We start from the raw sequence: 82,411 nt of genomic DNA, 5'->3' as shown, positions 1-82,411 counted from the left end.
AGACGATTGTGGGTTGTAAGGTTAAGTAAATAAGCGTATATGACGGATGCCTTGGCAGTCAGAGACGATGAAGGACGTGCTAATCTGCGAAAAGCGTCGATAAGTTGATTTGAAACGTTATTAGTCGACGATATCCGAATGGGGAAACCTAATATATTTAATAATATATTATCGTTATTTGAATATATAGAATAACGAAGTGAACCAGGAGAACTGAAACATCTAAGTATCCTGAGGAAAAGAAATCAATAGAGATTTCCTTAGTAGTGGCGAGCGAACAGGAAATAGCCCAGAGATATACTTGATTATTATATTAATAGAAATGACTGGAAAGTCATACAATATAAGGTGATAGTCCTGTATATGAAAATATATTAATTAAAATCTCAAAGAGTAAAACGAGACACGTGAAATCTTGTTTGAATATAGGGGGATCATCCTCTAAGGCTAAATACTACTGACTGACCGATAGTGAACTAGTACCGTGAGGGAAAGGTGAAAAGAACCCCGGTTAGGGGAGTGAAATAGAACCTGAAATCATATACGTACAAGCAGTAGGAGCATTGTTTTAATAATGTGACTGCGTACCTTTTGTATAATGGGTCAGCGAGTTATATTTTGTAGCAAGGTTAACTGTATAAGGAAGCCGTAGGGAAACCGAGTCTTAAAAGGGCGTTAAGTTGCAAGATATAGACCCGAAACCCGGTGATCTAACCATGAGCAGGTTGAAGGTTTGGTAATTCTTACTGGAGGACCGAACCGACTAATGTTGAAAAATTAGCGGATGACTTGTGGTTAGGGGTGAAAGGCCAATCAAACCGGGAGATAGCTGGTTCTCCCCGAAAGCTATTTAGGTAGCGCCTCGTGTAATTCATTTTCGGGGGTAGAGCTCTGTTTCGGTTAGGGAGTCTTCCAGACTTACCAATCCGATGCAAACTTCAAATACCGAATAATGTTATCACGGGAGACACACAGCGGGTGCTAACGTCCGTTGTGGAGAGGGAAACAACCCAGATCGCTAGCTAAGGTCCCTAAGTTATAATTAAGTGGGAAACGATGTGGGAAGGCATAAACAGCCAGGATGTTGGCTTAGAAGCAGCCATCATTTAAAGAAAGCGTAATAGCTCACTGGTCTAGTCGTCCTGCGCGGAAGATGTAACGGGGCTAAATTATACACCGAAGCTGCGACAATAAAGTTTTTATTTATTGGGTAGGGGAGCGTTCTGTAAGTTGCTGAAGATAAATTGTAAAATTTATTGGAGATATCAGAAGTGCGAATGCTGACATGAGTAACGATAAAATAGGTGAAAAACCTATTCGCCGAAAAACTAAGGGTTCCTATCCAACGATAATCGAGGTAGGGTAAGTCGATACCTAAGATGAGGCTGAAAAGCGTAATCGATGGACAACAGGTTAATATTCCTGTACTTAGTATTATTGTGATGGGGTGACGAAGAAGGTTAAATTATCCAGGTGATGGTTGTCTTGGTTTAAGCGTTTAGGTGAATTACCTAGGAAAATCCGGGTAGTTAATATAAACACTGAGGCGTTATGACGAAGTACTTCATTGTACTTAAGTAATTGATACCATGCTTACAAGAAAAGCCTCTAAGCTTAAATAATATTAAATCGTACTCTAAACCAACACAGGTGGTTAAGTAGAGAATACTAAGGCGTTTGAGAGAACTCGGGTGAAGGAACTAGGCAAAATGGTGCCGTAACTTCGGGAGAAGGCACACTGATATTAGGTGAAGAAATTTACTTTTTAAGCTGAAATCAGTCTAAGATAATAGCTGACTGCAACTGTTTATTAAAAACACAGCACTGTGCAAACACGAAAGTGGACGTATACGGTGTGACGCCTGCCCGGTGCCGGAAGGTTAATTGATGGAGTTATCGTTTACGAAAAGCTCTTGATCGAAGCCCCGGTAAACGGCGGCCGTAACTATAACGGTCCTAAGGTAGCGAAATTCCTTGTCGGGTAAGTTCCGACCTGCACGAATGGCGTAATGATGGTCAGACTGTCTCCACCCGAGACTCAGTGAAATTGAAATTGCTGTGAAGATGCAGTATACCCGCGGCAAGACGGAAAGACCCCGTGAACCTTTACTATAGCTTGATATTGAATAATGAATATTAATGTGTAGGATAGGTGGGAGATAATGAAGTATTAACGCTAGTTAGTATGGAATCGTCCTTGAAATACCACCCTTTAATATTTATTATTCTAACCTAAACCCGTTATCCGGGTTAGAGACAATGTCTGGTAGGTAGTTTGACTGGGGCGGTCTCCTCCTAAAGAGTAACGGAGGAGCACTAAGGTCAGCTAATCACGGTCGGAAATCGTGAGATTAGTGCAAAGGCATAAGCTGGCTTAACTGTGAGAACGACAATTCAAACAGATGCGAAAGCAGGTCTTAGTGATCCGGTGGTTCCATATGACAGGGCCATCGCTCAACGGATAAAAGGTACTCCGGGGATAACAGGCTAATACCGCCCAAGAGTTCATATCGACGGCGGTGTTTGGCACCTCGATGTCGGCTCATCACATCCTGGGGCTGAAGTAGGTCCCAAGGGTATGGCTGTTCGCCATTTAAAGTGGTACGCGAGCTGGGTTTAGAACGTCGTGAGACAGTTCGGTCCCTATCTGTCGTGGGCGTTGGAAGATTGAAAGGGTTTGCTCCTAGTACGAGAGGACCGGAGTGAACGTATCTCTGGTGTTCGGGTTGTCATGCCAATGGCATTGCCCGGTAGCTAAATACGGAAAAGATAAGCGCTGAAAGCATATAAGTGCGAAACTTGCCTTAAGATAAGTCTTCCCTGGATATTTATTTATTTATGAATATCCCTGAAGGGACGTTAAAGACTATGACGTTGATAGGCTGGATGTGTAAGCATAGTGATATGTTGAGCTAACCAGTACTAATAAACACCCGTGAGGCTTAACCTTACAACACCAGAATCGTTTGATYAACTATTAACTTAACTTATTTAAATTAAATTTATCCTGGTATATATAACGCAATGGTACCACCTGATTCCATTCCGAACTCAGAAGTGAAACGTTGTAGTGCCAATGGTAGTGTGAGGTTTCCTCATGTAAGAGTAGGTAAATACCAGGATCAGTTATAGTATTATTATTATCAGAAAAAACTTTATAAATTTATTATAAATATTTTTAGTTAAATTTAAATAATATGCCGGCTTAGCTCAGATGGTAGAGCAACTGACTTGTAATCAGTAGGTCACCAGTTCGACTCCGGTAGCCGGCATAGTAATTGTTGGTTTTATAAAAATTTGGTTTTTGATATTACTTTTTATGGTGGGATACCCAAGTGGTTAACGGGAGCAGACTGTAAATCTGTCGTCATAGACTTCGAAGGTTCGAATCCTTCTCCCACCAAAGTTATTATGCAGACATCGTATAATGGTATTACCTCAGCCTTCCAAGCTGAAGATGCGGGTTCGATTCCCGCTGCCTGCTCCATTAGATTTGTATGTTTTATATTATTATTTTTTTGCTGATATAGCTTAGGTGGTTTAGAGCACATTCTTGGTAAGAATGAGGTCCCCAGTTCAATTCTGGGTATCAGCATTGTTTTTTTGATTATTTTCTTTTTTTTAGTTAAATAATATCTAAATAAAGACAAATAGCATGGATGATATCAGGTTGATTTAAAGTGTAAAAGTGAAAATCACATACACCCTCACTTTTCAGTTTTTGAATCATATTTAAAGTAATAATTATTCCTAATAATTTAGGTATATTTGTATTTTGTGGTGGTATTTTTCTAAATATATTCCCTATATGGGGGGGAATTGTTATGTTTGTCATGTTTATAAATTTTTTCAATTGTTTTAAATTAATTATTGGTAAAATACCAGGTATAATATTAATGTTTATTCCTTTTAAAATACAAAGATCCCTAAACCTTAAATATGTTTCTATATTAAAAAAAAACTGAGTAATGGCTTTTGTTGCTCCTGCATCAATTTTTCGTTTTAAATTATTAAGATCTTCTGTAATATTTTTTGATTCTGGATGCATTTCAGGATATGCAGCAACTGAAATATTAAAATTGGCTATTTTTTTTAAAAAATAAACTAAATCAGAAGCATATATCATATTATTATTGTTTTGTAAATTTTTTGCATTAAAATTTTTATCACCCCTTAAAGCTATTATATGTCTAATTCCAATATCCCAATATTTTTTTGCAATATTATATAACTGATCATTATTCATATTTATACATGTTAAATGAGGAACTAATTCTATATTAGTAATTTTTTTAATTTTTTTGATGATATTAAAAGTATTATTATTGTAAGAAAAATTTGTATTTTTATATGTTACTGAAATAAATTTAGGTTTAAATTTAATTAGTGTATTAATAAATTCCCAAAATATAAAAGAATTATTTTTATTTTCATTAGGAGGAAAAATTTCAAAAGAAATATTAATTTTACTTGACAATTGATTATTGTTATATTTACTTATATATTTTTGTTTGTTTATATCAAAATAATTCATTTTATGATTCTACAATTTAATTATTTAATTTTATTTTAAATAAAAGAAAAAAATGCATATAATATTATATTATTATATTTTATAAAAAAAACAAAATTATCTTTTCTGTGTAATAAAAAAAAGGATGGTACTAATGATTTTTAACCCTTTAAAAGATTCAACTTTAGAATGGTTTTTATCTTATTGTCATATTAAAAAATATTGTTCTAAAACAATTTTAATTAAACAAGGTGATGTTACAAAATATTTGTATTATATTTTAAAAGGGAGTGTTGTGATTTCAATTAAAAACAAAAAAGATGATAAGGAAATTATATTAAATTATTTAAATGCTGGTGATTTTTTTGGTGAGTTAGCTATTTTTAATAATTCTTATAAAGAAATTACATTAGTTAAACTAAAAACGGATTGTGAATTAGCAGAAATATCTTATAAAAATTTTTATAATTTAATTAAAATTAATTATGATATAGTAATGAAAATTTCTTCACAAATTGTTAATAGATTACAAATTTTATCAAAAAAAATTAGTAGCTTGGCTTTTTTAGATGTTACTCACAGAATTTCTAAAACATTACTAAATTTAGCTAAGTCCCCAGAAGCTATTACCCATCCAGATGGAATGCAAATTAAAATTACTAGACAGGAAATAGGTAAAATAGTTGGTTGTTCTAGAGAAACAGTAGGTCGTACACTTAAAATTCTTAAAAATCGTAATTTAATTTATGCTCACGGAAAAACAATTGTAGTTTTTGGTACTCGATAAATATTTTTTTTTAAAAATAAAACATTTTATAATCTATATTTTATATAATCCAATAGCATTAAAGACTTTATCTATACTAACATTAGCATATTTTTTTGCTATTTCTGCTCCAGAAAAAATAATATTATTTAAATATTTTTCATTTTTTCTATAAAAATAATATTTTTCTCTTATTTCTTTTAAAAAAGAACAAAGTTCCTTTATCAGATATTTTTTTAAATCATTATATGTTTCATTTTTTAATTCTACTTCTAATTTTTTTATAGAAATCCCAGTAATATTTGATAATATATTAAGTAAATTAGAAATACCTGGTTTGCGATATAAATCGTATTTAATAATAGAAGGATTATCAGAATCAGTAATAGCATTGTTAATTTTTTTTTTTACTAAAATATCATCGTCAAATAAACTAATAAAATTATTAGTATTAATATCAGATTTAGACATCTTTTTTTTAGGATTTAATAAGGATTTAATACAAAATCCATTTTTATTAATAATTGTTTCTGGAATTTTAAATATGTTTCCATAAATTGAATTGAATCGACGAGCAATATTTCTAGTTAATTCAATATGTTGAATTTGGTCTTTACCAACTGGTATTTTATTTGTTTGATATAATAAGACATCAGCAGCCATTAATACAGGATAATTAAATAAACCAATATTTACATTTTTGTTAGAATATTGTTTTTCTTTAAATTGAGTCATTCTTTTTAATTCACCAAAATTAGTAAAACAATTTAAAACCCAGTTTAATTGTGCATGTTGAGGTACATGTGATTGTATAAAAATAATACTTTCTTCAGGTTTAATACCGCAAGCTAAACAAATAGATAAAGTGTCTAATATATTTTTATTTAAAATATATTTTTCTGGACATATCGTAATAGCATGAAGATCTGCTATACAATAAATACAAAAATATTTTTTTTGTAATATCTTCCACTGACTAATAGCTCCAATATAATTTCCTATTGTTATACAACCTGTGGGTTGTATTCCACTAAATACTATCTTTTTTTCTGTCATATCATATATACTTTACATTTTAAAATTTATTAATTTAAATTAAATTTTATTTTTTTATTTTATCTAATTCTATTCTAATATTTCTTATTGTTTCTTTATAAGAAAATTGACTTTTAAATATAGCTGACCCTATTACAAAAATATTCGCTCCAAATGTAGCTATCTTTTTTATGTTTTCAAGATTTATTCCTCCATCTACTTCTAATAAAATTTTTCGTTTTCTTTTATTAATAATTTTTTTAACCTTACTAATTTTCTTAAAAATATAAGGTAAAAAAGTTTGTCCTTCGAACCCAGGATTTACAGACATAACTAATATTAAATCTAATTCATCAATTAAATAATCTAAATAATATAATGGTGTTGATGGGTTAAAAGCTAATCCTACTTTACAACCATGTTCTTTAATTAAAGAAATACTACGATCAATATGTTTCGTACTTTCAGGATGAAAACTAATGATATTTGCTCCTGCTATTGCAAAATTCATAATTAAATCGTCTACAGGTTGACTCATTAAATGAACATCAATTAAAGCTTTAATACCATATTCACGTAAAGATTTTAAAACTAAAGGACCAATAGTTAAATTAGGAACATAATGATTATCCATTACATCAAAATGTATTATATCTGCTCCTGATTTAATAACATCATTGATTTCTTTACCTAAATAAGCAAAATTAGCAGATAAAATAGATGCTGAAATTAAAAATTTTTCCATTCTACAAATAATTCGGTTATTATAATCATTTTTTAATACATTAAATTTTGAGATTTATTAATAGCTTTAGCAATAATTTTTTCAGAAATATTATCACATATAATTGCTTTCCCTATTTTGATTGGTAAGATAATACGTATTTTATTTTTGTATATTTTTTTATCTCTGTACATATGTTTTAAATATTCAGTTACATACATATTTTTTGGTCCTTTAATCGGTAAATTACATTTTTTAAATAAATTAATTATTCTTTCTATATCTATATTGTTTAAAAAATTAAGTTCTTGTGAAGTAAAAGATGCAATAACGATCCCGGCCGAGATAGCTTCTCCATGTAACCAAACCCCATACCCTAACTCAGATTCTATTGCATGACCATATGTATGACCTAAATTTAATAATGCTCTTTTATTTTTTTCATATTCATCTTCATTAATTATTTTAGATTTTATTTTACAACATTTACTAATGCAGTAAAATATAGCTTTTTTATTTAAATTAAATAATTTATTAATATTTTTTTCTAGCCAACAAAAAAATTTATTATCGAAAATAATACTATATTTTATAACTTCAGCCATCCCAGCAGCAAACTCTCTTTTAGATAAAGTATATAAACAATCTAAATTAATAATCACAGAATTAGGTTGATAAAAACTTCCTATCATATTTTTACCTAAAACATGATTAACAGCTGTTTTGCCACCAATAGAAGAATCTACTTGAGCAAGTAAAGTAGTAGGTATTTGTATAAAATTTATCCCTCGTTGATAACTTGATGCTGCAAATCCAGTTATATCACCAATAACTCCCCCTCCTAATGCAATTAGAGTACTATCTCTATTATGTAATTTTTCTAATAATGATGTAAAAATCATATTCATAGTCAGTAATGTTTTATATTTTTCACCATCAGGAAGAACAACATAATCTATTTTTATACCAATGTTATTAAGTTGATTAAAAATTTTTTTAAAATATAAAGAGAAAATAATTTTATTAGTCACAATCATAACACGATCACCATTATTTAATGTAGTAAATGGCAAAGGACTATCAAATAAATTATAATCAATAATAATTGGATAATTATGTTTTTTTGTTGCAACTAAAATAGTTTTAATCATATATTAATCCTTTTTTTATCACAAAAAATTAAATTAACTATTAATTTTTTTCTAATAGGTTAATAAGTTGATTAGCAACTATTTTAGCACTTTGTTTATCTGTTTTAATTATAATATCGGCTATTTCATTATATAAATGATTTCTTTTTTTTGCTAAATTTTCTAATACCTGTTGAGCTAATTCATTTTTATTATTTAAAAGAGGTCTTTTTTTATCTCTTTGAGTACGCATTAATTGTTTTTCTATTGTGGTTTTTAAATAAACTACTATACCTCGTGAAGATAAATATTTTCTTGTTTCTTCTGATTGAATCGAGCCACCTCCTGTTGCTAATATAATTCCTTGTTTTTTAGTAATTTCATTAATAATTTTTTTTTCACGTTTTCTAAAACCTTTTTCACCTTCAACATCAAATACCCAATTAATATCAGCTCCAGTACGACGTTCAATTTCTAGATCTGAATCAAAAAATTCCATATTTAATAAATTAGCTAAATGTCGTCCTATTGTACTTTTTCCGGCTCCCATAGGGCCTATTAAAAATATATTTCTTTTTTCTGCCATCGTTTTAATATTACTAATTTAAATTATTGTTAATAAAATTCTTATTTCTTTATTTTTAGGAGAAATAAGATATATCTTGTATATAAAATTTTTAAAAATTAACTTAAAAATAAAAATAAGATATTTTAAATTAAATCATAAAATTAAATTTTTAAATAGTAAATAATTTATTAAGTATCAATTTACTTAAAAATAAAATTATTTTCTATAATAAAAAATATAATTTAAAATTATAAAGAAATAGATAAGATAATACTAAGATTATTATCTCATCCATTATTATATCTTATATTTTAGATAAAAATGTATTAATACGATTAATAAATTTATTTGGATCTTCTAAAGTACCTTTTTCTGCTAAAATAGCTTCGTCTAATAATAAATAAATAAATTCAGAAAAATACTTTTCATTTTGGATTTTTAAAGCTTTTTTTATTAAAACATGATTAGGATTTAATTCAAAATTATATTTTATTTCTGGAGTTTCTTGACCTGCAGCTGCAAATAATTTAGCCATTTGAGTACTCATTTCATTTATATCTGTAGTAACAATAGCTGGTGTTTTTACTAAACGAGTTGTTAGACTTACTTTTTTAATTTTATCCCCTAATAAATTCTTTATTTTACTTAATAAGGGATCAAAATTTTTTTTAATTTGATCAAAATCTGCATTATTGTCTTTTTTTATTAATTCGTTAAGTGTATCATCTTGTTTACTAATTGATTGAAATGATTTTCCTTGAAATTCAGTAATATAACTCATCATCCATTCATCAATATGATCAGTTAATAATAATACCTCAATATTTTTCTCAGAAAAAAACTCTAAATGTGGACTACTTTTTGCTGCTAAATAGTTATCGGATGTTAAAAAATATATTTTTTTTTGTTCGTTAGGCATTCTATTTATATATTCTTCTAAAGAAACAGTTTGTTTAGAATTATTATTATATGTTGATGCAAAGCGTAATAGTTTAATTATCGTATCTTTATTTTTAATATCTTCAGCAGGTCCTTCTTTTAGAATTAAACCAAATTTTTTCCAAAAATTATTATATATTTTTTCTGTTTTAGAAATATTCATTAACATGTTAAGAATTTTTTTGGTTAATGTAATTTTCATGTTATGAATAATATTATTTTTTTGTAAAATTTCTCTAGAAATATTTAGCGGTAAATCATTAGAATCAATTAATCCTCTTACAAATCTTAAATATTTAGGTAGTAATTGTTCTGCATCTTCCATTACAAAAACTCTTTGTACATATAACTTTATTCCATTTTTATGATCACGATTTCTAATATCCCAGGGAACATTCGAAGGAATATATAATAGACTAATATATTCTTGTTTACCTTCAACATGACTATGATTCCATGTAATTGGGTCTGTATTATCATATGTTAGTTGCTTATAAAATTCTTTATATTCAATTTCACTAATATCTGATTTATTACGTAACCAAATAGCTTGTGCTTTATTTATTTGTTCCCATTTATATTTTTTTTCTTTTTCATCGTATGTTTTTATTTCAATTGGTAAAGAAATATGATCTGAATATTTACTTACTATTCCCTTTATACGCCATATATCAAGAAATTCTTCATGTTTAGGACGAATATATAAAGTAATTTCAGTACCTCGTAATTCTTTATTTATATTAATAATTGTATAATTTCCTTCTCCTGTTGATTCCCACAAAATTCCTTTATTGAAAGGCATGCCAGCAGCTCTAGTTTTTATAGAAACTTTATTAGAAACAATAAAAGCAGAATAAAATCCAACTCCAAATTTTCCTATAAATTTTTTTGCTTCTTGTTCTTTATTATTAATATCCTTTAATGATTCTATAAATTTTTTGGTTCCAGATTTTGCAATTGTACCTAAATTTTCAATAATTTCTTCCCGAGTCATACCGATACCATTATCGGTAATGATAATTTTTTTTTCTTTTTTATTTATGGTAATTTGTACTTTTAATAAAGAATTATTTTCATATAAATCAGGATTAGATAAAGCTTTAAATCTTAATCTATCGGCAGCATCAGAGGCATTAGATATTAGTTCTCTTAAAAAAATTTCTTTATTAGAATAAAGAGAATGAATCATTAAATGTAATAATTGTTTAACTTCAGATTGAAAATTTAAAGTTTCTTTTTTTTGCATAATTGTTTTCTCTTATAAATAAAATATAAAAAATTTTTTTGATATATAAAATATTAATAATACAATTATCTTTTATTTAATTTCTATGTAAAATATTTATTAATTAAAATATATTATTACTTCTAATATGATTATTTCAAAACCTGTTTTACTATTTGGTGCTAAATATAAATTTTTTCTGCCTATATTAAATACTTTATATAAAAAATTTATCTCTTTAATTGTAAATTTATTCAAAATTTTTTTATAAAATTTTTCATCATTATTCGAGTTAAAATATTGTAAAGAATATTTTGTATTTATATCCTTTAATATTTTTACTTTTAATATGTTATGTAATAACATTAGTATATCTGAGATAATATTATCCCAATTAACATTAAAAGAAGCAATTTTATTAATTAATTCAAAAATCAAATTATTATCTTTCATTTTAAAGCTATATATTAGTAACAATAAATATTTTTTTTCAACTAATCCTAACATCAAATAAACATTTTTAATTGTTAAAGAACCCATAGATATTAATTGATCTGTTAAACTTAACGCGTCTCTCATGCTACCGTTAGCAGCATTAGATAAAATATCTAATATTGATACATCGTATTTAAATTTTTCTTTATTTAAAATTTTTTGTAATTGTTTATAAATTATTTTTTTACTAATTAATTTTAAATGAAATTGTAAACATCTAGATATAATAGTAATGGGTATTTTTTCTAGTTCAGTTGTAGCAAATATAAATTTTACATGAGTAGGAGGTTCTTCTAAAATTTTTAATAAAGCATTAAAACTATGTTTTGATAACATATGAAATTCATCAAAAATATATATTTTATATCTACCTTTTACTGGTGTATAATTAATAATTTCAATTATATCTCTTATCTCTTCAACTTTAGTTTTAGAAGCCGAATCTAGTTCAATTACATCCAAAAAAGTATTTTGTTTTATAGAAATACAATTATCGCATATATTACAAGGATTTGGTGTTATCCCCTTTATACAACTTAGCCCCATAGCAAATATTCTTGCTATTGTAGTTTTTCCAACTCCCCTAGAACCAGATAATATCCAAGCTGGGTGAATATTTTTTTTAGATAAACTATTTTGCATTGCTTGCACTATGGGATCTTGCCCAATAATATCATCAAATGATTGAGGACGCCATTTTCTAGCTAATACTTGATAAGTCATTTTTATTATGAAAAATTTATATACATTATGATAATTGAAGATATAATAAAAACGCAATTATTTTTTTCACATATTATATTTGTTACAGCTGCTTCTTTCCAGACCTGACTGAGTTCACAAAATAATATTGATTAAATAATTGCGTTTAATATAATTGAACATTATTGTAATTAAATATCATTAATTAGTCAATAAAATATATTTATAGAGTATAGTAAAATTTTAAATATTAATTATACTAACTATTTTTTCAATAAAAATTTTCTCATGGAAATGAAAAGAAACACTATAATCTCCTATTTGTTTTAATGATCCTTTTGGTAATTTTATTTCTTTTTTAAGAATGTCAAATCCCATTTCTTTTAATTTATTTACTATATCTTTTCTTCCTATTGAACCAAATAACCTACCTGTTTTACCAGCTTTAGATTTTATTATTATTTTATTTATATTATTAAATTTTTTTAATCTTAATTCAGCATTTTTAAAAACATTTAATGATTGTATTTTTAATTGTAAAAGTTGTTTTTTTAATAAATTAATATTATTTTTTGTTGCAGAAATACATTTTCCTTTTGGAATTAAAAAATTACGTGCATATCCAGATTTTACATTTATTATTTGTGATTTTTTTCCTAAATTAGGAATATTCTCCAATAAAATTATTTGCATGATTTTATGACCTAAATTATCTAAACATTAGAAAAATTATTTATGATGATCAGTATAAGATATTAAAGATAAATACCTAGCTAATTTAATTGCTTTAGTTAATTGACGCTGATATTTTGCTTTAGTACCCGTAATCCTACTAGGAACAATTTTCCCGCTTTCAGTAATAAAGTTTTTTAAAATATGGATGTCCTTATAATCAATTTCTTTGATTCCTTCGGATGTGAAACGACAAAATTTACGACGACGAAAATAACGTATCATTTATACAACTCCAAATAGTATAAAAAATAATCAAATACTTAAAAATCTGCATATAAGATAAAATTTTGTTTGTTATTAATTTATTTTAATTTATATTGTTTTTACAATATCATTACGTCGTTCTTGACGTTCATCTTTAGATTTCAAAATATATGATACATCTTTTCTTTCTGTTTTTGTTTTAATTATAAGATATCTTATAATTTTTTCATTATTTTTTATATTCTTTTCAAGATTTTTGATTAAATTATGGTTTAAAATAATATTAATTAATATATAATGTGCTTTATGTAACTTTAGTATGGGATAAGACAGTTGTCTTTTACCCCAATCTTCTAATCTTGTGATTGATCCTTTATTATTTTGTATAAAATTTTTATAATATTTTAAAATATCATTTATTTGATTACTTTGGTCTGGATTGATCATTAAAACTATTTCATAATATCTCATACCAATAATTTTCCTTATGGAAAGAAGTTTTTAAAAATATTAAAAACAAGGAATTAAATTAATTTTAATAAAATTATCTTTTATTTTAAAACATTAATAATAACATAAGAAAGTTTCTTTTATAAAGAAATTTAACAAATTATATTTATAGAGATAATAATACATGATTAAACATAAAAATATTATATGGCAAGATTTATTAAAAAAAGAAAAAAAAAAAAGATACTTCATATCATTAATAAAAAAAATTAATACAGACATTAGTAATGATAAAATTATTTATCCTAAAAAAAAATATATTTTTAATATTTTTAAAAAAATAAAATTTGAAAAAATAAAAGTAGTTATCCTTGGACAAGACCCATATTATGGTATAAATCAGGCAAATGGACTAGCTTTTTCAGTTATGCCAGGTATAATTATACCACCTACACTAAAAAACATTTATAAAGCTTTAAAATTCGATATAGTAAATTTTAATATTCCAAATCATGGTTATTTAATTGACTGGGTCACTCAAGGAGTAATGTTATTAAACAGTATTTTAACTGTTGTAAAAGGACACCCTTATTCACATTCTAATATAGGTTGGGAAATATTTACAAATAATATTATTAAAATGATAAGTGATTACCATAAAAATATAGTTTTTTTATTATGGGGTTCTTATGCACAAAAAAAATCTTTATTAATAGAAAAAGAAAAACATTTAATTTTAACTACTTCTCATCCTTCACCCTTATCTTGTTACAAGGGATTTTATTTTTGTAAACATTTTTCTAAAACAAATAAATATCTCATTGATAATAAAAAAAATCCTATTAATTGGAATATAAAAAATATTTAGTAAATATATCAAAAAGTATTTTAATAAAAAAAATTATAAAAAATATTTTTTTAAAAAAATATTAAAACTTAATTTTATTAAATAAATTAACATTTTTTATATTATAATTTTTCTTTATTAAGAAAGATATTTTTTATAAAAAATAATATTATTGTGTTTAATAACAATTTGAATTGTTAAATAATATTTAAATAAAAAACCATTCTTATGGTAAGTACAATATAAATAACAATATTTATTTGTGAGGATTACAATGAAAACTGTCGGTTTTATTGGTTGGAGAGGCATGGTAGGGTCTGTATTAATTAATAGAATGATAAAAAAAAAAGATTTTGACGGTATTAATGCAATTTTTTTTACAACATCACAACATGGAGGCACTATCCCTTTAAATATTAAAAATAAATGTAGAATATTACAAGATGCCTATAATATTGAAATTCTATCTTCATTAGATATAATTATAACATGTCAAGGTAGTGAATATACAAATAAAATTTATTTTCAGTTACGTAAAAAAGGATGGAATGGTTATTGGATAGATGCAGCTTCTAATTTAAGAACGTTAATAGATTCAGTTATTGTTTTAGATCCAATAAATTTAAATCTTATTAAAAAGAAAATAAATATGGGGATTAAAACTTTTGTAGGAGGTAATTGTACTGTTAGTTTAATGTTAATGTCTCTAGGAGGATTATTTAAGTATAATTTAGTTGATTGGATATCAGTATCTACATATCAAGCTGCATCAGGGGCTGGATCTAAATTTATGAAAGAATTAATTATACAAATGGGATATATATACAATCATATATCTCATCTAATTAATGATGCGTCTGTTTCTATTATAGATATTGAAAGAAAAATTTCAACATTAATGAATAATACAAACTTTCCTAAAAAAAATTTTTTAGCGCCTTTAGTTAATAATTTAATTCCCTGGATTGATAAAAAAATAAACAATGGACAAACAAAAGAAGAATGGAAAGGAACATTCGAAACTAATAAAATCTTAAATACAAATACAATTATACCAATTGATGGTATATGTGTAAGAGTAGCTACTTTACGCTCTCATAGTCAATCATTTACTATAAAGTTAAAAAAAGATTTATCTACAGATAATATTACAGAAATATTAAATTCTCATAATAAATGGGTTAAAATTATACCTAATAACTATAGTGATACTATTAATTTACTTACTCCTTCATCTGTTAGTGGAACATTAAGTTTATCTGTAGGTAGAATAAAAAAATTAAATATAGATAAAAATTGTTTTTCAATATTTGCTGTTGGTGATCAACTACTTTGGGGAGCTTCTGAACCTTTAAGAAGAATGTTAAAATTATTAATTTAAGTTGTTTAAATAATTTTTTCAGAAAAATAATATATTTTAACTTGTTTTTTTTTTGTATTAAAAGTAATATTTTATATAAAATAAGATGGTTGATTATCTTGTTTTATATTTAAAATTATAAAATTTATTATAATTTTAAGAAAACTAATCTTATCAGATATTTATGGAGAACCAATGAGATTTTTTAATAGAAAAAAAACATCAATACTAATGATATTACTTTTAAGTATTGGTCTAGGTGCTTCTAGTGCCATTAATGCTGCTGTACCTCTATATAGAGGTAAAAATGTAAAATTATGGAAACAGAAAAATAAAAGCATTAAAACAAAAATTATTAAAAAGAAAAATCCAAGATTAAAAAGCCAAAAAAAACAATTGTTTAAAACTGCACAACAAAGAATGTCTTATGCTTTAGGTGTGTCTGTAGGAAAGTATTTAGAGGATTCACTTGAGTTACAAAATAAATTTAAAATTAAGTTACAAAAAAATCTTCTTATTCAGGGTATTCAAGATTATTTAAATAAAAGAATTAAAATGTCTAATCAGGAAATAGCAACATCACTTAGTTTATATGAATCAGGCATGAAAAAATTTTCAGAAAAAGAAATAAAGAATAAAGTAAATAAAAGTAGTGTACAAGCTCAAAATTATATTAAAACATTTTTAAAAGAAAAAAATGTAAAGAGAAGTTCGACTGGATTATTATATCAAATAAAAAAAATGGGATCTGGAAAAAGAATTATCAAAAGTGATGTAATCGTTGTTGTTAATTATAAAGGTACATTAATAGATGGTACTGAATTTGATAATTCATATTTCAGAAAAGAGCCATTATTTGTAAATTTACAAAGAGTAATTCTTGGTTGGCAAGAAGGATTAAGATACATAAGAACTGGTGGTAAAATTAAATTAGTTGTGCCTCCTAAATTAGCTTATGGTCAAGAAATGATGCCTGGTATTCCAAATAATTCTACTTTAATATTTGATATTGAACTTTTAGACATAAAAAAACCATTGTCTAAGTAATAGAAAAATAAATCTGGTATATATTCCAAATGTTGGAAGGTAAATTTTTTTAAATATAAAATTAAGTATAAAATTATAATAAATAATTTTTTTGGTTATATGAAATAGTATGTTTTTTGTATTGTTAGTTACAGGAGCTCCATATAGCACACAAAATGCTTATTCAGCATATCTTTTTGCTAATGCAGTTATACAAAAAAAACATATTGTAAAAAGCATATTTTTCTATCGTGATGGAGTATATAATGCAAATAAAAATATTAAATTTGACAAAGATGAATTTAATTTAATTGATTCATGGAATAAATTAAGTATTAAGTATAGTATAGATTTATTTTTTTGTATTACATCTGCTATAAAAAGAGGTATAATCGAAAATAGTGATATAAATAATTTCTTAAATTATGGAAAAAATTGTGATATAATTAGTAACCAATTTAAAATCACTAGTTTAAGTACATTAACAAAATCTCTATTAACTTGTGATCGCTTAGTTCAATTTTAATGAATAAAATAGCATTTATGTTTTCAAGATCTCCTTACGGTAGTAGTATCGGAACTGAAGGGCTGGATACAGTGATTTCTATATCCTCATTTACTGAGGATATAGCTTTATTTTTTATGGGAGAGGGAATTTTACAAATAAAAAAACAACAACAACCAGAAAAAATTTTATTAAAAAACTATAGTATAAGTTTTAAAATTTTGAATTTATGTAACATCAGGAATTTTTTTGTTTGTTCTAAATCATTAGATATTTTAGGAATAAAAAACTATCAAAAAGATGATTGGGTTATACCTGTGAAAATTATGAATTATGATTCATGGAAAAATAAACTTAATTATTACAATATAATTTTAAATTTTTAGTCAATAAATGTATTTATGTTATATACCTTATTTAATTCACCATTATCTTGTAATTTTTCTTTGTTATTAAATTTTTTAAAAAAAAATGATGATTTACTTTTAATCCAAGATGGAATATTAGCTGGATTAAAAAATAGTATATCAATAAAAAAAATTATTAGAATTAGAAAAAAAATGAAATTTGGAATTTTTGGCATGAATAATGATATATTAGCTAGAGGCTTAGAAAATGATATTTCTAGTGAAATAATACGCATTGATTATAAAAATTTTGTTGATTTGATTATTAAAAATAAAAAACAAATAATATGGTAAAAATTTTTTATCATAAAAATAAATAATTATGTAGTAATAGTAAATATGCTAACTTTAGGAAAAATAATGTCCACAATTAATCAATTAGTTAGAAAACCAAGAATTCGTAAAATAGCTAAAACAAATGTCCCAGCACTAAATTCTTGTCCTCAAAAACGTGGAGTATGTATAAAAGTATATACGACAACTCCTAAGAAACCAAATTCTGCTTTACGTAAGGTATGTAGAGTTAGATTAACTAATGGATTTGAGGTAACTTCTTACATTTCTGGTGAAGGACATAATTTACAAGAACATTCTGTTATTTTAATAAGAGGTGGTAGAGTTAAAGATTTGCCAGGAGTAAGATATCATACAATTAGAGGAGCTCTAGATTGTACCGGTGTTAAAAATCGTAAAAAAGGAAGATCAAAATATGGGGTAAAAAAACCTAAATAACATTAGTATTATTTTACATAATTTTATAAATATTTTAGAAAAATGGAGTATCTTATGTCTCGTCGACGTATAATTAGTCAACGAAAAATATTACCAGATTCTCAATGTGAATCAGATTTATTAGCTAAATTTATTAATATAGTTATGGTGGATGGTAAGAAATCTATCGCGGAATCTATTGTTTATTCTGCATTAAATTTAATTGCAAAAGGATCTGGAAAAAATATAATAGAAGTTTTTTTAACTGCATTAGAAAATGTAAAACCAATTGTGGAAGTTAAATCGAGAAGAGTAGGAGGGTCAACATATCAAGTACCAATAGAAGTAAGACCTATACGAAGAAATACTTTAGCCATGCGTTGGTTAGTAAATGCAGCAAGAAAACGACAAGAAAAATCTATGATATTAAAATTAGCTAATGAAATATCTGATGCTATAGAAAATAAAGGAAATGCTGTTAAAAAAAGAGAAGAAATACATCGTATGGCAGAAGCTAATAAAGCATTTGCACATTATCGTTGGTAATAAATATTTAATTGTAAATAAAATCTAATTTATCTTAATTATTGTTAAAAATGAACCATTTAATCTATAAAATATGCTTGTAACCAATCAATATTACTTAATATTAGTTATTTTATTAAAAAAAATCATGTGCAACATATATAATTTTAGAATATTTATGTAATAAAATAGAGGAATAATATGAGTCGTACAACTCCTATAACACGTTATCGTAATATTGGTATTAGTGCACATATTGATGCTGGAAAAACTACTACAACCGAAAGAATTTTATTTTATACAGGGGTAAATCATAAAATAGGTGAAGTACATGATGGTGCTGCCACAATGGATTGGATGGAGCAAGAACAAGAAAGAGGGATTACTATTACATCAGCTGCAACTACAGCATTTTGGTCTGGAATGTTTAATCAATATAAATCGCATAGAATTAATATTATTGATACTCCAGGACACGTAGATTTTACTATTGAAGTTGAACGCTCTATGAGAGTTTTAGATGGAGTTGTTATGATTTATTGTGCAGTAGGAGGAGTACAACCTCAATCTGAAACAGTATGGAGACAAGCAAATAAATATAAAGTTCCTAGAATTGCTTTTGTTAATAAAATGGATCGCATGGGAGCAAATTTTTTAAAGGTAGTGAAACAAATACAAAATAATTTATCAACTGAAGCAATCCCATTACAATTACCAATTGGTTCCGAAAATAAATTTACTGGTATTGTTGATTTAATTCAAATGAAAGCTCTGAATTGGGATGATGAAAATCAAGGTATAAATTGTAATTATTCAACTATACCTATGAGCATGAAACAAGAAGTTCAATTATGGCACCAAAAACTAATAGAAGTAGCGGTAGAACAAAATGAAGAATTAATGGAAAAATATTTAAATGGCTTCACTATTTCTGAAAAAGAATTAAAATCTTCATTAAGGCAAAGAGTATTGAACAATGAAATTACTTTAATAACATGTGGCTCAGCTTTTAAAAATAAAGGAGTTCAATCATTATTAGATGCAATAATTGATTATTTACCATCTCCTATAGATATACCTCCTATACGAGGAATTGCAGATCAAAATTCAAAAGACTCCATTATTCGTAATGCTAATGATAATGAATTATTTTCAGCATTAGCCTTTAAAATTGCTAATGATCCTTTTGTGGGTAATCTAACTTTTTTTAGAGTATATTCAGGAACTGTTAGTAGTGGTGATGTTATTTTTAATCCAATAAAAGAAAAAAAAGAACGTATTGGAAGAATCGTACAGATGCATGCAAATAAAAGAGAGGAAATAAAAAAAGTTCATGCTGGTGATATTGCAGCTGCGATTGGATTAAAAGATGTTACAACTGGTGATACTTTATGTGATTTAAATAAATGTATTATTCTTGAAACAATGGAATTTCCTGAACCTGTTATTTCTATTGCTCTTGAACCTAAAACAAAAAATGATCAAGAAAAAATGGGTTTAGCATTAAATAGATTAATAAAAGAAGATCCTTCTTTAAGAACTTGGATTGATGAAGAAACTAACCAAACTATAATTGCAGGAATGGGAGAATTGCATTTAGAAATAATTGTTGACAGAATGAAACGAGAATTTAATGTTTCTGCTAATATTGGTAAACCACAAGTTTCATATCGTGAAACTATTAGAAATAGTGTGACTAACATTGAAGGGAAATATATAAAACAAACAGGAGGTAGAGGACAATATGGTCATGTAGTTATAGATATATCTCCAATAACATCTCAAGAAAATAGTAGTGGTTATTTATTTACTAATGATATAAAAGGTGGTGTAATACCTAGTGAATATATTTCTGCTATAGATAAAAGTATTCAAGAACAATTAAAATCAGGACCAATGGCAAATTATCCTGTAGTAAATATTTCAGTAAGATTACATTATGGATCTTATCATGATGTAGATTCTTCAGAATTAGCTTTTAAAGCAGCAGCAGCTATTGCGTTTAAAAATGCATTTAAAAAAGCTAATCCTATTTTACTTGAACCTATAATGAAAGTAGAAGTAGAAACTCCTGAAGAGTATATGGGTGATGTGATTGGTGATTTAAATCGTCGAAGAGGAATTATAGAAGGCATGAATGATATATCTACTGGTAAAATTATAAGTGCTTCAGTACCATTATCAGAAATGTTTGGATATGCCACTCATTTACGTTCTTATAGCCAAGGTAGAGCTTCTTATTCCATGGAATTTTTAAAATATATTGAAACACCTAATAGTATTGCAAAAACAATTATTGATTCTAGATCTAAAATTTAAAATTTTAATTAAATTATAAAAAATTAATTTATTAACAAGGATATTATTCTGTGTCTAAAGAAAAATTTGAACGTTCTAAGCCTCATATTAATGTAGGTACAATAGGACATGTTGATCATGGTAAAACAACTTTAACAGCAGCTATCACTACTGTTTTATCTAAAAAATATGGAGGTGCAGCTAAAGCTTTTGAACAAATTGATAATGCTCCCGAAGAAAAAGCAAGAGGTATTACTATAAATACTTCCCATGTTGAATATGATACTAAAGTACGTCATTATGCTCACGTAGATTGCCCAGGTCATGCAGATTATGTAAAAAATATGATTACTGGGGCGGCTCAAATGGATGGTGCTATTTTGGTTGTAGCAGCAACCGATGGGCCTATGCCACAGACTAGAGAACATATTTTATTGGCAAGACAGGTAGGAGTGCCATATATTATCGTATTTTTAAATAAATGTGATATGGTTGACGATGAAGAATTATTAGAATTAGTAGAAATGGAAGTAAGAGATTTATTATCTCAATACGATTTTCCAGGTGATACAACGCCTATAATTCATGGTTCTGCACTCAAAGCGCTGGAAGGAGATGTTATTTGGGAGAAAAAAATTATTGAATTAGCAAATTATTTAGATAATTATATTCCAGAACCCATAAGAATAATTGATAAGCCATTTCTATTACCAATCGAAGATGTTTTTTCTATTTCTGGTAGAGGTACAGTTGTCACAGGAAGGGTAGAAAGAGGTATTATTAAAGTAGGTGAAGAAGTTGAAATCATAGGGATTAGAAATACAATTAAATCTACTTGTACTGGTGTTGAAATGTTCCGTAAATTATTAGACGAAGGAAGAGCAGGAGAAAATGTAGGAATTTTACTTAGAGGCATTAAAAGAGAAGATATAGAAAGAGGACAAGTTTTAGCAAAACCAGGATCTATAAAACCACATACTAAATTTGAAGCAGAAGTTTATATTTTATCTAAAGACGAAGGTGGAAGACATACCGCTTTTTTTAAGGGGTATCGTCCTCAATTCTATTTTAGAACAACAGATGTTACAGGTACTATAGAATTACCGTCTAATATTGAAATGGTTATGCCTGGAGATAATATTAATATGAATGTTACGCTCATAAATCCTATAGCGATGACAAATGGATTGCGTTTTGCTATTCGTGAAGGTGGCCGTACTGTTGGAGCTGGAGTAGTCACAAAAGTTATAGAGTAATAATTGTAAAAATAAAAGAGGATAAGGGAATTACAGTTATGACGCATACTACTCCCTTTGATTCTTTTTAAGATTTAAGTATAAAATTACTTATTAGTTAATAAAAAAATTTTATAATCTTTTATATATTATTATTTGTTATTTTATGCTTAATTTATTTTTATTGGTTAATATAAAATGAATATTGTAGAATTTAAAAAAAATATAACTAGACGTATTATTGAAATTATAAAATGGGTTACTAGTATAATTTTATTAATTTCAGCTATTTTCTGTAATTATACTTATCAAAATCTAGATTTATCTATTCGTTTGGTATTATTTTGTTTTGTAATTACTTTAATAAGTTTAATTGTATTATCTACAAATAAAGGTAAAAAAATATTTCTTTTTATACGTGAAGCTCGTATAGAAACTGGAAAAGTAATTTGGCCTACATATAAAGATACTTGGAATACAACTTTAGTTGTATCAATAATTACCATAATTATATCAATTATTTTTTGGATTTTAGATAATTTTTTAATTTATTTAATATCGTTTTTAACTGGTATGAGGTCATAAATGTCTGAATCTTTACAAAAAAAATGGTATGTAATTCAAGCTCGTTCTGGTTTTGAAAATAATGTAGCAAAATCGTTAAAAGAATATATTAAAATTTATAATATGAAGCATTTTTTTGGAAAAATTTTAATACCAACTGAATCTGTAGTTGAAATACGTGGAGGGCAAAAATATAAAAGTGATCGTAAATTTTTTCCTGGGTATATATTTATTCATATGATTATGTCTAATACTAGTTGGCATTTGGTACGTAGTATTCCCAAAGTTTTAGGTTTTATAGGTGGTTCTTCTGAAAGTCCTATACCTATAAGTAATAAAGAATTAGATACGATTATAGGTCGATTACAAAAAATTGGAGATAAACCTAGACCAAAAATATTATTTGAACCAGGAGAAATGATTAGAGTAAATGATGGACCTTTTTCAGATTTTAATGGTGTTGTAGAAGAAGTAGATTATGAAAAAAGCCGATTAAAGGTTTCTGTATCCATTTTTGGCAGGGCAACTCCACTTGATCTTGATTTTCGTCAAGTAGAAAAAGGATAGAAAAATATATTTTCTTATTTTAATAAAAAATTTTTTTCAAATATATTAATTAGGTATGCTAATGGCAAAAAAAATAAAAACTTATATAAAATTACAAGTTCCGGCAAGTAGTGCAAATCCTAGCCCTCCTATAGGACCTTCATTAGGTCAACATGGTGTAAATATTATGGAATTTTGTAAATCTTTTAATGAAAAAACTAATAATTTAGAAAAAGGTATACCAATACCTGTTATAATTACAGTTTATACAGATAAATCTTTTACATTTATTATTAAAACACCTCCTGCATCTGCAATGATTAAAAAAATATTGGGTATTAAGAAAGGATCTAGTAAACCTAAAATTGAACAAATCGGAGTAATTAAACGAGATCAAATTCGTAAAATAGCAGAAGCTAAATATGATGATATGCCAGGCATTAATATTAAATCGATGATGCTTTCTATAGAAGGTACTGCTCTTTCGATGGGGTTAGAAATTAAGGATTAAAATATAATGTCAAAATTAACAAAACGTATGAATTTAATTCATAAAAAAATAAATTTAAAAAAACAATTTTCTATTGAAGATGCTATTATCAACTTAAAAACATTAAGTACAGTTAAATTTAATGAAACAATTGATGTTGCCATTAATTTAAGTATAGATACTAAAAAATCTGATCAAAATATTCGTGGTAATGTTTTTTTACCACATGGAACAGGTAAATATGTAAGAGTTGCTGTTTTTGCCGATAGTATAGAAGCAAAACAGGCAAAAATAGAAGGAGCGGAATTTGTTGGTATGGAAGATTTAGCCAAAAGAATTACTGATGGTGAAAAAAATTTTGATGTAGTAATTGCTACATTATCAGCTATGAAGATAGTAAGTAAATTAGGTCCTATATTAGGGCCAAAAGGATTAATGCCTAATCCTAAATTAGGTACAGTAACTAATAATGTTAAGGAAACTATAAAAAAAATAAAAAATGGACAGATTAATTATCGTAACGATAAAAATGGTATAATTCATACTAGTATAGGGAAAATAAATTTTAATAATACAATGATTAAGGAAAATTTAATATGTTTATTAACAATGTTAAAAAAAAATAGACCTTTGTCTTTAAAAAATAATTTTTTTAAAAAAATATGTATATCATCTACTATGGGAGTGGCGATAAATATTACTAAAGATTGTATGACTTTTTTAAATTAATTTTTTACTTTACAAAAAAAAAATTTATATTATAATACCAATTTTTAATAAAAAAATTTAATGTAATTATTAAATTACTAATTTATAATGTAATTTTTTATAAAATATTAGGAGTGCAATAATCTAATGCCATTAAATCTTACAAAAAAGAAAATGATTGTTGCAAAAATAAATAAAATAGATAAGTGTTCTTTATCAGCTGTAATTGCTGATTTTACTGGAGTTAATACTAATAGTTTAACTTTACTAAGAAAAAAAAGTCAAAAAAATAATGTGTCTGTAATAATTGTGAGAAATAGATTATTAAAATTAATTATGCAAAATAGTAATTTTCAATGTTTAAAATCACAATTAAATGGTCCAATATTAATTGGTTATTCACTTAAACATCCAGGAGCTGCTGCTCGTCTATTTACGGAATTTGCGAAAATTAATAATAATTTCAAAATTAAATCTGCTGCTTTTAATAAAAAGCTAATAGATATTGATATATTAGCTTCGTTACCTACATATAATGAAGCTTTATCACGTTTTTTACATATTATCAAAGAAATTTCTGTAGGAAAATTTGTTAAAATTTTAACTGCAATTAAAAATATTAAATAAATTGAATTTTTTTAGATTAAATATTTTTTATTTTAGGAAAATAAAATATCATGTCGATGACTAAAGAACAAATAATAGAAGCTATAGAATCTATGTCTGTTGCTGATGTAATGGAATTAATAAATTCTATGGAAAAAAAATTTGGTGTTTCTTCTACAGTAACAAATAATTTAATTAATGATAAAAAACCAGAAGAAAAAGAAGAACAAACGGAATTTAATTTATACTTAAAAAGTATAGGTACTAATAAAATTGCTGTTATAAAAGCTGTAAGAAGTATAATGAGCTTAGGATTAAAAGAAGCTAAAGATTTAGTAGAATCAGCTCCTGTAATCTTAAAAGAATCTATTAGTAAAAAAGAAGCTTCTGAATTAGAATCTAAATTAAAAATTTCTGGAGCAGAAATAGAAATTAAATAATTTTATTTGAATAAATATTCACTTAAATTAGTTGCTTTAATTTGATCAGATAACTGAGGAACCATATGGTTTATTCTCAAACTGAAAAAAAACGCATTCGCAAAAATTTTGGAAAGAGACCTCAAGTTTTGAATATTCCTTATTTACTTTCTATTCAACTTGATTCATTTCAAAAATTTATACAACAAGACCCCACAGGGCAGTATGGCTTAGAAGCTGCATTTCAAAATATATTTCCTATATGTAGTTATAGCGGACATTGCAAATTAGAATATATCAATTATCGTTTAGGAAAATCACTTTTTAATGAAAAAGAATGTCATACAAGAGGTATGACTTATGCTGCTTCTTTACGTGTTACATTACGATTAATTATTTATGATAAAGAAACATCAGAATTATCAGTTAAAAATATAAAAGAACAAGAAGTATATATGGGTGAAATACCTTTAATGACAAAAAATGGGACTTTTATAGTTAATGGTATTGAACGTGTAGTTGTATCTCAATTACATAGAAGTCCAGGAGTTTTTTTTGATAGTGATAAAGGTAAAATACATTCATCAGGTAAAATTTTATATAATGCACGTATCATTCCATATAGAGGTTCATGGTTAGATTTTGAATTTGACCCTAAAGATCATATTTTTGTACGTATAGATAGAAGAAGGAAATTACCAGTTACAATAATTTTACGTGCTTTAAATTATGATACGGAAGAAATATTAAATATTTTTTTTGAAAAAAATATATTTAAAATCAAAAATAATCAATTATCAATGATATTATTTCCAGATAGATTAAGGGGAGAAACTGCTACTTTTGATATTCAATTTAATAACATTATTTATGTGGAAAAAGGAAAAAGAGTTACCATAAGACATATTAATCATTTAAAAAAAGATAAAATTAATTATATTAATATTCCTAAAGAATACTTAATAGGTAAAATAGTTTCAAAAGATTATATAGATAATATTACAGGAGAAATTATTATTACTGCTAACTCTTCTTTATCTAAAGAATCTATAAATAAAATTATAAAAAATAATTTCGATACAATTGAAACAATTTTTACTAATGATTTAGATCATGGAGCTTATATTTCGGAAACACTAAAATTAGATAACACTACTGATCGTTTAGAAGCTTTAGTTGAAATATACAGAATGATGAGACCAGGTGAGCCTCCTACAAAAGAAGCAGCAGAAATGTTATTTAAAAAATTATTTTTTGTAGAAGATCGTTATGATTTATCTCCTGTAGGAAGAATGAAATTTAACTTATCATTATTGCGTCATGATATAAATGGTTCTGGAATACTAAATAAAAAAGATATTATTGATGTGATTAAGAAGTTAATTAATATCCGGGATGGAAAAGGTAATATTGATGACATAGATCATTTAGGAAATAGAAGAATACGTTCTATAGGAGAAATGGCTGAAAATCAGTTTCGTATAGGATTAATACGTGTTGAACGAGCGGTAAAAGAAAAATTATCAGTTGGAGAGATAGAAACATTAATGCCACAAGACATGATTAATGCTAAACCAATTTCTGCTGCACTCAAGGAGTTTTTTTGTTCTAGTCAATTATCACAATTCATGGATCAAAATAATCCATTATCTGAAATTACACATAAGCGTCGTATTTCTGCTTTAGGACCAGGGGGTTTAACTAGAGAGAGAGCTGGTTTTGAAGTAAGAGATGTACATCCTACTCATTATGGGAGAGTATGTCCAATCGAAACTCCAGAAGGGCCTAATATCGGTTTAATAAATTCATTATCAGTATATGCACGAACAAATGAATATGGTTTTTTAGAAACTCCATATCGTTTTGTATGTAATGGTTTAGTAACTAATAAAATTGATTATTTATCTTCAATAGAAGAGGGTAATTTTATTATTGCTCAAGCTAATACTAATATTGATAAAAATGGCTATATACTTGATGAATTTATTACATGTCGTTATAAAGGAGAATCTGGTTTATTTAAAAAAGATCAAATAAATTATATGGATGTTTCTACACAACAAATTGTTTCCGTAGGTGCATCTTTGATTCCATTTTTAGAACATGATGATGCTAATCGTGCTTTAATGGGCGCTAATATGCAAAGGCAAGCAGTTCCAATGCTTAAAACAGAAAAACCTTTAGTTGGTACTGGAATGGAAAGAATTGTTGCCGTCGATTCTGGAGTTACCATTATTGCTAAAAATTCAGGAATTGTACAATATGTAGATTCTTCAAAAATTATTGTGAAAATAAATGAACAAATTATAGATAAAAAAAAAAATATAGATATATATCATTTAACTAAATATACAAGATCTAATCAAAATACGTGTATTAATCAAATACCATGTGTAAATTTAAACGAATTAATAAAAAAAGGCGACGTTTTAGCTGATGGTCCTGCTACTGATTTAGGGGAATTAGCCTTAGGGCAAAACATGAGAGTAGCATTTATGCCATGGAATGGATATAATTTTGAAGATTCAATCTTATTATCAGAAAAAATTGTTCAGGAAGATAAATTTACAACTATACATATACAAGAATTATCTTGTATTTCTCGTGATACTAAACTAGGTCCAGAAGAAATTACTTCTGATATTCCGAATGTAAGTGAATCATCTTTATCTAAATTAGACGAATCTGGTATTGTATATATTGGAGCTGAAGTAAAAAACGGAGATATTCTAGTTGGTAAAGTAACTCCTAAAGGAGAAACACAATTATCTCCAGAAGAGAAATTATTGCGTGCAATTTTTGGAGAAAAAGCTTCGGATGTAAAAGATACATCTTTACGAGTACCTAATGGGATATCAGGAACTGTTATTGATGTACAAATATTTACAAGAGATGGGATAAAAAAGGATAAAAGAACTTTAGAAATTGAAGAAATGCAATTAAAACAGATTCAACAAGATTTAACAGCAGAACAGAAAATATTAGAACATGATATTTTTTTAAAAATTAAACTCTTATTAAAAAATAATAATATAATTATAAAAGAATATAAAAATAATATTGATATTAATTGGTTAATATCTCTTTCTCTAAGAGATCCAATACAACAAAAAAAAATAAATAAATATATCAAACAATATCAAAAATTAAAATTTTTTTTTGAAAAAAAAATTAAATTACAAAAAAAAAAAATTACTCAAGGTGATGATTTAGCTCCTGGTATTTTAAAAATTATTAAAGTAAATTTAGCTGTTAAGAGACAAATACAACCTGGTGATAAAATAGCAGGAAGACATGGTAATAAAGGAGTTATTTCTAAAATTTGTCCTATAGAAGATATGCCATATGATGATATGGGTGTTCCTGTTGATATTGTATTAAATCCTTTAGGAGTCCCATCTAGAATGAATATTGGGCAAATATTAGAAACTCATTTAGGAATGGCAGCTAAAGGTATAGGAAATAAAATTAATTTATTACTAAAACAAAAAGAAAACATAGAAGAACTTCGTTCTTTTCTTCAAAAAGCATATGATATTGGTAATAATACTTATCAAAAAATTAATTTAAAAAAATTTACTGATGCAGAAATATTTTCTTTAGCAAAAAATTTAAAAATAGGGATGCCAATAGCAACACCTGTTTTCGATGGTGCAAAAGAAAATGAAATTAAACAATTATTAAAATTGGCAGATTTACCTACTTCTGGACAAATTAAATTATATGATGGGCGTACTGGAGAACCCTTTGAAAGGGAAGTTACTGTAGGTTATATGTATATGTTAAAACTCAATCATTTAGTAGATGACAAAATGCATGCTAGATCCACAGGATCATATAGTTTAGTCACACAACAACCATTAGGAGGAAAAGCTCAATTTGGTGGTCAAAGATTTGGGGAAATGGAAGTTTGGGCATTAGAAGCATATGGTGCAGCATACACTTTACAAGAAATGCTTACAATAAAATCTGATGATGTAAATGGTAGAACAAAGATGTATAAAAATATCGTTGATGGGAATCATAAAATGGACCCAGGTATACCTGAATCTTTCAATGTTTTACTTAAAGAAATACGTTCATTAGGTATAAATATTAATTTAGAAAATAAGTAATGAGCAATTAAACATCATTTAATGATTAATATTTTAAAAATTTTTGTTAATTAATAAGATGATTGAGGTAATAAATTTGTGAAGAATTTATTTAAATTTTTAAAATCACAAAATAAAACAGTAGAATTTAATGCAATAAAACTTTCTTTAGCTTCTTCTGAAATGATTAGATCTTGGTCTTATGGAGAAGTAAAAAAACCTGAAACAATTAATTATCGTACTTTTAAACCTGAAAGAGATGGTTTATTTTGTGCGCGTATTTTTGGACCTATAAAAGATTATGAATGTTTATGTGGTAAATATAAACGTTTAAAACATAGAGGGGTTGTTTGTGAAAAATGCGGAGTAGAAGTAACACAAACTAAAGTAAGAAGAGATAGAATGGGGCATATTGAATTATCATCTCCTATTGCTCATATATGGTTTTTAAAATCATTGCCTTCTAGAATAGGATTATTACTGGATATGCCTTTAAAAGATATAGAAAAAGTACTATATTTTGAATCATATGTTGTAATCGAAGAAGGGATGTCTTCATTGAATAAAAAACAGATTTTATCAGAAGAACAATATTTTAATGCTTTAGAAGAATTTGGTGATGAATTTGAAGCAAAAATGGGTGCAGAAGCTATACAATCACTATTAAAAAATATTAATTTAAAACATGAATGTAAATCATTACGTAATGAATTAAATAATACTAATTCTGAAACTAAAAGAAAGAAAATTTCTAAAAGAATAAAACTATTAGAGTCTTTTATTAATTCAGGTAATAAACCAGAATGGATGATAATGACAGTATTACCTGTTTTACCTCCTGATTTAAGACCATTAGTACCTTTAGATGGAGGAAGATTTGCCACATCTGATTTAAACGACTTATATCGTCGTGTTATTAATCGTAATAATAGATTAAAACGTTTATTGGAATTATCAGCACCTGATATTATCATAAAAAATGAAAAACGTATGTTACAGGAAGCTGTGGATGCACTACTTGATAATGGTAGAAGAGGAAAGGCAATTATAGGATCTAATAAACGTCCTTTAAAATCATTAGCTGACATGATTAAAGGTAAGCAGGGTCGATTTCGACAAAATTTATTGGGGAAAAGGGTAGATTATTCAGGAAGATCAGTAATAACAGTAGGACCTTATTTACATTTACACCAGTGTGGTTTACCTAAAAAAATGGCATTAGAATTATTTAAACCATTTATATATGGTAAATTAGAAATTAAAGGATTAGCAACAACTATTAAAGCAGCAAAAAAAATGGTAGAACGAGAAGAACCCATAGTTTGGGATGTTTTAGATGAAGTTATAAAAGAACATCCTATTTTATTAAATAGAGCTCCGACTTTACATAGATTAGGAATACAGGCTTTTGAACCTATTTTAATTGAAGGGAAAGCAATACAATTACATCCCTTAGTTTGTGCTGCTTATAATGCAGATTTTGATGGTGATCAAATGGCTGTACATGTACCTCTAACCTTAGAAGCTCAATTAGAAGCTAGAATTCTTATGATGTCTACTAATAATATTTTATCTCCTGCTAATGGAGAGCCTATTATAGTCCCATCACAAGATGTAGTTTTAGGATTATATTATATGACTAAGGATAAAGTAAATGCAAAAGGTGAAGGGATGATATTAACAGACTCAAATGAAGCTGAACGTGTTTATATCACAGGACAAGCTGATTTACATGCTTGTGTAAAGGTAAAAATAGAAGAATATACTAAAAATTCAGCAACAAACTCATGGATTAAAAATAATATTATTATAAATACAACTATTGGTAGAGCTATTTTTTGGAATCATGTTCCTAAAGGAATACCGTATTATATGATTAATAAAACTTTAGGGAAAAAAGATATCTCACAAATATTAAATGTATGTTATCGAGTTTTAGGATTAAAATCTACAGTTATTTTTGCTGATGAAATTATGTATACTGGATTTTACTATGCAGCTAAATCAGGTTCATCTGTAGGAATTGATGATATTATAATTCCTAAAAATAAAACAAAAATTATTGCTGAAGCTGATTCTGAAGTAACAGAAATTCAAGAGCAGTTTCAATCTGGACTTGTAACAGCTGGCGAAAGATATAATAAAGTTATTGATATTTGGGCAGCTGCAAATGAAAAAGTTGCTAAAGTTATGATGAAAAATTTATCAATTGAAAAAGTACTTGATAAAAAGGGAAATCTAGTTAAACAAAGTTCTTTTAATAACATTTTTATGATGGCAGATTCTGGGGCTAGAGGGTCTGCAGCTCAAATTAGACAGCTTGCTGGCATGAGAGGATTGATGGCAAAACCAGATGGTTCAATTATTGAAACCCCAATTATTGCTAATTTTAGAGAAGGATTGAATGTTTTACAATATTTTATTTCTACTCATGGTGCTAGAAAAGGATTAGCCGATACTGCTTTAAAAACCGCGAATTCGGGATATTTAACTCGTAGATTAGTAGATGTTGCACAAGATTTAGTTATAACAGAAGATGATTGTTTTACTTTAAAAGGAATACAAATATCTTCTATTGTTACAGGAGGTGATATAAAAGAACCATTAAGAGAACGAGTTTTAGGTAGAGTTACTGCAGAAAATATTTTTAAACCAGGGTTAAATGAAATTCTTATTTACCGTAATACATTATTAAATGAAAAATATTGTGATCTCTTAGAAAAAAATACTGTTGATAGTATCAAAGTAAGATCTGTAGTTAGTTGCGAAACAAATTTTGGAGTATGTGCATATTGTTATGGTAGAGATTTAGCTAGAGGACATATTATAAATAAAGGAGAAGCTATAGGAGTGATTGCTGCGCAATCTATAGGTGAACCTGGAACTCAATTAACAATGCGAACATTTCATATTGGAGGTGCAGCTTCACGATCTGCTACTACTTCCAGTATTCAGGTAAAAGATAAAGGAATTATAAACTTAACTAATATTAAATCTGTTATTAATTCTGATGGAAAATTAGTAGTTATTTCCAGAAATGCTAAGTTAAAAATATTAAACGAATTTAATAAAATTATTGAAAATTACAAAATACCATATGGAGCTGTTATAACAAAAAAAAATGGTTCAAATGTTGTTGCTGGAGAAATAGTTGCATATTGGGACCCTCATACAATGCCTATTATTAGTGAAGTCAATGGAATCATAAAATTTGTTGATATGTTAGAAGGACAAACTGTCATAAAGCAGACTGACGATTTAACAGGATTATCTTCTATTGTAGTGTTGGATAGTTCTGAAAGAAGTGCTATAGGAAAAGATTTTAGACCTATGATTAAAATTATAGACCATAATAAAGAAGATGTTATAATACCTGGTACTGATATGCCAGCTCATTATTTTTTACCAAATAAGTCAATAATACATTTACAAGATGGAATAAAAATTAATGCAGGAGATATTTTAGCAAAAGTCCCTCAAGAATCGGGAGGAACTAGAGATATAACAGGAGGGTTACCTAGAGTAGCAGATTTATTTGAAGCTCGAAAACCTAAAGATTCAGCTATTTTAGCAGAAATTAGTGGTATTATTTCTTTTGGAAAAGAAACAAAGGGTAAAAGACGTATAATTATTATCCCTATAAATGGAAATAAAGAACCATATGAAGAAATGATTCCAAAATGGAGACAACTTAATGTTTTAGAGGGTGAATTAATTAATAAAGGAGATATTATTTCAGATGGTCCTGAATCTCCACATGATATTTTGCGATTAAGAGGTGTTAATGCGGTTACAAATTATATAATTAATGAAGTTCAGGATGTTTATCGATTACAAGGTGTTAAAATAAATGATAAGCATATAGAAGTTATTATTCGACAAATGTTACGTAAAGCTACTATAGTAAAAATGGGAGATTCAAATTTTTTAGAGGGAGAACAGATAGAAGTATCTTTAATTAAAATTAAAAATAAAAAACTAAAAAAAGAAGGAAAGAAAACAGCATCATATGTTCGAAATTTATTAGGTATTACAAAAGCTTCTTTAGCAACATCTTCTTTTATTTCAGCTGCTTCTTTCCAAGAAACAACAAGAGTATTAACAGAATCATCTGTTTCAGGTAAATATGATGAGTTAAAAGGATTAAAGGAAAATGTTATTGTTGGTAGATTAATTCCTGCTGGAACTGGATATTCTTATCACATAAAGCATATTAACAAAAAAAAAATAAATAATAAAAATGAGAATACTTCTTCAGTAGATTCTGCTTCCGCCAATTTAACTGAATTGTTAAATGCTAATTAAAATAAAAAGGTATAGTATTTATTTATATTTTTTGTAAAAAAATTTCAAATATTGAAAATATAATCTTTAACAAAATTGAAAAATTTATTTATAAATTTATAAATAAGATTTTGTTTTATGATAAAATTTAATATTATATTTTTTTATACTGAATAAAAATTTTTTTGATTATTCCCATTTACTAAATTATTTTATTCTAGTATAGTTTTTTATGTCTTAAATTTTTTTAAATAGCATTTTTTTATTAATTATTATATTTAACAAATAACTTCATGAATTATAAAAAAAATAATAAATCAAAGATATGGTTAAAAAATAATTCTAATGATTTTTATATAAAAATAGTTAAAAAAAATAAAAATAAATTCAGATCAAGATCATGGTTTAAATTAGAAGAAATACACAAAGTAGACAAAATTTTTAAGAAAGATATGATAGTCCTTGATCTAGGTGCTTCTCCAGGTGGTTGGTCACAATTTGCTTCATTAAAAATTGGAAATAAAGGGAAAATTATCGCTTGTGATAAATCAATAATGAAATCTATTAATAATGTTGATTTTATTCAAGGAGATTTATGTCATCCTAATACAATAAATTTATTAAAAGAAAAATTAAATAATAAAAAAGTACAAATTATAATATCTGATATGTCTCCAAATATTTCAGGAGTAAAAGAAATAGATATACCAAGGTCCCTTTATCTAAATAAATTAGCATTAAAATTATGTTATCTAACATTAGAATATAATGGAAATTTTTTAGTTAAATCCTTTCAAGGAAAAGGTTTTAATCAATACTATAAACAAATTAATTCTATATTTAAATATTCTAAAATAAGAAAACCTAATGCTTCAAGATCTCAATCATGTGAAATTTATATTGTTGCAAAAGGATATAAAAACTAATATAAAATATATTAATACAGTCACAAAGGGGTTATTCGTTTTGAACGATATGGTAAAAAATCTAATTCTCTGGTTAGCAATTACAATCATAGTAATATCTGTTTACCAGAGTTTTAATCCAAATAAAACAAATAAAAAAAATAAAATGGAATATTCAACTTTTTTATCTGAAATTAATCAAGATAAAATAAAAGAAGTTAGAATTAACGAAAAAAAAATTTATGTTCTTAAAAAGAATAATAATAAATATGTAACTTATTTACCTATGTATGATTCACGTTTGCTTAAAATTTTATCTACCAAAAATATTAGAGTATTTGGAGAACCTCCTAAAAAACCTAGTTTATTTTTATCTATTTTTATTTCTTGGTTTCCAATGTTTTTACTAATTGGAATATGGATTTTTTTTGTAAAACAACTTCAAGGGAGTGGAAAAGGAGCATTATCTTTTGGTAAAAGCAAAGCAAAAATGTTAACAAAAGATCAAATAAAAATTACATTTAATGATGTAGCTGGATGTGAAGAAGCTAAAGAAGAAGTTAAAGAATTAGTTGAGTATTTAAAAGAACCAGAAAAATTTCAAAAACTAGGAGGAAAAATACCAAAAGGTATTTTAATGGTAGGGCCCCCTGGTACAGGAAAAACTTTATTAGCGAAAGCCATTGCTGGAGAATCGAAAGTTCCATTTTTCACTATTTCTGGTTCTGATTTTGTCGAAATGTTTGTAGGAGTAGGAGCTTCTAGAGTTAGAGATATGTTTAATCAAGCTAAAAAGGCTTCTCCATGTATTATTTTTATTGATGAAATAGATGCTGTCGGGAGACACAGAGGAGCGGGACTCGGAGGTGGGCATGATGAAAGAGAACAAACTTTAAATCAAATGCTAGTTGAAATGGACGGATTTAATGATAATGAAAATATTATTGTAATTGCTGCTACTAATCGTCCTGATGTATTAGATCCAGCTCTTTTAAGACCTGGTCGTTTTGATCGGCAAGTAATTGTTAGTTTACCAGATATAAGAGGTAGAGAACAAATATTAAAAATACATGCAAAAAAAATACCTTTATCAAAAGATGTAAATCTTTTAATTTTAGCTAGAGGTACTCCCGGTTTTTCAGGGGCAGATTTAGCTAACTTAATAAATGAATCAGCTTTATTTGCAGCTCGTCAAAATCTTAATTCTATCTCTATGTTGGAGTTAGAAAAAGCAAAAGATAAAATTATGATGGGTTCTGAAAGACGTTCTTTAGTAATGACAGAATCTCAAAAAGAAGCCACTGCTTATCATGAAGCAGGTCATGCAATTATTGGTAGATTGGTCCCAGATCATGATCCTGTACATAAAGTTACAATTATTCCGAGAGGTAGAGCTTTAGGAGTAACATTTTTTTTACCAGAAATAGATATAATTAGTATGAATCGTCAAAAATTAGAAAGTCAGATATCTACATTATATGGGGGGAGAATAGCTGAAGAAATAATTTATGGAGAACAATATGTATCTACTGGTGCATCTAATGATATTAAAATTGCAACAAATATAGCAAAAAACATGGTAACTCAATGGGGTTTTTCTAAAAAATTAGGGCCTTTATTATATGCAGAAGAAGAAGAAGAAATTTTTTTGGGTAGATCTGTAGCTAAACTTAAATATATATCAGATAATACTGCAAAAATAATTGATCAAGAAGTTAAACATTTAATTGAGGAAAATTATAACAGAGCTTTTAAAATTTTAAAAGAGAATATTGATATTTTACATGCAATGAAAGATGCTCTGGTTCAATATGAAACTATAGATATAGTGCAAATTAATGATTTAATGTCTAGAAAAAAAGTAAGGCCACCTAAATATGATAAAAAAATAAATAATAACAAAACAACTAACATTTAATAAAAAAATGTAATCTTTTAGTTCGAAAAAATTATGATATAAAATATTATAAATACTTTTAAAAAAATGATACTGAATATAAAGTAGTGAAATAATAAGGTTTTTTATTATTTTTTAAAACTGCATTTTATTAATAAAATATATTGTATTTTGAATAAATTGTTTTAAAAAAATTATTTTTATTTAAAATATCTAAATTACTTTAATCAATATCATTTTTGTGAAAAAAAATATTTTTTAATTAAAAATATAAAAATTATTAATGAAATTAAAAAATAATTTAATAAAGAAAAAAATATATTTTTTTCTTTAACAGTAAGAAATTTTTTCTAAAAAAAATTAAAATAAATTTGTCTTTATTAATATTTACAAATTAAAATAAATAAAATTTACATTTTGTAAAAAAAAGAATTAATTTTTTACCATAGTATAAACAATTTATATATAATTTTGGTTAATATATTTGAGAATTAGTTTACAATAAAAAATATATTGGTTATAAGATTTATCTTTTAATAAATCATTATTTAAATTTTTCATGTTGAAACAAGCAATATATTTATGTTGCATTTTTTTTTTATTTCTATACAATTACTAAAGGTATATTTTTGATAAATTAATTTATTGGCATTTTTATGTATAAATTTTTGTTAATTTTATTTATTTTTATCTCAATATTTCTAATTGTTATTATTATGCTTCAAAATAATGATTCAACAGATATTAGTTCTTCTATAAATAATTCAAAAACACCATTTAACACAAATGTGCCAAATAAAATTATCACTCGATGTATTATTATTTTAACCTTTTTATTTTTTATTATAAGTTTAATACTGAGTAATCTTAATGTCAAAAAATATAAAAATAATATTGTAGAATTACATAAGAATATAAATAATTCTGAATAAGAAGAAGTTATACTCATATACTCATGCCGATGTGGTGAAATTGGTAAACACGCTACCTTGAGGTGGTAGTACCCTTATATTATGGGTTTACGGGTTCAAGTCCCGTCTTCGGTATAAAAATTAGTATTGCATTATTTGTATTTTTAGCATATCATGTAACTTCATAAGGTAGAAGCGGGGTGGAGCAGTTTGGTAGCTCGTCGGGCTCATAACCCGAAGGTCGTTGGTTCAAATCCAACTCCCGCAACCACTAATTTGTTAACATCAATTTTTTATTTAATTCCTAATTAATTAATAATATTTATTAATAACTTTATAAAATTATAATTTTTCATATTTTTTATTTTATAAATAAATCAAAAACTATTATAACTGAAGGATAATAAAATATTACATATTTTGAAAATATATTCCTAATTTTTTTAATAAAAAATAATAAATTTAAATTAAAATATAAAAAGTATTTTTTGTTTTAGTAAAAATGATTAAATTATATATATAAATATTAGAAATATTATTTTAAAAGTTATTTTTATATTTAAAAAAATAAAAATATTTTTTATAAAATTAATAATTTTTGTAAAGATAATCTAATTTCCTAATTAATTTCCTAATTTCAAGAGGTGTGTGTTTGAGGATAACTAGGATGAATAAAGAGATATTAGCTGTTGTTGAAGCAGTGTCTAATGAAAAATCTTTACCCAGGGAAATAATATTTAAAGCTATGGAAAGTGCTTTAGTAAGTGCAACAAAAAAAAAATATGAACAAGATATAGAGGTATTTGTAAATATTGATCGTAAAAATGGTAATTTCAATACTTTTAGAAGATGGTTAGTTGTTAAAAAAGTACATTTTCCTACTAAAGAAATTACACTAGAAGCTGCACGTATTGAAGATAACACCCTAAATATAGGGGATTATATTTATGATCAAATTAAATCTATTGTTTTTGACAGAATTACAACACAAACAGCTAAACAAGTTATTGTTCATAAAGTAAGAGAAGCTGAAAAAGCAGTTATAGTTGCTCAATTTAGAAAAAAAAAAGGAAAAATATTAAGTGGAATAGTAAAAAAAGTAAATAGAAGTCATCTAAATTTAGATTTAGGTAATAATGCGGATGCTATTATTTTACGTGAAGATATGTTACCTAGAGAAAATTTTAGATCAGGAGATAGAATAAGAGGATTACTTTTTAGTGTCCAAACGAGTATAAAAGAAACAAAATTATTTATTAGTAGATCTAAAATTCAAATGTTAATAGAATTATTTCGTATTGAAGTTCCTGAAATAGAAGAAGGATTAATTGAAATTAAAGCAGTTGCTAGAGATCCTGGATCTAGAGCAAAAATAGCTGTTAAAACAAATGATAAAAGAATAGACCCGGTAGGAGCTTGTGTAGGTATGAGAGGCGCCAGAGTGCAGGCTATTTCAAATGAATTACATGGTGAACGTATTGATGTTATTTTGTGGGATGAAAATCCAGCAAAATTTGTTATTAATGCTATGTCTCCCGCTAATATAGCGTCAATAATATTAGATGAAAAAAAACATACTATAGATATAGCTGTAGAAGAAAATAATTTAGCAAAAGCGATAGGAAGAAATGGCCAAAATATTCGTTTAGCTTCTCAATTAAGTGGTTGGGAGTTGAATGTTATGACTAATAATGATTTACATCATAAACATCAAGAAGAAAAAAACACCACTATAAATATGTTTATAAAATATCTTAATTTGGAACCAAAATTATCAAAAAAGTTAGTAGATAAAGGTTATTCTTCTTTGGAAGAAATCATGTGTATAAATATAAATGAATTATATAAAATAACTAAAAATTTTAACTTAACTATAAATGATTTAAAAAAAATTAAAAAATTAGCAAAAAATATTTATACAAATTTATCTTTAAAAAAAGAAAAAGATAATAATAAAAAAATTAAAAATAATTTATTACAATTAAAAGGAATGAATAACCAATTATCCAAATCCTTAATAAAAAAAGGAATTTTGACTATTGAAAAATTAGCAGAACAAAGTATTGAGGATATAATAGATATTGATAATCTAAATGAAATAAAAGCAGGTCAAATAATTATGGCTGCTCGTAATATTTGTTGGTTTAATAAAAAAAGTGATAAATAATTAATGTTTAAAATATAGGAGTAAGCATGAGAGATTTTGTTATAACTATAAAATCTTTGGCAATTGAAACAAAAAATTCAGTGAAAAATATATTAGAATATTTTTCTACTAAGGGAAATTATAAATCAGAAAATGATATAGTTAATTTAAAAGAAAAAGAAGAATTTTTAATATTTTTAAAAAATAAACAAAAAAAAATTTTAAGAACATTAACACTAAAAAAAAAAACAGATAATATTTTAAATATAAATAATAAAGATAAAAAAAAATTTGTAAAAATAGAAATCCGAAAAAAAAATTTTTTATTAAATAAAAATAAAAAAACTAAAGATATAATTTTAAACAAAGCAAGATTAGAAAACAAGAAAAAAATATACAAAAAGCAAAATTTATCATTCAAAAAATTTTATACTCCACAAAATTTTAATAAAAAAAATTTAAATTCAAATAATAGTAGTATTACTTTTAATAAAAATAAAAATAAAAAAAAATATAATAGAAATTACAAAATAAAATCTTGTAAATTATATCAAAATTTTAAAAAACCTATCAAAAGTATTAACCGAAATATTATTATTAATGAAAATATTAGTGTAATTGAATTATCAAATAAAATGGCAGTAAAAAGTTCTAAATTAATCAAAATTATACTTAATATGGGAGAAAAAATTTCAAATATCAATCAATTATTAGATCAAGAAACAGCACAATTAATTGCAGAAGAAATGGGCCATAAAGTTATTTTACGTCATGAAAATGATATGGAAAAATTATTAATTAATGAAAAAAATAATGCTTATGAAACACCTGTTTACAGAGCTCCTGTTGTTACTATTATGGGACATGTTGACCATGGAAAAACTTCATTATTAGATTATATTCGGTCAAGTAATATTACTTTACAAGAAGCAGGTGGGATAACACAACATATAGGATCTTATCAAGTAACATTTAATAATAAAAATATAACATTTTTAGATACTCCAGGACATGCAGCTTTTACTTCTATGAGATTTAGAGGAATACAAATTACGGATATAGTAATTTTAGTAATTGCAGCAGATGATGGAGTTATGCCTCAAACAATAGAAGCTATTCAACATGCTCAAAAAATAAAGGTTTCTATAATTGTTGCTATTAATAAAATTGATAAGAATATTCCAAATTTTGAAAAAATTAAAAGTGAATTAAGTAAATATGGTCTTCTTTCTGAAGAATGGGGAGGAAACAATATATTTGTTAATATTTCAGCAAAAACAGGAGAAGGAATAAATAATTTACTTAATGCAATTATATTACAAGCAGAAATATTAGAATTAAAAGCAGTTAATAAAGGTATGGCTAGGGGAACAGTGATAGAAGCTTATTTAGATAAAGGAAGAGGCCCTATAGCTAATATTTTAGTAAAAGAAGGTATGTTAACTAAAGGAAATATAGTATTATGTGGTTTTACATATGGAAAAATAAGAGGACTAAGAAATTATCAAGGTTTAGAAGTATTAGAGGCAGGACCATCAACTCCTGTAGAAATTTTAGGGTTATCAGAAATTCCTTATGCTGGAGATACTGTAATAGTAGTACGTGATGAGAAAAAAGCGAAAGCAGTTGCGACATATAGAAAAAATAAATATCGTGAAAAAAAATTAGCTAGCAAACAAAAATTATTTAAAAAAGTTTTTTCTAATTTAGATAATAAGAAAGTTTATGAATTAAATATTTTATTAAAAGGAGATGTTCAAGGAACTGTTGAAGCTATTAAGGATGCATTATTAAATTTGTCTAATGAAAAAATTAATGTAAAAATTATTAGCTTTGGAGTTGGAGATATTAATGAAACAGATATTTCTTTAGCGCATGCAGTTAAGAATAATGTTATTATTATTGCTTTTAATATAAAAGCAAATAATATTGCAAAAACTATTATTAAATCAGAAAATATAAAAGTTTGGTATTTTTCCATTATTTATAATTTAATAGAAAATGTCCAAAAATACATGAAAAAAATTATAATTCCTAAATACGTATCTAAAATATTAGGATTAGCCGAAGTAAGAAATATATTTACTTTTCCTAAAATTGGTATTATTGCTGGTTGTAACGTTATTAATGGAATAATAAAGCGAAATAATTCAATAAAATTATTAAGAAATAATATTATTGTTTATGAAGGTGTTCTAGAATCTTTAAGAAGATTTAAAGAAAATGTTAATGAAGTACGTAATGGAATGGAGTGTGGTATTAGTATTAAAAATTATAATGATATTCATATTGGGGATAAAATAGAAGTATTTGAAAAAAATTAATTAATTATAAAAAAATAATTATTTTGTAAGATTAGTTTTAATAAATTAAATAACAAATTAATGGGAGGATATTTGTATCGTAAATTACGTATTTCATATGAATTAAAAAAACAAATATCACAGATAATACAAAATAACATTAATGACATAAGAATAAATAAATTTATTACAATTAGTGATGTTTTAATATCAAAAGATTTATCATATGCAAAGATATTTGCAATATTATCTTATAAAGAAGAATTAAATAATAAAAAAAATTCAATTTTTTATTTAAATAATATTAAAGAATATATTAGATTTCTTTTAAAGAAAAAAATTAAATTACGTAAAATTCCAAAATTAAAATTTTTTTTAGATTCTTCTCTAAATAATAGTAAATATATTAATGATATTTTAAATAATATTAAAATAAAGAAAATTTGAATGCTTCTTATATAAAGAATATAATTATCAAAAATATGATAAAAATAATAAAAAAAAAAAATATCAATGGTTTATTATTAATTGATAAATCTATTGGTTTTACGTCAAATAAAATACTTCAACGCATCAAATTTATTTTTAAAGTAAAAAAAGCAGGACATACTGGAACATTAGACCCTCTTGCAAGCGGCTTATTACCCATATGTTTAGGAGAATGCACTAAATTTAGTAGTTATCTTATTAATGCTGATAAAATATATATAGTTACAGCACTTTTAGGAGAAAAAACAGATACTGCTGATAAAGATGGAATGTTAATTAAAAAAACAGATGTTAATATTTCTAAAATAGAAGTAATGAAAGTTCTTCAATTATTTCATGGAAGAATTAACCAAATTCCTCCTATGTATTCTGCAATAAAATATAAGGGCACTCCACTTTATAAATATGCTAGATTGGGTATTAATTTTTCTTATTTAAAAAAAAGAAAAATTACAATTTATCAGATAAAATTATTAGCATTTGATAAAAATAAAATTAAATTAAAAATTTATTGCTCCAAAGGAACTTATATTCGGAGTATTATTGATGAATTAGGAGATAAATTAAATTGCGGAGCTCATATAATCAAATTACGTCGATTAAAAATATCACATATCTCAGTTTTTAATAAAAATGTAATAACATTAGAACAATTAAAATTTTTAATTAAAAATTATCAAAATAATCAGTTAAATATTTCACTAATATATAAATTATTATTACCCATAGATTATATGATAAGTAATTTACCAAAATTATATCTCTCTTATAGAGTAATTTATACGATAAAATGTGGGCAAAAAGTGAAAATAAAAAAAATATTTATTATTACTCAAACAATATTTCGTATATTTGAGTTTAATTCATTAAAATTTGTAGGTATTTGTATTATTGATAAAACTGGGTATATTATAAAACATAAGTTAGTAAATTATGTTATTTAACAAATTTTGTCATTTTATTATTCATTTATAAATAATTTAACGGAGTTAAGTTATGTGTTTTGATACAAATAAAAAAATCAAGATTATTAAAAAATATGGCCTCAATTCGAAAGATAAAGGATCAACAAAAGTACAAGTTGCTTTATTAACATTTAAAATTAACTATTTACATAAACATTTTTCTATTTATAAAAAAGATTATCATGGACGTAGAGGACTGCTTAAAATGATATCACAACGTAGAAAATTATTAAATTATTTTAAAAGAAAGAATCTACATGATTATAATATACTAATTGGAGATTTAGGATTAAGAAAATAAATTAATTTAAATATTTATGTTTAGTTAAAACTATGCAACATAGATTCATATTTATTTTTTTAAACAAAGATAATTTTTTCATTTAAAAAGGATATTTATTTTGCTAAATCCTATTATTCATCGGTTTTGTTATGGAAATAATACTGTGACCATTGAAACAGGAATGATAGCTAGACAGGCTACCTCAGCTGTAATGGTCAGTATTGATGATACAGCTGTTTTTGTCACCTTAGTGGTCGATAAAAAAGTTAAACCAGAACAAAATTTTTTCCCATTATCTGTACATTATCAAGAAAAATCATATGCTGCTGGACGTATTCCAGGAAATTTCTTTCGAAGAGAAGGAAGGCCTAGTGAAAATGAAATATTAATTTCTAGATTAATTGATCGTCCTATAAGACCGTTATTTAAAAAAGGATTTTTAAATGAAGTGCAAATTATTGCAACTGTTATGTCTATAAATCCTGATATTAATCCTGATATCGTAGCTATTATTGGAGCATCTGCTGTTTTAACTTTATCAGGAATTCCTTTTAATGGTCCTATTGGAACAGCACGTGTAGGTTTTATTAAAAAACAATATATATTAAATCCTAGCACTAAGGAGATTAAAAATAGTGAATTAGATTTAATTATTACTGGTACTAAAACAGCTATTTTGATGGTAGAAGCTAAATCTAATTTATTAACTGAAAATCAAATTTTAGACGCAATAATATATGGTCATAATCAACAACAAATTTTAATTGATAATATTATTAAATTGTCAAATGAAGTTTCAAAGAATGAAACTGAATGGTTATTACATAGTATTAATAAAGAACTTAAACAAAAAATTATTTTTTTATCTAAAAAAGATTTAATTGATGCATATCGTATTGAAAAAAAACAAGATAGGTTAAATAAAATTGATTCAATCAAATCTAAAACATTAGCATTTATACAAGAAGAATATGAAAATGTTTTAATTTATGATATAAATGAAATTTTTTATGAATTAGAAAAACAAATAGTACGAACAAATATAATAAAAAAAAATTTGCGTATTGATGGTCGTGAACATGATATGATACGTAGTCTAGATGTACGTACTGGAGTTCTTCCTAGAACACATGGTTCTGCCCTTTTTACAAGAGGAGAAACTCAAGCTTTAGTAACAGCAACTTTAGGTACAACAAAGGATGCACAAATTTTAGATAATTTGACGAATAATACAACAGATAATTTTTTATTTCATTATAATTTTCCTTATTATGCTGTTGGTGAAATAGGTATATTAAGTTCTCCAAAAAGACGTGAAATTGGTCATGGATGTTTAGCAAAAAAATCTATGTTACCAGTTATGCCCAGTATTGATAATTTTCCCTATACAGTACGAATTGTTTCAGAAATAATGGAATCTAATGGTTCTTCTTCTATGGCTTCAGTTTGTGGAGCATCTTTAGCTATGATGGATGCCGGGATACCTATAAAAAATGCAGTGGCTGGGATAGCAATGGGTTTAATTAAGGAAAAAAATAATTTTGTAATATTATCAGATATTTTAGGAGATGAAGATCATTTAGGGGATATGGATTTTAAAGTTGCTGGTACTAATACAGGAGTTACTTCATTACAAATGGATATGAAAATTGAAGGAATAACTTATCAGATTTTAAAATTAGCTTTATCTCAAGCTAAAATTGCTAGGTTATATATTTTAGAAAAAATGAAAAACGTTATTTCTTTTCCTCGAAAAAATATTTCTGAGTTTGCTCCTAGAATTCACACAATTAAAATTAATCCAGAAAAAATTAAAGATATGATTGGTAAAGGTGGTTCTGTTATTAGAGCTCTTACAGAGGAAACGGATACAATTATAGAAATTGAAGATAGTGGAATTGTTAAAATAGCTGCTAAAAATCATGAGCAAATAAAATTTGCTATTCGTCGTATAGAGGAAATTACAACTGATATAGAAGTTGGTCAAATTTATAATGGAAAAGTTATACGTATTGTTGATTTTGGCGCTTTTATTTCGATAGGACCGGGAAAAGAAGGTTTAGTACATATTTCCCAAATTACAAATAAACATGTAAATAAAGTTAGTGATTATTTACAATTATTACAAAATGTTCTTGTTAAAGTTATAGAAATAGATAGACAAGGAAGAATTAGATTAAGTATAAAAGCAGCTGTAAATAAAATTTAATTTTTTATAATTTATTTTTTATAGAAAATTTATTTAATTAATTTTAAATCAAAAATCTTTATTAAATAATTTTTTTTAAAAAAGGTATAAACATTTACTAAAAAAACCATATAAAATATTAATAATAAAAAATTTTTTACACTGAATAATTCTAAATACTTGTAATTATGTTTAATATATTTAAATCACAATTACAGACTATATTTCACTTAAAATAGTGATAAAACATTATTTTAATAATAAAAATTTGAAATAATTTTTATTATTGGAATAATAATTAAATTATAAATTATTAATTATTAATTATTAATTATATACAATATATATCTTATAAAAACATCTATCAATTGTAATATAATTACTAATATTTTAATTTTTTTAAATTAATTATTAAAGAGGCATGTGTATTACATGACTAATATTGAAATTACTTTTGAAAAACTTGGGTTAAATAAATTTATTTTAAAATCATTAAATGAAATAGGATATTGTATACCTTCTCCAATACAAAAAAAATGTATTCCTCATTTGTTAAAAGGTAGAGATGTGTTAGGTATGGCACAAACAGGAAGTGGGAAAACTGCAGCTTTTACCCTTCCTTTATTAAATAATTTAAAAGTATATATAAAAAGAACTCAAATTCTTATTTTAACACCAACAAGAGAATTAGCTATTCAAGTTGCAGAAGCAACTTCTATTTTTTCTAAATTTATGAATGGAGTACATGTTTTACCATTATACGGTGGTCAAGCATATCATATACAATTTAAAAATTTACGTTTGGGGCCACAAATAATTGTTGCTACTCCAGGGCGTTTGTTAGATCATATTAAAAGAAAAACAGTAAATTTATCAAAATTACAAAGTTTAGTAATAGATGAAGCTGATGAAATGTTAAGAATGGGTTTTATTGAAGATGTTGAAAACATATTATCTACAATACCAAAAGGTTATCAAACTTCTTTATTTTCAGCAACAATACCAAAAAGGATAAAAAATATATCTAAAAGATTCATGAAAAAACCATATGAAATAACAATAAAAACAAATATTAAAACAATTCCTGATATTAATCAAAATTATTGGATCGTATATGGAAAAAAAATAGATGCTTTAATGAAGTTTTTAGAATCTGAAAAATTTAATGCAGCGTTAATTTTTGTTAAAACCAAAAGTTCTACAATGGAAATATCTGATATTTTAAAACATTTTGGTTATAATAGTGCTCCTTTAAATGGAGACATGAGTCAAAATATTAGAGAACAAACATTAGACCGTTTTAAAAATGGTAATTTAGATATTTTAATTGCTACTGATATTGCTGCAAGAGGTCTAGATGTTGATCGAATCAACTTAGTAATAAATTACGATATTCCTATGGATGCTGAATCATATATTCATCGTATAGGACGTACAGGTAGAGCGGGGAGAAAGGGTAAAGCTTTAATGTTTGTAGAATATAGAGAAAAAAAATTAATTAAAAATATTGAACGTATTTTAAAATGTAATATTTATGAAATAAAGTTACCCTCATCTGAGATCTTAAGTCAAAAAAGATTGGAAAAATTTGTAGTAAAAATACAAGAAAATTTAAAGAGTCAAGATATAGAACAATATAAAAATATTTTATTACACTTACCATTAAAAAATAATATAGATCAGGAAACACTAACTGCAATTTTATTAAAAATGGCTCAAGGTAAAAGACCTTTAATATTACCTCCAGATCCTTTATTTAATACAGATAGAACAATTCATAAAAAATTACGTGTTATTAAAAATCAATATCAGAAAAATTATAGAAATATAAAAAATAATATGGATTTATATCGTATAAATATAGGAAAAAAAGATGGAGTAGAAGTACGTCATATTGTGGGTGTAATTATTAATAGTGCTGAAATTAATAGTTATCATATTGGTAATATAAAATTATTTACTTATTATTCTACCGTTGAATTATCAAAATTAATTAAAAAAAATTTTTTAAAATATTCTACAAATTTAAAAATTTTAAATAAAAATATTAATTTTGAAATGATAAAAAATAAAAAATTTAATTATATGAAAAAATCAAAAAATAATTTTTATAAAAAAAGAGTATAAACATAAAGAAAAATTTTTACTAATAAAAATCTAATAAATAATTTTGTTTTGTTATTAATAAATTTTTAGATAATTATAAAATATGTAAAATCTTTTTCTAAAATAAGAAAATTTATTATATTTTTATGTATTTTATAAAAATTATGTCATAATATAACCTTTATACATTAATCTATAAAAAATTAATTTTAATAGAATTAATTTACTTAATGTTATATATTTCTAATATTTATTTTTTTATAAATATTTTAATTAAATAATTTATAAAAATTAATTAATCCATTAGTGGAGCTGTCATTATTTTTAATATCCTCTTCAAAATGATTATTCAATATAATATTAGCTATTTGTTTACCTAATTCAACACCCCACTGATCAAAAGAAAAAATATTTAAAATAATACCTTGTATAAAAATTTTATGTTCATAAAAAGCAATAAGAGAACCTAGATTATTAGGTGTAATTTTTCTTAAAAAAATTGAATTACTTGGATTATTGCCAAAACATAATTTATATATATTTTTCTCATGTGTATTATTTTTTATATTACCAAAAGCTAATGCTTGAGTTTGTGCAATAAAATTCGAAATAAGTTTATTATGATGGTTTTGTGAAAAAAAATTAGGTATAACTGAGGCAATAAAATCACAAGGAATTATTTTTGTCCCTTGATGCAACATTTGAAAAAATGAATGTTGTCCATTAGTACCAACATCACCCCATATTATGGGACTTGTTTCATAAAATATTTTATTACCATTCCTATCTATAGATTTGCCATTAGATTCCATATTTAATTGTTGTAAATATTGAGGTAAAAAACGCATATCATTAGAATAAGGTATTACAGCTTCTGTTTCTGTTTTCCAAAAATTACTATACCAAATACTAATTAAGGCCATAATAACTGGGATATTACTATTTAGAGGACTAGTAAAAAAATGATTGTCCATTTCCATGGCACCTTCTAATAATCTTTTAAAATTATTAAAGCCAATAGATAAGGATATAGGCAATCCAATAGAAGACCATAAAGAAAAACGTCCACCAATTTCAGATAATAACGGTACTATATTATTTTTACTAATACCTAACTGAATTGCAGCATTTATATTATTTGTAATAGCAATAAAATGTTGAGATAATAAATCATTTAAATTGGTGAAAGCAATATTTTTTATAAGCCATTCTTTTATACTTATAAAATTAGTTAAAGTTTCTTGTGTTGTAAATGTTTTTGAAGAAACAATAAACAAACTTTCCTCTGGTTTTATTTTTTGAGTAATATTTATTAATTGAGAATAATCAACATTGGATAAAAAATATATATTAAGATTATTTTTATATGCTCGCAATGATTCAATTATCATTAATGGGCCTAAATTAGAACCCCCTATTCCTATATTTATAATATTTTTAATTTTTTTATTTGTATAACTTTTCCATTTTCCTGAAATTATATTGTTAGATAAATATTCTATCTTTTCTAAAATAGAATCTATATTATTATATATACTTTTATTTTTTAAAAAAAAACTAGTTTTATTATAACGTGCAGCTACATGCAAAACAGCACGTTTTTCTGTTACATTAATTTTTTCTCCATAAAACATATCATAAATTGCTTCTATACAATTTGTTTCTTTTGCTAAATTAATTAAATTATATATTGTTTTTTTATCAATTATATTTTTTGAATAATCAAAAATAATCTCATTTTTAAAATTGATAGAAAAATTAACAAATCTATTTTTATTTTTTTTAAAAAGATGATTAATAGTCACTTTTTGCATTTTCACAAAATGATTTTTTAAAATTTGCCAAGATTTAGTTTTTGTTGGGTTTATATTTTTCATATAAAATATTATATTTTTAATAAAATTTAATTTTATTTTAAAGTTCTTTATAATTAAAAGAATATTAATGTAAAAGTATTTTTTTTAAAATAAACAATTAACTATAACTTATACTAAGAGTATCATAATTTTTTTAAATTTTAAAAATTAAGTTTTTTGAATTTAAATTTTATATAATAATTTGTACTGTATAATACATAAGATATTTATTATGATTTTAAATAATTTAATTTTACCCGCAAAAAATAATATATCTACTGATAATACAATTATTATTTTACATGGATTATTTGGGAATAAAAACAGTTTATACCCAATAGGTAATTTATTAAATAAATATTTAAAATGTAAAATAGTATTATTAGATATTAGAAATCATGGTTTATCTCCTCGGCATAAAAATATGGATTATGTGTCTTTATCTAAAGATGTGTTGCATACTTTAAAATTTTTAAATATAACAAATAATATTATTATTATAGGCCATTCTATGGGAGGAAAAATTGCAATGAGCCTTACAAAATTTATACCAAAATTTATTAAATTAATAATTATACTAGATATAGCTCCGGTAAAATATACATATTTTAATAAAAAAATTTTTCATGCATTAAAAAAAATAGATAAAAAAAATATTTTTACAAGGAAAGAAGCTTATAAAATAATGCAATATTATATTAATAATGAATTTACAATAAATTTATTATTAAAATCATTTCAGTTTGGTAAATGGGAATTTGATCTTTTTTTTTTAAAAAATGAATATAAAAATATATTAAATTGGGATATAATTCCTCAATGGATGGGGAAGATTTTATTTTTAAAAGGAATGCAATCAAATTATATTAATAAAGATTATTATAATCAAATATTTAGACAATTTCCTTTTGCTAAAATATATAATATTCCATATGCAGATCATAATTTACATATTAAAAATACAAAATTAGTTTTACAAAAAATCTTAGATTTTTATTATACATAATTTTTCTAGGGGACATATAATAAAGATGTCAAATATAGGTATTTTTTTTGGTAGTGATACAGGAAACACTGAAAATGTTGCATTAAATATACAAAAACAATTAGGTCAAAATAAAACTAAAATTTTTAATATTTCGGAAACTAGACAAAATGATATTGAAAATTTTGATAGACTTTTATTTGGTATACCTACATGGTATTATGGTGAAGTTCAATATGATTGGGATGATTTTATACCTACTTTACAAAAAATAAATTTTAAGGGAAAAATTGTAGGATTATTTGGATGTGGAGATCAAGAAGATTATGGAGAATATTTTTGTGATGCAATAAAAATTATATATGACATAGTAAAAAAAAATAAAGCAAAAATTATAGGATATTGGCCAATTAAAGGATATTCTTTTTATAATACGAAAAGTTTAAAGAATAAAGATTATTTTTTAGGATTAACTATTGATGAAGATAGACAACCAGAATTAACTAATTCTCGAATTAAAATATGGATTAAACAAATCAGTAAAGAATTAAAAATTTAAATATTCACTATTTTACAAAATTAGTGATATTGTTTTAATATCACTAATTTTGCAGAATAGATATTTAATTATAATTTTCTTTTAAAGAAACAATCCGATTAAAAAACATTGTTTTTTCTTTTTGGTTATTATAAATTAAATAAAAATATCCTTCTCTTTCAAATTGAAAATGACTATTATTAGTTTTTAATAAATTACTTTCAACAAAACCATTATATATTGATAATGATTTTGTATTAATCATAGAAGTAATATCATTAATATTTTCTGTATTATTTTTTAAAAGTAGATTTTTATATAAATAAAAAGTAGCAGGAATGGAATATAAACAGGATACCCAATGAATAACTCCTTTAACATTTCTATTTTTTTCTATTTTTTTTCCTAAAGTATTTGGATCATAACTACAATATATATATTTAATTTTTCCAAAACTATCTTTTATGATTTTTTCAGCTCTAATAACAAAAGCATGTCTTAATCTTACCTCTTTACCTAAAACAAGTCTTTTATAATTTTTTGTGTCTTTTTCCATAAAATCTAATAAGTTTATATATATTTCTTTTGTAAAATAGATAATTTTACTACCCATTTTAGGATTATGAGGATGATTAGGAGCTATTAATTTTATTTTTTTTTTTTTCGGAAAATTTTTAATAATAATTTTTAAAGGTTTTAATACTGCCATTGTTCGATATGCAGTCTTATTTAATTCTTCTCTTAGAGAAGATTCTAAAGAAGATATTTCTATAATATTATTTTTTTTAGTAATACCTATTTTATAACAAAAATTTTTTAAAGAAGACGGAGTATATCCTCTTTTTCTTAATCCAGAAATAGTAAACAAACGAGGATCATCCCACCCTTTGATAATTCCATTCTGGAGTAAGAAATTTATTTTTCTTTTTGAAGTAATGCCATTTTCTATATTTAATCGTGAAAATTCATACTGCTTAGGATAATATTTTACGTTAATATTAATATTATTTAATATCCAATTGTATAATATTCTATTGTCTTGAAATTCTAATGTACATAATGAATGAGTAATTCCTTCTAAAGCATCAGCAATACAATGACTAAAATCATAAGTAGGGTATATACACCATTTTTTTCCTGTTTGATGATGTTTCCTATATTTTATTCTGTATAAAACAGGATCCCTCATAATAATAATATTTGATTTCATATCTATTTTTGCTCGTAAAGACATACTTCCTTCTTGGAAATAACCTAAACGCATTTTTTGAAATAATTCTAAATTTTCTTTTTTTGGACGATTTCTATATGGACTATTTTTACCTGGTTGTAATAAAGTACCACGATATTTACGAATATCTTGTATATTTAATTCATCAACGTAAGCTAAATCTTTATTAATTAATTCTATAGCATATTTATATAAAATATTAAAATAATCTGATGAATATTTTATTTTGCCATCCCATTTAAAACCTAACCATAATAGATCTTTTTTTATAGCTTCTATATATTTAATATTTTCAGTACTAGGATTAGTATCGTCAATTCTTAAATAACATTTTCCATTATAATATTTTGCTATTGTAAAATTTAAACAAATAGCTTTTATATGACCAAGATGTAAATACCCATTAGGTTCAGGAGGGAATCTAGTACAAATTAAAGTATATTTTTTATTTTTAATATCACTATTTACTATTTGAAAAATAAAATTTTTTTTATAAAAATTAAAATCTTTATATATTTTCATTTTTTACTCTTTTAAAATTAAATTAATGTAAAAATTTTTGTTTAAACAAATAAATTAGTTGACGTCATGCTTATATATTTACATAATATAAGAATAAGTTTTTAGCTACGTAGCTTAGTTTGGTTAGAGCACAGCACTCATAACGCTGAGGTCATGGGTTCAATTCCCATCGTAGCTACTAATTAGATAAAAAATGTTTTGCGGAAGTGGCGGAATAGGTAGACGCACCAGATTTAGGTTCTGGCAATTTAAGATTATGATATTATACGAGTTCAAGTCTCGTCTTCCGCATAATGAAAAAATGGGGTATAGCCAAGCGGTTAAGGCACCGGTTTTTGATACCGGCATTCCCTGGTTCAAATCCAGGTACCCCAGTTTTTGTCATAATGAAGATTATCATTCTTATATTTTTTAAGTCAATTAATTTTAAATAATTAAATAATGTTAAAAAATAAATTATATATCAAAACTTGGGGCTGTCAAATGAATGAATATGATTCATCTAAGATAGCTGATATAATGGAAAAGGAATTAAATTGTATTGTTACTAAATCAGTTAAAGATGCTAATATTTTAATATTGAATACATGTTCTATTAGAGAAAAAGCACAAGAAAAATTATTTCATCAGTTAGGAAGGTGGAAAAATTTTAAAAAAGATAACCCTAATATTATAATCGGGGTTGGTGGTTGTGTTGCTTCACAAGAAGGTAAGAATATTCTTAATAGAGCATATTATGTTGATATTATTTTCGGTCCTCAAACTATTCATAAATTACCTATGATGATAAATAATGTTAGAAAATTTAAAAAATATTTAATTGATATTAGTTTTCCTAACATTGAAAAATTTAAATATTTTCCTTTTACAAAAACAAAATGTTTTAGTGCTTTTGTTACTATAATAGAAGGTTGTAATAAATATTGTACTTATTGTATTGTTCCTTACACTAGGGGAAAAGAAATAAGTAGACCCTATCAAGATATAATTTTGGAAATTAAAAATTTATCTACTCAAGGAGTAAAAGAAATAAATTTATTAGGACAAAATGTTAATGCTTATCAATATAAAAATGATAAGGGGCAAATTTTTAATTTTACTGATTTATTAATCATGATATCTAAAATTAAAGATATAAAAAGAATTAAATTTACTACTAGTCATCCTAAAAATTTTGATAATCAGTTAATTAATGTATATAAAAAGATTCCTCAATTAGTAAATTTTTTACATTTACCAGTACAGAGTGGTTCTGATAAGATTTTGTCTTTAATGAAGAGAAGATATAATATTTTTGAATATACAAATATTATACATAAAATTAAAAATATTAGACCTAATATGCAAATTGGTTCAGATTTTATAGTAGGTTTTCCAGGAGAAACAAAAAAAGATTTTAATGAAACTATCTCGTTAATTTTAGATGTTGATTTAGATATGAGTTATAGTTTTATTTATTCTCCTAGACCAGGTACTCCTGCAAGTAAAATGAAAGATAATGTAGATATAAAAGAAAAAAAAGAACGATTACATTTATTACAATATCATATAAATCAACAAGTTAAAAAATTTAGTTATAAGATGCTAAACACGATACAGACTATTTTAGTGGAAGGTATATCGCCACAAAATAATAAATATTTTGGCAAAACAGAAAATAACAGAATTGTTTTTTTTACAAGTAAAAATAATTATATTGGGCAATTTATTAATGTAAAAATAATTGATTGTTATTTATATTCTCTATATGCAGTATTTATTTCTATTGTTAAGAATTAATATGTAGAATATTTATGTTTACTAATTTAATTTTAAATTACTATAATTATAGCAAATGTAATTGTTACGTACCATATAAAAATGATATATATCATTGGTTATATATGGTTTTTTTTAAAACTAATTTTAAAAAATTTGACATTACTGTAAGTATAGTAGAAAAAGATACTATTAAAAAACTTAATAATAAATTTTTAAAAATTTCTAAACCCACTAATGTTTTATGTTTTTCTTTAGAAAAAAATTTCTTAAAAAAATTTTTTTTTGGAGAAATTATTTTATGTAGTAAAATTATTGAAAATGAATCAACTTTACAAAAAAAAAATTTAAAAGCTCATTGGGCTCATATAATTATACATTCGGGTTTACATTTATTAAATTATAATCATAAGAATGCTAAGGAAGCATATATTATGGAGACTAAAGAAATTAAAATACTTAAATTATTAGGATATAGTAATCCTTATCTTTAAAAATTATTTTATTATTTAAATGATATTTATCTATTTTAGATTAAAATTTTGATGTAAATTCCTAATTTTAAATGTTAGAATGATCCTCTGATAATAACATTATTTGAATTGAATATATTTATATATTATTTATTTATATGAAAAAAAAATATGCTCCTAATGAAATAGAACCTTACGTCCAAAAACAATGGGATTTGAAAAAAACTTTCGAAGTTATTGAAAATTATAACAAAAAAAAATTTTACTGCCTTTCGATGTTACCATACCCATCTGGAAAATTACATATGGGTCATGTGAGAAATTATACAATAGGTGATGTAATTGCTAGATATCAACGTATGTTAGGAAAAAATGTTTTACATCCAATAGGATGGGATGCTTTTGGTTTACCTGCTGAAACAGCGGCTGTTAACCATAATATATCTCCAGATATATGGACTAAAAATAATATTAATTATATGAAAAAACAATTAAAAGCATTAGGTTTTAGTTTTGATTGGAGTCGAGAAATTACAACATCTAAACCAGAATATTATCGCTGGGAACAATGGTTTTTTTTAAAATTATATAAATTAGGATTAGCATACAAAAAAAAATCACCTGTTAATTGGTGCCCGAATGATAAAACTATATTGGCTAATGAACAAGTAATTAACAATATTTGTTGGAGATGTAATAGTAAAGTTGAAAAAAAATTAGTAACACAATGGTTTTTAAAAATTACTAATTATGCTGAAGAATTACTTGATGGCTTAAAAATATTAAAAGGTTGGCCAAAACAAGTAAAAAACATGCAAAAAAATTGGATAGGTAAAATAGAAGGGATAAAAATAAATTTTAACGTCACTAATACTAAAATTAATTTTAATGTTTTTAAGGAAAATATATATAAATATAATGATATTTCTTTTATAAAAATTATATTTAGTAATCCTATTTGTAATAAAATACCTTATAATGAAAAAATTAAAAATTTTATTAAACAATCTTATTCTTCTTTAGAAGAGAATAAATATTTTTCAAATAAAATAAAATTTATTAATAGTCATTTGTTCGCTAGTAACGATATTTTAAAAATAAAACTACCCATAATAATTGTAAATTATATATCTAATATATATAATATTCAAGCTTCAATGGGAGTTCCAAAATATAATGAACAAGATTTCTTTATAATGGAAAATTGTAAAATACCAATTACTCGAAATGAAATAGTTATTCCCAATAAAATCGAAAATAATACAAATTATGATTCATTAATAAATAATAATTTAATTTATAAAAAAGTTGCATCTTATAAAAAATATTTTAATTTAAAAGACTGGAGTATTTCTCGACAACGTTTATGGGGAACACCTATTCCAATAATAACTTTAAATAATGGGAAATTGATACCTTTTAAAGAAAATGATTTACCATATTCATTTCCTAAGAAAATTTTTAGCACAAAAATACAAGACAATTATCATCAAAAAATAAAAAATCATTATAAATATTTTGAATATAAATTTCATAATTATATAGGTAAAAAAGAAACTGATACTTTTGATACTTTTATAGAATCTTCTTGGTACTATGCTAGATATACTTGTCCACATTATAATAAAGGTATTTTAGATAAAAAAAATGCTAAATACTGGCTTCCTGTAGATCAATATATAGGTGGGATAGAACATGCAATTATGCATTTAATGTATTTTCGTTTTTTTCATAAGTTAATGAGAGATGTAGGGTTAATTGATACTGATGAACCAGTTAAAAATTTATTATGTCAAGGCATGGTGTTAGCTGATTCCTATTATTATATAGATAAAAAAAATAAATATAATTGGGTGTCTCCAAAAAAAATCATCTTTAAAAAAGATAGTAATAACATTGTACAATTTTTGGATAAAAAAGGAAGGTTATTAAAGTATAATGGTATGGTTAAAATGTCTAAGTCAAAAAATAATGGAGTTGACCCCCAAGATATAATTATAAAATATGGCGCTGATACTTTACGTCTTTTTATTATGTTTGCGGCTCCTCCTACTATGTCTTTAGAATGGAATGAAGCTGGGATTAAAGGAATGTTTAGATTTTTGAATAAGCTATGGAAATTTATTTATGAATATAAAAAATTATATTTACACTTGCATAAAAATATTAACAGTAATATAAAAATTAATTATAATAAAGAACAGATAATTATACAAGATTACGTTAATAAAACTATTTTAATAGTTACTCATAATTTTGAAAAAAAACAAATATTTAATACGTCTATAGCATCTATTATGTCTTTAGTAAATAAAATTAGGAAATATAAAATATATAATAAAACTGATATAATTATAATTTTTAATAGTTTAAAAATAATATTGAAAATATTATATCCTTTTGCTCCTCATTTTTGTTTTATTTTGTGGAAACATCTGGGTAATAAAAATGATATTGATAATGAATCTTGGCCAAATGTAATTAATATTAATAATAATAATATAAATATATTTAATGTTGTAATACAAATTAATGGTAAAAAAAAATATAGTATTTCTATACCATTAGAATATCAAAAAAAAGAGAGTAATATAATTAAATATATATATTCAAATCCTAAAATATCTAAATATATAAAAAATAAAAAAATTATAAAAACAATATATATTCCACATAAAATATTTAATTTTGTTACTAAAATAAATTAAAAAATATTAATATTTTCAATATATTTAATAACATATTCTGTGCTATATTTTAAAAAAAATTTATTAATTAATGACAATGAATAATTTTTTTTTAAACAAATTTGATAATTGTATTTATAATAAAAAATATTTTTGTTATATAATTACTGGTAGTGAATTCTTCTTTATAAGAAGAAGTATCGATATTTTATTTAGAAAATTAAATAAGTTGGAATATATAAAATGTAATTCTATTATTATAGATATAAATATAGACTGGAGTTATATTTTTTCCAAATTTTCTACAATGGATTTTTTTTGTAAAAAACAATTTATACATTTAATTATTTTAGATAAAAAAATATTATTAAAATATCAAAGTAAACTAATGTATTTAACTAAATTAGTTCGTAATACAAATATACTAATTTTAGAAATAAATAATGAAACAAATCAAAATATTGATAATATAATAAAAAATATTATAAATAATAACGATTATATTTTTTTAAAAAAATATAATAAATTAAGTAATACTAATTTAGCTAATTGGATTAAATATAGAGTTCAGCAATTAAATTTGTTAATCGATAATAATATTTTAGATTTGTTACAATATTTTTGTTCAGGTAATTTAAATTTTCTAAATCAAATTTTAACCTCTTTTTCTTTAAAAGAAAAAGATAATCATGTTACTGTAGATATGATTTTTTCATTTATTAATAATACTAAATATATAAAAAATAATGACTTAATTAGTTCTATTCTATCAGGTAATATACAAAATAGTATTAATATAATTAATAAAATTAAGTATATGCAAGAAAATCCATATATTATTTTAAATAAATTACAAAAAAGTATTATTTTACTTTTAAAAATATATAGAAGTATAAAAAAATATTCTATAGAAATAGTTTTTAAAAAATTTTTTATAATTTCAATAACTAAACAAAATTTATTTAAAATCATTCTGAAAAGAATTAATAGTCATAAGTTATATTTATTAATTAAATTATTATTAGAAATAGAAATAAAAATAAAGTCTTTTCAAACAAATAATTATATAGAAAAATATTTCTGGATAGATTTAGAAAAATTAGTTTTTTTATTTTTATAAAATATTAGAGTTATAGGTAAAATAAGCAATAATGAAATCACGTCAGGATTTTTTACAAAATTACAAAATAAGACTAGAAATATTCTCTAAAAGAATATTAATCTCAATACAAATATCCTCATTACTATTAATTGTTTTAATATATAATTTATATAATTTACAAATTACAAATTTTAATAAATATAATATAAGAGCTAAAAAAAATTATACTAAAAATTTATATGTAGAACCTAGTAGAGGGTTTATATATGATAGAAATGGTGTCCCATTAGCAATTAATAAAATAAATTATCAATTAGAAGTAATTCCTAATAACATTAAAAATATTTCAAAAACTGTTACAGATTTATACAAAATTATAAAATTTAATAATTCTAAAGAAAATATAATTACTTTTTTAGAAAAAAAAAAAAAACATGACCAATTTATACCAGTAGTATTAAAAACAAATTTAACTGATATTGAAATTGCTAAATTTTCTATAAACAGATATAAATTATCTGGAGTATATTTACAAATATATCAAAAACGTTTTTATCCTTATAAAAATGCATTTTCGCATGTTATTGGTTATGTATCAATAATTTCTTCTAAAGATGTAAAGAATTTAAAAAAAAAAAATATATCTAATAGATATTTTTCTAATGTTTTAATAGGTAAAACAGGAATTGAAAAATATTATGAACATTTTTTACATGGAGAGAAAGGTCATAAAAAAGTTGCTATAAATAGTAAAGGTGATATTATATATACAATTTATAAGAAAAAACCATATAGTGGACATGATATTTATTTAACCATTGATTTAAAATTACAAAAATATATTTATTCATTAATGGCTGATAGTCGTTCTGCTGTTATTATAAGTAATCCTAAAAATGGAAATATTCTAGCTATGGTATCTACACCTAGTTTCAATCCTAACATATTTATTAATGGATTAAATCGAAAAAATTTAAATATTTTGTTAAATAATCCTAATAAACCTCTTATTAATCGTACTATTCAAGGAATATATCCTCCTGCATCAACTATTAAACCATACTTATCTTTAACTGCTTTAAAATTAAATTTAATAGGAAAAAATACAATTTTATTTGATCCAGGATGGTGGAAAATTCCTAAAACTAATAAATCTTATAAAGATTGGAAAAAAAATGGTCATGGGTATTTAAATGTTATAAAAGCATTACAAGAATCTTCTGATTCTTTTTTTTATCGTATAGCTTATGATTTAGGTATTAATAAAATTCATGATTGGATGGTTAAATTTGGTTATGGACAATTAACAAATATTGACTTGTATAATGAAAAATTAGGAAATATGCCTACAAAAAAATGGAAAATTAAAAATATTCAAGCCCCATGGTATATAGGTGATACTATTTCTGTAGGTATTGGACAAAGTTATTGGAATGCTACTCCTATACAAATGCATAATGCGTTAATAATTTTGATTAATAATGGGGTTCTTTCTAGATTACATCTTTTAAAAAAGATAATAGCAAGCAATAATGTTTATTATTACAAACCAAAACATCAAAAAATTATAAGTACTCCAATTAATATTTGGAACATAATTAAACATGGCATGTATAATGTAGCTAATAAAAAAAAAGGAACTATGTATACATATCTTCATTCTACAAAAAATTATAAAATAGCAGCAAAAACTGGTACTGCTCAAGTTTTTAGTTTAAAAAATAAAAAAATTTATAATATTAATACTATTGAAGAAAGATTAAGAGATCATAAACTTGTTATTGCTTTTGCTCCTTTTAATAATCCTATAATAGCAATGACAATTATTATTGAGAATAATAATAGTCATAAAATATTAATAGGTGTTACTACCAGAAAAATTTTTGATTATATTTTAAAAAAAAAATAATTTCTTAACTTAAAATATATTTTTAAAATAACTATGTTAATAAAAAATGTAAAAAAATTTATGTACTCAAAATTACATACAGATCCCATCTTAGTGATATTAATTATATTAATTTTAATATTAAGTCTTATAATCACATCAAGTGTTTGTGGCATACATTATAATTTATTTAGAAATAAATTAATCCAAATTTGTATAGGTTTAGTAGTTATGATGATAAGCGCACAAATTCCGCCATATATTTATAAAAAAGGATCTGTTTTATTTTATTTATTCTGTGTCATTTTATTAATAATAGTACATATTATGGGCCATACATCAAAAGGGGCTCAAAGATGGTTAGATTTGGGTTTTCTTAAATTTCAACCATCAGAAATAGTTAAAATAGCAGTACCACTAATAATTATGCATATTATTAATGATAAATATCCTATTGATATAAAAACATTCTTTAAAACTATAATTATTATTTCTATACCTTGTATTTTAGTAGCGAAACAACCTGATTTGGGTACTGCAATACTTATTAGTATGTCTGGATTAATTGTATTATTTTTGTCTGGATTATCTTGGTTAATTATTATTAATAGTTTTTTATTATTAATAATTTGCACTCCCGTAATATGGTTTTTATTACTACATGATTATCAAAAAGAAAGAATTTTAATTTTATTAAATCCAGAACGAGATTTTTTAGGTAAAGGATACCATATTGTTCAATCTAAAATAGCAATTGGTTCTGGAGGTTTATTTGGCAAAGGATGGAAATATGGCACACAAACACAATTAGGTTTTTTACCAGAAAAATATACTGATTTTATTTTTTCTGCATTAGCAGAAGAATTTGGTTTCTTAGGGGTATTATTAGTAATTACTTTATACACATTATTAATATCAAGAGGATTATATTTAGCATTACAAACAAAAAATCTTTTTGGAAAAATAATGATTAGTGAAATAATATTAATTTTTTTCTTATGTGTATTTATCAATATTGGGATGGTGAGTGGGTTAGTTCCGGTTGTAGGAATTCCGTTACCTCTAATTAGTTATGGAGGATCATCTCTTATAGTTTTTATGGCTAATTTTGGAATTGCAATGTCTATTTATACACATGATAAATAGTTCTTAAAAAAATTTTAAAAAATCATTTAATATTTACAATTTTTTTAAAAAATTTGCTTTTAAATATATTAATATAATAATTTTATAAAAATAGGTTAATTATAAATGAAAAAAATATTTAATTTTAGTCCAGGTCCTGCTTCATTGCCTATAGAAGTTTTAAAACAAGCACAAAGTGAATTATTAAATTGGAATAAATTAAATATATCGGTAATGGAAATTAGTCATCGTAATAAGAATTTTGTTCATTTAATTGAGGAAATTAAAGATGATTTACGTGAATTAATTAAAATTCCTTTAAACTATGATATATTATTTTGTCAAGGAGGTGCTAGAACACAATTTTCTGCTATACCAATGAATTTATTATATTATAATCAGAATGCGGATTACGCTAATATTGGGCATTGGTCTAGTAAAGCAATAGAAGAAGCTAAAAAATATTGTATACCTAATATAATTAATACGGTTAAAATTAAAAATAATCTTTATTATATTAAAAAAATGCAAAATTGGGATTTAGATAAAAACTCAAAATATTTACATTATTGTTCTAATGAAACAATAGAAGGTCTTTCTGTAAATGAAGAACCTAATTTTAAAAATAAAATTGTCATAGCAGATTTATCATCTTCTATTCTAACAGAAGAAATAAATATTAATAATTATAGTATGATTTATGCTAGTGCTCAAAAAAATATTGGTCCAGCAGGATTAACAATAATCATCATAAAAAAAGATTTAATATCTAAAAATAAGAAAAAACGTAAAGAATTACCTTCTGTATTAGATTATCAAATTATATCAAAATATAATTCCATGTTTAATACCCCCCCTACATTTTCATTGTACTTATCTGGATTAGTATTAAAATGGTTAAAAAAAATAGGAGGAGTAAAATATATTAGTAATATAAATAGGAAAAAAGCAAAATTATTATATAATACTATAGATAGAAGTAATATTTATACAAATAAAATCTCAAAACATAATAGATCAATTACAAATGTTGTTTTTCATCTACCTAATACTAATATGGAAAAAAATTTTTTAAAAAATTCAGAAAAAAATGGATTATATTATCTTAAAGGACATAGTATTATAGGAGGAATAAGAGCATCTATATATAATGCTATGCCTATAGAAGGAATAAAAAAATTAATAAATTTTATGAATGATTTTGAAAAAATGTATTCATAAGTGTTATTATAAATTTAAATTTTAAAAGACATTTATGAAAAATATTTTAACACTTCCATCTGTAAATAAAATCCAAGGTTGTATTAAGTTGCCCGGGTCAAAAAGTATTTCTAATAGAGCATTATTATTGTCTTCTTTAGCACAAGGAACTACAAAATTAATTAATTTACTTAATAGCGATGATATTCATCATATGTTAAATGCATTAAAACTATTAGGAATAAAATTTACTTTATCATGTAATAACAAAATATGTACAATTATTGGAAATAATGGAATTATTAAACCAAAAAAACAATTAGAATTATATGTTGGAAATGCAGGTACAGTAATTAGACCGCTAACAGCACTATTATCATTAAATGATAATTGTGATATTGTTTTAACTGGAGAGCCTCGCATGAAAGAAAGGCCGATAAAAGATCTTGTTGATACTTTAAGATATGGCGGAGCTAAAATAAAATATTTAGAGAAGAAAAATTATCCTCCTATATATTTAGGAGGAGGATTTACAGGAACAAAAAATATACAGATAGAAGGATCTATTTCCAGTCAATTTTTAACTTCTTTATTAATTATTTGCCCTTTAATAGAACACAATACTTCAATAACTATCAAAAATAATTTAGTATCAAAACCTTATATTGATATAACAATTAAATTAATGGCTATCTTTGGGATAAAAGTTAAAAATAATAATTATAAAAATTTTATAATTACTGGAAAACAAAAATACATCTCTCCCGGAGAATATATAATAGAGGGTGATGCTTCTTCTGCATCATATTTTTTATCTGCTGCAGCAATAAAAGGAGGTAAAATTAAATTAATAAATATTAATAAAAATAGTATTCAGGGAGATATAAAATACGTAACTATTTTACAAAAAATGGGCGCAATAATACATTATGGTAAAAATTATATTAGTTGTACTCGTAATATCTTAAATGCTATTAATATGGATATGAATGATATTCCTGATGTAGCAATGACTATTGCTGTTACTGGTTTATTTGCGAATGGAGTAACGACTATTAAAAATATTTATAATTGGCGTGTCAAAGAGACTGATCGTTTAACAGCAATGAGTAATGAATTAAAAAAAACTGGTGCTAATGTGATAACAGGAAGAGATTATATTGTAATTACTCCTCCAAAAAATATTAAAAAAGCTATAATTGAAACTTATAATGATCATCGTATGGCCATGTGTTTCTCATTATTATCATTATCTAATAATTTAGTAAGTATTATTAATCCTCAATGTGTTAATAAAACATATCCAAATTTTTTTAAAGAATTTAAAAAAATTTGTTTTTATAATTAATATTAAATTTAAAAATTAAAAATATTTAATATAAACATATTTTTAAATTTGTTTAATTTATTATTATAAAATTTGTTCATACAGTTGCAGAAAAATATTATTAATGTTAACGTTAGTAACTATTATTTATATAATAAATATATTTATATTACTGGAAACTATAATTTAATGTTTATTAAGAAAATAAATTATTTATAATATAAAATATTTTATTTATAATGAAAATAAATTTAAGTTTTAAATTATATTTAATTCTCATAAATGGATTATATGAGTTATTTAAAAAATAATACTTAATATGATTTAAGTGTATATTTATTTAAAATATTTAAAAGTACTAATATGACTGAATATTTTGCTCAATTATTTGAAAAATCGTTAAAAAATAAAATTGTTAATATAGGATCTATAATACCGGGTAAAGTCATTTCTATTGAAAAAGATTCGGTTTTAGTTGATGCTGGGTTAAAATCGGAAGCGTTAATTCCGATTGAACAATTTAAAAATTCGAAAGGTAATATTGAAATTAAAATAGGAGATATTGTTGATTTGGCTTTAGATGCCATAGAAGATGGTTTTGGGGGGACTATTCTTTCTAGAGAAAAAGCTAAAAGACATGAATCATGGTTAATGTTAGAGCAAGCTAATGTCAATAATACTAATATTATAGGCATAATTAATGGTAAAGTTAAAGGAGGTTTTACTGTAGATTTAAATGGTATTAGAGCTTTTTTACCTGGTTCTTTGGTAGATATTAGGCCAATTAGAGATACCTCACATTTAGAAGGTAAAGAATTAGAATTTAAAGTGATAAAATTAGATCAAAAACGTAATAATGTTGTTATATCTCGAAAAGCAGTAATAGAATTAGAAAACAGTGTAGAAAGAGATCAATTACTTAATATTATGTATGAAGGCATGGAAATTAAAGGATTAGTTAAAAATTTAACTGATTATGGAGCTTTTGTAGATTTAGGTGGAGTTGATGGATTATTACATATCACTGATATGGCTTGGAAAAGAGTGAAACATCCAAGTGAAGTTGTAAGTATTGGAGAAGAAATCTTAGTTAAGATATTAAAATTTGATAAAGAAAAAACTCGAGTATCTTTAGGATTAAAACAATTAGGAGAAGACCCTTGGGTTTCTATTTCTAAACGTTATCCAGAAAATAGTAAATTAATAGGACGTGTAACTAATTTAACTGATTATGGCTGTTTTGTGGAAATTGAAGAAGGGGTAGAAGGTTTAGTACACGTATCGGAAATGGACTGGACAAATAAAAATATTCACCCCACAAAAATTGTAACTGTAAATGCTGAAGTAGAAGTAATGGTATTAGATATTGATGAAGAAAGAAGAAGAATTTCTTTAGGGATAAAACAATGTACTTTAAATCCATGGCTTGAATTTGCAAAAATTCATAAAAAAGGAGATCATGTTCAAGGAAAAATAAAATCCATAACAGATTTTGGTATTTTTATTGGTTTAAATGGAGGTATTGATGGTTTAGTACATTTATCTGATTTATCTTGGATTTATAATGGTGAAGATGAAGTATGTAAATATAAAAAAGGAGAAAATATTACAGCTATAGTTCTTCAAGTTGACTCTGAAAGGGAGAGAATTTCTTTAGGGATAAAACAATTAACTGAAGATCCTTTAAATTACTATTTTAAAAAACAAAAAGAAAAAAAATTTGTTACTGGTATTATCACTAATATTGATGAAAAAAATATAAAAATAAAATTTTCTGATGGCATTATAGGAAATGCCAAATTATCAGAACAAAAAAATTGTAAAATTGATAATATTTTTAAATATTTTAAAGTAGGAAATTCTGTGGAAGGAAAAATTAATAATATTGATCGTAAAAATAGAATAATAAATATTATTTTAAATATGAAGAATATAGAAAATAAAAGCATTAAAAAAAATAAAAAAGACAATAATTTTTCTAATGTAATGGCTGAAGCTTTTAAAGCTGCTAAATGTGAATAATTTAAAATATATTTTTAGATCATTCATTATTCTGGTTGGGAATTTTTTTTAAAAAAATGATAATATTTTGGATTTATATACTTAATAATTTATATTATAAGTATATGTTTTTATAAAATTTAATTAATTACAAAATTTTGATTTTATTATTAAATTGTTAATATAAATTGTATGAACTATATAATAATACCTGTTACTAATTTTAGCCAAAATTGTTACATCATATGGTGTAAAAAAACATTACATACTGCAATTATAGATCCTGGAGGGGAATATAAAAAAATTATTAATGTTTTAGCGAAAAATAAGAATTTACATATAAAAAAAATATTAATAACACATGGACATTTAGACCATATTGGGGCTGCTTATATTTTATCTAAAATTTATAAAGTACCTATTTTAGGTCCGCATAAAAAAGATATTTTTTGGATAAAAAACATTAAATTACAAAAAGAAATTTTTCAATTACCTGAATGCATATTCAAAAACAATATATGGTTAGAACATAACCAAATTATTTTTGTTGGAAACTTTTTTTTAAAAATATATCATTCTCCTGGACATACTCCTGGACATATCATTTTTTTTAATAAATTAAATAATATTTTATTTTCAGGAGATATTATTTTTAAAGGAAGTATTGGAAGAACAGATTTACCGAAAAGTAACTACAATGATTTATTAAATTCAATAAAAAATAATATACTTTCATTAAGTTCTAATAATATAACTATTTTACCTGGTCATGGTAAAATTACTAATATTTATCAAGAAATTTTATCTAATCCCTTTTTAAAATTTTATAAAAATAAAATCTAGCAAAATAAATCTTAAACTAACCATCTCATAAAAAAATTTTTCAATATAAATAAGTAATTCAATTAGAGATAGTTAGTAATTTTATTAAAAATAAATATAAATAATTTAATATTTTTTAAAAAATTAATTTAAAGTTTAAAATGATAAACTAAACCAAATCCTAAAACATTACCATTAAAAATTCTATTATTTTTTATATATTCATTATTATTGTTTAATAAGTTAATTTTATAACCAAGAGATGCTGATAAGTTTTTATTAACCATATATGTTGTACTGATAGTAAAATATTTTGATAAATCTACAATACCACCTATATAATTTTTTCCAGAAGGTATATTGTAACCTTGTGATTGTATATATGAAACAGTTGTTTTAAAATTTTTATTAAATTTATATTGTCCAATAATTTCTAAATTTTTAATATTTTCTCCAAATAACATATTAAATTTACTATTTTGATCTATATATATTAGTCCATTATATGAACCACTAAAAACAGTAGCTAAATAAAGATTATTTTTACTATATTTTGCCCCAAATGCGTAACCATTAACATCTTTTAATTTAGAATTATCGTTATCATTATTATTAATATGTTTATTAATTGAAATGTTATTTAATAATTCATCATCCTTCATTCTTGAAGATTTAAAATAAGCACCAATAATACTAACTCCAGTATCTTTTATACTATATTCTATAGAAGCACCTAAACCAGCATTATTTTTTTCCAAAATATTTGTACTATTATTATTTGCCCTTTGATATTGTATAGCAATATTTAATCCTGGAATTAGATCAAAAAAATTTTTATTTCTATATGTTAATATATTATTTGCTCTTCCAAACATAAAAAGATCATTATGATTAAACATAACATTACTATTATCTAAAAAAGGGTCTTTATCTATATAGGAAGTTGAATCATATAATATTCCATAATTTCTTCCATAATCTATAAAATTATTTTTATTTAATTGTAATCCTATAAAACCTAAACGTATTGAAGGATTGATATCTTTATTTATTTCTGTTTTATTAGCAGGTAAACTTAATTCTATTTGAGCAAAACTATTTATATTATTTCCAATAATATTGGACATTCCTTTTAAACCAAAAATGAAATTAGATTTAACATCTTCTTTTGAAAAATTAGTATTTTTTTTCGAAACTAAATTTTGAAATTTTAAAAACATATATGAATCAATTTTATTTTTTTGTTTATAAAACCCATTAGCATTTGCAATATTTACAAAAAAGAAAAATAAAACCATAATTTTTAATATATTATATTTCATAAATTTTCTATTCCTATAAATGATATATTATTATTTATATTAATTAATTATTCAATTAATAAAAATGATTTAAATTATCTTTTAATAAAAAAAATAATTAAAAAATTATTAGTTGTTAATTTCTATGAAATATTTTAAAAATTAGCATTATATGGAGTTCTTGGGAATGGCATTATATCTTTTATATTATATATTCCTATAATATAAGATATTAAACGTTCAAATCCTAAACCAAATCCAGCATGAGGGACAGTACCATATTTTCTTAAATCACGATACCACCAATAATCATTTTTGTTTAATCCACATTCTTTTAATCTTTCATCTAGAATTTTTATTCTATCTTCTCTTTGTGAACCACCAATGATTTCTCCTATATCCGGGAATAATAAATCCATAGAAGCTACAGTTTTTTTATTATCATTTAAATACATATAAAAAGCTTTGATATTTTTAGGATAATTAAAAATAATTACCGGCCCCTTAAAATACTTATTTACTAAATATTTTTCATGTTCTATTGATAAATCTTCACCCCAATTAATCATACGGGAAAATTGACTTTTATTTTTTTGTAATAATTCTACTGCTTCAGTATATTTTATAATATTAAAACTATTTAATAAAATTTTATTCATTTTACTTACAAGATCATATTTTGTTTTTTTAGATAGAAAACCTAAATCATCTTCATTATTATTTATAACATTTTCAAATATATTTTTTAACATTTTTTCAATAAAACAAATAATATCTTTTAAATTTGCAAAAGCTATTTCCACTTCTAACATCCAAAATTCAGCTAAATGACGATTAGTGTTAGAATTTTCAGCTCTAAAAGTAGGCCCAAAGGTATATACTTTAGACATAGAACATGCATATACTTCTAAATTTAATTGCCCCGAAACTGTTAAAAAGGCCTCTTTTCCAAAAAAATCTTTTTTAAAAAAAGAAGTATCTTTTTTATTATTTCTCAAATTTTCTAAATCTAGAGTAGATACTCTAAACATTTTACTAAAACCTTCAGTATCTAAAGTAGTAATTAAAGGAGTATTAACCCAAAAAAAATTTCTTTTATGTAAAAAATTACGAATATACATTCCTACATTATGTTTAATTCTAGTAATACTACTTATAATATTTGTTCTAGGACGTAAATGTAATACTTTTCTTAAATACTTGAGAGTATGTTTTTTAGGAGATATTGGATAACTTTCTGGGTTTTTTACCCATCCTATAATTTTTATTGTTAAAGCATGTAATTCATACACTTGCAACTTTTTTGGCGAAAACTGTAATTTTCCTTTAACTTTTAAACAACATCCACTATTTATTAATAAAATTTCATTTTTATAATTGACTAATTTTTGACTGGCAATAACTTGAATATCATTCAAACATGATCCATCATATAAATTAATAAAAGATATACCTAACTTAGAATGTCTTCTATTACGAACCCATCCTCCTATTGTAACTATAGTATTAATTTTTATTTTTTTTTTTATTAATTGAGATATACTAGAGATCAAACACATAATTATTTTTCTCTTTATTAAATTTCATAGAATCTCTATTCTATATAAAATAAAATAAAAAAAACTATATTTTTAACGAATAATCAAAAAATTAAATTAAAAAATAATTCCTAATAAGACCAACACTATGCTTAATCAATTATATATTGTTATATATTTAATTACAATTATTTTTTTTTAAATTTAAAAAAATACGTGCATTATATTCAGTTTTTTCCTTTAATTGAAAAAAATTTTCTTTTCTTAATACAGATATCTTTTTTAAAAGATTAGGTAATAATGAAGGTTCATTTCTGCCATTAAACTGTTTATAAATTAAACTATTAGTTGTTTTAAACAATAAAAAAGGAGAATCAGTTTCTACTAATAATTTATTTTGAGGAATTAGTCGGATATTATTAATAAAATCATTTCTATATTTTTTATTAAAAAATAATTCTGATATCCCTATATATAGATTCATATCTAAACACTGTTTTAATTCATATTGATTGCCAGAAAAACAATGTATTACTGCCTTAGGAATCTTATGAATCCAAGATTTTAGTATTTTTATAAAAATTTGAAAAGCATTACGACAATGTAGATATATAGGAATAGAATAATATGATGATAACTCTAATTGATAATGAAAAGCAAATAATTGCTGCTTTATAGAAGAAAAATTACGATAAAAATCTAAACCGCATTCTCCTATCGCAACAACATTATTATACTGAATTAATTTGTTAATGTGTTCTATTGTTTTATAATCCCATAAACCCGCATAATGCGGGTGTATTCCTACTGTAGACCAACAATAATTTTTATATTCTTGTGTTATTTTGTACGCATTATAACTATCTTTTATATTACAACCAACTATTAACATTCCTTTAATACCATTATTTATAGCTCTACTAATTACATTTTTTTTATCATTAAAAAATTGTTTGTTTGTTAAATTAACACTAATATCAAACATAATGAATAATTCCATATAATATCTTTAAATATTTTTAATTTTTTTTTATTATATTTTGATTTATTTTATTAACTACCTTAATTCCTAAATTTCTAAAATTTTCAGCTTGTGAAACTATATTTCCTCTTCCTGTACATAATTTTTTTATAATTAAATTATAATTATTTTGTAATTTATTTAAATTTTTTTCAAAAATATACATATCATCAATAAATAATTTTATCTTATCATATAACTTTGTCGCTTTATGAGCTATTAATAATGAATTTTTGTTTTGTTTTTTTTCATTCCATAAATTATTAATAGTTCTTAAAGCAATCATTAATGTAGTTGGACTAGCTAACATTATATTTAGTTTTAAAGCTTTATATAAAAGAGAAGGTTTGGTATTCATTGCTAATGAAAAAGCAGACTCTATAGGAATAAACATGATAACATAATCTAACGTTTTAATATCAGATAAATTTTGATAATTTTTATTACTTAATAATCGTAAATGGTTACTAATAGCTAGTATATGATCATTCAATGCTTTTTCTCTTTTTTTTTCATCATTAGTATTAAAATAACGTTCATAAGCAATCAATGTCATTTTAGAATCTATAATAATTTTTTTACTATTAGGTAAATTAATTATTATATCTGGTTGTATTTTTTTTTCTTCTGAAGTTTTAATTATTTTCTGCATTTCATATTCATAACCTTTTCTTAATCCTGATGAATCTAAAATTTTTTTTAAAATTAATTCACCCCAAATACCTTGTATTTTATTATTTCCTTTTAAGGCATTTGTTAAATTAACAGCTTCCTGAGAAATATTCATATTTAATTTTTTTAAACTATTTATTTCATAAGTTAATATTTTTCTGTCTAAAGATTCTTGATTTAAATTGTTTTGTAATTGATTATGAAAAAATTCTAATTGTTTTTTAAAAGGATTAATTATATTTTTTATATTCTGTTTATTATAATTATGTATGCGGGTTTCACTTTTTTCTAAAATATTATTAGTTAAATTTTCAAATTTAGTTTTTAAAAAAAGATCATTATTAGTTATTAATTTTTCTTTTTTATTAAAAAAAATGATTGTATCATCTAGTTTTGTTGTAACTTCTCTTATTTTTAATTTTAAATCAGAAATAATAGCTAACTGTTTCAAAATTGTATTACTTAAATTTTCATTCTCTATTTTAACAGATTTTAAATATTCTATTTGTTCTTTTTGCCTTGCTAATTGAATTTCTAATTGTTTATTTTCATTTTCTGTTATCAGATATTTTTTAAAAATATTTTTTTGATTTTTTTTTACAAAAAAAAATATTATAATAAAAAAAAATAGTTCTATTAAAAGTAAAATAATAAAAATAGTATTTTTTAAAAAAAACACTTTATTATAACCTTATAGTATATAATAAGTAATGATTATTTATATTATAAAAATATAAAAAAAATTTCTATAAAAAATAATATATTTAAGTTGACTTTTATTATTAAGTATGAATAAATTATTTTATAATTACTTTTAAATCCAATAGATAGGCTTGTAGCTCAGTTGGTTAGAGCACACCCCTGATAAGGGTGAGGTCGGTGGTTCAAGTCCACTCAAGCCTAAAAATAAGGGGCTATAGCTCAGATGGTAGAGCATCTGCTTTGCACGCAGAGGGTCAGCGGTTCGAACCCGCTTAGCTCCATAAGAATATTTTTTACGCAGTTATTTTTTTTGATGTTTAAAAAGAAAATTAATCATTTCTCTTTCTAAAAAGAGAATATGTTTTTTTATAGTCATATTTAATTTTTTTTCATTAATTAATTTAGTTTGATTAATTAACCATTTTCTCCACGCTTTTTTGGATATATGAAAGAATATTATTTCTCCTATGTTTCCTGGATATACTTTATTATTTAGTCCTTCTTTTTGAGATTGGTAATAAACACAAAAAATTGTTTTTGGCATTAAATTTTTTCCCATACTATTTAGTTTTATTAAAAAATATATTAATTTGGATAATTACTATTTATTATAATGAATGTAAAAATTATGAAACATATTCAAAGTTTTTGTTGCCGTTATAGAAAATTAACAAAATTACAAAAAAATATTTTCAAAAAATACTTCAGTTTTTTTAGTATTAATTATAAAAAAAAAAATATAAATTTCAATAATATTTTTCATAATCAAAAATCTATTATTTTAGATATTGGTTTTGGTATAGATAATAATATTATTCAAAATACTATAAATAATCCTCAATATAATTTTATCGGAATAGAAGTATATATACCTGGAATTATTAATTGTTTGAAAAAAATTTTGATAAATAATTTAAATAATCTAAAATTAATTTATTATGATGTTTTTTATATATTTAAATATATGATCCCTGCTAATTCAATAAAATTAATTCAATTATATTTTCCTGACCCTTGGCCTAAATTAAAACATAAAAAAAGAAGATTATTAAATTTAGAATTTTTAAAAATTATTTTTTTTTCATTGAAAAAAAATGGATTATTGTATGTAGTAACAGATTGCCAAGATTATAATAATAATATTATGTCTTCTATTAATAAAATTAATCGAAATAATAATAAATATTACATATTATTTTCTCAAGAATATAGAAAAATATATAAAAATTTTAATAAAATAATTTTTAAAAATAGTTTTTTATATAAAGCACAAAGAAAAAATAAAATAATTTATTATTTAGAATATAAAAAAATATCATTTTAATTAAATAAAAATTTCTAATAAATCATTTAAAAATAAATGCCCCTTTGTAGTAAGAATCCAAAAATCATTATTTTGTTGTAAATATCCTAATTTTAAAGCTTTTTTTATAAAAGAATCAATATGTGCAACATTGATTCCTGTTTTATTCATAAATTCTTTTTTATAAATTTTATTATATACACGCAAACGATTTAAAAAAAATTCAAATATTTTTTCATTATTTAATATTTTTTTTTTTGATAATAAGAAAGAACCTTTTATGTATTGTTTTATATTATAATTTTTGACGGTTCTAATTATATTTCCATTTAAATCAATTAATTTTCCATGAGCAGAACACCCAATTCCTAAATAATTACCAAAATACCAATAATTTAGATTATGTTTACATTTATCATTTTGATTTCTTATAAAAGATGAAATTTCATATTGCATATATTTTGCTTTTTTAAAGATTTTTTCCCCTTGTATAAAAATCTTCCATAAAAAATCGTCATTTAATAAATCTTTAGGAGGATATTGCCCAAAAATAGTATTTTTTTCAATAGTTAATTGATACCATGAAATATGATTAGGTTTAAAAGAAATAGCTTGATAAATATCATCACATGCATTTTTTAAAGTCTGTCCAGGTATACCATATATTATATCTAAATTAATTTTTAATTTTTTTTTTTTATTAAACATTCTAATAGCATTTATTGCATCTTCAGCAGTATGCAATCTACCTAAACTTTTTAAACTAGAATTATTAAAACTTTGAATACCTAAGGAAAAACGATTTATACCACTTTTTATATAAGTAAGAATATTTTTTTCAGAAATAGAAGAAGGATTTATTTCAATAGTAATTTCGGATTCTTTTTTAACATGCACTATATTTTTTATTTCAGATAAAAGGTAACTTATTAATTTCGGATTTATTAAACTTGGTGTTCCACCTCCTAAAAAAATATTTTCAATACAAATATCATGACCAGTATATAATAAATCACTTTTTAAATCTAATAATAAACTATTTATATATTGATTTTGTATAATTTTTTTATTTTTTAAAAAACGAAGAGAGTAAAAATCACAATAAGGACATTTTTTCAAACACCAAGGAATATGAATATATAAACTGTAACAATTATTATTCAAATTAATCATATGATAAATCTATATTAAAAACCAAAATTGAGGAAAAAAATGTATTCCTACAAAATTTAAAAAATATAAAGTAGAATTAATTATATAAGGTATAATATTTGTATCATAAGTCATTGGAAATCTATTTTGTATTGGCTCTAAAATACTATTTGTTAATTTTTGTAATATATAATTAAGATCATTATTTTTAACATAAATCCAATTAGAAATTAAATGAATTGTCATTAACCAAAAAACTAAATATCCAAATGATTTAAATAAAGTAAGAAAAGTGACAAATATATAAAAAATAAAATTATGATTAAATAAACTTTCCATTTGCAATAAAACTAATATAGGATATTTTAAAAATGCTAAAAATAATAATATAAATAAAGATATTAATTCGTTATTTTTAATATTGGGGAAAAAACTTTGAATATATTTAATTATTGGCTTTGATATTGAAATAATAAATTGTGCGAAAACATTATAAATATCATTAATTGCCCAATACATCCAAACTCTAAATAAAAAAATTAAAATTAAAATTTCAACCAAATTTTTAAATAAAAAAGTTAATACTAGCATGATTTCCTCAAATCTTACAGAGATTTTATATTATAAAAAAATTTTTTTATAATAATTTTATAAAACACTGTTTTCTATGATACAAAAATTATTATTTTTTAATTAGGTAAAATTTAATTACTGATTATTTTCAAACCAACTTTGTAAAATAATAGATGCTGATAAAGAATTAATATTATTTTTTTTAAGATTTTTCCATCCCCCATGGGCAAATAAAATACATTTAGCTTCAATTGTACTTAAACGTTCATCATGTAGTTCTACATCTAGATTAAATTTTTTTTCTATACAAAAAGCAAATTTTTTAGCTAAAATAGTAATGTTTTGCGAACTTCCATCCATTTGTAATGGTAATCCAATTATTATTTTTTCTGGATTCCATTTATTTATTAAATTATCAAATAAAATCCAATCAATTTCCCCTGATTTTTTATTTTTAATAACTCGTAACATATGAGCTATTTTTATTAAACTTTGTCCTACAGCAACTCCTATATTTTTCGTTCCATAATCAAAAGCTAACAGTGTTATGTTATTATGTTTTTTTTTCATATTAAAATATATTATATAGTTAGTATAAAATTATCAAATATTTTAATTATTTTTATAAATATTTTATTTTTTAAAAATTTTATATGTAATAAATGAAATAAAATTTTATATTTACTTTTTTAATTTTATAAATGAAAATATATTGCTTTATTTATACTTTATAAGTCATAATAGTAAAATTATCATTTTTTTTTGATAAAAAATATAGGTTCCTCTTGATATTTTTTTAATTTATAGAGGATTATTTTAATTTTATAAACAGGAGGCTCTGGTTTAATAATGCAAAACCAAAGAATCCGTATTCGTCTTAAAGCATTTGATCATCGTTTAATTGATCAATCAACAGCAGAAATTGTTGAAACTGCTAAGCGTACTGGTGCTCAAGTTCGTGGTCCTATTCCTTTACCAACTCGCAAAGAGAGGTTTACAATATTAATATCTCCGCATGTAAATAAAGATGCCAGAGATCAATACGAAATTCGTACTCATAAACGGTTAGTTGATATTATAGAACCTACAGAAAAAACTGTAGATGCATTAATGCGTTTAGATTTAGCAGCTGGAGTTGATGTTCAAATTAGTCTTGGTTAGAAAAAATTTGATTGTATAATAATATTAAGGATATACATAGTAATGATTGAATTAATCGGTAAAAAAATGGGTATGACTCGAATTTTTACTGAAGATGGGATATCTATTCCTATAACAGTTGTTCATTTTGAAAATATTCGTATTACCCAAATTAAAACTATTTTAAATGATGGATATAATGCTATTCAGATGACTACGGGAACCAAAAAAACTAATCGAATGAATAAATCTGAAATGGGACATTTTGCAAAAGCCAAAACAGAAGCAGGATATGTTTTATGGGAACATCGTCTTTCTATTAAAGATAAAGATAAAAAAAATTTTTTTGTAGGACAAAAAATAACTCTTAATATTTTTAAAAAAATAATAAAAGTAGATGTTACAGGTATATCAAAAGGAAAGGGTTTTTCTGGTACTGTTAAAAGATGGAATTTTAAAACTCAAGATGCTAGTCATGGAAATTCTCTTTCACATAGAACTCCTGGATCTATTGGACAAAATCAAACTCCAGGAAAAGTTTTTAAAGGTAAAAAAATGGCTGGACACTTAGGTTGTCAAAGAATTACTATACAAAATTTAAATATTGTTAAATTAGATATTGAAAAAAATTTATTATTAATAAAAGGAGCTATTCCCGGATATACAGGAAGTAATGTAATTGTAAAACCATCAGTTAAAAATACAATTTAAAAAATTTAAATATATTATTAGGTAATATAATGGAAATTGTAACAGCAGATACAAAAACCATAATTATGGTTTCTGATGCTATTTTTAATAGAATTTATAATAAAATATTAATACATCAAGTAATAGGCTCATATAGAACAATAGGTAGACAAGGAACTAAGGCACAAAAAACGAAAGCTCAAGTAAAAGGATCAGGGAAAAAACCATGGAAACAAAAAGGTACAGGAAAAGCAAGAGCTGGATCTACTCAAAGTCCAATTTGGCGTTCTGGAGGGGTAACTTTTGCTGCTAAAAATAAAATATATAATAATAAAATAAATAAAAAAATGTATCGTAATGCATTAAAAAGTATATTTTCAGAATTAATTAGAACAAAAAGATTAATTTTTGTAGAAAATTTTATTATTGATCAACCTAAAACTAAAGTATTAATTAAAAAATTAAAAAATTATTTACCAAAAAAAATCATGATAATTACAACTTTTATAGATAAAAATTTATTTTTAGCTTCCCGTAATCTACCTAATATAGTAATTAAGAATTCAATTAATATAAACCCAATCGATTTAATAAATGCAAATAAAGTTATTATAACTGTGAATGCCATGAAACATATAGAAGAGATATTAACATGATTTTAAGAGAATGTTATTTTAAAATTTTACAAGGTCCTCATATTTCTGAAAAATCTTCTTTTATTGCAGAAAAAACAAATACTTTAATTATTAAAGTTTTAAAGAAAGCAACAAAAATAGATATTAAAATAGCAATGGAAAAAATTTTTAATGTTAAAATAAAGAGTATTAATACTTTAATTATGAAAGGCAAAGTTAAAAAAAATAGAAAATATACTTATCATCGTAATAGTTGGAAAAAAGCATATATTATATTAGAAAAAAAACAAAATATTGATTTTAATATAAATAAAAAATTATAAAGGACAATTAATTATGACAATCAAAAAATATAAACCTACGTCACCTGGAAGACGACATATGATTAGAGTAGTTAATCCTTTTTTATATAAAGGAAGACCATTATCTTCTAAAATAGAAAAAAAAAAAAAAACTGGTGGAAGAAATAATAATGGACGTATTACAACTCGTCATATTGGAGGAGGACACAAAAAATTATATCGTATCATTGACTTTAAAAGAAACAAAGATAACATCCCTGCTATAGTAGAACGTATTGAATACGATCCTAATCGTTCAGCAAATATTGCTTTAATTAAGTATAAAGATGGAGAAAAACGTTATATATTATCTCCGAAAAATTTATTAATAGGAAATATTATTCAATCCGGTACTAATGTTGATATTAAAATTGGTAATACATTACCAATGAGTAACATCCCTATTGGGAATATATTACATAATGTAGAAATAAAACCAGGAAAAGGAGGACAAATAGCTAGAGCAGCGGGAACATATGTGCAATTAATAGCAAGAGAAGGATCTTATGTTACTTTAAGATTAAAGTCAGGAGAAATACGTAAAATAAGATCAAATTGTAAAGCTACACTAGGTGAAATTGGTAATAATGAACATATGTTAAAATCTTTAGGTAAAGCAGGTGTAAATCGTTGGAAAGGTATTCGACCTACAGTTAGAGGAACTGCAATGAATCCTATTGATCACCCTCATGGGGGAGGAGAAGGAAAAAATTTTGGGAAACATCCAGTAACACCCTGGGGAAAACAAACTAAAGGTAAAAAAACAAGAAAAAATAAAAGAACAAATAAATATATAATAAAAAGTCATAATAATAATTAATAAATAAAGGTAAATTACATATGCCTCGTTCTTTAAAAAAAGGTCCTTTTATTGATAAACATTTATTAAAAAAAGTAGAAGAAGCTATAAAAAAGAAAGATAAAAAACCATTACGTACTTGGTCTAGACGCTCTACTATTTTCCCAAATATGATTGGATTAACAATAGCTATACATAATGGTAAACAACATATTCCTGTTTTTATTTCTGATGAAATGGTTGGTCATAAATTAGGTGAATTTTCTCCTACACGCACATATAGGGGACATACTTCAGATAAAAAAATTAAAAAAGTTTTAAAAAAATAAATTTAATATTTATAATAATTCTATTATTTTATTAATGTATAAGGTAAAAAATGGAAATTATAGCAAAACATAGATATGCTCGTTCTTCTGCACAAAAATTAAGATTAATAGCAAATCTTATTAGAAGAAAGAAAATATCTGCAGCATTGGATATCTTAAATTTTTCTAAGAAAAAAGCTTCTTTTTTAATTAAAAAAGTTTTAAATTCAGCTATAGCTAATGCTGAACATAATTATGGATTAGATATTGATAGTTTATTTGTATATAAAATTTTTATAGATTTAGGATCAAATATGAAACGTATTATGCCTCGTGCTAAAGGACGTTCAGATCGTATTTTAAAATATACAAGCCATATTACTATTATATTATCCGATAATTAATAATCATAACTGGAGTAATATTATATTATGGGACAAAAAACACATCCAAATGGATTAAGATTAGGAATTATAAAAATATGGAATTCTACCTGGTTTGCAGATACGAAAAATTATGCAAATTACTTACATAGTGATTTTAAAGTAAGAAAATTTTTAAATAAAGAATTAGCTAAAGCATCAGTTTCTAAAATAATAATTGAAAGACCATCAAAAAGTATTAGGGTTAATATTCATACTGCTCGTCCTGGCATCGTTATAGGTAAAAAAGGAGAAGATGTAGAAAAACTTAGAAAAATTATATCAAAAATTACAGGAGTTCCTGCTCAAGTTAATATAACTGAAATTAGAAAACCAGAATTAGAAGCTAAATTAGTTGCTGATCTAATAGCAACACAATTAGAAAAAAGAGTAATGTTTAGAAGAGTTATGAAACGAGCAGTTCAAAATGCAATGAGATTGGGTGCAAAAGGAGTAAAAGTTGAAGTTAGTGGTAGATTAGGAGGCACTGAAATTGCTCGTACAGAATGGTATAGAGAAGGTAGAGTGCCATTACATACTTTAAGAGCCGATATAGATTTTAGTTTATCTGAAGCTAAAACAACATATGGTATTATAGGAGTAAAAGTCTGGATTTTTAAAGGAGAAATATTAAAAAATATTTTACAGAAAAATACTAAATTTATAAAATCAGTACAAAATCATTATAAAATACAACGAAATAAAGGACGTAAATAAAAAGAGGTTTTATATAATGTTGCAACCAAAACGTACTAAATATAGAAAAATGCAAAAAGGAAGAAATAGAGGTATTGTTATAGGTATGAATATTAGTTTTGGAAATTATGGATTAAAAGCAGTGACTAGAGGAAGAATTTCGTCTAAACAAATAGAGTCAGCTAGAAGAGCTATTAGTCGTGCTATTAAAAGACAAGGAAAAATATGGATTAGAATTTTTCCAGATAAACCAATAACAGTAAAACCTTTAGAGGTAAGAATGGGAAAAGGCAAAGGTAATGTAGAATATTGGGTGGCTTTAGTACAACCTGGAAGAATATTATATGAAATTGATGGGGTATCAGAGGAAGAAGCACGTACAGCATTTAAGTTAGGTGCAGCGAAATTACCTATAAAAACTATTTTTTTAAATAAATAATCAAATTAAATATATGAAAATCAATAAAATTTTAGTTAAAAATAATATGGAGTTAGAAAAAGAATTATTAAATTTAGCAAGAGAGCAATTTAATTTAAAAATACAATTAAAATCAGGAAATTTAAAACAAACTCATTTATTAAAATTTTCAAGAAGAAATATTGCTAAAATAAAAACAATTTTATCACAAAGAAATAAACAAGAGATTATAAAATAATGAAAAAAAAAATAAAAATTTTTAAAGGTAAAGTTATAAGTGATAAAATGAATAAATCAATTATTGTCAGTATTAAAAGACTTATTAAACACCCGATTTATGGTAAATTTATTAATCGTACGACAAAATTACATGTTCATGATGAAAAAAATATATGTAATATAGGAGATTTAGTGGAAATTAAAGAATGTCGTCCATTATCAAAAACTAAATCTTGGATATTAGTTAATATTATAAAAAAATCAATCATTTAATAAAAAATCCCATTATAAAAAATATTTAATAGTTAAAATATAAAAAATTGTGTATTAAATAAATTAATTTTTATGAAAAATTATTAAATTAAAATATAGAGATTATATATATGATACAAGAACATACAACATTAAATGTAGCTGATAATTCAGGAGCACGAAGTGTTATGTGTATTAAGGTATTAGGCGGGTCACGTAGACGATATGCTAATATAGGAGATATAATAAAAATTACTGTAAAAGACGCTATTCCTAGAGGAAAAGTAAAAAAAGGAGATGTATTAAAAGCGGTTGTTGTAAGAACTAAGAGTGGTATAAAACGTATTGATGGATCAAAAATTAGATTTGATCACAATGCTTGTGTTTTATTAAATGATAGTAATGAACAA

The 82,411-nt window shown here is 23.9% G+C and carries 74 protein-coding genes, 11 tRNA genes, 2 rRNA genes and 1 other RNA gene (1 of these 88 only partly in view); 67 read left to right on the top strand and 21 right to left on the bottom strand.

What is annotated here, in order from left to right; genetic code table 11:
• Positions 1-19 precede the first annotated feature (19 nt).
• The 6 genes from GJT88_RS01820 (at position 20) to GJT88_RS01795 (ending at position 3,595) form a co-directional block, all read left to right on the top strand.
• Positions 20-2,950: ribosomal RNA gene (locus GJT88_RS01820) — 23S ribosomal RNA — on the top strand.
• Between the two features lie 56 nt (positions 2,951-3,006).
• Positions 3,007-3,122, top strand: a 5S ribosomal RNA gene (gene rrf / locus GJT88_RS01815).
• Positions 3,123-3,199: 77 nt separating this feature from the next.
• Positions 3,200-3,272 (top strand) — tRNA-Thr (locus tag GJT88_RS01810).
• A gap of 49 nt (positions 3,273-3,321) precedes the next feature.
• Positions 3,322-3,403: transfer RNA gene (locus tag GJT88_RS01805), tRNA-Tyr, on the top strand.
• Between the two features lie 10 nt (positions 3,404-3,413).
• Positions 3,414-3,487: transfer RNA gene (locus GJT88_RS01800), tRNA-Gly, on the top strand.
• A gap of 33 nt (positions 3,488-3,520) precedes the next feature.
• Positions 3,521-3,595 (top strand) — tRNA-Thr (locus tag GJT88_RS01795).
• Positions 3,596-3,625: 30 nt separating this feature from the next.
• On the opposite strand, the gene metF is transcribed toward GJT88_RS01795, so the two are convergent.
• A complete protein-coding gene (metF, locus tag GJT88_RS01790; protein ID WP_168895228.1) occupies positions 3,626-4,534 on the bottom strand; it encodes a methylenetetrahydrofolate reductase [NAD(P)H] in 909 nt (302 codons plus the stop codon).
• Positions 4,535-4,658: 124 nt separating this feature from the next.
• On the opposite strand from metF, the gene crp reads away from it, so the two are divergent.
• The gene (gene crp, locus GJT88_RS01785; RefSeq protein ID WP_484488982.1) at positions 4,659-5,300 is read left to right on the top strand and encodes a cAMP-activated global transcriptional regulator CRP; all 642 of its coding nucleotides are present in this window, start codon (positions 4,659-4,661) and stop codon (positions 5,298-5,300) included.
• Between the two features lie 33 nt (positions 5,301-5,333).
• On the opposite strand, the gene trpS is transcribed toward crp, so the two are convergent.
• The 10 genes from trpS to rpsF all read right to left on the bottom strand — a co-directional run bounded on the left by trpS (position 5,334) and on the right by rpsF (position 13,507).
• Complete coding sequence (gene trpS / locus GJT88_RS01780; RefSeq protein WP_168895226.1) at positions 5,334-6,335, bottom strand: tryptophan--tRNA ligase; 1,002 nt, start codon at positions 6,333-6,335, stop codon at positions 5,334-5,336.
• Positions 6,336-6,381: 46 nt separating this feature from the next.
• Complete coding sequence (gene rpe / locus GJT88_RS01775; protein WP_168895225.1) at positions 6,382-7,059, bottom strand: ribulose-phosphate 3-epimerase; 678 nt, start codon at positions 7,057-7,059, stop codon at positions 6,382-6,384.
• A 32-nt stretch (positions 7,060-7,091) separates the two neighbouring features.
• Positions 7,092-8,186, bottom strand: coding sequence for a 3-dehydroquinate synthase (aroB, locus tag GJT88_RS01770; RefSeq protein ID WP_425482957.1), 1,095 nt, complete (start codon positions 8,184-8,186; stop codon positions 7,092-7,094).
• Positions 8,187-8,229: 43 nt separating this feature from the next.
• Positions 8,230-8,754 (bottom strand): shikimate kinase AroK, encoded by a 525-nt coding sequence (gene aroK / locus GJT88_RS01765; protein ID WP_168895223.1) that lies wholly within the window; start codon positions 8,752-8,754, stop codon positions 8,230-8,232.
• Between the two features lie 286 nt (positions 8,755-9,040).
• On the bottom strand, positions 9,041-10,921 hold the full coding sequence (gene htpG / locus GJT88_RS01760; protein ID WP_168895222.1) for a molecular chaperone HtpG: 1,881 nt from the start codon (positions 10,919-10,921) through the stop codon (positions 9,041-9,043).
• Positions 10,922-11,020: 99 nt separating this feature from the next.
• Positions 11,021-12,118: a DNA polymerase III subunit gamma/tau gene (dnaX, locus tag GJT88_RS01755; RefSeq protein WP_168895221.1), complete on the bottom strand. Its 1,098-nt coding sequence runs from the start codon at positions 12,116-12,118 to the stop codon at positions 11,021-11,023.
• A gap of 49 nt (positions 12,119-12,167) precedes the next feature.
• Positions 12,168-12,262, bottom strand: an RNA gene (ffs, locus tag GJT88_RS01750) — signal recognition particle sRNA small type.
• A 78-nt stretch (positions 12,263-12,340) separates the two neighbouring features.
• On the bottom strand, positions 12,341-12,790 hold the full coding sequence (rplI, locus tag GJT88_RS01745; protein ID WP_168895220.1) for a 50S ribosomal protein L9: 450 nt from the start codon (positions 12,788-12,790) through the stop codon (positions 12,341-12,343).
• A gap of 36 nt (positions 12,791-12,826) precedes the next feature.
• Entirely contained in the window at positions 12,827-13,054 is a 228-nt protein-coding gene (gene rpsR, locus GJT88_RS01740) for a 30S ribosomal protein S18 (RefSeq protein WP_168895219.1), read from the bottom strand.
• A gap of 90 nt (positions 13,055-13,144) precedes the next feature.
• Positions 13,145-13,507 carry a 30S ribosomal protein S6 gene (rpsF, locus tag GJT88_RS01735; RefSeq protein WP_168895218.1) on the bottom strand — a complete coding sequence of 121 codons (363 nt, stop codon included), beginning with the start codon at positions 13,505-13,507 and terminating at the stop codon, positions 13,145-13,147.
• Positions 13,508-13,670: 163 nt separating this feature from the next.
• Between rpsF and ung the strand changes: the two genes are divergently transcribed.
• The 30 genes from ung to GJT88_RS01585 all read left to right on the top strand — a co-directional run bounded on the left by ung (position 13,671) and on the right by GJT88_RS01585 (position 48,325).
• A complete protein-coding gene (gene ung, locus GJT88_RS01730; RefSeq protein WP_168895217.1) occupies positions 13,671-14,354 on the top strand; it encodes a uracil-DNA glycosylase in 684 nt (227 codons plus the stop codon).
• 253 nt (positions 14,355-14,607) lie between these two features.
• Complete coding sequence (gene asd / locus GJT88_RS01725; protein WP_168895216.1) at positions 14,608-15,714, top strand: aspartate-semialdehyde dehydrogenase; 1,107 nt, start codon at positions 14,608-14,610, stop codon at positions 15,712-15,714.
• 174 nt (positions 15,715-15,888) lie between these two features.
• The gene (gene fkpA, locus GJT88_RS01720; RefSeq protein WP_168895215.1) at positions 15,889-16,740 is read left to right on the top strand and encodes an FKBP-type peptidyl-prolyl cis-trans isomerase; all 852 of its coding nucleotides are present in this window, start codon (positions 15,889-15,891) and stop codon (positions 16,738-16,740) included.
• Positions 16,741-16,849: 109 nt separating this feature from the next.
• Positions 16,850-17,245: a sulfurtransferase complex subunit TusD gene (gene tusD, locus GJT88_RS01715; RefSeq protein WP_168895214.1), complete on the top strand. Its 396-nt coding sequence runs from the start codon at positions 16,850-16,852 to the stop codon at positions 17,243-17,245.
• Positions 17,245-17,610 carry a sulfurtransferase complex subunit TusC gene (tusC, locus tag GJT88_RS01710; protein ID WP_168895213.1) on the top strand — a complete coding sequence of 122 codons (366 nt, stop codon included), beginning with the start codon at positions 17,245-17,247 and terminating at the stop codon, positions 17,608-17,610. The genes tusD and tusC overlap by 1 nt, the downstream gene beginning before the upstream one ends.
• A gap of 15 nt (positions 17,611-17,625) precedes the next feature.
• Positions 17,626-17,925: a sulfurtransferase complex subunit TusB gene (gene tusB, locus GJT88_RS01705; protein ID WP_168895212.1), complete on the top strand. Its 300-nt coding sequence runs from the start codon at positions 17,626-17,628 to the stop codon at positions 17,923-17,925.
• A 66-nt stretch (positions 17,926-17,991) separates the two neighbouring features.
• On the top strand, positions 17,992-18,363 hold the full coding sequence (gene rpsL, locus GJT88_RS01700) for a 30S ribosomal protein S12 (RefSeq protein WP_168895211.1): 372 nt from the start codon (positions 17,992-17,994) through the stop codon (positions 18,361-18,363).
• 54 nt (positions 18,364-18,417) lie between these two features.
• On the top strand, positions 18,418-18,888 hold the full coding sequence (gene rpsG / locus GJT88_RS01695; RefSeq protein ID WP_168895210.1) for a 30S ribosomal protein S7: 471 nt from the start codon (positions 18,418-18,420) through the stop codon (positions 18,886-18,888).
• A gap of 180 nt (positions 18,889-19,068) precedes the next feature.
• Positions 19,069-21,186, top strand: a complete 2,118-nt coding sequence (gene fusA / locus GJT88_RS01690) for an elongation factor G (RefSeq protein ID WP_168895209.1) — start codon at positions 19,069-19,071, stop codon at positions 21,184-21,186.
• Positions 21,187-21,236: 50 nt separating this feature from the next.
• Complete coding sequence (tuf, locus tag GJT88_RS01685; RefSeq protein ID WP_168895208.1) at positions 21,237-22,421, top strand: elongation factor Tu; 1,185 nt, start codon at positions 21,237-21,239, stop codon at positions 22,419-22,421.
• 177 nt (positions 22,422-22,598) lie between these two features.
• A complete protein-coding gene (gene secE / locus GJT88_RS01680) occupies positions 22,599-22,985 on the top strand; it encodes a preprotein translocase subunit SecE (RefSeq protein WP_168895207.1) in 387 nt (128 codons plus the stop codon).
• Positions 22,986-23,531: a transcription termination/antitermination protein NusG gene (gene nusG / locus GJT88_RS01675; RefSeq protein WP_168895206.1), complete on the top strand. Its 546-nt coding sequence runs from the start codon at positions 22,986-22,988 to the stop codon at positions 23,529-23,531.
• Positions 23,532-23,592: 61 nt separating this feature from the next.
• Entirely contained in the window at positions 23,593-24,021 is a 429-nt protein-coding gene (gene rplK / locus GJT88_RS01670; protein WP_168895205.1) for a 50S ribosomal protein L11, read from the top strand.
• A gap of 6 nt (positions 24,022-24,027) precedes the next feature.
• The gene (gene rplA / locus GJT88_RS01665) at positions 24,028-24,729 is read left to right on the top strand and encodes a 50S ribosomal protein L1 (RefSeq protein ID WP_168895204.1); all 702 of its coding nucleotides are present in this window, start codon (positions 24,028-24,030) and stop codon (positions 24,727-24,729) included.
• Positions 24,730-24,855: 126 nt separating this feature from the next.
• Complete coding sequence (rplJ, locus tag GJT88_RS01660; RefSeq protein WP_168895203.1) at positions 24,856-25,335, top strand: 50S ribosomal protein L10; 480 nt, start codon at positions 24,856-24,858, stop codon at positions 25,333-25,335.
• Positions 25,336-25,385: 50 nt separating this feature from the next.
• On the top strand, positions 25,386-25,754 hold the full coding sequence (gene rplL / locus GJT88_RS01655; RefSeq protein WP_168895202.1) for a 50S ribosomal protein L7/L12: 369 nt from the start codon (positions 25,386-25,388) through the stop codon (positions 25,752-25,754).
• Between the two features lie 65 nt (positions 25,755-25,819).
• The gene (rpoB, locus tag GJT88_RS01650; protein ID WP_168895201.1) at positions 25,820-29,848 is read left to right on the top strand and encodes a DNA-directed RNA polymerase subunit beta; all 4,029 of its coding nucleotides are present in this window, start codon (positions 25,820-25,822) and stop codon (positions 29,846-29,848) included.
• A 78-nt stretch (positions 29,849-29,926) separates the two neighbouring features.
• Positions 29,927-34,132 carry a DNA-directed RNA polymerase subunit beta' gene (rpoC, locus tag GJT88_RS01645; RefSeq protein WP_168895200.1) on the top strand — a complete coding sequence of 1,402 codons (4,206 nt, stop codon included), beginning with the start codon at positions 29,927-29,929 and terminating at the stop codon, positions 34,130-34,132.
• A 272-nt stretch (positions 34,133-34,404) separates the two neighbouring features.
• Positions 34,405-35,037 (top strand): RlmE family RNA methyltransferase, encoded by a 633-nt coding sequence (locus tag GJT88_RS01640; protein WP_168895199.1) that lies wholly within the window; start codon positions 34,405-34,407, stop codon positions 35,035-35,037.
• A 49-nt stretch (positions 35,038-35,086) separates the two neighbouring features.
• Positions 35,087-36,934 (top strand): ATP-dependent zinc metalloprotease FtsH, encoded by a 1,848-nt coding sequence (gene ftsH / locus GJT88_RS01635; RefSeq protein ID WP_168895343.1) that lies wholly within the window; start codon positions 35,087-35,089, stop codon positions 36,932-36,934.
• Between the two features lie 635 nt (positions 36,935-37,569).
• Positions 37,570-37,845: a preprotein translocase subunit SecG gene (gene secG / locus GJT88_RS01630; protein ID WP_168895198.1), complete on the top strand. Its 276-nt coding sequence runs from the start codon at positions 37,570-37,572 to the stop codon at positions 37,843-37,845.
• Between the two features lie 25 nt (positions 37,846-37,870).
• Positions 37,871-37,959 (top strand) — tRNA-Leu (locus tag GJT88_RS01625).
• 59 nt (positions 37,960-38,018) lie between these two features.
• Positions 38,019-38,095: transfer RNA gene (locus GJT88_RS01620), tRNA-Met, on the top strand.
• 396 nt (positions 38,096-38,491) lie between these two features.
• Positions 38,492-39,991 (top strand): transcription termination factor NusA, encoded by a 1,500-nt coding sequence (nusA, locus tag GJT88_RS01615; RefSeq protein WP_168895197.1) that lies wholly within the window; start codon positions 38,492-38,494, stop codon positions 39,989-39,991.
• 26 nt (positions 39,992-40,017) lie between these two features.
• A complete protein-coding gene (gene infB, locus GJT88_RS01610; protein WP_168895196.1) occupies positions 40,018-42,294 on the top strand; it encodes a translation initiation factor IF-2 in 2,277 nt (758 codons plus the stop codon).
• A gap of 72 nt (positions 42,295-42,366) precedes the next feature.
• On the top strand, positions 42,367-42,720 hold the full coding sequence (gene rbfA, locus GJT88_RS01605) for a 30S ribosome-binding factor RbfA (protein ID WP_168895195.1): 354 nt from the start codon (positions 42,367-42,369) through the stop codon (positions 42,718-42,720).
• 35 nt (positions 42,721-42,755) lie between these two features.
• The gene (gene truB / locus GJT88_RS01600) at positions 42,756-43,706 is read left to right on the top strand and encodes a tRNA pseudouridine(55) synthase TruB (protein WP_168895194.1); all 951 of its coding nucleotides are present in this window, start codon (positions 42,756-42,758) and stop codon (positions 43,704-43,706) included.
• A gap of 52 nt (positions 43,707-43,758) precedes the next feature.
• Positions 43,759-44,028 (top strand): 30S ribosomal protein S15, encoded by a 270-nt coding sequence (gene rpsO, locus GJT88_RS01595; RefSeq protein ID WP_168895193.1) that lies wholly within the window; start codon positions 43,759-43,761, stop codon positions 44,026-44,028.
• Between the two features lie 100 nt (positions 44,029-44,128).
• A complete protein-coding gene (pnp, locus tag GJT88_RS01590; RefSeq protein ID WP_168895192.1) occupies positions 44,129-46,219 on the top strand; it encodes a polyribonucleotide nucleotidyltransferase in 2,091 nt (696 codons plus the stop codon).
• 411 nt (positions 46,220-46,630) lie between these two features.
• Entirely contained in the window at positions 46,631-48,325 is a 1,695-nt protein-coding gene (locus GJT88_RS01585; protein ID WP_168895191.1) for a DEAD/DEAH box helicase, read from the top strand.
• A 248-nt stretch (positions 48,326-48,573) separates the two neighbouring features.
• Here GJT88_RS01585 and pgi read toward each other — a convergent pair whose 3' ends face one another.
• Entirely contained in the window at positions 48,574-50,181 is a 1,608-nt protein-coding gene (gene pgi / locus GJT88_RS01580; protein WP_168895190.1) for a glucose-6-phosphate isomerase, read from the bottom strand.
• A 211-nt stretch (positions 50,182-50,392) separates the two neighbouring features.
• Between pgi and GJT88_RS01575 the strand changes: the two genes are divergently transcribed.
• On the top strand, positions 50,393-51,166 hold the full coding sequence (locus tag GJT88_RS01575; RefSeq protein WP_168895189.1) for an alpha/beta fold hydrolase: 774 nt from the start codon (positions 50,393-50,395) through the stop codon (positions 51,164-51,166).
• 25 nt (positions 51,167-51,191) lie between these two features.
• Positions 51,192-51,704 carry a flavodoxin FldA gene (gene fldA, locus GJT88_RS01570; RefSeq protein WP_168895188.1) on the top strand — a complete coding sequence of 171 codons (513 nt, stop codon included), beginning with the start codon at positions 51,192-51,194 and terminating at the stop codon, positions 51,702-51,704.
• A 64-nt stretch (positions 51,705-51,768) separates the two neighbouring features.
• On the opposite strand, the gene glnS is transcribed toward fldA, so the two are convergent.
• Positions 51,769-53,436, bottom strand: a complete 1,668-nt coding sequence (gene glnS / locus GJT88_RS01565) for a glutamine--tRNA ligase (protein ID WP_168895187.1) — start codon at positions 53,434-53,436, stop codon at positions 51,769-51,771.
• Between the two features lie 103 nt (positions 53,437-53,539).
• Here glnS and GJT88_RS01560 point away from each other — a divergent pair.
• The 13 genes from GJT88_RS01560 to GJT88_RS01500 all read left to right on the top strand — a co-directional run bounded on the left by GJT88_RS01560 (position 53,540) and on the right by GJT88_RS01500 (position 67,840).
• Positions 53,540-53,614, top strand: a tRNA-Met gene (locus GJT88_RS01560).
• Positions 53,615-53,636: 22 nt separating this feature from the next.
• Positions 53,637-53,727: transfer RNA gene (locus GJT88_RS01555), tRNA-Leu, on the top strand.
• Between the two features lie 11 nt (positions 53,728-53,738).
• Positions 53,739-53,811, top strand: a tRNA-Gln gene (locus GJT88_RS01550).
• A gap of 66 nt (positions 53,812-53,877) precedes the next feature.
• Positions 53,878-55,215 carry a tRNA (N6-isopentenyl adenosine(37)-C2)-methylthiotransferase MiaB gene (miaB, locus tag GJT88_RS01545; RefSeq protein WP_168895186.1) on the top strand — a complete coding sequence of 446 codons (1,338 nt, stop codon included), beginning with the start codon at positions 53,878-53,880 and terminating at the stop codon, positions 55,213-55,215.
• Positions 55,216-55,229: 14 nt separating this feature from the next.
• Positions 55,230-55,688: an rRNA maturation RNase YbeY gene (ybeY, locus tag GJT88_RS01540; RefSeq protein ID WP_168895185.1), complete on the top strand. Its 459-nt coding sequence runs from the start codon at positions 55,230-55,232 to the stop codon at positions 55,686-55,688.
• A gap of 137 nt (positions 55,689-55,825) precedes the next feature.
• Positions 55,826-58,375 (top strand): leucine--tRNA ligase, encoded by a 2,550-nt coding sequence (leuS, locus tag GJT88_RS01535; protein ID WP_168895184.1) that lies wholly within the window; start codon positions 55,826-55,828, stop codon positions 58,373-58,375.
• A 70-nt stretch (positions 58,376-58,445) separates the two neighbouring features.
• Complete coding sequence (gene holA, locus GJT88_RS01530; protein WP_168895183.1) at positions 58,446-59,474, top strand: DNA polymerase III subunit delta; 1,029 nt, start codon at positions 58,446-58,448, stop codon at positions 59,472-59,474.
• A gap of 31 nt (positions 59,475-59,505) precedes the next feature.
• Complete coding sequence (gene mrdA, locus GJT88_RS01525) at positions 59,506-61,365, top strand: penicillin-binding protein 2 (protein WP_168895182.1); 1,860 nt, start codon at positions 59,506-59,508, stop codon at positions 61,363-61,365.
• Between the two features lie 33 nt (positions 61,366-61,398).
• Entirely contained in the window at positions 61,399-62,490 is a 1,092-nt protein-coding gene (gene rodA, locus GJT88_RS01520; protein ID WP_168895181.1) for a rod shape-determining protein RodA, read from the top strand.
• A gap of 105 nt (positions 62,491-62,595) precedes the next feature.
• On the top strand, positions 62,596-63,690 hold the full coding sequence (serC, locus tag GJT88_RS01515) for a 3-phosphoserine/phosphohydroxythreonine transaminase (RefSeq protein ID WP_168895180.1): 1,095 nt from the start codon (positions 62,596-62,598) through the stop codon (positions 63,688-63,690).
• 34 nt (positions 63,691-63,724) lie between these two features.
• On the top strand, positions 63,725-65,017 hold the full coding sequence (gene aroA, locus GJT88_RS01510) for a 3-phosphoshikimate 1-carboxyvinyltransferase (RefSeq protein ID WP_168895179.1): 1,293 nt from the start codon (positions 63,725-63,727) through the stop codon (positions 65,015-65,017).
• Positions 65,018-65,359: 342 nt separating this feature from the next.
• On the top strand, positions 65,360-67,018 hold the full coding sequence (gene rpsA, locus GJT88_RS01505) for a 30S ribosomal protein S1 (RefSeq protein ID WP_168895178.1): 1,659 nt from the start codon (positions 65,360-65,362) through the stop codon (positions 67,016-67,018).
• Positions 67,019-67,189: 171 nt separating this feature from the next.
• On the top strand, positions 67,190-67,840 hold the full coding sequence (locus GJT88_RS01500; protein WP_168895177.1) for an MBL fold metallo-hydrolase: 651 nt from the start codon (positions 67,190-67,192) through the stop codon (positions 67,838-67,840).
• 128 nt (positions 67,841-67,968) lie between these two features.
• Here GJT88_RS01500 and GJT88_RS01495 read toward each other — a convergent pair whose 3' ends face one another.
• From GJT88_RS01495 to rmuC, 4 genes are all read right to left on the bottom strand, one after another.
• The gene (locus GJT88_RS01495) at positions 67,969-69,141 is read right to left on the bottom strand and encodes a porin (RefSeq protein ID WP_168895176.1); all 1,173 of its coding nucleotides are present in this window, start codon (positions 69,139-69,141) and stop codon (positions 67,969-67,971) included.
• Between the two features lie 134 nt (positions 69,142-69,275).
• Positions 69,276-70,679 (bottom strand): asparagine--tRNA ligase, encoded by a 1,404-nt coding sequence (gene asnS / locus GJT88_RS01490; protein WP_168895175.1) that lies wholly within the window; start codon positions 70,677-70,679, stop codon positions 69,276-69,278.
• Between the two features lie 157 nt (positions 70,680-70,836).
• A complete protein-coding gene (locus tag GJT88_RS01485; protein ID WP_168895174.1) occupies positions 70,837-71,658 on the bottom strand; it encodes a TatD family hydrolase in 822 nt (273 codons plus the stop codon).
• Between the two features lie 19 nt (positions 71,659-71,677).
• Entirely contained in the window at positions 71,678-73,030 is a 1,353-nt protein-coding gene (rmuC, locus tag GJT88_RS01480) for a DNA recombination protein RmuC (RefSeq protein ID WP_168895173.1), read from the bottom strand.
• A 150-nt stretch (positions 73,031-73,180) separates the two neighbouring features.
• Here rmuC and GJT88_RS01475 point away from each other — a divergent pair.
• Positions 73,181-73,254 (top strand) — tRNA-Ile (locus GJT88_RS01475).
• A gap of 7 nt (positions 73,255-73,261) precedes the next feature.
• A tRNA-Ala gene (locus GJT88_RS01470) sits at positions 73,262-73,334 on the top strand.
• A gap of 20 nt (positions 73,335-73,354) precedes the next feature.
• On the opposite strand, the gene GJT88_RS01465 is transcribed toward GJT88_RS01470, so the two are convergent.
• The gene (locus GJT88_RS01465; RefSeq protein WP_168895172.1) at positions 73,355-73,597 is read right to left on the bottom strand and encodes an oxidative damage protection protein; all 243 of its coding nucleotides are present in this window, start codon (positions 73,595-73,597) and stop codon (positions 73,355-73,357) included.
• Between the two features lie 69 nt (positions 73,598-73,666).
• On the opposite strand from GJT88_RS01465, the gene trmB reads away from it, so the two are divergent.
• Entirely contained in the window at positions 73,667-74,377 is a 711-nt protein-coding gene (gene trmB / locus GJT88_RS01460) for a tRNA (guanosine(46)-N7)-methyltransferase TrmB (protein WP_168895171.1), read from the top strand.
• On the opposite strand, the gene hemW is transcribed toward trmB, so the two are convergent.
• The 3 genes from hemW to ruvX all read right to left on the bottom strand — a co-directional run bounded on the left by hemW (position 74,378) and on the right by ruvX (position 76,651).
• Positions 74,378-75,529, bottom strand: coding sequence for a radical SAM family heme chaperone HemW (gene hemW, locus GJT88_RS01455; protein ID WP_168895170.1), 1,152 nt, complete (start codon positions 75,527-75,529; stop codon positions 74,378-74,380).
• A gap of 9 nt (positions 75,530-75,538) precedes the next feature.
• Positions 75,539-76,099 (bottom strand): YggT family protein, encoded by a 561-nt coding sequence (locus GJT88_RS01450; RefSeq protein WP_168895169.1) that lies wholly within the window; start codon positions 76,097-76,099, stop codon positions 75,539-75,541.
• Between the two features lie 117 nt (positions 76,100-76,216).
• Positions 76,217-76,651, bottom strand: a complete 435-nt coding sequence (ruvX, locus tag GJT88_RS01445) for a Holliday junction resolvase RuvX (RefSeq protein WP_168895168.1) — start codon at positions 76,649-76,651, stop codon at positions 76,217-76,219.
• Positions 76,652-76,930: 279 nt separating this feature from the next.
• Between ruvX and rpsJ the strand changes: the two genes are divergently transcribed.
• From rpsJ to rplN, 12 genes are all read left to right on the top strand, one after another.
• Complete coding sequence (rpsJ, locus tag GJT88_RS01440) at positions 76,931-77,242, top strand: 30S ribosomal protein S10 (protein ID WP_168895167.1); 312 nt, start codon at positions 76,931-76,933, stop codon at positions 77,240-77,242.
• A 42-nt stretch (positions 77,243-77,284) separates the two neighbouring features.
• Positions 77,285-77,932: a 50S ribosomal protein L3 gene (gene rplC / locus GJT88_RS01435; RefSeq protein WP_168895166.1), complete on the top strand. Its 648-nt coding sequence runs from the start codon at positions 77,285-77,287 to the stop codon at positions 77,930-77,932.
• Positions 77,933-77,961: 29 nt separating this feature from the next.
• A complete protein-coding gene (rplD, locus tag GJT88_RS01430) occupies positions 77,962-78,567 on the top strand; it encodes a 50S ribosomal protein L4 (protein ID WP_168895165.1) in 606 nt (201 codons plus the stop codon).
• Complete coding sequence (rplW, locus tag GJT88_RS01425; protein WP_168895164.1) at positions 78,564-78,869, top strand: 50S ribosomal protein L23; 306 nt, start codon at positions 78,564-78,566, stop codon at positions 78,867-78,869. The genes rplD and rplW overlap by 4 nt, the downstream gene beginning before the upstream one ends.
• 13 nt (positions 78,870-78,882) lie before the next feature.
• Complete coding sequence (rplB, locus tag GJT88_RS01420; protein ID WP_168895163.1) at positions 78,883-79,707, top strand: 50S ribosomal protein L2; 825 nt, start codon at positions 78,883-78,885, stop codon at positions 79,705-79,707.
• Between the two features lie 20 nt (positions 79,708-79,727).
• Positions 79,728-80,015 (top strand): 30S ribosomal protein S19, encoded by a 288-nt coding sequence (gene rpsS, locus GJT88_RS01415; protein ID WP_168895162.1) that lies wholly within the window; start codon positions 79,728-79,730, stop codon positions 80,013-80,015.
• A 50-nt stretch (positions 80,016-80,065) separates the two neighbouring features.
• A complete protein-coding gene (rplV, locus tag GJT88_RS01410) occupies positions 80,066-80,398 on the top strand; it encodes a 50S ribosomal protein L22 (protein ID WP_168895161.1) in 333 nt (110 codons plus the stop codon).
• A 27-nt stretch (positions 80,399-80,425) separates the two neighbouring features.
• Entirely contained in the window at positions 80,426-81,133 is a 708-nt protein-coding gene (rpsC, locus tag GJT88_RS01405) for a 30S ribosomal protein S3 (RefSeq protein ID WP_168895160.1), read from the top strand.
• 16 nt (positions 81,134-81,149) lie between these two features.
• Positions 81,150-81,551 (top strand): 50S ribosomal protein L16, encoded by a 402-nt coding sequence (gene rplP / locus GJT88_RS01400; RefSeq protein ID WP_168895159.1) that lies wholly within the window; start codon positions 81,150-81,152, stop codon positions 81,549-81,551.
• A gap of 13 nt (positions 81,552-81,564) precedes the next feature.
• A complete protein-coding gene (gene rpmC / locus GJT88_RS01395; RefSeq protein WP_168895158.1) occupies positions 81,565-81,768 on the top strand; it encodes a 50S ribosomal protein L29 in 204 nt (67 codons plus the stop codon).
• Positions 81,768-82,022 carry a 30S ribosomal protein S17 gene (gene rpsQ, locus GJT88_RS01390; protein WP_168895157.1) on the top strand — a complete coding sequence of 85 codons (255 nt, stop codon included), beginning with the start codon at positions 81,768-81,770 and terminating at the stop codon, positions 82,020-82,022. Before rpmC ends, rpsQ begins: the two co-directional genes overlap by 1 nt.
• A 110-nt stretch (positions 82,023-82,132) precedes the next feature.
• Positions 82,133-82,411: the 5' portion of a 50S ribosomal protein L14 gene (gene rplN / locus GJT88_RS01385; protein WP_168895156.1), read on the top strand. 93 nt of this gene lie beyond the right edge of the window; the window shows 279 of its 372 coding nt (coding positions 1-279); it begins with the start codon at positions 82,133-82,135; the stop codon falls past the right edge of the window.

Source organism: Enterobacteriaceae endosymbiont of Donacia tomentosa, from assembly GCF_012571135.1.
GTDB lineage: Bacteria > Pseudomonadota > Gammaproteobacteria > Enterobacterales > Enterobacteriaceae.
The sequence above is the reverse complement of the archived record's forward strand: the minus strand, read 5'-3'. Positions and strand labels throughout refer to the sequence as shown.

Excerpts from the sequence above, each read along its gene's own strand:
- metF (WP_168895228.1), bottom strand. The coding sequence starts at position 4,534 with ATGAATTATTTTGATATAAACAAACAAAAATATATAAGTAAATATAAC.
- crp (WP_484488982.1), top strand. The coding sequence starts at position 4,659 with ATGGTACTAATGATTTTTAACCCTTTAAAAGATTCAACTTTAGAATGG.
- trpS (WP_168895226.1), bottom strand. The coding sequence starts at position 6,335 with ATGACAGAAAAAAAGATAGTATTTAGTGGAATACAACCCACAGGTTGT.
- rpe (WP_168895225.1), bottom strand. The coding sequence starts at position 7,059 with ATGGAAAAATTTTTAATTTCAGCATCTATTTTATCTGCTAATTTTGCT.
- aroK (WP_168895223.1), bottom strand. The coding sequence starts at position 8,754 with ATGGCAGAAAAAAGAAATATATTTTTAATAGGCCCTATGGGAGCCGGA.
- htpG (WP_168895222.1), bottom strand. The coding sequence starts at position 10,921 with ATGCAAAAAAAAGAAACTTTAAATTTTCAATCTGAAGTTAAACAATTA.
- dnaX (WP_168895221.1), bottom strand. The coding sequence starts at position 12,118 with ATGACTTATCAAGTATTAGCTAGAAAATGGCGTCCTCAATCATTTGAT.
- rplI (WP_168895220.1), bottom strand. The coding sequence starts at position 12,790 with ATGCAAATAATTTTATTGGAGAATATTCCTAATTTAGGAAAAAAATCA.
- rpsR (WP_168895219.1), bottom strand. The coding sequence starts at position 13,054 with ATGATACGTTATTTTCGTCGTCGTAAATTTTGTCGTTTCACATCCGAA.
- rpsF (WP_168895218.1), bottom strand. The coding sequence starts at position 13,507 with ATGAGATATTATGAAATAGTTTTAATGATCAATCCAGACCAAAGTAAT.
- ung (WP_168895217.1), top strand. The coding sequence starts at position 13,671 with ATGATTAAACATAAAAATATTATATGGCAAGATTTATTAAAAAAAGAA.
- asd (WP_168895216.1), top strand. The coding sequence starts at position 14,608 with ATGAAAACTGTCGGTTTTATTGGTTGGAGAGGCATGGTAGGGTCTGTA.
- fkpA (WP_168895215.1), top strand. The coding sequence starts at position 15,889 with ATGAGATTTTTTAATAGAAAAAAAACATCAATACTAATGATATTACTT.
- tusD (WP_168895214.1), top strand. The coding sequence starts at position 16,850 with ATGTTTTTTGTATTGTTAGTTACAGGAGCTCCATATAGCACACAAAAT.
- tusC (WP_168895213.1), top strand. The coding sequence starts at position 17,245 with ATGAATAAAATAGCATTTATGTTTTCAAGATCTCCTTACGGTAGTAGT.
- tusB (WP_168895212.1), top strand. The coding sequence starts at position 17,626 with ATGTTATATACCTTATTTAATTCACCATTATCTTGTAATTTTTCTTTG.
- rpsL (WP_168895211.1), top strand. The coding sequence starts at position 17,992 with ATGTCCACAATTAATCAATTAGTTAGAAAACCAAGAATTCGTAAAATA.
- rpsG (WP_168895210.1), top strand. The coding sequence starts at position 18,418 with ATGTCTCGTCGACGTATAATTAGTCAACGAAAAATATTACCAGATTCT.
- fusA (WP_168895209.1), top strand. The coding sequence starts at position 19,069 with ATGAGTCGTACAACTCCTATAACACGTTATCGTAATATTGGTATTAGT.
- secE (WP_168895207.1), top strand. The coding sequence starts at position 22,599 with ATGAATATTGTAGAATTTAAAAAAAATATAACTAGACGTATTATTGAA.
- nusG (WP_168895206.1), top strand. The coding sequence starts at position 22,986 with ATGTCTGAATCTTTACAAAAAAAATGGTATGTAATTCAAGCTCGTTCT.
- rplK (WP_168895205.1), top strand. The coding sequence starts at position 23,593 with ATGGCAAAAAAAATAAAAACTTATATAAAATTACAAGTTCCGGCAAGT.
- rplA (WP_168895204.1), top strand. The coding sequence starts at position 24,028 with ATGTCAAAATTAACAAAACGTATGAATTTAATTCATAAAAAAATAAAT.
- rplJ (WP_168895203.1), top strand. The coding sequence starts at position 24,856 with ATGCCATTAAATCTTACAAAAAAGAAAATGATTGTTGCAAAAATAAAT.
- rplL (WP_168895202.1), top strand. The coding sequence starts at position 25,386 with ATGTCGATGACTAAAGAACAAATAATAGAAGCTATAGAATCTATGTCT.
- rpoB (WP_168895201.1), top strand. The coding sequence starts at position 25,820 with ATGGTTTATTCTCAAACTGAAAAAAAACGCATTCGCAAAAATTTTGGA.
- GJT88_RS01640 (WP_168895199.1), top strand. The coding sequence starts at position 34,405 with ATGAATTATAAAAAAAATAATAAATCAAAGATATGGTTAAAAAATAAT.
- ftsH (WP_168895343.1), top strand. The coding sequence starts at position 35,087 with ATGGTAAAAAATCTAATTCTCTGGTTAGCAATTACAATCATAGTAATA.
- secG (WP_168895198.1), top strand. The coding sequence starts at position 37,570 with ATGTATAAATTTTTGTTAATTTTATTTATTTTTATCTCAATATTTCTA.
- nusA (WP_168895197.1), top strand. The coding sequence starts at position 38,492 with ATGAATAAAGAGATATTAGCTGTTGTTGAAGCAGTGTCTAATGAAAAA.
- infB (WP_168895196.1), top strand. The coding sequence starts at position 40,018 with ATGAGAGATTTTGTTATAACTATAAAATCTTTGGCAATTGAAACAAAA.
- truB (WP_168895194.1), top strand. The coding sequence starts at position 42,756 with ATGATAAAAATAATAAAAAAAAAAAATATCAATGGTTTATTATTAATT.
- rpsO (WP_168895193.1), top strand. The coding sequence starts at position 43,759 with ATGTGTTTTGATACAAATAAAAAAATCAAGATTATTAAAAAATATGGC.
- GJT88_RS01585 (WP_168895191.1), top strand. The coding sequence starts at position 46,631 with ATGACTAATATTGAAATTACTTTTGAAAAACTTGGGTTAAATAAATTT.
- pgi (WP_168895190.1), bottom strand. The coding sequence starts at position 50,181 with ATGAAAAATATAAACCCAACAAAAACTAAATCTTGGCAAATTTTAAAA.
- GJT88_RS01575 (WP_168895189.1), top strand. The coding sequence starts at position 50,393 with ATGATTTTAAATAATTTAATTTTACCCGCAAAAAATAATATATCTACT.
- fldA (WP_168895188.1), top strand. The coding sequence starts at position 51,192 with ATGTCAAATATAGGTATTTTTTTTGGTAGTGATACAGGAAACACTGAA.
- glnS (WP_168895187.1), bottom strand. The coding sequence starts at position 53,436 with ATGAAAATATATAAAGATTTTAATTTTTATAAAAAAAATTTTATTTTT.
- miaB (WP_168895186.1), top strand. The coding sequence starts at position 53,878 with ATGTTAAAAAATAAATTATATATCAAAACTTGGGGCTGTCAAATGAAT.
- ybeY (WP_168895185.1), top strand. The coding sequence starts at position 55,230 with ATGTTTACTAATTTAATTTTAAATTACTATAATTATAGCAAATGTAAT.
- leuS (WP_168895184.1), top strand. The coding sequence starts at position 55,826 with ATGAAAAAAAAATATGCTCCTAATGAAATAGAACCTTACGTCCAAAAA.
- holA (WP_168895183.1), top strand. The coding sequence starts at position 58,446 with ATGACAATGAATAATTTTTTTTTAAACAAATTTGATAATTGTATTTAT.
- mrdA (WP_168895182.1), top strand. The coding sequence starts at position 59,506 with ATGAAATCACGTCAGGATTTTTTACAAAATTACAAAATAAGACTAGAA.
- rodA (WP_168895181.1), top strand. The coding sequence starts at position 61,399 with ATGTTAATAAAAAATGTAAAAAAATTTATGTACTCAAAATTACATACA.
- serC (WP_168895180.1), top strand. The coding sequence starts at position 62,596 with ATGAAAAAAATATTTAATTTTAGTCCAGGTCCTGCTTCATTGCCTATA.
- aroA (WP_168895179.1), top strand. The coding sequence starts at position 63,725 with ATGAAAAATATTTTAACACTTCCATCTGTAAATAAAATCCAAGGTTGT.
- rpsA (WP_168895178.1), top strand. The coding sequence starts at position 65,360 with ATGACTGAATATTTTGCTCAATTATTTGAAAAATCGTTAAAAAATAAA.
- GJT88_RS01500 (WP_168895177.1), top strand. The coding sequence starts at position 67,190 with ATGAACTATATAATAATACCTGTTACTAATTTTAGCCAAAATTGTTAC.
- GJT88_RS01495 (WP_168895176.1), bottom strand. The coding sequence starts at position 69,141 with ATGAAATATAATATATTAAAAATTATGGTTTTATTTTTCTTTTTTGTA.
- asnS (WP_168895175.1), bottom strand. The coding sequence starts at position 70,679 with ATGTGTTTGATCTCTAGTATATCTCAATTAATAAAAAAAAAAATAAAA.
- GJT88_RS01485 (WP_168895174.1), bottom strand. The coding sequence starts at position 71,658 with ATGGAATTATTCATTATGTTTGATATTAGTGTTAATTTAACAAACAAA.
- GJT88_RS01465 (WP_168895172.1), bottom strand. The coding sequence starts at position 73,597 with ATGCCAAAAACAATTTTTTGTGTTTATTACCAATCTCAAAAAGAAGGA.
- trmB (WP_168895171.1), top strand. The coding sequence starts at position 73,667 with ATGAATGTAAAAATTATGAAACATATTCAAAGTTTTTGTTGCCGTTAT.
- hemW (WP_168895170.1), bottom strand. The coding sequence starts at position 75,529 with ATGATTAATTTGAATAATAATTGTTACAGTTTATATATTCATATTCCT.
- GJT88_RS01450 (WP_168895169.1), bottom strand. The coding sequence starts at position 76,099 with ATGCTAGTATTAACTTTTTTATTTAAAAATTTGGTTGAAATTTTAATT.
- ruvX (WP_168895168.1), bottom strand. The coding sequence starts at position 76,651 with ATGAAAAAAAAACATAATAACATAACACTGTTAGCTTTTGATTATGGA.
- rpsJ (WP_168895167.1), top strand. The coding sequence starts at position 76,931 with ATGCAAAACCAAAGAATCCGTATTCGTCTTAAAGCATTTGATCATCGT.
- rplC (WP_168895166.1), top strand. The coding sequence starts at position 77,285 with ATGATTGAATTAATCGGTAAAAAAATGGGTATGACTCGAATTTTTACT.
- rplD (WP_168895165.1), top strand. The coding sequence starts at position 77,962 with ATGGAAATTGTAACAGCAGATACAAAAACCATAATTATGGTTTCTGAT.
- rplW (WP_168895164.1), top strand. The coding sequence starts at position 78,564 with ATGATTTTAAGAGAATGTTATTTTAAAATTTTACAAGGTCCTCATATT.
- rplB (WP_168895163.1), top strand. The coding sequence starts at position 78,883 with ATGACAATCAAAAAATATAAACCTACGTCACCTGGAAGACGACATATG.
- rpsS (WP_168895162.1), top strand. The coding sequence starts at position 79,728 with ATGCCTCGTTCTTTAAAAAAAGGTCCTTTTATTGATAAACATTTATTA.
- rplV (WP_168895161.1), top strand. The coding sequence starts at position 80,066 with ATGGAAATTATAGCAAAACATAGATATGCTCGTTCTTCTGCACAAAAA.
- rpsC (WP_168895160.1), top strand. The coding sequence starts at position 80,426 with ATGGGACAAAAAACACATCCAAATGGATTAAGATTAGGAATTATAAAA.
- rplP (WP_168895159.1), top strand. The coding sequence starts at position 81,150 with ATGTTGCAACCAAAACGTACTAAATATAGAAAAATGCAAAAAGGAAGA.
- rpmC (WP_168895158.1), top strand. The coding sequence starts at position 81,565 with ATGAAAATCAATAAAATTTTAGTTAAAAATAATATGGAGTTAGAAAAA.
- rpsQ (WP_168895157.1), top strand. The coding sequence starts at position 81,768 with ATGAAAAAAAAAATAAAAATTTTTAAAGGTAAAGTTATAAGTGATAAA.